The sequence below is a fragment of the Brachybacterium sp. 107 genome, assembly GCF_052379725.1.
Classification (GTDB): domain Bacteria; phylum Actinomycetota; class Actinomycetes; order Actinomycetales; family Dermabacteraceae; genus Brachybacterium.
On the sequence record NZ_JBQSYW010000016.1, the window covers coordinates 1 to 85,020 of the forward strand.

General features: G+C 69.9%; 71 protein-coding genes, 1 pseudogene and 1 other annotated feature. Of the genes and pseudogenes, 36 read left to right on the top strand and 36 right to left on the bottom strand.

The annotated features are described in order from the left end of the window. The 4 genes and pseudogenes from ACT3UL_RS14960 to ACT3UL_RS14975 all read right to left on the bottom strand — a co-directional run. Nucleotides 1-219 (bottom strand): annotated as a pseudogene (locus ACT3UL_RS14960) (DDE-type integrase/transposase/recombinase); the annotation flags it as partial. A gap of 30 nt (nt 220-249) precedes the next feature. Continuing rightward, complete coding sequence (locus ACT3UL_RS14965; RefSeq protein WP_444579095.1) at nt 250-618, bottom strand: IS3 family transposase; 369 nt, start codon at nt 616-618, stop codon at nt 250-252. Beyond that, nucleotides 533-657, bottom strand: a sequence feature (AL1L pseudoknot). It overlaps the preceding gene by 86 nt. After that, on the bottom strand, nt 615-929 hold the full coding sequence (locus tag ACT3UL_RS14970; protein ID WP_444579096.1) for a transposase: 315 nt from the start codon (nt 927-929) through the stop codon (nt 615-617). (Overlaps the previous feature by 43 nt.) Before ACT3UL_RS14970 ends, ACT3UL_RS14965 begins: the two co-directional genes overlap by 4 nt. 1,876 nt (nt 930-2,805) lie before the next feature. Then, nucleotides 2,806-3,543 (bottom strand): TnsA-like heteromeric transposase endonuclease subunit, encoded by a 738-nt coding sequence (locus ACT3UL_RS14975; protein WP_443399073.1) that lies wholly within the window; start codon nt 3,541-3,543, stop codon nt 2,806-2,808. Between the two features lie 304 nt (nt 3,544-3,847). Between ACT3UL_RS14975 and dnaK the strand changes: the two genes are divergently transcribed. From dnaK to ACT3UL_RS14995, 4 genes are all read left to right on the top strand, one after another. Next, on the top strand, nt 3,848-5,710 hold the full coding sequence (gene dnaK / locus ACT3UL_RS14980; RefSeq protein WP_443343750.1) for a molecular chaperone DnaK: 1,863 nt from the start codon (nt 3,848-3,850) through the stop codon (nt 5,708-5,710). Then, a complete protein-coding gene (locus ACT3UL_RS14985; RefSeq protein WP_444579098.1) occupies nt 5,710-6,399 on the top strand; it encodes a nucleotide exchange factor GrpE in 690 nt (229 codons plus the stop codon). Before dnaK ends, ACT3UL_RS14985 begins: the two co-directional genes overlap by 1 nt. A 120-nt stretch (nt 6,400-6,519) precedes the next feature. After that, nucleotides 6,520-7,536 carry a DnaJ C-terminal domain-containing protein gene (locus ACT3UL_RS14990; RefSeq protein ID WP_444579100.1) on the top strand — a complete coding sequence of 339 codons (1,017 nt, stop codon included), beginning with the start codon at nt 6,520-6,522 and terminating at the stop codon, nt 7,534-7,536. A 185-nt stretch (nt 7,537-7,721) separates the two neighbouring features. Next, nucleotides 7,722-8,159, top strand: a complete 438-nt coding sequence (locus tag ACT3UL_RS14995) for a heat shock protein transcriptional repressor HspR (RefSeq protein ID WP_444579101.1) — start codon at nt 7,722-7,724, stop codon at nt 8,157-8,159. On the opposite strand, the gene ACT3UL_RS15000 is transcribed toward ACT3UL_RS14995, so the two are convergent. From ACT3UL_RS15000 to ACT3UL_RS15015, 4 genes are all read right to left on the bottom strand, one after another. Then, nucleotides 8,077-9,384: a glycosyltransferase gene (locus ACT3UL_RS15000; protein ID WP_444579102.1), complete on the bottom strand. Its 1,308-nt coding sequence runs from the start codon at nt 9,382-9,384 to the stop codon at nt 8,077-8,079. The two genes, ACT3UL_RS14995 and ACT3UL_RS15000, sit on opposite strands and share 83 nt — an antisense overlap. Nucleotides 9,385-9,487: 103 nt before the next feature. Next, complete coding sequence (locus tag ACT3UL_RS15005; RefSeq protein ID WP_444579104.1) at nt 9,488-10,258, bottom strand: TVP38/TMEM64 family protein; 771 nt, start codon at nt 10,256-10,258, stop codon at nt 9,488-9,490. Then, nucleotides 10,255-11,610, bottom strand: a complete 1,356-nt coding sequence (locus ACT3UL_RS15010; protein WP_444579106.1) for a glycosyltransferase family 4 protein — start codon at nt 11,608-11,610, stop codon at nt 10,255-10,257. The genes ACT3UL_RS15005 and ACT3UL_RS15010 overlap by 4 nt, the downstream gene beginning before the upstream one ends. 198 nt (nt 11,611-11,808) lie before the next feature. Further along, nucleotides 11,809-12,306 (bottom strand): YbhB/YbcL family Raf kinase inhibitor-like protein, encoded by a 498-nt coding sequence (locus ACT3UL_RS15015; RefSeq protein WP_444579108.1) that lies wholly within the window; start codon nt 12,304-12,306, stop codon nt 11,809-11,811. A 70-nt stretch (nt 12,307-12,376) separates the two neighbouring features. Between ACT3UL_RS15015 and ACT3UL_RS15020 the strand changes: the two genes are divergently transcribed. Together ACT3UL_RS15020 and ACT3UL_RS15025 are read left to right on the top strand one after the other, a co-directional pair. Beyond that, nucleotides 12,377-13,717 (top strand): carboxylate--amine ligase, encoded by a 1,341-nt coding sequence (locus tag ACT3UL_RS15020; protein WP_444579109.1) that lies wholly within the window; start codon nt 12,377-12,379, stop codon nt 13,715-13,717. Continuing rightward, nucleotides 13,714-14,517, top strand: coding sequence for an aspartate/glutamate racemase family protein (locus ACT3UL_RS15025; RefSeq protein ID WP_444579110.1), 804 nt, complete (start codon nt 13,714-13,716; stop codon nt 14,515-14,517). The genes ACT3UL_RS15020 and ACT3UL_RS15025 overlap by 4 nt, the downstream gene beginning before the upstream one ends. 57 nt (nt 14,518-14,574) lie before the next feature. Here ACT3UL_RS15025 and ACT3UL_RS15030 read toward each other — a convergent pair whose 3' ends face one another. The 6 genes from ACT3UL_RS15030 to ACT3UL_RS15055 form a co-directional block, all read right to left on the bottom strand. Then, nucleotides 14,575-15,870, bottom strand: a complete 1,296-nt coding sequence (locus ACT3UL_RS15030) for a carboxylate--amine ligase (protein WP_444579112.1) — start codon at nt 15,868-15,870, stop codon at nt 14,575-14,577. Nucleotides 15,871-15,938: 68 nt separating this feature from the next. Continuing rightward, a complete protein-coding gene (locus tag ACT3UL_RS15035) occupies nt 15,939-17,660 on the bottom strand; it encodes a glycoside hydrolase family 13 protein (protein ID WP_444579113.1) in 1,722 nt (573 codons plus the stop codon). A gap of 158 nt (nt 17,661-17,818) precedes the next feature. Next, nucleotides 17,819-19,996, bottom strand: coding sequence for a glycoside hydrolase family 13 protein (locus ACT3UL_RS15040; protein WP_444579114.1), 2,178 nt, complete (start codon nt 19,994-19,996; stop codon nt 17,819-17,821). A gap of 10 nt (nt 19,997-20,006) precedes the next feature. After that, entirely contained in the window at nt 20,007-20,927 is a 921-nt protein-coding gene (locus ACT3UL_RS15045; RefSeq protein ID WP_443343768.1) for a sugar ABC transporter permease, read from the bottom strand. Between the two features lie 13 nt (nt 20,928-20,940). Continuing rightward, entirely contained in the window at nt 20,941-22,521 is a 1,581-nt protein-coding gene (locus tag ACT3UL_RS15050; RefSeq protein WP_343921878.1) for an ABC transporter permease subunit, read from the bottom strand. Between the two features lie 195 nt (nt 22,522-22,716). Continuing rightward, nucleotides 22,717-24,006: a sugar ABC transporter substrate-binding protein gene (locus tag ACT3UL_RS15055; protein WP_444579115.1), complete on the bottom strand. Its 1,290-nt coding sequence runs from the start codon at nt 24,004-24,006 to the stop codon at nt 22,717-22,719. Nucleotides 24,007-24,205: 199 nt separating this feature from the next. On the opposite strand from ACT3UL_RS15055, the gene ACT3UL_RS15060 reads away from it, so the two are divergent. Beyond that, a complete protein-coding gene (locus ACT3UL_RS15060; RefSeq protein WP_444579116.1) occupies nt 24,206-25,216 on the top strand; it encodes a LacI family DNA-binding transcriptional regulator in 1,011 nt (336 codons plus the stop codon). A gap of 27 nt (nt 25,217-25,243) precedes the next feature. Continuing rightward, entirely contained in the window at nt 25,244-26,320 is a 1,077-nt protein-coding gene (gene trpS / locus ACT3UL_RS15065; protein WP_444579117.1) for a tryptophan--tRNA ligase, read from the top strand. A 90-nt stretch (nt 26,321-26,410) separates the two neighbouring features. On the opposite strand, the gene ACT3UL_RS15070 is transcribed toward trpS, so the two are convergent. Then, nucleotides 26,411-27,997, bottom strand: a complete 1,587-nt coding sequence (locus tag ACT3UL_RS15070) for a DUF5129 domain-containing protein (RefSeq protein ID WP_444579118.1) — start codon at nt 27,995-27,997, stop codon at nt 26,411-26,413. Nucleotides 27,998-28,234: 237 nt separating this feature from the next. On the opposite strand from ACT3UL_RS15070, the gene cysK reads away from it, so the two are divergent. Both cysK and epsC read left to right on the top strand, forming a co-directional pair. After that, a complete protein-coding gene (cysK, locus tag ACT3UL_RS15075; protein WP_444579120.1) occupies nt 28,235-29,164 on the top strand; it encodes a cysteine synthase A in 930 nt (309 codons plus the stop codon). A gap of 110 nt (nt 29,165-29,274) precedes the next feature. Next, nucleotides 29,275-29,835 (top strand): serine O-acetyltransferase EpsC, encoded by a 561-nt coding sequence (gene epsC, locus ACT3UL_RS15080; RefSeq protein ID WP_444579121.1) that lies wholly within the window; start codon nt 29,275-29,277, stop codon nt 29,833-29,835. A 13-nt stretch (nt 29,836-29,848) separates the two neighbouring features. On the opposite strand, the gene ACT3UL_RS15085 is transcribed toward epsC, so the two are convergent. Further along, a complete protein-coding gene (locus ACT3UL_RS15085; RefSeq protein WP_444579122.1) occupies nt 29,849-30,634 on the bottom strand; it encodes an SIR2 family NAD-dependent protein deacylase in 786 nt (261 codons plus the stop codon). Beyond that, complete coding sequence (locus tag ACT3UL_RS15090; protein ID WP_444579123.1) at nt 30,631-31,470, bottom strand: aldo/keto reductase; 840 nt, start codon at nt 31,468-31,470, stop codon at nt 30,631-30,633. Before ACT3UL_RS15090 ends, ACT3UL_RS15085 begins: the two co-directional genes overlap by 4 nt. A gap of 128 nt (nt 31,471-31,598) precedes the next feature. Here ACT3UL_RS15090 and ACT3UL_RS15095 point away from each other — a divergent pair, with 128 nt between their 5' ends. After that, entirely contained in the window at nt 31,599-32,831 is a 1,233-nt protein-coding gene (locus tag ACT3UL_RS15095; protein WP_444579124.1) for an arginine deiminase, read from the top strand. Nucleotides 32,832-32,851: 20 nt separating this feature from the next. Here ACT3UL_RS15095 and ACT3UL_RS15100 read toward each other — a convergent pair whose 3' ends face one another. Beyond that, nucleotides 32,852-33,424, bottom strand: coding sequence for a GNAT family N-acetyltransferase (locus tag ACT3UL_RS15100; protein WP_444579126.1), 573 nt, complete (start codon nt 33,422-33,424; stop codon nt 32,852-32,854). A 229-nt stretch (nt 33,425-33,653) separates the two neighbouring features. Here ACT3UL_RS15100 and gcvT point away from each other — a divergent pair, with 229 nt between their 5' ends. The 7 genes from gcvT to ACT3UL_RS15135 all read left to right on the top strand — a co-directional run bounded on the left by gcvT (nt 33,654) and on the right by ACT3UL_RS15135 (nt 42,136). Continuing rightward, nucleotides 33,654-34,787 carry a glycine cleavage system aminomethyltransferase GcvT gene (gene gcvT / locus ACT3UL_RS15105; RefSeq protein WP_444579184.1) on the top strand — a complete coding sequence of 378 codons (1,134 nt, stop codon included), beginning with the start codon at nt 33,654-33,656 and terminating at the stop codon, nt 34,785-34,787. Between the two features lie 69 nt (nt 34,788-34,856). Beyond that, complete coding sequence (gene gcvH / locus ACT3UL_RS15110; RefSeq protein WP_444579128.1) at nt 34,857-35,228, top strand: glycine cleavage system protein GcvH; 372 nt, start codon at nt 34,857-34,859, stop codon at nt 35,226-35,228. Between the two features lie 94 nt (nt 35,229-35,322). After that, nucleotides 35,323-38,265 carry an aminomethyl-transferring glycine dehydrogenase gene (gene gcvP / locus ACT3UL_RS15115; RefSeq protein ID WP_444579129.1) on the top strand — a complete coding sequence of 981 codons (2,943 nt, stop codon included), beginning with the start codon at nt 35,323-35,325 and terminating at the stop codon, nt 38,263-38,265. Between the two features lie 84 nt (nt 38,266-38,349). Next, nucleotides 38,350-39,561, top strand: coding sequence for a cobalamin-independent methionine synthase II family protein (locus ACT3UL_RS15120; protein ID WP_444579130.1), 1,212 nt, complete (start codon nt 38,350-38,352; stop codon nt 39,559-39,561). Between the two features lie 184 nt (nt 39,562-39,745). Further along, nucleotides 39,746-40,921, top strand: a complete 1,176-nt coding sequence (locus tag ACT3UL_RS15125; protein ID WP_444579131.1) for a glycosyltransferase family 4 protein — start codon at nt 39,746-39,748, stop codon at nt 40,919-40,921. 152 nt (nt 40,922-41,073) lie between these two features. Further along, on the top strand, nt 41,074-41,820 hold the full coding sequence (locus ACT3UL_RS15130) for a gamma-glutamyl-gamma-aminobutyrate hydrolase family protein (RefSeq protein ID WP_444579132.1): 747 nt from the start codon (nt 41,074-41,076) through the stop codon (nt 41,818-41,820). A 67-nt stretch (nt 41,821-41,887) separates the two neighbouring features. Next, complete coding sequence (locus tag ACT3UL_RS15135; protein WP_444579133.1) at nt 41,888-42,136, top strand: hypothetical protein; 249 nt, start codon at nt 41,888-41,890, stop codon at nt 42,134-42,136. 163 nt (nt 42,137-42,299) lie between these two features. Here the strand turns inward: ACT3UL_RS15135 and deoD are convergent, their stop codons facing one another. After that, entirely contained in the window at nt 42,300-43,025 is a 726-nt protein-coding gene (gene deoD / locus ACT3UL_RS15140) for a purine-nucleoside phosphorylase (protein WP_444579134.1), read from the bottom strand. A 96-nt stretch (nt 43,026-43,121) separates the two neighbouring features. Between deoD and ACT3UL_RS15145 the strand changes: the two genes are divergently transcribed. Beyond that, complete coding sequence (locus ACT3UL_RS15145; RefSeq protein WP_444579135.1) at nt 43,122-44,405, top strand: MFS transporter; 1,284 nt, start codon at nt 43,122-43,124, stop codon at nt 44,403-44,405. An 18-nt stretch (nt 44,406-44,423) separates the two neighbouring features. On the opposite strand, the gene ACT3UL_RS15150 is transcribed toward ACT3UL_RS15145, so the two are convergent. Further along, a complete protein-coding gene (locus ACT3UL_RS15150; protein WP_441462136.1) occupies nt 44,424-45,059 on the bottom strand; it encodes an L-threonylcarbamoyladenylate synthase in 636 nt (211 codons plus the stop codon). Nucleotides 45,060-45,148: 89 nt separating this feature from the next. Beyond that, complete coding sequence (locus ACT3UL_RS15155; protein WP_444579137.1) at nt 45,149-45,514, bottom strand: DUF952 domain-containing protein; 366 nt, start codon at nt 45,512-45,514, stop codon at nt 45,149-45,151. A gap of 24 nt (nt 45,515-45,538) precedes the next feature. Between ACT3UL_RS15155 and ACT3UL_RS15160 the strand changes: the two genes are divergently transcribed. From ACT3UL_RS15160 to ACT3UL_RS15175, 4 genes are read left to right on the top strand one after another with little or no spacing between them, the layout of a single operon-like run. Next, the gene (locus ACT3UL_RS15160; protein WP_444579138.1) at nt 45,539-45,904 is read left to right on the top strand and encodes a GNAT family N-acetyltransferase; all 366 of its coding nucleotides are present in this window, start codon (nt 45,539-45,541) and stop codon (nt 45,902-45,904) included. Beyond that, on the top strand, nt 45,901-46,467 hold the full coding sequence (locus tag ACT3UL_RS15165; protein WP_444579139.1) for a low molecular weight protein-tyrosine-phosphatase: 567 nt from the start codon (nt 45,901-45,903) through the stop codon (nt 46,465-46,467). The genes ACT3UL_RS15160 and ACT3UL_RS15165 overlap by 4 nt, the downstream gene beginning before the upstream one ends. Beyond that, on the top strand, nt 46,464-47,924 hold the full coding sequence (locus tag ACT3UL_RS15170) for an amidase (RefSeq protein WP_444579141.1): 1,461 nt from the start codon (nt 46,464-46,466) through the stop codon (nt 47,922-47,924). Before ACT3UL_RS15165 ends, ACT3UL_RS15170 begins: the two co-directional genes overlap by 4 nt. Next, on the top strand, nt 47,921-48,337 hold the full coding sequence (locus ACT3UL_RS15175) for an RNA-binding S4 domain-containing protein (protein WP_444579143.1): 417 nt from the start codon (nt 47,921-47,923) through the stop codon (nt 48,335-48,337). The genes ACT3UL_RS15170 and ACT3UL_RS15175 overlap by 4 nt, the downstream gene beginning before the upstream one ends. A 60-nt stretch (nt 48,338-48,397) precedes the next feature. Here the strand turns inward: ACT3UL_RS15175 and ACT3UL_RS15180 are convergent, their stop codons facing one another. Next, nucleotides 48,398-49,795, bottom strand: a complete 1,398-nt coding sequence (locus ACT3UL_RS15180; protein ID WP_444579145.1) for a PrsW family intramembrane metalloprotease — start codon at nt 49,793-49,795, stop codon at nt 48,398-48,400. A gap of 281 nt (nt 49,796-50,076) precedes the next feature. Between ACT3UL_RS15180 and ACT3UL_RS15185 the strand changes: the two genes are divergently transcribed. Then, the gene (locus ACT3UL_RS15185; RefSeq protein ID WP_444579146.1) at nt 50,077-52,755 is read left to right on the top strand and encodes an ATP-dependent Clp protease ATP-binding subunit; all 2,679 of its coding nucleotides are present in this window, start codon (nt 50,077-50,079) and stop codon (nt 52,753-52,755) included. 182 nt (nt 52,756-52,937) lie between these two features. Here the strand turns inward: ACT3UL_RS15185 and ACT3UL_RS15190 are convergent, their stop codons facing one another. The 5 genes from ACT3UL_RS15190 to ACT3UL_RS15210 form a co-directional block, all read right to left on the bottom strand. After that, nucleotides 52,938-54,155 (bottom strand): hypothetical protein, encoded by a 1,218-nt coding sequence (locus ACT3UL_RS15190; RefSeq protein ID WP_444579148.1) that lies wholly within the window; start codon nt 54,153-54,155, stop codon nt 52,938-52,940. A gap of 151 nt (nt 54,156-54,306) precedes the next feature. Beyond that, nucleotides 54,307-57,264: a leucine--tRNA ligase gene (gene leuS / locus ACT3UL_RS15195; protein ID WP_444579149.1), complete on the bottom strand. Its 2,958-nt coding sequence runs from the start codon at nt 57,262-57,264 to the stop codon at nt 54,307-54,309. A 276-nt stretch (nt 57,265-57,540) separates the two neighbouring features. Further along, a complete protein-coding gene (locus ACT3UL_RS15200; RefSeq protein ID WP_444579151.1) occupies nt 57,541-58,944 on the bottom strand; it encodes an extracellular solute-binding protein in 1,404 nt (467 codons plus the stop codon). Further along, a complete protein-coding gene (locus tag ACT3UL_RS15205) occupies nt 58,941-59,867 on the bottom strand; it encodes a carbohydrate ABC transporter permease (protein ID WP_444579152.1) in 927 nt (308 codons plus the stop codon). Before ACT3UL_RS15205 ends, ACT3UL_RS15200 begins: the two co-directional genes overlap by 4 nt. Nucleotides 59,868-59,883: 16 nt before the next feature. Then, nucleotides 59,884-60,870: a carbohydrate ABC transporter permease gene (locus tag ACT3UL_RS15210; RefSeq protein WP_444579154.1), complete on the bottom strand. Its 987-nt coding sequence runs from the start codon at nt 60,868-60,870 to the stop codon at nt 59,884-59,886. Nucleotides 60,871-61,111: 241 nt separating this feature from the next. On the opposite strand from ACT3UL_RS15210, the gene ACT3UL_RS15215 reads away from it, so the two are divergent. Continuing rightward, complete coding sequence (locus tag ACT3UL_RS15215; protein ID WP_444579156.1) at nt 61,112-62,377, top strand: ROK family transcriptional regulator; 1,266 nt, start codon at nt 61,112-61,114, stop codon at nt 62,375-62,377. Between the two features lie 14 nt (nt 62,378-62,391). Here ACT3UL_RS15215 and ACT3UL_RS15220 read toward each other — a convergent pair whose 3' ends face one another. After that, nucleotides 62,392-63,318: an AEC family transporter gene (locus ACT3UL_RS15220; protein WP_444579157.1), complete on the bottom strand. Its 927-nt coding sequence runs from the start codon at nt 63,316-63,318 to the stop codon at nt 62,392-62,394. Nucleotides 63,319-63,497: 179 nt separating this feature from the next. Beyond that, the gene (panD, locus tag ACT3UL_RS15225; protein WP_444579158.1) at nt 63,498-63,923 is read right to left on the bottom strand and encodes an aspartate 1-decarboxylase; all 426 of its coding nucleotides are present in this window, start codon (nt 63,921-63,923) and stop codon (nt 63,498-63,500) included. 121 nt (nt 63,924-64,044) lie between these two features. On the opposite strand from panD, the gene ACT3UL_RS15230 reads away from it, so the two are divergent. Next, the gene (locus ACT3UL_RS15230; protein ID WP_444579160.1) at nt 64,045-65,778 is read left to right on the top strand and encodes a DEAD/DEAH box helicase; all 1,734 of its coding nucleotides are present in this window, start codon (nt 64,045-64,047) and stop codon (nt 65,776-65,778) included. Continuing rightward, on the top strand, nt 65,775-67,169 hold the full coding sequence (locus tag ACT3UL_RS15235) for an L-serine ammonia-lyase (RefSeq protein WP_444579161.1): 1,395 nt from the start codon (nt 65,775-65,777) through the stop codon (nt 67,167-67,169). Before ACT3UL_RS15230 ends, ACT3UL_RS15235 begins: the two co-directional genes overlap by 4 nt. Here the strand turns inward: ACT3UL_RS15235 and ACT3UL_RS15240 are convergent. Continuing rightward, entirely contained in the window at nt 67,150-68,262 is a 1,113-nt protein-coding gene (locus tag ACT3UL_RS15240) for an AMP-binding protein (protein WP_444579187.1), read from the bottom strand. The two genes, ACT3UL_RS15235 and ACT3UL_RS15240, sit on opposite strands and share 20 nt — an antisense overlap. Before the next feature lie 397 nt (nt 68,263-68,659). Between ACT3UL_RS15240 and ACT3UL_RS15245 the strand changes: the two genes are divergently transcribed. The 3 genes from ACT3UL_RS15245 (at nt 68,660) to acs (ending at nt 71,863) form a co-directional block, all read left to right on the top strand. Continuing rightward, nucleotides 68,660-68,845 (top strand): ribbon-helix-helix domain-containing protein, encoded by a 186-nt coding sequence (locus ACT3UL_RS15245; RefSeq protein ID WP_444579162.1) that lies wholly within the window; start codon nt 68,660-68,662, stop codon nt 68,843-68,845. A gap of 12 nt (nt 68,846-68,857) precedes the next feature. Continuing rightward, a complete protein-coding gene (locus ACT3UL_RS15250; protein WP_444579163.1) occupies nt 68,858-69,682 on the top strand; it encodes a hypothetical protein in 825 nt (274 codons plus the stop codon). 201 nt (nt 69,683-69,883) lie between these two features. Beyond that, nucleotides 69,884-71,863, top strand: a complete 1,980-nt coding sequence (acs, locus tag ACT3UL_RS15255; RefSeq protein ID WP_444579165.1) for an acetate--CoA ligase — start codon at nt 69,884-69,886, stop codon at nt 71,861-71,863. Between the two features lie 169 nt (nt 71,864-72,032). Here acs and ACT3UL_RS15260 read toward each other — a convergent pair whose 3' ends face one another. The 3 genes from ACT3UL_RS15260 to ACT3UL_RS15270 all read right to left on the bottom strand — a co-directional run bounded on the left by ACT3UL_RS15260 (nt 72,033) and on the right by ACT3UL_RS15270 (nt 75,105). Beyond that, nucleotides 72,033-72,911: a DUF4097 family beta strand repeat-containing protein gene (locus ACT3UL_RS15260; RefSeq protein ID WP_444579166.1), complete on the bottom strand. Its 879-nt coding sequence runs from the start codon at nt 72,909-72,911 to the stop codon at nt 72,033-72,035. 110 nt (nt 72,912-73,021) lie between these two features. Next, nucleotides 73,022-73,678 carry a response regulator gene (locus ACT3UL_RS15265; protein WP_444579167.1) on the bottom strand — a complete coding sequence of 219 codons (657 nt, stop codon included), beginning with the start codon at nt 73,676-73,678 and terminating at the stop codon, nt 73,022-73,024. Beyond that, nucleotides 73,675-75,105 carry a sensor histidine kinase gene (locus ACT3UL_RS15270; RefSeq protein WP_444579169.1) on the bottom strand — a complete coding sequence of 477 codons (1,431 nt, stop codon included), beginning with the start codon at nt 75,103-75,105 and terminating at the stop codon, nt 73,675-73,677. Before ACT3UL_RS15270 ends, ACT3UL_RS15265 begins: the two co-directional genes overlap by 4 nt. Before the next feature lie 169 nt (nt 75,106-75,274). On the opposite strand from ACT3UL_RS15270, the gene ACT3UL_RS15275 reads away from it, so the two are divergent. From ACT3UL_RS15275 to rlmB, 4 genes are all read left to right on the top strand, one after another. After that, complete coding sequence (locus ACT3UL_RS15275) at nt 75,275-76,465, top strand: LacI family DNA-binding transcriptional regulator (protein ID WP_444579170.1); 1,191 nt, start codon at nt 75,275-75,277, stop codon at nt 76,463-76,465. Between the two features lie 87 nt (nt 76,466-76,552). After that, on the top strand, nt 76,553-77,035 hold the full coding sequence (locus ACT3UL_RS15280) for a phage holin family protein (protein WP_444579172.1): 483 nt from the start codon (nt 76,553-76,555) through the stop codon (nt 77,033-77,035). Between the two features lie 189 nt (nt 77,036-77,224). Next, complete coding sequence (gene cysS / locus ACT3UL_RS15285) at nt 77,225-78,664, top strand: cysteine--tRNA ligase (protein ID WP_444579174.1); 1,440 nt, start codon at nt 77,225-77,227, stop codon at nt 78,662-78,664. An 11-nt stretch (nt 78,665-78,675) separates the two neighbouring features. After that, nucleotides 78,676-79,656: a 23S rRNA (guanosine(2251)-2'-O)-methyltransferase RlmB gene (rlmB, locus tag ACT3UL_RS15290; protein WP_444579175.1), complete on the top strand. Its 981-nt coding sequence runs from the start codon at nt 78,676-78,678 to the stop codon at nt 79,654-79,656. Nucleotides 79,657-79,801: 145 nt separating this feature from the next. On the opposite strand, the gene yczE is transcribed toward rlmB, so the two are convergent. The 3 genes from yczE to ACT3UL_RS15305 all read right to left on the bottom strand — a co-directional run bounded on the left by yczE (nt 79,802) and on the right by ACT3UL_RS15305 (nt 83,021). Next, nucleotides 79,802-80,521: a membrane protein YczE gene (yczE, locus tag ACT3UL_RS15295; RefSeq protein WP_444579176.1), complete on the bottom strand. Its 720-nt coding sequence runs from the start codon at nt 80,519-80,521 to the stop codon at nt 79,802-79,804. Nucleotides 80,522-80,537: 16 nt separating this feature from the next. Further along, entirely contained in the window at nt 80,538-81,779 is a 1,242-nt protein-coding gene (locus ACT3UL_RS15300) for a DUF4032 domain-containing protein (RefSeq protein ID WP_444579178.1), read from the bottom strand. Between the two features lie 156 nt (nt 81,780-81,935). Beyond that, nucleotides 81,936-83,021 carry an ABC transporter ATP-binding protein gene (locus ACT3UL_RS15305; protein WP_444579179.1) on the bottom strand — a complete coding sequence of 362 codons (1,086 nt, stop codon included), beginning with the start codon at nt 83,019-83,021 and terminating at the stop codon, nt 81,936-81,938. A 260-nt stretch (nt 83,022-83,281) separates the two neighbouring features. On the opposite strand from ACT3UL_RS15305, the gene ACT3UL_RS15310 reads away from it, so the two are divergent. Further along, complete coding sequence (locus ACT3UL_RS15310) at nt 83,282-83,959, top strand: peptide deformylase (RefSeq protein WP_444579181.1); 678 nt, start codon at nt 83,282-83,284, stop codon at nt 83,957-83,959. A 180-nt stretch (nt 83,960-84,139) separates the two neighbouring features. After that, nucleotides 84,140-84,886, top strand: a complete 747-nt coding sequence (locus ACT3UL_RS15315; protein ID WP_444579182.1) for a hypothetical protein — start codon at nt 84,140-84,142, stop codon at nt 84,884-84,886. Nucleotides 84,887-85,020 lie beyond the last annotated feature (134 nt).

An 85,020-nucleotide genomic window follows, 5' to 3' on the forward strand; every position in this document is an offset into this window, starting at 1 on the left:
TTGACTGCCGCGATCGCTGTGGTGGACCAAGCCGTTGCTGGAGGCCTCGGCGCGGGTGCTCAGCAGGGCGTGCTCGAGAGCCTGCAGCGGCAGAACCTCGGTGTGCAGGCTGGCCGCGACGGCCCAGCCAACGATTCGCCGGGTGCAGACGTCCGTGATGAACGCGGTGTAGCAAAATCCGGTCGGGATACGAACGTAGGTGATGTCCGCGACCCAGAGCTGGTTCGGCCCGAGCGCGGTGAAGTCCCGCTAGACGAGGTCAGGGCGATGATCGGGAGCTCCCGAGGGCGTTGTCGTGAGCGCTTTGCGACCACGACGCACCCCTTCCAGGCCAACGACTCTCATCAGCCGAGCAGTCTGGTCCCTTCCGATGTCCCAACCTGCCCGGCGCATCGCCTGGTGCATCTTGCGATACCCGTAGACGCCGTAGTTCTCGTCATGGACCCTTTGGATCTCGCCGATCAGCACCTCGTCGCGGATGTCCCGGGCAGAGGCTGGGCGCTGCTTTGCGGCTCGATAGCCGCGAGAGGTGAGGAACCCACAGTCTGTCGCGCTGAGCACACGGCAGATGGCCTCGACCCCGAACTGATCACGGTGCACGTCGATGAACCGGATCATTTCGTCGTGGGGCGGTCGAGCTCCGCTGCGAAAAACGCCGATGCCTTCTTCAGGATCTCGTTCGCACGGCGCGCCTCGGCGAGTTCCCGTCGCAGTCGACGGTTCTCCTCCTCGAGCGAATCCTTTGGGCGGGACGCGACTTCGGTGGGACCGTAGCGGTTGCACCAGATCCGCAGGGTTTCCTCGCCGACGCCGAGCTGAGGCGCGACGGCACGGATCGACTGCGCTCTGGGACCGCCCTCGAGGGCGTGGCGGTCGTAGACCATGCGGACCGCACGGTCACGGAGCTCTGGGCTGAACTTCTTGGGCATACTCCGATTCTCCTTCGTGAGACTCGGAACGGAGCCCAGGGCGCTTCAGCCGTCGCGGCGTGGTCTTTGGATGGTTGGGTGGCGAGGCGGCGGGCGAGGTTCTTCTCGCGGCGGCTGGTGACCGCGCCCTTGCTGTAGCGCTCCAGCAGATCATCGAGCGCGGCGCCGGCATCGACATGCCGGTCACTCTGCCGGCTGAGCTTGCGGGTGTAGGCGGCCGCTTCGGAGCTGAGCGGAGCGTCCAGGCCGGGCGCATGCTCCCACTCCAGGTCGTGCCAGGTCCGGGTGTCGGGGTCCTGGAAGTAGACGGTGCGCACGTCGTCGCGGTCGATCACGATCGGCCACTTGCCTGCATGCGTACCTCCGTGCGGTGACCGGGTGCCGCGGTGGAGGTTGAGTCCGGGTCCGTCGTAGCGGCGCCCGTCGATCTCGACGCCGTAGTGCTGTATCGACCGCCAGGCGACGTCGAGGAACTCCATCCGTAAATCATCGCTCGCGGGAAGTCGTAGCACTCCGGCGGTGGCCATGCCGCGGGCGAACATCTCCGCCGGCGACAGCTCCACGTTCGGTAACAGCGGATCGCACAGACCCTGGTGTGTTGTGTGGTGGTAGATCCCGACCCATTCGCGGAGGATCGCTTCCAGCTCTGGCACGTAGTAGAACGCCTGGTCCTCGATGTGCTTGCCGCGGGAGTAGATGTCCGGGCCCTTGTACGCGGCCAGGTGCTCGAGCAGCTGCTGGCGCAGGGTGCGGAAGAACCGCTCGATCGTGGGCTTGTCCGTCGGCTCATGAGGGATCGCGGGCTGGATGTTGATCCCCAACCGTTGGCACACCGCTCGAGTGCGCAGGGAGAGATAGACCTTGCCATGATCGACCACGATCGTGTCCGGCAACGCGCCAGTCTCCTGCGCCAACAGGGTCTCCGGCACCCCGACGTACGGCGCTGGGACGTCTTCATCACTCGGCGGGCCCCAGGCCTGCGGGGTGACCACCTGGAACAACACTGCCGCGACGTCCTGCGCGGTGGTCGAGATCGGGCGGAGGATCAAGCCGAGAATGCACCGCGAGTACAAGTCCATCGCCACCGTCAGCTCGGTATTGATCCACCGGCCCGTGACCGGTTCCATCGCGAACACGTCCAGCGGCGTGGTGTCGAGAACGACGTACTGGCCCGGCCGATCCGGTCGCAGCCGACCCAGCACACCCCCAGGGCGTTCCGCCACCGAGCGCCGCTGCTTCGCCGCCCCGAACGTGTACCGACCCTTGTCCAACTCACGCAAGCGTTCGTAGGCGACGGTTTGCGACGGGACCGGAGCTCCGGGGTTCTGCTCCAGGTAGAACGCGTTCGTCCTGCGAAGCACGGTGCGCATCGTGGGGTTCGATCGCTCCGTGTAGGAGTCGAGCACTTCGCGGCAGGTCTGGTCCCATTCCGGGGCGACCGCGCGGCGGGAAGGCTGGAGCAAGCGAGAATCGACCAGGCCGGCGAGACCTCGCTCGACATACCGGGTCGCGCGGCGCCGAGCGGAGCGCGGCGAGATCTTCAGCTTCACAGCCGACTGCTCGTAGCGCTGCTCAAGCGGCACGTCGCTGAGGGTCAGCACGAGCTGGTTGTAGATCTCGGCTTCGACCTCGATGCGAGCTCGTAGAGCACTCGTCAGGCCGGCGAGGATGACCGCATCAAGCTCGGCATGCGGGCCTCCCTCGTGCGGGGGGTCGTCCAACGGTCGAGCCACGCCCACCAGAGCGGGCGCATGGACGCGCAAGAACCGATCGACGGAGCGCAACAAGACGGCGGACCCATCGATCTGCACGACAGTCCAGGCCGCGCCCTCGTACCAGAGCCGCGCCCCCACTGACGTATCCAGGCTCTCCGTGCTCATACCAGCACCTCGGCGGTGCGGTAGAGGATCGTCTCGGCGTTCACCGGCTGATGAAGATCGATCGTGATTTCTCCAGCCCACACGAGTGCGAAGACCGCTACGCGCCACATGCTCCTATCGCAGCTCGCGGGGCTACGAGCAAGGATCTTGCCCAGTGAGCTCTCGGCCTCGTCCAACGTTGCCCGCGCCTCTGTCAAATACCCCTCAGGCAAGCGGTCCGGGCGGCGGCCAACCGCCAGCAGCTTGAGATTACGAAGGACCGTGGGGTTGCCGCCGCTGAAGATCTCGTAACGCCATCCCTTGCTGCGGCACAACGCGCGCGTCCAGTCGAACTGGGCTCGGACTCGTGGCTTCTCGAGGAACGCTGCGGGCTTTACGTCGACGAGGGTGACCGTCCGATCCGAGTGGACAAGCAGCAGATCAGGCACGTGCGCACGCCGACTGTCACCGTCGCGCCCCGTGACCTGGAATGGCTGCGTACAGATTCTCTCGACGCTCGGGTCGTGGTCCGCCAGCCACAGTCTGTCAAGCTCCAGCAGGCTCTCGTAGACCAGCGTCCGATCGTTGGTCGCGGCCCAGAACAGGCCCGGGTAGCTCCGTTGGCCTCGGTAGGTCGGTGGCACCCGGATGGGCAAGCCCTCGACGATCAGATCGGCACGTGCTTCCTCCCACGTCGTCGCGACCTCGTCGCCAGCGACGGTGCAGTACCGGAGGAACACCTCGCGTCCGCCCACAGGTCCATCGTGCCCGTCTGACAGAAGAGCCGGAAATCTGACACGCACTGGCCAAGAAACCCGGAACTGGCCAACTTGCCCCGGAACCTACAAACGTGCCCTCCGTCACAGATCCTCACCACGGGAATGAACCCGCCAGGTTCAAGGTTGAGTGAGGTGTACTCAAGTTTGGACTTCTCGGATTGACAACGATCGCGACGGGTTCTCTACTTGAGTCTGTACAGCTCAACTCTTGCCGTCGGCCGCAGTGGTCGGCAGCGCATGAACCCGTTGCGGCGCATCCGCCGCAGAAAGGCAGGCACCCATGTCCCGTGTCGTCGGAATCGACCTCGGAACCACCAACTCCGCCGTTGCCGTCCTCGAAGGCGGCCAGCCCACGGTCATCGCGAATGCCGAGGGTGCCCGTACCACCCCGTCGGTCGTGGCCTTCTCCAAGCAGGGCGAGGTCCTCGTCGGCGAGGTCGCCAAGCGTCAGGCCGTCACCAACGTCGATCGCACCATCGCCTCCGTCAAGCGCCACATGGGCACCGACTGGAGCCAGGAGATCGACGACAAGAAGTACACCGCGCAGGAGATCTCCGCGCGCACCCTCGGCAAGCTCAAGAAGGACGCCGAGTCCTACCTGGGCGAGGCCGTGACCGATGCGGTCATCACCGTCCCCGCCTACTTCTCGGACTCCGAGCGTCAGGCCACCAAGGACGCCGGCACCATCGCGGGCCTCAACGTCCTGCGCATCATCAACGAGCCCACCGCTGCGGCTCTCGCCTACGGCCTGGAGAAGGGCAAGGACGACGAGCAGATCCTGGTCTTCGACCTCGGTGGCGGCACCTTCGACGTCTCCCTGCTCGAGGTGAGCAAGGACGAGGAGGGCTCGACCATCCAGGTCCAGGCCACCGCGGGCGACAACCGCCTCGGCGGCGACGACTGGGACCAGAAGATCGTCGACTGGCTGACCAGCCAGGTCAAGAACAAGGAGGGTGTGGACCTCTCCAAGGACCGCATCGCCCTGCAGCGCCTCAAGGAGGCCGCCGAGCAGGCGAAGAAGGAGCTCAGCTCCTCGACCTCCACCTCGATCTCGCTGCAGTACCTGTCGATGACCGAGAACGGTCCGCTGCACCTGGACGAGAAGCTCACCCGTGCCCAGTTCGAGGACATGACCTCGGATCTGCTCGAGCGCACCAAGGCTCCCTTCCACCAGGTCATCAAGGATGCCGGGATCAAGGTCTCCGACATCGACCACGTGGTCCTCGTGGGCGGCTCGACCCGCATGCCCTCGGTCACCGAGGTCGTGAAGTCCCTGACCGGCGGCAAGGAGCCCAACAAGAGCGTCAACCCCGATGAGGTCGTCGCCGTGGGTGCCGCGCTGCAGGCAGCCGTCATCAAGGGCGAGCGCAAGGACGTCCTGCTCATGGACGTCACCCCGCTCTCCCTCGGCATCGAGACCAAGGGCGGCGTGATGACCAAGCTCATCGAGCGCAACGCGGCCATCCCCACCAAGACCTCCGAGGTGTTCTCGACCGCTGAGGACAACCAGCCCTCCGTGGCGATCCAGGTGTTCCAGGGCGAGCGTCAGTTCACCCGGGACAACAAGCTGCTGGGCACCTTCGAGCTCACCGGCATCGCCCCGGCCCCCCGTGGCATCCCGCAGGTCGAGGTCACCTTCGACATCGACTCCAACGGCATCGTGCACGTGACCGCCAAGGATCGCGGCACCGGCAACGAGCAGTCCATCCAGATCACCGGCGGCTCCGCTCTGTCCGACGAGGACATCGACCGCATGGTGAAGGACGCCGAGACCCACGCCGCCGAGGACGAGGAGCGCCGCAAGAACGCCGACGCCCGCAACACCCTCGAGCAGCTCGTCTACCAGGGCGAGAAGCTGCTCAAGGACAACGCGGACAAGGTCTCGGACGAGGACAGGACCAAGTCCGAGGACGCCATCAAGGAGGCCAAGGAGGCGCTGGCCGGCGAGGAGACCTCCACCGAGGACCTCGAGGCCAAGCGCGACACCCTCAACGAGGCCCTGCAGGCCGTCGGCACCGCGATCTACTCGCAGGCCGAAGGCGCCGAGGGTGCCGAGGGCGGCTCCGACGAGAGCGCATCGTCCTCGGACGATGAGGACGTCGTCGACGCCGAGATCGTGGACGAGGACGAGGAGACCAAGTGATGACCGAGGACAAGAGCACTCCCGAGGACCCGCAGCGGCCCGAGGGCGAGCCCAGGTTCTCCTTCACCGACAAGCGCAAGGTGAACCCGGAGGACGGCACGGTCCGTCCCTCCGGGGCCACCCCGGCCGCCGAGGGTCAGGGCTCGTCCGAGCCCGTCGACCCGATCGACGTCGAGGCCGCGAAGCTCTACGAGCAGGCGGCTGAGGACGGCCAGAGCGGCGAGTCCGGTGCCTCGGCCCCGGCCGATGCCGGTCGCGTCGCCGAGCTGGAGGGCCGGGTCACCGAGCTCTCCGAGCAGCTCAAGCGCGAGCAGGCGGAGTACGTCAACTCGCGTCGGCGCATCGAGGCCTCGGCCGAGGTGAGCAGGGAGGCGGCCGTGGGCCGCGTCCTGGGCGCGCTCATCCCGGTCCTGGACGACGTGGAGCTGGGCCGCCAGCACGGCGACATCGCCGAGGGCACCCCGTTCCACTCGATCGCCCAGAAGCTCGAGGAGATCCTCGGCTCGCACGGTCTGCAGCGCTTCGGCGCCGTCGGGGAGGAGTTCGACCCGAACCTCCACGAGGCCCTCATGCACGAGGACGCGGACGACGTCGAGACCGCTGTCATCTCGCTGGTCATCCAGCCGGGATACTCGATGAACGACCGGGTGCTGCGCCCGGCCCGGGTGGGGACCCGCGGCCCGGCCTGATCCTCGGATCAGCACCCCCTGGGAGACGCGGGCCTGTCGGCCGGAACCGGCCGGCCCGCCTCTCCCATACCCCACAGACACACACCAGACTTTTCCCGACGCTCCCGGAAGGAGACGCACATGTCCCAGCAGGACTGGCTCGACAAGGACTTCTACGCGGTCCTCGGCGTCTCGAAGGATGCGAGCGCGCAGGAGATCAAGAAGGCGTACCGCACGCAGGCCCGGAAGTACCATCCCGATCACCACCCCGATGACGCCAAGGCCGAAGAGCGGTTCAAGGGGATCGGCGAGGCGTACTCGGTGCTCAACGACCCCGAGCAGCGCGAGCAGTACGACGCGATCCGCGCGATGGGCTCCGGCGGCGCACGCTTCTCCGCAGGCCAGGGCGGCCCCGGCGGTGCCGGCTTCGAGGATGTCTTCTCCTCGATGTTCGGCGGCCAGGGCGGCGGCTTCCCCGGAGGGGGCCGCGCCGCGCCCGGCGGAGGAGGGAACCCCGACCTCGAGGACATCATGCGGATGTTCGGCGGTCAGGGCGGCGGCTTCGGCGGCGGGCAGGCAGGCTTCCAGGGCAATCCCGGCGGCGCCCCCGCGAAGGGCCAGGACGTCTCCGCCCGCACCCGCATCAGCTTCCGCGACGCGGCGCTGGGCACCGAGGTGCGCCTGAGCGTGGACGGGAAGAACGTCACCACCCGCATCCCCGCCGGGGTGCACGACGGACAGAAGATCCGCCTGCGCGGCAAGGGCCGGCCCGGTCCGGGCTCCGCGAAGGCCGGCGACCTGCTCCTGACCCTCGACGTCGAGGAGCACCCCGTCTGGAGCAGCGACGGCGCGAACCTCCGCCTGACCGTCCCGATCAGCTTCGACGAGGCCGTGCTCGGCACCACGCTGAACGTCCCCCTGCTCGACGGCGGCACCGTCGGAGTGAAGGTCGCCCCGGGAACCCCGAGCGGCCGCACCCTGCGCGTGCGCAAGAAGGGCATCGTCACCAAGAAGACCACCGGCGACCTCCTGGTCACCGTGCAGGTCGCCGTGCCCGCGCATGTCGAGGGCAAGGCCAAGCAGGCCGTCGAGGACCTGCGCGAGGCACTGGCCGATGAGGACCCCCGCGAGGGGCTCGCCGAGGCCGCCGCGCGCTGATCACCCGACGGCGCCGCCTGATCGCCCGATGGTGCCGCCTGATCGCCCGACGGCGCCGTCTGATCGGCCGACGGCGCCGGCAGATCGTTCCGGCCACGTCGCGCCCCGCGGCGTCGGCCCGGCTGGCACAGTAGGAGAAGCACCAGGAGCAGCACCCGCCCGTTCCCCCGGAAGGAGCATCAGGCATGGCAAGCCCGCAGCGGATCGATGAGCGCGCCCCCGTGTTCGTGATCTCCGTCGCCGCGGAGCTGTCCGGCATGCACCCGCAGACCCTGCGCCAGTACGACAGGATCGGGCTGGTCTCCCCGCAGCGCACCCGCGGACGCGGGCGCCGCTACAGCGCGCGCGACGTCGCCAAGCTCCGCGAGATCCAGCGCCTCTCCCAGGACCAGGGCATCAACCTCGCCGGGATCAAGCGGATCCTCGAGCTGCAGGACGAGGTCGGGATCCTCGCCGACCAGCTCGAGGCGGTGCGGCAAACGCTGGAGTCGATGACCCCCACCCAGCGGCGCGTCTTCTCCGCCGACAGGGACGGCGAGATCAGTGCGCTGCGTCGAGGCGAGCGTCCGCAGCGCCGTGGCGGGGGTGCACTGGTGCTGTGGCGTCCGCAGCGCCGGCGGTGAGCTCTGAGCCGTCGGCCCCGCGGGACCTTGAACTGCGGGTCTTTGTACTTCGCGCCTCTGTGCTTCGCGCCTCTGCCTCGCGGAACGCTGCGTCGCGACCATGGGGCTGGACGCCGGTGAGCCGGTAGATCTCCTGGAGCTTCTGCGCGACCCGGTGGATGTCGACCTCCTCCGCGGCGCTGCGCCCGGCGGCGGTCAGATCCGTGAGCTCGCCGTCCAGAAGCGCGCTCAGGCGTGCGACGACGTCCGCCGCGAAGCCGGGACCCTCGCCGGCCACCTGGTGCGTGAGCACGCCATCGGGCATCCGGTCGCGGTAGATCGGGATCGCCCGGACCAGGGCCGGGGTCTCGCAGGCGAGCGCCTCCCACAGCACGATCCCCTCGGTCTCCTCCTTGGTGAGGAAGCAGAAGGCATCCGCCCCGCAGTACGCCTCGCGCAGCTCCACGGCCGTGATGTAACCGGGGAAGCGGGCGTTCGCAGGTGCCGCGGCCAGGGCCCGGCGCACCTCCGCGGTGAGCATGCGCTCGTCGGTGCGGCCGTACCAGACGAAGGTCACCTCGGGCATCGCCCGGGCCACTTCCACCCAGTCCACGATGCCCTTGCGCACCAGCTGCATCCCTACGCTGACGACCACCTTCGCGTCGGCGTCGAGCCCTAGCTGCTCCCGCAGCCTGCCGCGGGCCCCGGGATCAGGACGGAAGAAGCTGGTGTCCACGCCGTTGGAGAGCACGTGGATCGGGGCGGAGATCCCGTACTTCGGCGCCGAGATCAGGTCGCGGGAGTACTCGCTGGGGGTCACCACCGCGTCGCCGCGACGGTAGAGGTGGGAGATCCAGCGGCGGAACGTCGGAGCGAGCGTGTTGGCGCCCGGGAACGAATCGCGGAAGTCGTCCTCCGTGGAGTGCGCCCATACCAGCGCGGGCCGACGGCGCAGCCTCGCCCAGTGCGCGAGCAGCGGGGTGTCCGGGAACGGGGTGTTCAGGTGCACCACGTCGAAGGGCTGCAGCGGATTGGTGACCACCTCGTGGCCCAGCGAGCGCACCGCCTTCTCCTGATGCCGGATGGCGGCGCCGATGCCGGACTGCGCGGCGAGGCCGGCGAGGCCGCGCGGCATCAGCACACGCAGCGGCCTTCGGGCCGACGGCCCCTGGCCTGCGGGGCGGGAGCGGTCAGCAGGCACGTCGCGGCGGGGACGACCGGCCTCAGCGGATGTCTTCTTGAACATGTAGGTCTCCGTTCACCGGGGCTGTTCAGCAAGGCTGTTCACCCGGGTTGTTCACCGGGGCTGTTCGCCGGGGAAGTGCAGCGGGGCGGTTCGTCGGGCCGGTTCACCAGGGCAGGTATCGCAGGATGAGGGCGCTCACCCCGAGCCCGTAGGCGATCAGCGCCCACGGCTTGCACAGCAGGATGATCAGGACGAACGTGCGCCACCGCATCCGGGTGGTCCCGGCGATATAGCAGAGCAGGTCGTCAGGGGCGACGGGCAGGGCGATCGCGAGGGCGAAGGCCCGGGTGAAGTGATTGCTGCGGGTCCAGCCCAGGAACTTCTCCACCGTCTTGGCCGGGAAGATCCGTTCGATGAGGGCGAGCCCCACGTGCCGGGCGATCAGGAAGTTCAGCAGCGAGCCCGTGCTGACGGCGACGAAGTTGTAGACCGTCCCCTCGACCGGTCCGAACAGGACGGGACCGGCGATGACCAGCAGTCCGCCGGGCACGATCGGGAAGATGACCGAGGCCGTCGAGGCGATCAGGAAGGCGACCGGCCCCCATGCGCCGAGCGAGGTGATGAACGCCTGGAGGTTCTCGAGCGACTGCAGGACGCCGGTCTGCAGGCCCCACCAGACCAGGGCGATGCTGATCCCGAGTCCCAGCAGCGGGGAGAGCCGGGCGGCGATGCGCACCGGATCGCGCGTCGACGTCCCGGTCCTGGCTCCTGCCGTCGCCGCAGCAGTCGCTCCGTCAGACGCCGCCGCAGACGCCGCAGCGGCTGTGGCAGGTGTCCGGGCCGGTGCGCGATCGGTGGTGGTCGATCGGCCGGTGAGCGTGCTGATGGTCGGCGCCAGGGGCGTCAGCTGCATCGGCTGGGTCGTGGTGCTCACGGGAGCACCTCGTGCAGGACGCGATCGCGCTCGTCGGCGCTCTGCAGCGACGGCATCTCCTGCAGCGACGGGATCTCCTGCGGCGACTGCAGAGCCTGCAGGGAATGCTGGGAGTCCAAGGTCTGCTCATAGACGCCGAGGACGGAGCGGCCGAAATCTCCCGCGCCGCAGGTGGCCGCCGCATGGACGACGGCCGCCTGCGACATCGCCTCGTGCAGCTCCGGGTCGTCCAGGAGGCTGTCGAGACGCTGCGTGAACTCCGCCGTCTCGTCGATCTTCCAGCCGGTGCGGCCATCGAGCACGACGCTCTCGATCGACGGGTCCCGGCGGCACAGCAGCGGGAGCCCGCAGGAGAGGGCCTCGATGAACGTCAGCCCCTGGGTCTCGCTGCGGGAGGCGCTGACGAAGACGTCGCCGATGCGGTACCAGCGCTGCACCTCCGCCGGCTCGACCACTCCGGTGAAGACGACGCGATCGGTGATGCCCAGCTCGGCGGCACGCGCCGCGAGCTCCGCGCGGTACGGGCCGTCGCCGACCAGCACCAGCACGGTGTCCTCGCGGTCCGCGGCGGCGACCCAGTCGAGCACCTCGTCGAGGTTCTTCTCCTTCGCCAGGCGGCACACGGAGATCAGCACCTTCTGCTGAGCGGTGATGCCGAGACCGCGCCGCAGCTCGGCGGCGTCCTTCCGCTCCGCCGGGGTGAGCGCGGGGCGGAAACGCTGCAGATCCAGACCGGTGGGGACCACGTGGACGGGCTCGAGCACCCCGTAGCCGTGCAGGAGATCGGCGACCTTCGGCGTCGGGGCGATGACCGCGTCGGTTCCCGAGAGCAGCCGGCGGGAGAAGGTCGAGACGACCTTCCGGCCGACGGTGCGGCTGGGGGAGTAGTAGTGCGTGTAGTCCTCGTAGATGGTGTGGTACGTGTGCACCAGCGGGACCCTGAGGCTGCGGGCGATGCGTCGGGCCCACACATGGGTGGAGAACTCGCACTGCGAGTGGACGATGTCGGGGCGCCAGCGCATGATCTCGCGCAGCACCCGGCGACCGCCCGGCATCCCGATGCGGGCATGGTCGTAGAGCATCGAGGCCGAGACCGAGCCGATACGGTACACACCATGCTCGCTGCGGGTCCGCAGCCCGGGGGAGAGGGTCAGCACCCGGACGTCGCAGCCCAGCGCGATGAGCTCGCGACGCAGGGTCGTGACCGAGGCGACCACCCCGTTGACGATGGGTTCCCACCAGTCGGTGGTCAGTAGCACGCGCAGGGGCCGATCGGCGGAATGCCCACCGGAGGACGAGGCCGTCGGGGGCCATTGCGCGACGGTCCGGGGGCGGTGGCTGCTGCTGATCACATTCACCCCTCGAGGTTCGCACTCCGTCGACGACATCGCGTCCCCCGAGCGGATGAACGGGGTCAGACCCAGGTCTGATCTTTTATCAGCCTGTACGGAGCGGACTCTCATCAACGTCATGAATCGAGACTACGACCGGCCCTGTCCAGGCACGACGGGGCGCGCCCGAGGTGTCGCGGAGTCTTCCCCCCTTGTGCGTCAGTCCGTCACCTGATAGTGAGCTGTCAGCGAGGCGGATGCCAGCTGTTGGCTGAAGATCGCGAAGCGTGCGCCGATGTGCGGGCCCTCCGGATCCACCTCGAGCGACTCGACGGGCAGGGCGTGCACGGAGAAGACGTAGCGGTGGGGCGGACCGGCGGGCGGCTCCGGCCCGTCGTAGCCCCGAGTGCCGAAGTCGTTGTGCGCCTGACGCAGGCTCGAGCTGTCGCGCGGGACGCCGAGGGGCAGGGAGCCGACATCGGCCGGGATGTCCCAGGCGACCCAGTGCCAGAAGCCCGATCCGGTGGGGGCGTCCGGATCGAAGCAGGTGACCGCGAAGGACCGGGTGCCCTCCGGGGCACCGGACCACTGGAGATCGGGGGAGAGGTTCTCGCCGCCGAGGCCTTCCACCAGCTGCTGGGGTGCCACCTCGGTGCCGTCGGGCGTGGCGCTCGAGAGAAGGGTGAAGGAGGGGATTTCCGGTGTCGTGTGATCCATCCCTCCAGCGTAGGCACCTCGTCGGAGAGTGTCGAGGAGGTGCGCGGACGGGCGTCGCTAGACTGCGGGCATGCCTGAGAACGCCACTGACGCGCCCGTCGTCGAATTCACGCCTGTCGTCGTCGGTGGGGACATCGGCGCCTATTCCCTCGCGCGCGCCTTCCATGAGGCGTACGGGGTCCGCACCGTGGCGATCTCCCGCCTGGCGGGCTGGGTCGTGGGGACCTCCTCCCTCATCGACAACGTGCAGTGCCAGGACCCGTTCGATCCGGAGACGCTGGCCCCCGTGCTGCAGGAGGTCGCCGATGCGCATCCGGGCCGACCCCTCCTGCTGCTCGGATCGGCCGACGCGACCGTCAAGCCCATCATCCGGATCCGCGACGAGATCGGCCTGGATCCTCGATACATCGCCCCGTACGTCGACCTGGAGACCTTCGCCGCCGCCACCGAGAAGCAGAACTTCACGAAGCTCTGCCAGGACCTCGAGGTGGACCACCCGGGCACGGTGGTGGTCGATCTCGCCCAGGAGGTCCCCGGCGATCTCGAGGTGCCCTTCGAGTTCCCGGTGATCGCCAAGCCGGCCGAGGTCTCCGAATGGAAGCGCATCGACTTCCCGGGGAAGAACAAGGTCCACACCGTCGACTCGCCCGAGGATCTGCGGGGGCTGCTGACCGCCATCCGCGGGGCCGGGTACCGCGAGTCGATCATCGTCCAGGACCGCATCCCCGGGGATGACCAGTACATGCGGATCCTCACCGTCTACTGCGACGCCGATTCCCGTGTCCGCTTCGCCTCCTACGGCCACACGCTGCTGGAGGAGCATGCACCGGGCGCGATCGGGAATCCGGCGGCGATCATCACCGGGGTCGACCGGGAGATGGTGGCCCAGGCGCAGCGTCTGTGCGAACGGCTCGGCTGGACCGGCTACGCCAACTTCGACCTCAAGTACGACCGCCGCGACGGCCGCACCAAGTTCTTCGAGCTCAACCCTCGGCTGGGGCGCTCGAACTACTACGTGACCGCCGGCGGGCACAACCCCGTGACCTGGTACGTCGACGAGCATCTGCGGCACGCCCTCCCCGAGCAGGGGCCCGGCTCCGGGGTCGGGGAGGACGGCATCCTCCAGGATCAGCCCGAGGTGCTCTACGCCGTCGTCCCGATCTCCCTGGTGAAGCGGTACACCACCCTCCCCGAGGCCAAGGCCCGGCTGCGCCGGGCGCTGCGAGCCCGGGTGGGCAATCCCCTGCACTATCCCGGTGTGGACGACTCCCTCTCCCGGCGGCGGTACGTCCTGGCCGCCGGGCTGAACTCGGTGCTCAAGTTCCAGCGCTACTACCGACCCGAGGGCGGTGACCGGTTCAGCCGTCTGCTGCGCCGCCGCCCCCGGACGGCGCCGGGGGAACGGGCGTGAACGGCACGGAGCAGGCCACCGGCGGGACGGCGCATGGCGCCGCCGAGGACGAGCTCGGCGGTCGGCTCGACCCGACCACCTGGCCCGGCCCGGTCGTCGGGGTCCTGGGCGGTCTCGGGCCCGCGGCCACCTCGGTGTTCCTGGACGTGCTGATCCGCGCCACCGTGGCCCGCAGCGACCAAGAGCACGTGGACCTGCTGGTCTCCCAGCACTCCTCGACCCCGGATCGGACCGCGGCGATCCTCGACCCCGACGCCACCGATCCCGGACCCGTGATCCTCCGCGATGCCGTCATGCTCCAGCGCGCCGGGGTGGACATGCTCGTCCTGCCGTGCAACACGGCCCATCACTACGCACGCCAGGTGGAATCGGCCACGACGATCCCTCTGCTGAGCATCGTCGAGACCACCGCTCAGGCCGCTGTCGAGAGCGCGGGCACGGCGCCCATCGCGGTGTTCGCGACCGAGGGCAACATCCACGCCCGGGTGTACCAGGAGGCGATCCTCGCCCACGGCGGCACGCCGCTGGTCCCCGACCATGCGGTGCAGGAGGACATCAACCACCTCATCTACGGGCAGGTCAAAGCCGGGATGCCGGTGGATCTGGACCTCTTCGAATCCTGCATCGAGCGGGTGCTCGCGCAGGGGGCCGGCGTCGCCGTGCTCGGCTGCACCGAGCTGTCCGTCGTCTACGACCAGCACGGATATCGCGGCGATGCCCGCCTGATCGACTCCCTGACCGAGCTCGCCCGGATCACGGTGCGCCGGGCCGGCAAGGAGCTCACCGAGCTCTTCCGGTGACTCGTCGGCGCCCCGCGGCGACTGGTGGAGAAGCGCGGACTGGTGGAGAAGCGCGGCTCAGAAGCCAGAATCCGTCGGCCGCGGATAGTGGCGCAGGAACTTGCGCACGTGGTTCAGCCCGACGATCCGTGCGTAGCGGCGCGCCCAGCCGCCGTCTGCGGGATAGGTCCACGGATTGCGCACCCCGCGCCGGGCGACGGTGCGCACCCAGCGCTTCAGCGCCGGATCGCGCAGGTAGCGCATCAGCAGCGGCATCGGGACCAGGGAGTAGAGGATCTCGTCGAACTCGGTGACCGGTTCGAGACGGCGGTGCTCGATCGCGTCGGCCACCACGAAGCGGGACACGTTCGCCCCCGCACTGGAGACGTAGAAGTTGTTGCGCCCGATGCGCGGGTTCACCTCGAAGAACTTCCAGGTCCCGTCGCGGGGATCGCGCTTCACGTCGAAGTTCGCGTAGCCCCGGTAGCCCGTCGCCTCGAGCAGACGGCGCGCCTGGTCGAGGGCGTCGTCGAAGGGGAGGGTGATCATCGCGGCGGGCCGGCCCAGCGCGTCGGGCGTGTGCTCGCCCAGCAGCACCCGGGCCGAGCACAGGAGCGTCACCCGCCCGGCGGCATCGGTGTAGGCGGTGATCGAGCCCTCGGCGGTGTCGTCGCCGGGGATCAGCTCCTGGACGACGAGGCGACCGGCGTACCCGGCCGCAGCGATCGCCCGCACCAGATCGTCCAGCTCCTGCGGGGTCTCGAGGAACCACACCTTCTTCTTGCCCTCGAAGCGCACCCCGGCCATGTCCGCGGTACGGGCCGCCTTCATCACCACGGGGAAGGGCAGCTCGGTGCACGGGGGCTGCCAGTCCGCGTCCCGGGGCGTCCCCAGATCGATGACCTCCGTGCGCGGGGTCGCCACCCCGTGCTCGGTGCACAGCCGGGCGAACTCCGCCTTGTCCGAGAGGCGTTCGAGCACATCGGCCTCGAGGATCGGCATGACGAAGTGCGGCTCCAGCTGCTCGCGATGATCGCTCATCAGCTGCACCAGAGAATCAGCATTGGCCAGCAGCAGCTGGGGCCGCACCCCGCCGCGCTCGCGCGCGAGCTCGACGGCGGCGGCGACCAGGTCCTCGTCGCTCGCGGAGCCTCCGAGCTCGATGACCTCGCAGGTGACCGAGCGGCGCATCGGCTCGATGCCCACCTTCGTGAGCACCGTCGCCACCACGCCGTACTCCTCGTGGAAGGCGCGGGCGAGGGTGTAGACGCCGAGCCCGGAGCCCAGCAGGACCAGGTCGAAGCTCTCCGAGCTCGACGACGGCCCGAGGTCGGACGCGGTGGGACGGGGAGAGGGCGTCTCAGGTGCTGACATATCGACCATCCTAATGGCGAGAACCGCCCCCGGAGGCCGACGCCGACCGTGTCGGCGCCGGCTCTGCGTCAGCGCGTCAGGCGCATCCAGAGGGCACTGTCCGCGGCGACCTGCTCCGCACCGTCGGGGCCGGCGGGGACCGAGCGCAGCAGCACCTCGTAGCCCTGGTCATCGGTGACCTCGGCCAGCGGGACCGGGGCGGACATCGTGTTGACGACGACCCGGAGATCACCGCGATCGAGGACCAGCACCCCGTCGGGCGCCGTCTGCGCGAAGACCACGCCGGCGGCCTCGCTCTGGACCCCCAGCTGCAGCTTCCGGCGCAGGTGCAGCGCCGAGCGGTACATCTCCAGCACGGAGCCGTCCACCCCGAGCTGCTGGTCGACCGCGAGCGGACCGAACTCCGCGGGCTGCGGAAGCCAGCTCTCGCCGGTCGAGGAGAACCCGTAGGCCGGGGCATCCTGGACCCACGGCAGCGGCACGCGGCAGCCGTCGCGACCGGGCACACCGGCCCGCAGATGCGCGGGGTCCTCGCGCAGCTCATCGGGGATGTCGCTCACCTCCGGCAGCCCCAGCTCCTCGCCCTGGTACAGGTAGGCGGAACCGGGGAGGGAGAGCATGAGCAGGGTCGCGGCACGGGCCCGTCGCAGTCCCAGCTCGGCATCGGGCACCTCATCGCGGGCCAGGCCCTCACCGAAGCGGTGGTCCGGGGCGAAGCCGTAGCGGGAGGCGTGGCGGATCACGTCGTGGTTCGAGAGCACCCAGGTGGTGGGTGAGCCCACCGCATCGGCGAGGGCGAGGGGCTTCTCGATCGCGGCGCGCATCGTCTCCACGCCCCAGCGGGCCTGGAGGAAGCCGAAGTTGAAGGACTGGTGCGCCTTCTCGTCGCCGATGTACAGCGGCAGGCGGTGCTCCGGGATCCACGCCTCGAGCACCATCATCCGGTCACCCTCGTAGGCGTCGAGGATCGGGCGCCACTCGCGGTAGATGTCCAGCACGCCGTCGTTGTCGAAGTAGACGGGCACCTCGCCCTCGGGGATGTCGATCAGCCCTTCGGCGTTCACGGTCGCGTCCGGCAGGCCCTCGGGCTTGACCATGCCGTGGGCGACGTCCACCCGGAAGCCGTCGGCCCCGCGGTCCAGCCAGAACCGCAGCACGTCCTGCATGAGCTCGTGCACGCGCGGGTTCTTCCAGTTCCAGTCGGGCTGGCTGGTGTCGAAGATGTGCAGGTACCACTGGCCGGGTGTGCCGTCCGCCTCGGTGATCCGGGTCCAGGCGGGGCCGTGGAAGATCGAGGTCCAGTTGTTCGGGGGCAGCTCGCCGCTTACGCCCCGGCCCTCGGCGAACATGTACAGGTCCCGTTCGGGGGAGCCGGGGGCGGCGGCCAGCGCCTCCTGGAAGAGCACGTGCTCGCTCGAGGAGTGGTTGGGCACGATGTCGACGATGACCTTCAGACCCAGCTCGTGGGCGCGGGCGATCATCTCGTCGGCGTCGGCCAGGGATCCGAAGCGGGGGTCGACGTCGGTGTAGTCGGCGACGTCGTAGCCGCCGTCGTGCTGCGGGGAGGTGTAGAAGGGCGAGAGCCAGATCGCATCGACGCCGAGGTCGCGCAGGTAGGGGAGGTGCGCGGTGACTCCGGGGAGGTCGCCCATGCCGTCGCCGTCCGCGTCGGCGAAGGAGCGGGGATACACCTGGTAGACGACGGCGTCGCGCCACCACTGGGCGGTCACCGCCTCACCGGTCCAGGAGGTGGTCGCGCTGGGGGCGGAGGTCGAGATCGGGGAGGTCATGCAGGTCCTTCCGAGGGTGGTGTACGGGTGCTTCGGGCTGCCGTGCCCCGTGTTGGCGCTGCGGAGGCAGGCGCTCCGAGGGGGGCGGCGGGGTTCAGGGGCAGTCAGTGCCAGGGGTGGTGGGTGTCAGGGGTGATGGACGTCAGGGGCGATGGACGTCAGCGGCGATGGACGTCAGAGGCGGCGCGGGCGATCTTGACCAGCGTCGCACCGGCACCCGTGGCAGAGAAAATCAGGGAGCGTCCCAGCAGACGGGCGCGGGCGCCGCCTTCGTGGTGGAGCATCTCGGCAGGGCAGACAGCATCAGCCGGTCCGGCAGCGTGAGCCGGTCCAGCAGTGCCAGCAGGTCCGACGGAGCCGGCAGAGCCAGCAGGATCGACCGGCACGCCCGGGAGGGCAGCGAGGTCGAGCGTGAGCTCCGCATGGGCGTCCCGCGCGAGATGCACGATCACATCCCCCTCCGGGTGGGTCCGGGCGAAGATCAGGGCGTCGGTGCCGATGTGCAACCAGCGCAGGCCACCGCGGCGCAGGGCCGCCTCACGCCGGCGCAGACCCAGCAGGGCGCGGGTCGCCGCGAGAATCGCGAGGTCGACGCGCTCGCTGTCGGCCCCGCCCTCACCGTCGGCCCCGCCCTCACCGTCGGTCTCGTCGATCGCGGGCCACGGCATCGGCGTGCGGGAGTGCTCGCCGGTGGTGCCGACGGCCCCCAGCTCGTCCCCGGCGAAGAGGGTCGGGACACCGGGCAGGGACGCGAGGGCGGCGATCGCCGTGAGCTGTCGGCCCCGGGAGCCGACGACCGTGCGGGTGCGCGGAGTGTCGTGGCTCGAGAGCTGGTTCTGGGAATGGCTGCGCGCTTCCCAGGACAGCTGCGCGTTGTAGTCGCGCAGGGTGCGGGAGATGACGGTGCCGCTCAGGCGAGGCAGCGTCATGGGCAGGCCGAGCCAGTTGAGCTCGCTGCCCGGGTCGGCGAGCCATGCCCACAGGGGGCGGGTGAAGCCCGCGTAGTTCATGGTGCCGTGCCAGCCGTCGCCCGCGAGATCTCCGGTGGCGTCGTGGCCGTGCTCGGCGATCAGCCAGGTGTCCCGGCCGGTCACGGCGGCGACCTCGCGCTGGGTGGAGCGGATCTCCCGCGCCACCTCGTGGGTGAGGTCCACCTCGCCGTGGCGGCCGGTCATGTTCGCCACGTCGATCCGCCAGCCGTCGGCGAGGACGGGGCCGGCGAGGTATCTGCCGACGACGCTGCGTGCCCCGCGGGTGAGCCGCTCGCGGAGCACGTCGCTGCGCTGGTCGAGCTTGGGCAGGGTCGGTACGTCGAGCCAGCAGGCGTACTGCTCAGGGTGCTCGTCGAAGAGGTAGAAGCCGGCTTCGGGGGAGTCCGGATCGGCCTGGGCGGCGCGGAACCATTCGTGGGTGTCGCCGGTGTGGTTCGTGGTCAGGTCCAGCACGAGTCGCATCCCGCGGCCATGGAGCGCCGCGGAGAGCCGGACCAGGGCCTCGTCCCCGCCCAGCAGCGGATCCACGGCGTCGAAGGTCGAGGCGTCGTAGCGGTGCACCGACCCCGCCGGGAACACGGGGGTGAGATAGACGGTGTCCGCGCCGAGGGAGGCGATGTGGTCCAGCCGGTCGATCACCCCATCGAGGTCGCCGCCGTAGAACTGCTGCCCGGTGACGACCCCCTGCACCGCGGGCTCGTCCTCCCAGGCCATCGGGATCGCCCACTCCGGGAGGTGCTCCGGAGCAGGACGGCCGTGAGCATCCACCGGCATCGCGGCGCTGCGGGAGAAGCGATCGGGGAAGACCTGGTAGACGATCGCATCGTCCACCCAGCCCGGGGCGGTCTCCTGGGCGACGAGCCGGAAGTCGGTCGCGTCGGACACGTCCCAGGGCACCAGCCCGGCCGCGGTGAGCCAGGCATAGGAGGGCGCGGGAGCGCCCGACGCGGTGACGGCGCCGTCCGCGGCGAGCACGCAGAAGCGATAGACCACCACGGGGTTGACGACCCTCAGCGTCGTCTCCCACCAGGCGCCGGTCGCCTCCCGCGCGGCGGGGGAGAGCTGCGCGGTGCGGATCTCCCCGTCGGCCACCGTGCGCAGGGCGAGGTCGGCGGCCGGGTAGGAGTCCGGCACCCACACCCGCAGCAGGATCTCGTCCCCGATCCGGCGGGGCCGGACCGGGACGTGGAGCGGTCCGCCGTCGTGGTGGGGCTGCTCGGGCAGCGGCACCCCGGAGTCGTCGGGGCCGACGGAACCTGCGGGGCCGACGGACCCTGCGGGGCCTGTGGTGGGGCCTGCTGGGCCGACGGACCCGGCGGGATCAGGGTGGCGAGGGGACGTCATGGAGAGGGGATCACCCCTTCACGGCGCCGGCGGTGGAGCCGCCGACGATGTAGCGCTGGAGGAACTGGTACAGGATGATCACCGGGATCATGATCATCACGGACCCGGCGGCGAAGACGCCCAGGTTGTTCGACCGGTCCCCCTGGAGCAGGCCGTACAGGCCCACCGCGAGCGTCTTCTTGTCGTCGGCGGTCAGGAAGATCGAGCCGAGCAGGAACTCGCTGAGCACACCCACCAGGGCGAGCAGCACGGTGGTGGCGAGGATCGGGGTGAGCGTGGGCAGCAGGATCTTCGTGAAGACCTGCCAGTGGCTGCAGCCGTCGATGATCGCGGCCTCGTCGAGCTCCTTGGGCACGGTGTCGAAGAAACCCTTGATCAGCCAGACCTGTCCCAGCGAGCCGCCGAGGAGCACCACGATGTAGCCCGGAAGGGAGTTCAGCCCCAGGACAGGGACGATCTGCCCGAGGTCCGAGATCATCGTGTACACGGCGATCATCGCGAGGATGGCCGGGAACATCATCACCAGCAGCAGGGACAGCAGACCGATCCGACGGCCCGCGAAGCGGAAGCGGCTGAACACATAGGCCGCGAGCGTGGACAGGAACACCTGGGTCACGGCGACCACGCCGCACACGACGAGGGTGTTGAGGTACCACTGCAGGAACGGGCCGCGGGATCCGCTGATCAGCGCCTCGTAGTGGACCAGGCTGAACGCCTTGGGCAGCAGCCCCGAGGAGGACACGGTCCCCAGCGGGTTCAGCGAGGCGGAGACCACGAACAGGATCGGGAAGACGGCGAAGGCCATGGCCGCGAGGCCGATCAGATGGCGCCAGCCGATCTCGGCCATCCATCGGCGTGGGGACATCCGGCGCGGGACGGCGACAGAGGTGCCGGGCGCGACGGGGAGGCGGGGTGTGGTGGAGGTGCTCATCGCAGGTCCCCTCTCAGTTGACGTCTTCGAGGACGTTGGTGAACCGGAACTGGATCGCCGCGAGCACGCCGGTGAGCGCGAACAGGGCGACGGAGACCGCCGAGGCGAAGCCGAAGTCGGCCCCGGATCCGCCGAAGGCGATGCGGTAGATCATCGAGATCAGGATGTCGGTCCCGCCACGGGTGTACTCACCCGGGAGGAACGGCCCGCCCTCGGTGAGCAGCTGGATGGCGTTGAAGTTGTTGAAGTTGAAGGCGAAGGACGCCACCAGCAGCGGGGCCACCGCGACCATGAGCAGCGGGGTCACCACCTTCAGCGTGGTCTGCAGCCGGCTGGCGCCGTCCATGCGGGCGGCCTCGGTGACGTCGTTCGGGATCGCCTGCAGGGCACCGGTGGAGACGATGAACATGTAGGGGAAGCCCATCCACAGGTTCGTCAGCAGCACGGCGGCCTTGGCGAGGGTGGGGTCGCCCATCCAGTCCAGGTGCAGTCCCAGCGTCTCGTTGATCAGGCCGAAGTCGCGGTTGTAGAAGTTCGACCACACCAGCAGGGAGATGAATCCGGGGACCGCGTAGGGCATCAGCAGCACGGAGCGGTAGAGGCGGCGTCCGCGCATCCGCTCGTCGTTGAGCACCAGGGCGAGGGCGAAGCCCACCACGAAGGTCAGCAGCACCGACCCGAGGGCGAAGATCAGGGTCCACACGAAGGCGGCGCCGAACTGCTTCGCGATGCCGGCATTGGTGAACAGTCGCTCGTAGTTGCTCCCCCCGACGTTCTGCAGCCAGGACTGGCTGAAGGCACGCTTGCCGTCCGCATCGACGAAGTACTCGGAGTCCCCGACCTTCCCGACGGTGAACTCCTCATCGGTCTGGGAGTTGGTGAGGGTGTCGGTGGACTCGTCGTAGCTGAGCACCGTGGTGCCCTCGAAGGCCTGGTTCGCGCCCTGGACGCGCACCGCGGAGGTGTCCGAGATGGGGACGGCGAGGGCCTGCAGCGCGTCGTAGGCGGTGTTCACCTCGCGCGCGTCGAGAATCGTGTAGCCCGCGGCCTCGGTGACGAAGCCGGAGGTCACGGTGACCTCGTCGGCGGGGACCTCCTGCACCGGCGCGGTCTCGTCGCCCCGATAGATCGTGCCGGTCTCGGGGTCCACGAGGAAGAGGGTGAAGGGGCCCTCGACGGGGTCTCCCTGGGTGGCGACGGCCAGGTTGTACCAGGTGGAGTCCTCGGTCTGCTGCACGGAGTTCGCGACGATCGAGTCGACCGCCTGCTCCTTCGAGCCGCGCGTGCCGTCGCCGAAGTTCGTGAAGGAGTACCCGATCGTGAGGATGATCGGGGTGATCAGGAAGACCACGAGGAAGAAGGTCCCCGGGAAGAGGTACTTGCCGGGCACGAAGCGCTTCGTCGAGTACAGGACGAAGATCGCGATCGCGGCCAGGATCATGACGCTCAGCCACATCCACTGCTTCAGCTCGATCATGAGCGGCACGGTGAAGGCGGCCACGGCGAGCACGGCACCGAGGAACAGCACACGCACCACGATCGCGGGGATCGTGGTGGTGCGCTCTCGATGCGCAGGCGCGTGGGTGGAGGACATGGCGACGCTGCCTTTCGGGGATCAGGGCGAGGGAGAGGGACCGAGCAGAGACCGAACAGGGGCCGGACAGGGGCCGGACAGGGTCGGGTAGGGCAGGAACCGAACAGGGTTCGGGCAGGGCAGGGCAGGGCAGGGCAGGGCAGGTCGGGGGCGGGGTGCGGCGCGTGTGCGCCGACCCCGCCCACGGCGTCGGGATCAGCCGCTGATCTGGCTGGTGATCTCCTCGCCGGCGGAGACCATCGTGGACTCCGGGTCGGCGCCGCCGACGATGTTCGCCTGTGCCTGGCCCAGCGGCTGCCAGATGGCGGCCATCTCCGGGATGGCGGGCATCGGATCGCCCTGGGCGGCGAGCTCCGCGATCTTCACGATCTCGGGGAAATCCGTGGCGAGCTTCTTCTGCAGCTCGAGGTTCACCGGCGGCAGCTCGTTCTTGGGGAACATCTGCTCGACGATGTCCGGCGAGGACGCCACGGCGGTCGCGAACTGCTGCGCGAAGGCCGGGTTCTTGCCGCCGGCGGCGACGTAGAAGGCGTTGACGCCGGCGAAGGGGACCGCCGGATCCAGGCCCTCGAAGCCGGGGACCGCGCTCATCGAGTAGTCGATCTCCGCGGTGCGGATGTCCTCGAGCGCCCAGGGCCCGGAGACCAGGTATGCCGCCTTGCCGTCGGTGAACAGGGAGATCGCGTTGTCGCCGGTGATGGAGGTGGACAGCACGCCGCTCTCGCCGAGCTCCTTGATCTTCTCGCCGGCGGTGATCGAGCCCTCCTGGCCCACGCCGACGTCGGTGGGGTCGAGGTTGCCCTCGGAGTCCTTGCCGAAGAGGTAGCCGCCGGCAGAGGTGTAGAAGGCCTCCATGTGGTAGGCGTCGCCCTGCTCGCCCACGGGGAGCGCGAGCACGTTGTCGGCGCCGCCGGCCGTGGCCGCCTCGACCATCTCCTCGACGGTCTTCGGCTCGGGCACATCGGTCAGGGCCTTGTTGGCGAACAGCACCAGGGTCTCCACCGCGTACGGCACGCCGTAGGTCTGGCCGTCGTAGGTCACGGCCTCGATCCCAATGGGGGCGATGTCCTCGGTCGCGCTGCCCGGCAGCTGCACGGGGGAGATGGAGCCGTTCTGCACCAGGTTCCCGATCCAGTCATGGGCCGCGAGGATCATGTCGGGGCCATTGCCCGCCTGGTTCGCGGTGACGAAGTTGCCCTGGAGGTCGTCGGCGACGATCTGCACCGCGACGGTGAGGTCGTTGGCCTTGCCCCACGTGGCGGCGGGCTCCTCGAGGGAGACGGCCTTCTCCTCGTCGGTCCAGATCACGAGGTCGGCGTCGGCCCGAGCCGGGGCCGCACCCGCCTCGGCGCCGCCGGCATCCGAGGCGCCGCCCGCGTCACTCGCATCGCCGCCGGTCTCGTCCCCGCCGCCGCAGGCGGCGAGCAGGGTGGTGCCGGCGGCGACGCCGCTGAGGGCGAGGAAACTCTGTCGACGGATCTGCACGTCTTCTCCTTTGAATCGTGGAGCGACCGGCTCTCGGTGGCGGTGCTCGATGGAGTCACAGTAGGACGGGACGCCCGCCGTATGCAAGAATATGCAAGAACTTGCAGGTATCGATTCGGCTACGGCCGAGGGTGGTCGCTCCGCTCGCCCTCCGGCTGTCGGGTGCTCGGCCCGCTCACTGTCTGGAAGGATGCGTGCCATGACACGACTCATCGACATCGCCCGGAGCGCCGGGGTCAGCGAGGCGACGGTCTCCCGCGTGCTCAACGGCAAAGCCGGCGTCAACGAGGCCACACGCGGAACGGTCCTGGAGGCCGCGCGGCAGCTGGGTCGTGAGCTGGGCCCGCGTGCGCTCTCGTCGGGCCCCCTGGTCGGCGTGCTCGTCCCGGACCTCGACAACCAGGTGTTCTCCGCCTGGGTGGAGCGGCTCGAGGCCGAGCTGTTCGAGCGCGGGGCGTCGGCTCTGGTGGGCCTGCGGGCCCGCACCGTGGAACGGGAGCGCGAGATCTTGCAGCGCTTCTTGCACAGCGGTGTGGACGCGATCATCGTCGTCTCCGGGCACCATGCGCAGCAGCGTGGTCCGATCGAGCACTACCGCGAGATCACGGCGGCCGGCACTCCGCTCGTGCTCATCAACGGGGTGCGGGACGATCTCGATGCCGCGTTCCTCTCGACGGACGACGAGCACGCGATGCGGCTGACCCTCACCCATCTGCAGGATCTCGGGCATCGGCGCATCGGCCTCGCCATGGGCGATGAGCACACCTGGCCGGTGCGCTCCAAGCTCGGCGTCTTCGAGGAGGTCGCCGCCTCCTCGCTCGAGGGGGAGTGGCCGGTCTCCTTCACCGACTTCTCCTACGCCGGCGGGTACGAGGCGGCGCGAGACCTCATCGCCCATGACGTCACCGCGATCGTCTGCGGGTCCGACGTGATGGCCGCCGGGGCGCTCGAGGGCGTGCGCTCGCACGGGCTGTCCGTCCCGGAGGACATCTCCGTGGTCGGCTACGACGACGTCTTCTGGGCGGGGCTCACCGATCCGCCCCTGACCACGGTGCGCCAGGCGGTGAACTCCATCGCCCGCGCCGCGGTGCGCGCCGCGCTCGGCGGCGGCGAGGACTCCCGTCGGCCCGCACGGACCGAGGTCGTCGTGCGGCCCCAGCTGATCGTGCGCGGCTCCACCGCGGCCGCGCCGGAGGGCTCTGCGGGCTGAGGGCGCACAGGCCGCTAGCATGGTGGGGTGAACGATGAGACCCTCGCCCCCAGCAGCTATGACACCTCCCAGCGCCGCAGCGATGCGCTCTGGTCCAGGATCGAGACGGATCCCTCGGGTCTGCGCATGCTCACCGGCGACCGTCCCACCGGGGCCCTGCACATCGGCCATTACTTCGGCTCCCTGCGCAACCGCGTGCGGCTGCAGGACGCCGGTGTCGAGAGCTGGGTGCTGGTCGCCGACTACCAGGTGATCACCGATCGCGACGTCGTGGGTGACATCAAGGGCTCCGTGCGCGAGCTGCTGACCGACTACCTCGCCGTGGGCCTGGACCCGGAGCGCTCGACCTTCTTCGCGCACTCCGCCGTGCCGGCCCTGAACCAGCTGATGCTGCCGTTCCTGTCGCTGGTCACCCAGCCGGAGCTCGAGCGCAACCCCACCGTGAAGGCGGAGCTCGCCGCGGCCGGGAAGTCCGCCATGGGCGGCCTGCTGCTGACCTACCCCGTCCACCAGGCCGCGGACATCCTGTTCTGCGGCGGCAACGTGGTGCCCGTGGGCCGGGACCAGCTGCCCCACATCGAGCAGACCCGCGTCATCGCCCGCCGCTTCAACGAGCGCTATGCCGGCGGAGAGCAGGTCTTCACCGAGCCCGGTGCCCTGCTCTCCGAGTCGCCCACGATCCTGGGCCTGGACGGCGAGCACAAGATGAGCAAGTCCCGCGGGAACACGGTGATGCTGCGGATGGACGAGGCCGAGACCGTCAAGAAGATCAAGAAGGCCAAGACGGATTCCGAGCGCGTGATCACCTACGATCCCGAGAACCGCCCGGAGGTCGCGAACCTGCTGACCATCGCCTCGCAGTGTGCGGGGCGCACCCCGGAGGAGATTGCCGAGGAGATCGGCGACAAGGGCTCCGGCACCCTCAAGATCATGACCGCCGACCTGCTCAACGAGCACCTCGAGCCGATCCGAGCCCGTCGCCGTGAGCTCGAGCAGGACCCCGAGCACCTCTTCTCCGTGCTCCGCGCGGGCAACGAGCGGGCCAACGAGGTCGCCGAGAAGACCCTCGCCCGCGTGCGCGAGGTCATGGGGATGGTGTACTGAGCGCCTGACCGGCAGACCAGAACCGGTTCAGTTCCAGCTGGGGCACCTCTGCGCCGGCTCGTGCAGATCACGAACTGCCTCTCGAACTGCTCAGAACCGGCTCGAGCTGCCCGCGCCGGAGAAGCCGCCCGAGCTCGCCGAGTAGCCCGATGTGCTCCCGCTCGAGCTCGACGGATTCCGGTGGGCCTCCAGATCGGTGTCGGCCTCGTCGTGCCAGGTGCGGTACCACAGCAGCGGGCTGAGGTGCCAGAAGGTCCCTGGGCCGTCGGGGGAGCCGGAGGCCGCCGCATCCAGCGCATGGCGGCGTCCGCGCACCGAGCGGTAGCCCTGGTCCTCGTGCTCCAGGTCGGCGTCCCACGAGGCGTCCCGCATCACCTCGGCCTCGTCGTCGTCGGCGGCGAGATGCGAGATCCGCAGGCGCTGCAGCGCGGCGACCGCCGCGGACAGCTCCGTGGTGAGGGTGTCCAGGCGCTGCAGGGCGCTGTCGGGAGCGATCTGGTCCGCCTCGAGCTGCGTGGTCAGCGTCTGCATCTCCTGGGCGACGTCCCCGCCCATCTCGCGGAGGTCCGCCGCGGCGGCGGCCTCCTCGGGGGAGACGTCCTCCCCGTCCTCCAGCGCGGAGTCGATCGAGTCGATCGAGTCCTGCAGCGGGGCCAGCTCGCGCTCCCAGGCGGCATGCCAGTCGCCGAGGCGGTGGAGCAGATCGTTCGTGCCGATGATGTCGTCATCGATGTCGTCGAGGTAGGTCACGACCTGCTCGAAGTCCCGGGCCAGTGTGCGCTCCGGACCCTTCAGCCCCCATGCCCAGCGGCGTTCCTGCGGCGTCGGGAGCTGCGTGCACAGCTGCGTCGCCTCCTCGATCTTCTCGCGGTAGGTCTCGTGGTCGGCGAGCGCCGCCTGCGCGTAGACGGACTCGGTGGGCAGCGTGCGCGCCGCGGCGTCGGTCAGGCGACGCTTGGACAGGACGTCGTCCAGGCGGGGGAGGGATTCGTCGACGCGTCGCCGCGCCGCGCGGCGCAGGCCGACGAGCGACAGGGCGGTGACGGCGGCGCCGCCGAGGGCGACGAGGCCGACCACGAGCGTCGCGGGATGCTGCCACCAGGGGCGGTCGAGCAGATCTGCGTACTCCTCGACGCCTGCCTGGAGGGAGCCCTCCCAGTCGCCGTCGGCCGCGTCATCACGCATCGCCTCCTGCACGGCCTCGAAGCCGTCCTCGTCGAGCTTCACGTCCTCCCCGGCGTAGGTGCCCACGAACCGGTTCTCGGGGTCGAGGGCGATGATCACCGTGCCATCGGCCCAGTGGTCGCCGTCCGGGGCGAGCAGCTCGGGGGCGGCGTCCTTCGCGTGGGCGAGCACGGCATCGTTCAGCGCCGTGTCCTGGGACTCCTCGAGACCGTAGTCCGTGATGTCGAGGACCAGCACCGCGAGATCCACCTGGCGGCGGAAGTCGACGTCGGCGAGCCGGCTCTCGAGGATCTCGGGATCGACGTGGCCCGTGGTGTCCGTGTCGGTGGCGGAGACCGAGCGCGGGGTCTCGGCCATTGCCGGGGCGGGGAGCATCACGAGCAGAGACAGCAGCGACACCAGTGCGGCGAGGGCGAGAGCGGCGAGCGGGGTCGGCGCGGACTGCGAGCGAGCTGGCGGGACGGCGACGGGGTCGGCGGTCGAGAAGGGCATGGGGCGAGACTAGAGGGGGCATGCGCGCGAGCTCGTCGACGTTGGTCGATGCGCGCGTGTCGGAACGGTGGGACCCTGGAGGAGTTCGAGCCGGCAACGTGCCGGCGACGGCCCGGAGGACTCCGGGAGTCCGCCGATGGTGGGCGTCCCCGCACGGCGCCGCCCTGCACGGTTATGATCAATCCAAGCGCACCTTTGGGTCATGTTGTGAGTGACCCGTCCATCGAGGAGGAACACATGGATGTCTACGAGAACGTCTCCGAACTGATCGGCGGCACGCCGCTGGTGAAGCTCAATCACCTGGGTGAGGACGTGAAGGCCACCGTGCTGGCCAAGCTCGAGTTCTACAACCCCGCCAACTCCGTCAAGGACCGCATCGGCGCAGCCATGATCGACGCCGCCGAGAAGTCCGGCGAGCTGCAGGCCGGCGGCACCATCGTCGAGGCCACGAGCGGAAACACCGGCATCGCGCTGGCGATGGTGGGCAGCTCCCGCGGCTACAAGGTCATCCTCACGATGCCCGAGTCCATGTCCAAGGAGCGGCGCATGCTGCTGCGCGCCTTCGGCGCCGAGCTGGTGCTCACCGAGGCGGCCAAGGGCATGCAGGGTGCCGTGGACAAGGCCCAGGAGATCGCCGCCGAGAACGGCGCGGTCCAGGTCAAGCAGTTCGACAACCCCGCCAACCTCGAGGTGCACCGTCGCACCACCGCCGAGGAGATCTGGAAGGACACCGACGGCTCGGTCGACGCGCTGGTCGCCGGCATCGGCACCGGTGGCACGATCTCCGGTGTGGGCCAGGTCCTCAAGGAGCGCAAGGGCGAGGTGAAGGTCTTCGCGGTCGAGCCGCAGGAGTCCGCGATCCTCAACGGCGGCGCCCCCGGCCCCCACAAGATCCAGGGCCTCGGCGCGAACTTCGTGCCCAGCGTGCTGGACCGCGAGGTCTACGACGAGGTCGTCGACATCGACGCCGGGACGTCGATGGAGCGTGCCCGCAACGTGGCCCGCACCGAGGGTCTCCTGGTCGGCATCTCCTCCGGCGCCGCGATCGAGGCCGCCGCCCGCATCGGTGCCCGCGAGGAGTTCGCCGGGAAGACCATCGTGGTCATCGTCCCGGACTTCGGCGAGCGCTACCTCTCCACCCCGCTGTTCGCCGAGTACGCGGATTGAGCACCTCGGGACGCCGCCGGGCGAGTCCGCGGCAGGACCCGTCGCAGGGTTCGTCGTCGGGCTCGTCACGGGGCCTGCGGCCGCTGACGCGGGGCCTCACGGACCGTGTGATGAGCGCCGTCGGGACCGTCCGGGAGGACGTCGCGGCGGCGCGCCGTCGTGACCCCGCAGCGACCGACGACCTCTCGCTCGTGCTGACCTCCCCGGGGCTGCATGCGATCTGGACCTATCGGGTGACCAATCGGCTCTGGGAGCGGGGAGCGCGGTTGCCCGCGCGGATCATCTCGCAGGGCGCCCGGTCGATCACCGGGGTCGAGATCCATCCCGGCGCGACCATCGGCCGCCGCTTCTTCATCGACCACGGCATGGGCGTCGTCATCGGCGAGACCTCCGAGGTCGGCGATGACGTGATGCTCTATCACGGGGTCACGCTCGGAGGGCGCTCCATGGAGCGCACCAAGCGCCATCCCACGGTCGAGGACGGCGTGACGATCGGGGCCGGTGCCCGCGTGATCGGACCCGTCGTGATCGGGCAGGGCGCACAGATCGGGGCCAATGCCGTCGTCGTGCGGGACGTCCCGGACGGTGCCACCGCGGTCGGGGTCCCGGCGAAGGTGCGCACCGGCGCCGCCCACCCCGAGCACCAGGTGGATCCCGCGATCTGGATCTGAGCTGTCCGCCGGATCAGAACGGGTCGAGGAACGAGCTCCGACCGATCTGGTTCAGCGTGCGCTCCCAGTCCGGGAGCACCTCGTGGGCGTCCTCGGCGATGATGTGGTCGAAGACCGCCCGCAGGGACGGGTCCGGCGGCGGATCGATGTCGATGAGCACGGTCGTGGCCCCGTGGGCCTTCGCCATCGGGGCGAGCCGGGCGGCGGGGAAGACCACGCCGCTGGTCCCGACGGCCACGAACAGGTCGGCTCGCCGTGCCAGCCGCACCGCGAGCTCGAGCGCGTCCGCGGGCAGGTTCTCGTCGAACAGCACGACATCGGGCCGCGTCGGCTCCCCGCAGTCCGGGCAGGCCGACGGGACCCCGTGATCCTCCGCGCGGCTTCCGGCACCGGGATCCACCACGGCCCGCCACCGGCACTGCGGATCCAGGCACACGGCCCGCAGGGCGCTCCCGTGCAGCTCGGCGACGACCTCGCTGCCGGCGGCCTGGTGGAGACCGTCGATGTTCTGGGTGATCACCGGGGCGCCGAGGCGTGCGATCGCCCGGTGCCCCGGCGTCGGCCCGTGGTCCAGGGCGATCCGGGCCATGCGCCCCCAGACCGACCACAGCATCGGCAGCGAGCCGGGCAGCAGCTCGGCATGCATCGCCTGCTCCGTCTCCGGCTCCATGGCCCACAGCCCGTCCGGGCCGCGGAAGGTGCCCAGCCCGGTGCGGGCGCTGAGCCCGGAGCCGGTGAGGAACACGATCTCCCCATGCTCCTCACCGGGGCAGAAGCGGGCGCGCCCGCCCGCCGTCACCACTCCTCGTGCTCGCGCGAGTCCCAGGCGGCCTCCTCGCCGAGGTCCAGCGTCGCGAGCAGCTCCCGGTCGGCGTCGTCGAGCGCGACGTGGTCCAGGGAGGCGTTGTCGAGCTGGCGCTGCGGATCGCCGGACTTGGGGATCACGACGATGCCCTGGTCGATGGTCCAGCGCAGGGTCACCTGGCTGGTGGTGGCGCCGTGCTTGTCGGCCACCTTCCGCAGCGCGTACTGGGCGCTCAGCCCGTCGCGGCCACCGAGCGGCCCCCACGCCTCGGTGACGATCCCGTGCTCGCGATGGAAGGCGACCGCGTCGTGGCGCTGCAGGGCGGGGGAGAGCTGGATCTGGTTGACCTCGGGACACACCCCGGTGGCGTCGACGAGCTCCTGGATCTGCTCGGGTCGGAAGTTCGAGACGCCGATGTGCAGAGCCTTCCCCTCCTCCTTGAGGTCGATCAGGGTGCGCCAGGTGTCCAGCGCGAGGCCGCGAGAGGGGTTGGGCCAGTGGATCAGCACGAGCGCGGCACGCTCGAGGCCGAGCCGGCGCAGGGACTCCAGGCAGCCGGTGCGAGCCGCGTCGCGCCCCTGGTCGTCACCGGCGATCTTCGTGGTCACCAGGACCTCGTCGACGTCGACGCCGCTGCGGCGCACCGCCTCGCCGACGGCGGTCTCGTTGCCGTACTGGGCGGCGGTGTCCAGCAGCCGGTAGCCGGCGCGGATCGCGGTCGCGATGGCCTCGGCACCGTCGGGGCCCTTCAGACCTCCGGTCCCGAAACCGATCAGCGGGAAGGCCGTGCCGTCGGCGAGCGACGTGCTGGGAAGGGAGAGCGTGGTCATGGAGACCTCCTGCAGGAGCGGAAGCGGACACCACCAGCGTAGTCATCGTCGGCCCGGAGCGGGCCGGAGGGGGGGGTGGGAGGTCTGTTAGCGTGCATCCACCTGACGTCTCGACGAGGAGAGTCCGCATGACCGATACGCCTCCCCGGCATCACGGAGTCCACGATGAGATCTCCCCGCTGCGGCGGGTGATCGTCCACCGGCCGGGACCCGAGCTGGAACGGCTCACCCCGGACAGCAGGGAGGACCTCCTCTTCGACGAGGTGCTCTGGCGCGACCGGGCGGAGGCGCAGCACACCGAGTTCACCACCCTGCTCGCCGACGAGGGCGTGGAGGTGCTCGAGCTGACCGGGCTGCTGACCGACCTGCTCGAGGAGTCCGAGGTCCGCGCCACTCTGCTGGACCGGGCGCTGGATCCCGCAGCGCTGGGCGACATCGCCGCGCAGGACCTCCGCGAGGCGATCGCCGACCTCCCCGCGACCCAGCTGGTCGACGTGATGATCGCCGGGATCACCGTCTCCGAGCTCCGCGGGCTCGGGGTCGGGCCCCGGTCGATCTCCCTGCAGCACGTGCCGGGGGAGCATCTTGTGCTCGATCCTCTGCCCAACCATCTCTTCACCCGCGATTCCTCCGCCTGGATCGGTGACGTCGTCTCGGTCAGCCCGATGCGGCGATCGGCCCGACGGCGCGAGAGCCTGCACCTCGAGGCGATCTATCGCTACCACCCCGCGTTCGCCGGGGCCGCAGCGCCGCGTCGGATCCTGGGGCCGGGTGCGGGCGGCGCGGCCACCGTCGAGGGCGGGGACGTGATGCTGCTGTCCCCGCGCGTGCTCGCCGTGGGGCTGTCCGAGCGCACCACCGCCGTGGGCGTCGAGCGTCTTGCGGCGGATCTGCTCGAGGACGGCACCGTGGACACCGTGATCGCGATCGCGCTCCCGCACCAGCGGTCGATGATGCACCTGGACACCGTGACCACCGTCGTCGACCAGGAGTCGATGCTGAGATACGGGCCGTTGGGGACGCTCGAGACCTTCGAGATCCAGCGGCACGGCGACCGCCTCGTGTCGCGGGCGCGCGCGGCCGGCGAGATGGACGAGGTGCTCGCGCGCGGGCTCGGCGTCGAGTCGCTGCGCGTGCTGAGCGCGCCCCTGGACGCCTATGCGGCGGCGCGCGAGCAATGGGATGACGGGTGCAATGTGCTGGCGATCGCGCCGGGGAAGGTCATTGCCTACGAACGTGCCGCCGCGACCAACGACTACCTGCGGGACCAGGGCATCGAGGTGCTCGAGTTCACCGGGGACGAGCTGGGTCGGGGCCGGGGCGGGCCACGATGCATGAGCTGTCCCGTCGCCCGCGGCTGACAGGATGGCCTGTCGGCCGCTCAGCGCCGGGTGGGCGGTGGCGGATCGGCCTCGGTCTGCAGGCTCAGCGCCTGCTCCGGCAGAGGGTCCCGGAGGGAGCGCTCGAGCAGCAGCTGCTGCGAGCCGAACTCCTCGAGCCCCTTGCGCACGGTGAAGCCGAGCTTGCGCAGCAGGGCGACGCTGCGCTTGTTCCGGGTCTGGCTGATCGCGATCACATGATCGTCCTCGAGCGCATGGCGCGCCCAGGAGAGCAGAGCGATGCAGGACTCCGCGGCGTATCCCTGCCCGGTCCACTCCGGGAGCAGGGCGTAGGAGAGCTCGAGCTCCCCGCGGTCGTAGTCCAGGGTGATCGACCCGATCATCGTGTCGTCCTCATGACGGATCAGGGCCCAGCGGCCCCACGTCAGGCCCAACGGCGAGAGCTCCAGCGCCTGCCGTGACGCATAGTCCACGGCGCCCCCGAGATACTCCCTGGTCACAGGATCGGTGAGCAGACGGATCACCGCTTCGCGGTCGCCGTCGCCCGGCGGGCGGATCATCAGCCGTGGGCTGGGGATCCGGACCGGCCATTCGCTCGTGCCTTCCTTCGTCACGGGTCCACCGTACAAGGTCCGGGTGCTGCCTCCCGCCGTGTTCCGTCCTGTTGCACAGGGTTTCCACACATCTGTCTGCGGGTGCCTGCCCGCGGGTGCCACGAGGCGTCGGGCGCAACGGTATGGTGACTTCTGCGGCACGCCGAGGTGACGCACCCTGTCGGCTCACGAGCACGTGCCGTGTGACGCAGCCGGGCGGTGATCCCGCCCCGTGACGAGAAGGAGCATGATGGTCGAGCAGGCTCTGCGCAGCACCGCGCTGGAGACGGTCCACGAGTCGCTCGGAGCGACGTTCACCGATTTCGCGGGCTGGCGCATGCCGGTCCGCTACGACTCCGATCTCGCCGAGCACGCGGCGGTCCGGGAGCGGGCGGGGCTCTTCGATCTCAGCCACATGGGCGAGATCCATCTGCGCGGCCCGCAGGCGGCCGACGCCCTCGACCATGCGCTCGCCGGGAAGCTGTCGGCGATGTCCGTCGGGCGCGCGAAGTACTCGCTGCTGCTGACGCAGGACGGCGGCGTGATCGACGACGTCATCACCTACCGCCTGGCCGAGGACCACTTCATCGTGGTCGCCAACGCCTCCAACGCGGAGGTCGACGCCCAGGAGCTCACGGAGCGCGCCGCCGGCTTCGACACGGTGGTCGACGACGCCTCGGACCGCACCGCCCTGATCGCCGTGCAGGGCCCGGCCAGCGAGGAGATCCTGCTGCGCGCCCTGACCACCGGTGACAGCGGCGTCGAGGGCATCGGCGCCGAGGATCTCCGGGAGATGAAGAACTACCGCTTCGCCGAGGGCACCTACCACGGGGAGCAGCTGCTGATCGCCCGCACCGGGTACACCGGGGAGGACGGCTTCGAGCTGTACGTCCCCGACGAGCTGGCCGCAACCCTGTGGGAGCAGTTGACCGTCGCCGGCGGCGAGGACCTCACCCCGTGCGGCCTCGCCTGCCGCGACACCCTGCGCCTCGAGGCCGGGATGCCGCTGTACGGCCACGAGCTCGGCCGGGATCTGTACCCCGCCCAATCGGGCATGGCACGGGTCGTGGCCCTGAAGTCCAAGGGCGATTTCGTCGGCCGCGAAGGCGTCGAGGCGGCGGACCTGTCCGATCGCCCCGTGCTGGTGGGCCTGGTCGCCGAGGGCCGACGAGCCGCCCGCGCCGACGCGAAGGTGCGCGACACCGAGGGGCGCGAGGTCGGGGCCATCACCTCCGGGGTGCTCTCGCCGACCCTCGGCCACCCCATCGCCATGGCCTTCGTGCGCCCGACCGTGACCGAGGTGGGCACTGAGCTGATCGCTGATGTGCGCGGCAAGGACCTCCCGGTGCGGGTCGTCGCCCTGCCGTTCTACTCCCGCGCCTGACACCACAGCATTCCCGTTCGCCAGCTTGACCGTTCGATCCCCGTTTTCTCTCCCGGAAGGACCACTCTCATGACCGCAGAACTCCTCTACAGCAAGGACCACGAGTGGGTCCGCGTCGAGTCCGACGGCGTGGCCGTCGTCGGCGTGACCGACTACGCGGCCGAGCAGCTCGGTGACGTCGTCTACGTCGATCTGCCGGAGGCCGGCGCCGACATCTCTGCCGGCACCGAGATGGGCGAGATCGAGTCCACCAAGTCCGTCTCGGACCTGTTCTCCCCGATCGACGGCACCGTCACCGAGGTCAACCAGGCCGTGGTCGATGCCCCGGAGCTCGTGAACTCCTCGCCGTTCGACGAGGGCTGGCTGGTCAAGGTCAGCTTCGCCGCACTGCCCGAGGATCTGCTGAGCGCCGAGGACTACACGGCCTTCACCCAGTCCTGACCGACCGGGAGGCGGCCGCATCGTGTGCGCGGTCGCCCCGGCCGTCGGGCCCACGCACCCACCGAGAACCGCGACACCCCAGGGGCACCTCTTCATGACCGCTTCGTCCGTGCATGCGCACGACTCCTTCGTCCGCCGCCATGTCGGCACCGATCCCGATGCGCAGCGTCGCATGCTCGAGGTCCTCGGCTACGAGACCTTGGACGAGATGCTGACCGCCGCCGTGCCCAGCACGATCCTGCTGGACCCGGAAGGGCAGGACGCAGCCTCCGCGGTGCCGTCGGGGATCACCGAGACCGCTGCGCTGGCCGAGCTGCAGGCCCTCGCCGATCGCAACACGGTGCGGCGCTCCCTGATCGGCCTGGGCTACCACGGCACCCACACGCCCGCGGTGATCCAGCGCAACGTGCTGGAGAACCCGGCCTGGTACACCGCCTACACGCCGTACCAGCCGGAGATCTCCCAGGGCCGGCTCGAGGCGCTGCTGACCTTCCAGACGATGATCTGCGACCTCACCGGGATGGACGTCTCCAACGCCTCGACCCTGGACGAGGCCAGCTCCGCGGCCGAGGCGCTCATGCTCGCCCGCCGCACCGCCAAGCGCAACGGGAACGTGTTCCTGGTGGACGCCGACGCGCTGCCGGCCACGAAGGCTGTGCTGCGCGGTCGCGCCGACGGGCTCGGCATCGAGCTGCGCGAGGTGGACTTCGCCCGCGACGGCGCCCCCGAGGGAGACTACTTCGGAGCCTTCATCCAGTATCCCGGGGCCTCCGGCCGCATCTGGGATCCCCGGGACGTCATCGCCGAGGTGAAGTCCACCAAGGCCGTCGCGATCGTCTCCGCCGATCTGCTGGCGCTGACGATGCTCGCCTCGCCGGGCTCCCTCGGGGCCGACGTCACCGTGGGCAGCTCCCAGCGCTTCGGCATCCCGCTCGGCTTCGGCGGCCCCCACGCGGGCTTCGTCGCCGTGCGCAAGGGCCTCGAGCGCCAGCTGCCCGGTCGGCTCGTGGGGGTCTCCGTCGACGCCGAGGGCAACCCCGCCTACCGGCTCTCGCTGCAGACCCGCGAGCAGCACATCCGCCGCGAGAAGGCCACCAGCTCGATCACCACCGCCCAGGTGCTGCTCGCCGTGATGGCTGCCATGTACGCCGTCTACCACGGCCCCGAGGGGCTCACCCGGATCGGTCGCCAGGTCGCCGATCGCACCGCGACCCTCGCCGCCCATCTCGTGGCCAGCGGCTTCGAGCTCGTCGGGGACTCCTTCTTCGACACCCTCGAGGTGCGCGCGACAGGACAGGCCCAGGACATCGTCGCGGCCGCGGGGGAGGCAGGCTTCCTGGTCCATGCCGTGGGCGACGACCTCGTGCACCTCTCCCTGGACGAGACCATCACGTCGGCCGACCTGCAGGCGATCGCCGCGGTGTTCGCGCCCTACGCCCAGAACCCCGGCCAGGAGCTGGCCGAGACCGCCTCGGGCGGAGCCTGGGGAGGGCTGGCGCGCGAGGACGCCTTCCTCCAGCACCCGGTGTTCTCCTCCTTCCGGTCCGAGACCGCGATGATGCGCTACCTGCGCCGGCTCGCGGACCGCGACTTCGCCCTGGACCGCGGCATGATCCCGCTGGGCTCGTGCACCATGAAGCTCAACTCCGCGACCGAGATGGCCGGGGTCACCTGGGCGGGCTTCAACGCGATCCACCCCTTCGCCCCGCGCGAGGACGTCGAGGGCTATCTCGAGCTCATCACCCAGCTGGAGACCTGGCTGACCGACCTCACCGGCTACGACACCGTGTCCCTGCAGCCCAACGCCGGCTCGCAGGGCGAGTTCGCCGGACTGCTCGCGATCCGCGCCTATCACGCCTCCCGCGGCGAGAGCGGCCGCGAGGTGTGCCTGGTGCCGAGCTCCGCGCACGGCACCAACGCCGCCAGCGCCGTCAACGCCGGCCTGCGCGTGGTGGTCGTCGCCTCGGACTCCCGCGGCAACATCGACCTCGATGACCTCAAGCAGAAGATCAAGGACCACGGCGACGAGCTCGCCGCGATCATGATCACCTACCCCTCCACGCACGGCGTGTACGAGGAGGAGGTGCGCACGGTCTGCGAGCTGGTGCACGACGCCGGCGGGCAGGTCTACGTCGACGGGGCGAACCTCAACGCCCTGCTGCAGGTCGCCCGGCCCGGCGAGTTCGGCGGCGACGTCTCCCACCTGAACCTGCACAAGACCTTCTGCATCCCCCACGGCGGCGGCGGTCCGGGCGTGGGACCGGTCGCGGCTCGCGCCCACCTGGCACCGTTCCTGCCCGGCCACCCGGCCATGCAGAAGCCGGAGCACCCCGTGGCCGGCCACGGGGATCAGGTCCACGGCGGCGCCCCGGTCTCGCAGGCTCCGTACGGCTCCCCGTCGATCCTGCCGATCACCTGGACCTACATCCGCCTCATGGGGCCCGACGGGCTGCGCCATGCGACCGCCTCCGCGGTGCTCGCGGCCAACTACATGGCTCGCCGCCTCTCGGAGTCCTACGAGATCCTGTACACCGGCGAGAACGGGCTGGTCGCCCACGAGTGCATCGTGGACCTGCGCCCCTTCACCGCGCGCACCGGGATCACCGTGGACGACGTCGCCAAGCGGCTCGTCGACTACGGCTTCCACGCCCCGACCATGTCCTTCCCGGTCGCCGGGACGTTCATGGTGGAGCCGACGGAATCCGAGGACCTCGCCGAGATCGACCGCTTCGTCGACGCGATGCTGATGATCGCGAAGGAGGGCGAGGAGGTGCTGGCCGGCACGTGGTCCGCCGAGGACAACCCGCTGGTGAACGCCCCGCACACCGCGGCGTCCATCGCCACGGGGGAGTGGACCCATCCCTACTCCCGCGAGGTCGCCGTCTACCCCGGCAGCTGGACCGCCCCGGAGGACCTCTCCACCCATGACAGCGCACAGATGCGGATCCAGTCCAAGTACTGGCCCCCGGTGCGCCGTATCGACCAGGCCTTCGGCGATCGCAATCTGGTGCCGACCTGGCCCCGTGGCGACGAGTGAGCTGCTGATCGCCCGCGCCGCTCGATGAACGGCTGTGACGCCCCGGTTTCTGACCGGGGCGTCCTGTCTTCTACTCTCGTGGCCATGACCGAGATCCTCACGACCCATGCCGGTTCCCTACCCCGCAGCCCCGAGCTGCTCGAGGCCAACGCCGCCCGCCCCGTCGGCGCGGACGGGCTGACCCCCGAGCCGACCGACGAGTTCCGTGAGGTGCTGCGCCAGGCGGTCGTCGACGTCGTCGCCAAGCAGCGCTCGATCGGCATCTCGATCCCCAACGACGGGGAGTACGGGCACCTGATGGGTTCGGCCGTGAACTACGGCTCCTGGTGGTCCTACATCTTCGACCGGGTCAGCGGCCTGGAGCTGACCGGCAGCGATCATTTCTCCAGCGAGCCCGTGCGCTCGAGCCCCGGGGACGTGCGCCTGACGACCTTCCCGGACCGACGCGACTGGACGATCTTCGCCGACGCCTACCAGGACCCCACCTCCGGCATCACCGTCGGCGCCCAGACCACGTTCCCCGCCGCGACCGGCCCGGTCTCGTTCTCCGACGTCGGCCGCGAGCTGGTCGCGCAGGACACGACGAACATCCAGGCGGCGCTGCAGGCGGCAGGTTACGAGCACGGCTTCCTCAACTCCCTCTCCCCGGGCTCCGGCAGCCGTATCAACGATGACCACTACGGGGACGAGGACGCCTTCCTGGACGCGTGGGTCGAGGTGATGCGCCCCGAGTACGAGGCGATCGCCGCCGCCGGGCTCACCGTGCAGATCGACGACCCCTCGATCGCCGAGAACTGGGACCAGATCAACCCCGAGCCGTCGGTCGAGGACTACCTCGTCTTCACCCGCAAGCGGGTCGACGCCGTGAACCGTGCGCTGGTGAACGTGCCTACGGAGCAGACCCGCTTCCATCTGTGCTGGGGCTCCTGGCACGGTCCGCACACCACGGACATCGAGTTCCGGCACATCGCCCCGCTGCTGCTGGAGATCGACGCGAAGCACTACAGCTTCGAGGCCGCCAACGTGCGCCACGAGCACGAGTGGACCGTGTGGCAGGACCTCGAGCTCCCCGCGGACAAGGTGCTCGTGCCCGGGATCGTCTCCCACGCCACCAACGTCGTCGAGCACCCCGAGCTGGTCGCGCAGCGCCTGGAGCGCTTCGCGAAGCTCGTCGGCCCCGAGCGGGTCATCGGCTCCACCGACTGCGGACTCGGCGGGCGCATCCACCCGCAGATCGCCTGGGCGAAGCTCGAGTCGCTCGCCCAGGGCGCGGAGATCGCCTCCCGCCGCCTCTGACACGTGATCCGTGCCCTGGGAGACAGGGCTGCGTCCGGCGTGCGACGTTCGGCGTTCGGGGTGCGGCATCCGGGGTGCAGTCCGAGGCCGGGGCGGGATGCTCTGTCGTCTGTTCATGTGGACGTCGCGCAGAGGCCACGCGCCCGTGGGGCGGATTCTGCTCGGGCGGAGGAGCATCGAGCTCGTGAGGATCCTTGTCGTGACCGAGTCCTTCCTGCCGCACATGAACGGTGTCACCAATTCGGTGCTCCGCGTCGTCGATCATTTCGCCTCTGTCGGCGATGATCTCGGGATCATCGCCCCGAAGTGGCCAGGGGTCGACAGATTCCTCCGCACCGCCGGTGGGCGGAGGATCCGGGTGCGCCGCGTCGCGTCGGCGCCGCTGCCCGGCTACTCCGCGGTGCGGATCGCCGCCACCAGCGCCGCGTCCCTGCGCCGACGCATCGAGGACTTCCAGCCCGACGTCATCCACCTCGCCTCACCCACGATCCTGGGCGGTCGCGCCGTGGTCGCCGCGCAGAGAGCCGGGGTGCCGACGGTCGCCGTCTACCAGACGGACATCCCGGGCTACACCGCCCGCTACGGGATGCCGTTCCTCGAGAACGCCTCCTGGCAGCTGCTCAAGGACGTCCACAACCGCGCCACGCTCACGCTGGCGCCCTCCACCGCGACCCGGGACCAGCTGGTCGAGCACGGGATCGACCGGGTGCACCTGTGGAGGCGCGGCGTGGACACCTCCCAGTTCTCGCCCACCATGCGCAGCGACTCGCTGCGGCAGAAGTACGCGAGGCCGGGGGAGAAGCTCGTGGTGTACGTGGGCCGCCTCGCGCCCGAGAAGCAGGTCGGGGACCTGAAGGTCATCCACGACATGCCCGGGGTGCGGCTGCTGATCGTCGGCGACGGCCCGGACCGGGACACCCTGCGCCGGGACATGCCCCGCGCCGCGTTCGCCGGCTTCCGCACCGGCACCGATCTCGCCGCCCACCTCGCGAGCGCCGACCTGTTCATCCACCCGGGGGAGCTGGAGACCTTCGGACAGACCATCCAGGAGGCCATGGCATCGGGGCTGCCCGTGATCGCGCCCCGTCGCGGCGGGCCGGTGGATCTCATCGCGCCCAGCCGCACCGGGTGGCTCTACACCCCGGGCATGCTCGACGAGCTGCGCGAGCACGCCGGCGATCTGCTCTTCGACGACGCCAAGCGCCTGGCCTTCGGGCGAGCGGCCCTGGACTCGGTGCATCAGCGCACCTGGCCCGTGCTCGCCGAGCAGCTGCGCGGCCACTACCTCGCCGCGATCGAGCAGCACCAGCAGCACCAGCAGCTCCGGCAGCTCCGGCCGCCGGCGCGGACCCGGCGCTGAACCTGCGCTGACCCGGCACTGACCCCATACCCGCACCGATGACCCTGTCCCCGTCACATTCGGCCACATAAGTCGCCCGGGACAACGTCCCCGCGATGAACTGTGCATGTCGCCGACCCGGCGGCTCGGATCTCCGCGGAAAGGACTACATCATGGCGCAGCGCACCACCCGCCGCCCGCTCATCGGCGTGACCGCAGGGACCCGGGCCATGATGTCCGGCGCCTGGGCGGGCCATGACGCCGTGGTGGTCACCGAGCACTACGTGCGTGCCCTCCGCGAGGCCGGGGCCCGACCCGTGATCATCGCCCCGCAGGATGCGTGGAGCGACGAGGAGATCGCCGAGCTCGACGGCCTCGTGCTCACCGGCGGCACCGACCTCGACCCCGCCGCCTGGGGCGAGGACGCGCTGGCCACCGATATGACGCCCGATCCGGAGCGCGACGCCTTCGAGACCGCCCTGTACCGTGCGGCCCGCCGCGCGGACGTCCCCGTCCTGGGCATCTGCCGCGGCCTGCAGATCATCGTCATCGCCGAGGGCGGCGAGCTGCACCGGCATCTGCCCCTCGACGTCCCGGCCCATCCCGTCACCGGGGAGCAGCCCACCCGGGTCGAGGTGGGCATCGACGCCGCCAGCGACCTGGCAGTGGCCCTGGGCACCCGCGCGGAGGTCACCGCCTTCCACCACCAGGGTGTGCGTGATGTCGCCGGGGACCTCCGGATCGTGGCCCGCCACGACAGCGGGCTCCCGCTCGCGGTCGAGGCCGCGTCCGGATCCAGCGTCCTCGCCGTGCAGTGGCACCCCGAGATCGACGGGACGGACGGCGCCGCCATCTTCGAGAGCCTGCTCACGGCGATCGAGCATCGCGCCGCGTCGGCACCGGAGCCTGCTCTGGTCTAAGATGGCCGTGACCGTACGCGCCTCCGGGCCGCGCGGAGCACACAGGTGACACGGAGGAAGAACCACCATGAACAACCAGCACGCCGCCGAGGCCGACGTCATGGCCGAGCAGGCAGAGCGTACCGAGAGCAACCAGACCTCGACGGGTAACAACCTGGTGCTCAGCATCGTGCTGTTCGTCGTGCTGTTCGTGCTGTTCGTCGCGGGCCTCTACGTGATGAGCCTGTTCACCACGGTCACCTTCGTGGTGGGCCTGGGCATGTGCCTGGTCGCCCTGTTCGGCACCTTCGACCTGGTGCCGCGCTTCCTCACCTGAGCCCAGCTCCTCGACGCATTCCTCGTGCCCGGCGCCTCATGGCGGCCGGGCACGAGTGTTCTGCGACCGGCCCGGCGGCGAGGACGCCGTCCGGCCGGTCGAGCCCAAGCCTGACGGAGCCGACGACCGGGGCGGATCCGGTGGGGGTCGGATCCGATGGGTGTCAGATCCGGTGGGTGCTGTCGAGCCGGACGATCGACTCCAGCGCCACGACGATCATGTCCTCGAAGGTCTCTTGGCGCTCCTGCGAGCTGGTCTCCTCGCCCGTCACGAGATGGTCGGAGACGGTGCAGACCGCGAGCGCCCGGCGGGAGAACTGCGCGGCGAGCGTATAGAGGGCGGCGGCTTCCATCTCCACGCCGAGCACGCCGTACTCCGCGAGCGTCGCGGTGATGGTGGGGTCGGGGTTGTCGAACTGGTCAGCGGAGTACAGCCCGCCGGCGACCACCGGCAGCAGCTTCTCCTCGGCGACGTCCGCCGCGATCCTCAGCAGCTCGAAATCGGCGGCCGGGGCGTAGGAGACCTGCCGGAACCGCGGCACGTTCATCGCGGAGTCCGTCGACGCGGCCGTCCCGAGGATCACGTCGCGCACCGAGACCTTCTCCGAGAGCCCGCCGCAGGTGCCCACCCGCACGATGGCCTGGACGTCGTAGTCGCTGAAGAGCTCCTGGGCGTAGATGGCCATCGAGGGCTGGCCCATGCCGGAGCCCTGGGCGGAGATGCGGACGCCGGCGTAGGTGCCGGTGTACCCGAGCATCCCGCGCACATCGTTGTACTGGACAGGATCCTCGAGGAAGGTCTCGGCGATCCAGCGGGCACGGTAGGGGTCACCGGGCATCAGGACGTAGGGGGCGATCTGGTCGGGCGAGGCACCGATATGTATCGACATGCCGCCAGCGTACGTGGGCTCCGGCCACGTAGTCGGCCGACGGTCCGACGCCGACCGGGTTGGCTTCTGGGGGAGACTCCCGGACAATGTCGACTCGTGAACGTTCACTCCTCGTCGCGCGCCGCGGCGTCCCCCTCCCTGCCCGTCGACGCCCGTCGGGCCCGATGGGCGGTCTCTCTGCTCTTCTTCCTCAACGGGGCGTCGTTCTGCGCGATCGTGCCCCGGTACCCGGAGCTCGTCGAGAGCATCGGGCTCACGAAGACGGCCTTCGGGCTCGCCGTCGGCATCGGTCCGATCGGCGGTCTGATCGCAGGGCTCGGGGCCGCAGCACTGATGTCCCGCTTCGGATCGGCGCGGGTGGCCGTCGTCGCCCAGATCATCGCCTCGACCACGCATCTGGCCGTCTACCTCTCCGGCTCGTGGCTCTGGCTCGCCGGCTCGTTGATGTTCGCCATGGCGGCCGATTCCATCACCGACATCTCCATGAACGCCCATGGCATGCGCGTCGAGCGACGCTACCGGCGCTCGATCATGAACAGCTATCACGGCTGGTGGTCGCTGGGCGCCGTCACCGGCGGGCTGCTGGGCGCGGCGAGCGCCCAGCTCGGGCTGCCGCTGTGGATGCAGGGACTGATCGGCCTTGTCGTCTTCGGCGTCCTGGCCGCGTCGTCGCTGCGCTTCATGCTCCCCGGGCACGACACCACCGAGCGCACCCCGGTCGCCGCCCCGTCGGCCGCCTCCGGCGCGGAGGTTCCCGCCGACGTCGCCCCGACGGGCTTCCGCATCGCGGGGATGAGCCTGCGGGCACTGGGGCTGGTGTGCGCCCTGGGCATGGTCCTGGTGTTCGCCGGGTCCACCGAGGACGCCGGCAGCACCTGGGGTGCGCTGTTCATGGACTCGACGTTCGCGGTCACCCCGTTCGTCGCCGGCATGGCCTTCGTGGCCCTCCAGGGCGCCCAGACCATCGGCCGTTTCACCGGTGACTACGTCGTGGACAGGCTGGGGGACCGCACCACCGCCCGGCTCGGGGCGCTGATCGCGGCTGTGGGCATGGCCTTCGCCCTGCTGGTGCCCAGTCCGATCACGGCGATGATCGGCTTCGCCGCCGCCGGCTGGGGAGTCGCCACCCTGTTCCCTGCGGCCTACCGCGCGGCCGACGACATGCCGGGAGTCCCGCACGGCGTCGGCATCACCGTCGTGGGCTGGTTCGCACGCCTGGGCTTCTTCGTGACCCCGCCGCTCGTCGGCGCCCTCGCCGACGCCCTGACCCTGCGCTACGCACTGTGGATGATGCCGCTGTATGCCCTGGGCATCCTGATCTTCTCCGGAGTGCTCAGCACGAGGTCCCGGACGACGGGGTCACCGAGCCCCACGGCCTGAGAGGCCCGAGCGGGGCCCTCAGAAGCGGCTGATGTCCCCGGCGCCCTCCCGGGCGATCTCGAGGTCACCACCGGAGAGGTCCACGACGGTCGTCGGCTCGATGCCCACCTCACCGGAATCGATGATCACGTCCACCTGATCGCCCAGCAGGTCCTGCACGACCCAGCCCTCCGAGGGCGGATCCTCCTGGCCCGGCAGCAGCAGGGTGGAGGAGACGATCGGCTCCCCGAGCGCCTCCACCAGGGCGTGGGCGACCCGATGATCCGGGATCCTGACGCCCACGGTGTGCTTCTTGGGGTGCGCCATCCGTCGGGGCACCTCCTTGGTGGCCGGCAGGATGAAGGTGTACGGGCCCGGCGTCGCATTCTTCACCAGGCGGAACGTCGGGTTCGAGACGATGACGAACTGGCCGAGCTGCGCGAAGTCCGCGCACACCAGAGTGAAGTGATGGTTCTTGTCGACCTGGCGGATGCGGCGGATCCGCTCGAGGCCTTCGGCGGCGCCCAGCGAACAGCCCAGCGCGTAGCAGGAGTCGGTGGGGTAGGCGATGAGGCCGCCGTCCTTCAGCACGTCGACGGCCTGGTCGATGAGACGCTGCTGCGGATCGACCGGGTGGATGTCGAGGTAACGGGCTGACGGTGAGGATCTGGCCATGCCCGATGCTACGTCCGCGAGTCCGGGAATGCCACGCACTCCTGGGCCTCGGTCCGTGCGCACAGGCGACGACGATCAGGCGACGACGATCAGGCGACGACGACGAATTCGCGGCCGATCCACTTGGTGCGCCGCAGCCGCAGCACGGCACTGACCGGCAGCGGACCCTTGATGTGGGGGTAGCCGCGGCCCTCGCCGTCGTCGTCGGCCTCGATGTCCACCGCGATACCGGCGGCCTCCACCTGGCCCACATCGATCTCGAGGATCACCAGGTTCGCGGGACGGTCGGGGTACACGCGTTTGGCGACCACGGAGACCTGCTCCGGCCAGGAGGCGTGGATGTACCCGATCTCGCTCAGGTCGCGGCCACGGGTCGCCTGGGTGTACGAACCCGACCGAGCGGCCGCCTCCCAGGCGGGCAGCTCGGTGATGTGCCAGATCAGGGGCGCGGGCATGACCGGCAGTGTACCGTGAACTGCATGGATGAGACCTCCGCCGGACCAGGCGCGGTACGCCTGGTCCACGACGACGACCGAGACCGTTTCGAGGCGCTCGTGGGTGACGCGCTGGTGGGCGTCCTCGCCTACGGCGACGAGCCGACAGGGCCGGACGGACCCGACGGGCCCAGGATCGTGCGCGATCTGCGATCCACCGTCGTCTCCCCCGATCACGGCGGCCGCGGTGTCGGCTCCGCCCTGGTGCGATTCGCACTCGAGGACGCCCGCGAACGGGGCTGCTGGGTGATCGCGACCTGCTGGTTCGCCCGCGGCTGGATCGACCGCCATCCCGAGTTCTCGGACCTGCTCGAGGACTCCTCGACCCCTCAGGAGGACGATCACCGATGACGTACCGCATTCTCACCGTGTGCACCGGGAACATCTGCCGCTCGCCGATGGCCGAATATGCCCTGCGCGAGGCCGTCCAGCAGGCAGGCCTCGGCGAGGAGGTGGAGGTCGCCTCGGTCGGCACCACCCGCGAAGAGGTCGGCAACCCGATCGACCGGCGGGCCGGCGAGCTCCTGCGCCGCCACGGCATCGACCCCTCCGCCCATCGGGCCCGGCACATGAGCGCACAGGATCTGGAGGAGGCCGACCTCGTGCTGGCCCTGGACCACGACCACGTCGGCCCGCTGCGGCGCCTCGGCGGCGACGCTCTCGACGGCCGACTGCACATGGTGCGGGACTTCGCGCCGGAACCGGTCGACGACACCGGCATCCGCGACCCCTGGTGGGGCGATGAGAGCGATTTCGACCTCGCGTGGGAGCAGATCACGGAAGCGACCGAGGGGATCCTCGACCAGGTGCGCGCCGACCTCGGCCACGACGGGCCCTCGGCGGACGACGCGGGCAGCGATCGCGCCGACGAGGACGCCGATGAGGACGCCGACGAGGACGAGGCCGCCCGATGACCCCGTCCCACGAGGCTGACGCCCTCGGGGCCCTGGAGACGGGAACGGCGATCCGCGATGGGGAGATCGACCCGCGAGAGCTGGCCGAGGGAGCTCTCGACGCGGCCCGCGGCATCGGCGGCGTCGTCGGTGCTTTCGCCCACGTGCTGGACGACCTCACCCGCGACCAGGCCCGGACCGTGTCCGATCAGCTCGCGGAGGCGAGGCGCACCGGACAGCTCGAGGAGCTCGCGCGCCGCTTCCCGCTGCTCGGCGTGCCGATGCCGATCAAGGACCTCACCCAGGTCGCCGGTCAGCCCTTCGAAGCAGGCAGCGCCACGATGGCGGGGAACATCGCGAGCGTCACCGATGGCGTCGCGCAGAAGATCCTCGACGCCGGCACCCTGACCATCGGCAAGACCAGCACGCCCGAGTTCGGGATGCCCTGCTACACCGAACCCGCGACCGGTGCGCCGGCCCGTACCCCCTGGGACGTGCGCCGCACGGCGGGCGGCTCCAGCGGTGGGGCCGCCGCCGCGGTGGCCAGCGGCATCGTGCCGATCGCGCACGGCTCCGACGGCGGGGGCTCGGTGCGGATCCCGGCCGCGTGCTGCGGCGTCGTGGGCATCAAGCCGACGCGAGGGCTGGTCTCGCCCGGCCCGTACTCGAGCGAGGGGATGGGCCTGGCGACCGATGGGGTGCTGGCCCGCAGCGTGCGGGACGTCGCCGCCGGGCTCGACCTCCTGGCCGGCCCGCGCCCCGGAGACTTCTTCTCGGGGCCCTCCCGCTCGGACAGCTACCGCGAAGCGGCCGGGCACGCCCCGGGCCCGCTGCGCATCGCCGTGCTGCGCGAGCCGCTCGCGGCCGAGACGGAGGTTCATCCGGCGGCGCTGCGCGGCCTGGAGCGTGCGATCGACCTGCTGCACGGGCTCGGTCACGAGACGACGCCGATCGGCGCACCGTTCACCCCGCAGGAGTGGTCCTCGTTCATGCCGCTGTGGACCGTCGGCGCGGCGTCGATCCCGCTCGCCCCCGAGCAGGAGGACGAGCTCCTGGAGCTCACCCGCTGGCTGCGGGAGCGTGGAAGCTCGTACAGCGGCGTCGACCTCGCGGGTGCCCTCCAGGGCGTGCAGTCGATCGCCCGGCGCACGGGGGAGCAGTTCGCCCCCTTCGACGTCGTGCTCACCCCGACCCTCTCCGGACCGCCTGCCTATCCGGAGGATCTGCAGCTGGCCGATGGAGCGGCGGACTTCGACGCCCAATGCGCCTTCACCCCGTGGACCAGCACCTGGAACATGATCGGGAACGCTGCGATCTCGGTGCCGTTGCATCGCGAGGAGATCGACGGGACGGAGCTGCCTTTCGGGGTCCAGCTCGGCGCGACACGTCCCGGTCAGGACGCCCTCCTGCTCGCGCTGGCGGCTCAGCTCGAGGCCCAGGATCCGTGGCCCCTCGTGCGGGAACCCGCCACCGCATGAGCGCACCGTCGAGCGGGCAAGAACCGTCCGTCGGACCGCAGTCCGTGCGCCTGGACGTATGGCTGTGGAGCGCTCGGCTGATGCCCACGCGCTCGGCGGCGACCTCGGCATGCCGTGGCGGGCATGTGCGCCGCAATGGAGAGCCCACCAAGGCCGCCCAGCGCATCGCAGTGGGGGATGAGCTGAGGATCCGCTCGCCGGGGCGGGAGAAGGTCGTCATCGTCACGAAGATTCTCGTCAAACGGGTCGGGGCACCGATCGCACGGACCGCCTACGAGGACCACAGCCCGGAGCCGCCGCCGCAGCTGGCGGCCGCCCCGCCGCGTCGTGATCGTGGCACCGGACGCCCCACGAAACGGGAGAGACGAGCCCTGGACCGATTGCGGGGACGGGACGAGCAGCCACCGCTCTGAGGAAGCGCCCGCGGTGCACCGCTCCACCTGTCGCGCACCGCTCAACCTGTCGCGCACCGCTCAGGAGGAGTGCGACAGCAGCTCCTGACGGTTGCTCGTCAGCCGGTTGAGCAGCCGGGCCTCGATGCCGACCACCTTCGGGTTCGACCCGTCGGCAAGCAGGCGCTGACGGATCGACGCGAGGTCCGCACTCTCGCGGATGAACCTCTTCATCACGGGCTTCGCCCCGATCTGGGAGGCCCAGCGCTTGCCCTCGCTGCGGCCCTTCCAGGTCGCGAGCATGTCGACCTCCTCGTGGGTGAGCCAGCCCTGGTTCGCGTAGTCGCCCAGGCGGATGCGGGTCAGCCGGGACTCGTCCCAGATCAGCACGCCGATGAAGATCAACCAGAAGAAGGACAGCACCGCTTCTGCGGCGAACATGGCCACGATGAACAGTAGGGAGTTGTTCAGACCTGCCGAGAAATTCCACATCGCGTGCAGGAGCATGCCCGGGATCAGCGCGGGGATGAACACGAGGAAGCCCATGATCGTGCCCCACTTGCGTGCCACGAAGCCGACGATGACGCCGGTCGCCGAGGTGTAGATCGCGTGGCCGAAGATGTTCAGCACGCCGCGCATGATGAACAGGATCAGCACCCCGAAGCCGCCGTCGGATTCGAGCCCCCGGGTGTAGTAGAGGATGTTCTCGGTGAAGGCGAAGCCACCGCCGATGAGCGCGCCGTAGATCATGCCGTCCAGCGGGCCGTTGAAGTACCGGCGCGCCAGGATCATGAGCAGCAGCAGTCCCAGGCCCTTGGTGGTCTCCTCGACCAGGGGAGCGCTGATCACCGGGCCCACGAAGGCGACCGCGGCCTCGCTGCCGGTGACCACGTAGGTCAGGAAGCTGTTGAAGGTGTTGATCCAGTAGCTCGCGAAGGCGGCGATCGCCGCACCCCACAGCACGGCGACGACCAGCAGGGGGAAGGGCTGTGGATCCCAGCGGTCCGCCAGGAACATCACCAGGGCGATCACCAGCAGGGAGAACAGGGCGATGAAGGCCGTTACCGGCCACCACACCGGGTTGGCGCTCGACTCCGTGACGAACTTCAGGAAGAAGTAGCCCAGCACCAGGAGCAGGGCGATGCCCAGGACCACGACGACGAGCCAGACCAGGAGGCTGACGGCCGGGACCTTGGTGGCGTGCTGCGACACCTCCTGCACCCGACGCATCTGGGTGGACCAGGCGGACTGCGGCTGAGCCTGATCAGGGCGCTGGATCTGGGCCGGCGCGTAGCGGGCTGCGGTGAGGCCGGAGGCCGGTCGCACCGAGGTGTCCAGGGAGCGCGGATTGCCGTAGTCGACGAAGCGCGGCTGGGACTGGAAGGCCGGCGCGCCGGAAGCGGTGGAGGTCGCGCCGGAACGAGGGCGTCCGTTGGGCATGAACTGACCGTCCTGCGGCGGGTTCGGGGGCTGGGTCATGAGGTCCTCGGTTTCGGCTGCAGAGACTGGGAGCTGTTGGCGGACAGGGCGCGGAGATCGCGTCTGTTCCCCCGCACGCGGCACACCCCGTATCGGGTGCGATGCTACAGGTGTCGGAGACCATGATCCCGGACCGGGGCCCACCCGGGGGACGGTTGTGGACAACCGGCGATGTCCTCCTCGTCGCGGACGACCAGAGCCATCAGGGTTGAGCGGAATAGACTCAACTCTGAGGTCGTTGCACCCCTCGAGGCACCGTACAGACCCAGGGAAGGAGCACCGTGGAGTTCCAGTTCACCACCCGATCGCAGGAGGCCGTCACCGCGGCCGCCGAGAAGGCCGTCCAGCTCGGCAACCCCCAGATCAGCTCCATGCACCTCCTGTGGGTGCTGGCGACCCAGCAGGACGGCATCGGGCGCGCCGTGCTCACCGAGGTCGGCGCTGACCCCCAGGACGTCGCTCGGCGCGCCGAGCAGGCCGTGCTGGGGCTCCCGCAGGTCAGCGGCAGCGGTGCCTCGGGATCGCCCACCTTCGTCGGCACCGGCTTCGACGCCCTGGATGCGGCGCGCCGCGAGGCCGATGCCCAGCACCGGACCTATCTGTCCACCGAGCACCTGATGATCGGCATCGCGCTCGGCAAGGACGCGGCCTCCCGGCTGCTCTCCGCCGTCGGCGCGACGCCGGTGGCCCTTCGCGATGCCGTATCCCGACTGACTCCAGGAGATGAGCGCATGAACCAGATGGACTCCCAGAACCCCGAGGGCACCTTCAAGAGCCTCGAGAAGTTCGGCGTGGACCTCACCGAGCAGGCCGAGGAGGGCCGGCTGGACCCGGTGATCGGCCGCGACGCCGAGATCCGCCGCGTGGTGCAGGTGCTCTCGCGCCGCACCAAGAACAACCCCGTGCTGATCGGTGAGCCCGGTGTCGGCAAGACCTCCGTCGTCGAGGGGCTCGCCCAGCGCATCGTCGCCGGGGACGTCCCCGATTCGCTGCGCGGCAAGCGCCTGATCTCGCTGGACCTCTCCTCGATGGTCGCGGGGTCGAAGTACCGCGGTGAGTTCGAGGAGCGGATGAAGGCGGTGCTCGACGAGATCCGCACCAGCAACGGCCAGGTCATCACCTTCATCGATGAGCTCCACACCGTCGTCGGCGCCGGGGGCAGCGGCGACGGCTCGATGGACGCGGGAAACATGCTCAAGCCGATGCTCGCCCGGGGAGAGCTGCGGATGGTCGGTGCGACCACGCTGGACGAGTACCGCGAGAACATCGAGAAGGATCCCGCGCTCGAGCGCAGGTTCCAGCAGGTCTACGTCGGCGAGCCCAGTGTCGAGGACACCATCACGATCCTGCGCGGGCTCAAGGACAAGTACGAGGCGCACCACAAGGTGTCGATCACGGACGCCGCGCTGGTGGCCGCCGCGACGCTGTCCTCGCGGTACATCTCCGGCCGGCAGCTGCCTGACAAGGCGATCGACCTGGTCGACGAAGCCGCGTCCCGCCAGCGCATGGAGCTGGACTCCTCCCCGGAGCAGCTGGACATCCTGCATCGCCAGGTGGACCGCCTGAAGATGGAGGAGCTGGCTCTGGCCGGCAGCGAGGATCCGGGCAGCATCGCCCAGCTCGAGTCGGTGCGGTCCCAGCTCGCGGATCGCTCCGAGCAGATGACGGCGCTCTCTGCGCGCTGGGAGCGGGAGAAGGCCGGCCTGAACCTGGTCGGTGATCTGAAGGCCCGGCTCGAGTCGTTGCGCATGCAGGCTGATCGGGCCCAGCGGGAGGGTGACCTCACCGCGGCGTCCAAGATCCTCTACGGCGACATCCCCGAGCTGAAGATGCAGCTGGTGGACGCCGAGGAGAACGAGGCGGCCGGAGGGGTCGAGGGTGACCGTCCGCTGGTCTCGGACCATGTCGGGCCCGACGACATCGCCGATGTGGTGGGCAGCTGGACCGGGATCCCCGCCGGCCGCCTGCTGCAGGCGGAGAGCCAGAAGCTGCTGGAGATGGAGGACCTGATCGGTCAGCGACTGATCGGGCAGAAGAGCGCGGTCGCGGAGGTCTCCGATGCCGTGCGCCGTTCGAGGGCCGGGATCGCCGACCCGAACCGGCCGACGGGGTCGTTCCTGTTCCTGGGCCCCACGGGTGTGGGCAAGACCGAGCTCGCCAAGGCTCTCGCCGACTTCCTCTTCGACGATGAGCGGGCGATGGTGCGCATCGACATGTCGGAGTACGGGGAGAAGCACACCGTCTCGCGGCTGGTGGGTGCTCCTCCGGGATATGTGGGCTACGACGAGGGCGGCCAGCTCACGGAGGCCGTGCGGCGCAGGCCGTACTCGGTGGTGCTGCTCGACGAGATCGAGAAGGCGCACCCTGACGTGTTCGACGTGCTCCTGCAGGTGCTCGATGACGGGCGCCTCACCGATGGGCAGGGCCGCACGGTCGACTTCCGCTCCACGATCCTCATCCTCACCTCGAACCTCGGCGCGCATGTGCTCCAGGACCAGACGCTCGAGGAGAGGGACAAGCACGAGCGGGTGATGCAGGTGGTGCGGGCCTCCTTCAAGCCCGAGTTCCTCAACCGCCTGGACGATGTGGTCATGTTCGACGCCCTCGACCGCGAGCAGCTCTCCCGCATCGTCACCCTGCAGATCGCAGAGGTCGCCGCCCGCCTCGAGGACCGTCGGATCGACCTGACGGTGGACGAGACGGCGACACGGTGGCTGGCGGCCGAAGGCTTCGATCCGATGTACGGGGCCCGACCGCTGAAGCGACTGGTCCAGAAGGAGATCGGCGACGGCCTCGCGCGACTCATCCTCAAGGGGGAGGTGCACGATGGGCAGACGGTCTCGGTGGCTGCCCGCGAGGACGGTCCCGGTCTCACGCTGCAGGTCCTCCAGGACACGGATGCCGCTGTCACCGACGATCCCGGGCCGGCGGACGCTGAACGACCGGCAACGGACGGCTGATCTCAGGTACCGACGGCCCGGACGGCGCAGCCCCTCTGCGGCGGGGAGAGGAGATCACCTCCCCGCCGCCGGGGGCTCCCTGTCGCCGAGGGGCTCCCTGTCGCCGAGGGGCTCCCTGTCGCTGAGAGAACCTGCCGCTCGGGGCACCACCAGCAGCGGCGCAGAGCCCGAACCGTTACGGATCACTTCGGGTCCCACGGGAGAGGGGCGGCGCTGCGGCGGGCGTCGTACCAGCGCTCGGAGTCCAACAGTCCGTCCTTGACCCCGGTGACCTGGTCTCCGAGGTCGTGCGCGGAGGCCTCCACCGAGCGGAGCGGTTCCGCGGAGGCCGGGCTGAACGGCTCGATCGCATCGGCCGCATGGCCTGCCATGTCGCCGCCGACGTCGGGGAGCTCCCACAGCGGTGAGGCCGTCGCGATGGTCCCGAGTCCCTCGAAGTTGCGGTAGATGCCGCGCTCGCCGGCTCGGATGGCGGCATCGAGGTCGCCGTTGCCCACAGCGTCGCTCACCTCGACGGTCGTCTGCCCGGCATTGGCCACCATCATGTCCAGCCCGTCCGCTGCCTGCCCGATCGTGGAGTTCTCGCCGATCAGGAGGGAGGTCCCCGACTGACCGACCCGTGCGAGGTCCACGGCGGGGACGAGGGACTCGTAGCCGTGCTCCACGAGCGTCTCCTCGGCGCCGTCCAGGAACCTCCCCTTCAGATCGTGCAGTCCCATCAGCTGCTGAGCCTCAGAAGCTCCGGGGACATGGCCGAGCACCTCCTGCCGCACCGTCGTGCCGTTGTCGAGGGCATCCTGCGAGAGGTCGTACTCCTCGCCCTCGGGCAGGTCGTGCCGCCCGAACGGATCCTGGGAGGCGAACGGTCCGCCGATGCCAGGCATACCGCCAGGGAACGTGATGTCAGGGAACCAGCTCGGCTTCTCTGGCAAGGGGGCACGGAAACCCGGGTCGACCTCCGGGAACGGACGGAATTCCGGGCTGAGGGGCAGGCCCCACCTCGAGGTGGTGGCGGGCTCGTCGCCGGAGCCGCCCCCGGCGAAGGGATTCGCCCCCGCGACCTTGTCCCGGAGCGGGACGGGCAGCAGGTCGGTGATGTCCGCGCGCACCGCGACGAGGGGGTTGGTGCCGGCGTCGGCCTGGGAGGCTGTCGTCTGCTGGGAGGACTCTTCGTCCAGCTGCCGCGAGAGCTCTCGCAGGATCCCGCACAGGTCGGTGCCCTCCGTGGCCACGGCGCCTGTCCGTGCCCGGTGCGCCTCGGCATCCGGCCCGATCCACTCGGCGGCGTCGGAGGCGCTGCGCAGGAGTCGGAAGAGCTCGATCAGCTGCTCCGCCTTCTCGACGAGCTTCTCCGCGATCTCGTCCATGTGCACGGTGTCGCATCCCCAGATGGTGTCCATGCGGCGACCGTAGTCAGCAGGACCGTCCGTTCGTCGGGTCCTCACCGGCAGTGTGGATGGCGGGGCGTTGTGGAGGAAAGGCTGTGCGGCGACGAAGCGGCCCCGGGACACCGAGGTCCCGAGGCCGCTGCAGCGTGCGGAGACGTCGTGATCAGACCACGATGTTCACGATCTTCGGGGCGCGCACGATGACCTTGCGGACGGTCTGGCCCTCGAGGACCTCCTGCACCCGCTGCTCGGCCATGACACGGGCCTCCAGATCGGCCTCGGAGATCTCCGGGTCGACCTCGATCTTGTGGCGCACCTTGCCCTTGACCTGGACGACGCAGGTGACCATATCGGCCTTGACCAGCGCCGGATCCGCCACCGGGTAGGAGACACGCGAGATGGACTCGTCGTGGCCCAGGCGGGACCACAGCTCCTCCGCCAGGTGCGGGGCCAGCGGCGAGACCATCAGCACCAGCGGTTCGACGGCCTCGCGCGGCGCGGCCCCGACCTTGGTCAGGTGGTTCACCAGCTCGATGAGCTTGGCGATGGCCGTGTTGAAGTGCATCTGGGCCATGTCGCGGCTGACCCCGTCGATGGCTCGGTGCGTGGCCTGCTGGGTGGCGAGGTCCGCCGGCTCGTCGGAGACCGTGAGGTCGCCGGACTCCTCATCGACCACCAGACGCCACAGCCGCTGCAGGAACCGCTGCGAGCCGACCACGGCCCGGGTCTCCCACGGGCGCGAGAGGTCCAGCGGACCCATCGACATCTCGTACACGCGCAGGGTGTCCGCGCCGTACTCCTCGTACATGTCGTCGGGCGCGACCGCGTTCTTCAGCGACTTGCCCATCTTCCCGTACTCCTGGGTGACGCTCTCGCCCTGGTACGTGAAGGTGCCGTCGGCCTCGGCGACGACCTCCTCGGCCGGGACGTACACGCCCCGGGAGTCGGTGTAGGCGTAGGCCTGGATGTACCCCTGGTTGAACAGACGGTGGAACGGCTCCTGGCTGGAGACGTCACCCCGGTCGAAGAGGACCTTGTGCCAGAAGCGCGCGTACAGCAGGTGCAGCACGGCGTGCTCGACGCCGCCCACGTAGAGGTCCACACCGCCCACGCCGCCGTCCTCGCGAGCGCCCAGCCAGTACTCCTCGTTCTCGCGGCGCACCAGGACGTCGTCCTCGGTAGGGTCGATGTAGCGCAGGTGGTACCAGGAGGACCCGGCCCACTGCGGCATCGTGTTGGTCTCGCGGTGATAGGTCTTCAGGCCCTCGCCCAGGTCCAGCTCGACGGTGGCCCACTCGGTGGCGCGCGAGAGCGGGGTCTGCGGCTCGGTGTCCGCGTCCTGGGGGTCGAAGGTCTTGGGGGAGAAGTCGGCGACCTCGGGGAGGTCCAGCGGCAGCATCGACTCCGGCAGCGGGATCGGCACCTCGGGGTTCTCCGGGTCGTAGACCACCGGGAAGGGCTCGCCCCAGTAGCGCTGGCGGGAGAACAACCAGTCCCGCAGGCGGTACGTGGTGCGGGCGCGGCCGAAGCCCTTGTCGCTCGCGTACTGGGTCGCGCGGGCCTTCGCCTCGTCCTTGTCCAGGCCGTCGAGGTCGAGATCGGCGTTGGCGGAGTTGATCTTCTCGCCCTCGCCGGTCCAGGCGCCGCCCTCGAAATCGGCGGGCGGCCGCACCGTGCGGATGATGGGCAGGTCGAACTTCGTGGCGAAGGCATGGTCGCGCACGTCCTCCGCGGGCACGGCCATGATGGCGCCGGTGCCGTAGCCGGTCAGCACGTAGTCCGCGGTGAACACGGGCAGCTCGCGGCCGTCCATCGGGTTCGTCGCGACGAGGCCGGTGAACACGCCGGTCTTCTCCCGGTCGTCTGCCGTGCGCTCGTCCTCGCCCAGTGCGGCGGCGCGGGCCCGATAGGCCTCGACGGCCTCGCGCGGGGTGGCGGCACCTCCGGTCCAGTCGTCCTTCGTCTCCGCAGGCCACTGCGCCGGAAGGGCCGCCGGGTCCTGCAGCAGCCCGTGCTCGGGGGAGAGCACGCAGAACGTGGCCCCGAACAGCGTGTCCGCGCGGGTGGTGAAGACGTCGAAGGAGGCGTTCGGGTCCGTCGCGACGCCGGCGGTGGGGAAGGTGATCTGTGCGCCGTGGCTGCGACCGATCCAGTTGCGCTGCATCGAACGGATCGACTCGGGCCAGTCCACCCGGTCCAGGTCGTCGATCAGGCGGTCCGCGAAGGCGGTGATGCGCATGTTCCACTGGCGCAGGCGCCGGGTGAAGACCGGGAAGTTGCCGCGCTCGGAGCGGCCCTCGGCAGTGACCTCCTCATTGGCCAGCACGGTGCCCAGGCCCGGGCACCAGTTCACCGGCGTCTCGGAGATGTAGGTCAGGCGGAAGGCATCGGCCAGCTGCGAGATCTCGGCGTCGGAGGCGGCGGAGACGTCGGCGGGGGAGCGGTCCGACCAGGCCGTGGGCAGATCGATGCTCTGGCGGTCCGCCAGCGCGAAGGGGTCCACGGTGCCGGCGCGCAGCTCGTCCCGCAGCTCGGCGATGGGACGGGCCCGGCCGGTGACGCCGTCGGCGTTCGGCGCCTCGGGGTCGTACCAGGAGTCGAAGATGCGCAGGAAGATCCACTGCGTCCACTTCACGAACGCAGGGTCGGTGGTGGCCAGCGACCGGCGGGAGTCGTGGGACAGTCCCAGCCGATGCAGCTGACGGCGCATGTTCGCGACGTTCGACTCGGTGGTCGTGCGCGGGTGGGTGCCGGTCTGGACGGCGTACTGCTCAGCCGGCAGGCCGAAGGCGTCGTAGCCCATCGTGTACAGGACGTTCTTGCCCATCATCCGCTGGTGGCGGGCGACGACGTCGGTCGCGATGTACCCCAGCGGGTGGCCCACGTGCAGCCCCGCCCCGGAGGGGTAGGGGAACATGTCCATGATGTACATCTTCTCGGCGGCCTCCGCGGAACCGGCGGCCGACGCGGACACCGCCTGCTCGAGGGACTCGACCTCGCCGCGCAGCTCGCCGACGGGATTGTCGGCGTAGAAGGTGCCGTCCTCGTCCCAGCGCTGCTGCCAGCGGCGTTCGATCTCGTCCGCCACGGCGGCGGTGTAGCGGTACGGGGCCTCGCTCATGGGTGAATCGTCCTCCGAAGGATCGGTGCGGCAGATGCCGTCAGGTGTCGCGTGACATGAAAAAACCCTCGCGCAGGCGAGGGGAGCCGCGTCGGTGCCCGCACAGGCACACCAGCGCGCTCAGGAGCGCGGGGCGGGCGCGGGCCTTGTCCGACGCGGCTGCATAAGCAGAAGCCGTCGTGTCACGTGGTCATGGTACCGCGCCCTCGTGGTGACCTGAATGCGGTCACCACGAGGGGGACGAGATGGCGCGGCGAGGGCCGGCGCGACAAGCGATCAGCCCTGGGGCAGCTTCAGGTTGGGGTCCGGTTCGCCGAAGCCTTCGGGAAGTGAGAAGGGGACGAACTGCTGCATCGTGGGATCCACGTAGTGCTGCGCCTCCTTCACCAGGTTCTCCGGGGTGTCGGAGGCCTGGGTCAGGCTGCCCTGCATGGTCTCCATGGCGTCCCACAGCTTCGTCCCGACCGGCAGAGGAGGGCGGGACTGTGTGACGTCCAGGAGCTCGACGAAGAACTCGATCCTCGGATCCCATCCCTCCGGATCCGCGATGGCCTCGAGATTCGTCGGGATACCGGTGAGCGGCGGCATGAGGATCTTCTGGCCCTCGTAGCCTGCGTAGAACTTCATCAGCTCCCAGGCCGGCTTCGACATGCTCGACCCCTTGGGCATCGCCAGGGCGAACCCGCCGGACCAGCTGAACGGGTCATCGCCGTCGGAAGGCACGGGAAGGTAGGTCACGCCGTAGTTCATGTCGGGCTTGTAGTCCGCGAGGCTGCGCACGGCTCCGGGGTTCGTGATCTGGAACAGCTGACGGTCCGAGAAGAACGACGTCTGGGCAGGCGGCGCGTTCGGCGGCTGGTAGGTCGCCTTGAACGCATCCATCCGGGGGAAGTCCAGCTTCTCGATCCACCCGGCGTACATCGTCGCGACGTCGAGCATCTCCGGGGAGTCCAGGAGCATGTGGCCGGTGGAGTTGTCGAAGAAGGGGACGTCGGCGGCCATCGCCCACATGATCAGCTTCGCCTGATCGTCCCAGGGGATCCAGGTGACGCGTTCGTACGTCCCGCGGTCGTCCTGCACGTTGAAGGAGTCGTTGATCTCCCACAGCTGGTCATAGGCCATGGGGCCGTTCTTCGGGTCGAGCAGTGCGGGATCGATGCCCGCCTCCGTCGCCAGATCCATGTTCACGTACATGGCGCGGGTATCCGTGGACGTCGGCAGTCCGAAGTACTGGCCGTCGTAGTGGAGCTCGTCGGTGGCGAAATTGATCCACCCCGACATGAACTCCTCCGAGCTGACTCCCTCCTGCTCCTCGATGAGACCGTCGATGGACTCGAGGAGCCCGAGGGAGGCGAACTGAGGTGCGTTGAAGCGGTCCATCCAGTAGAGGTCCGGTCCCGTCTTCCCGCGGATCGCCGTGATGACGCTGGAGGCATCGCCTTCGCCGTTCGAGGGCACCTGGGAGACCTCGACCTTCACGTCCGGGTGCTGCTCGGAGAAGGCCTCGAGGACTGTCGCCTCCTTCTCGGCATCCGCCGCGCCGAGGCCCCAGAGCTTCACGGTGTTCGGGTCGCGCTCCTCACCGACGGGTCGGTTCGTGCAGCCGACGATCGCGCCGCCGGCGATGGTCACGCTCGCGCCGGCGCCGAGAGCGCGCAGCAGGGTTCGACGATCGATCACTTGAAGCCTCCGAGGGTGATGCCACTGATGAAGTAGCGCTGGAACATGAAGAACAGGATCACCAGCGGCAGCAGCACCAGGAAGGACGCAGCCATGAGCAGGTTGAACTGGATGTCCTGGGAGTTCACGGAGCGGAACACCTGCATACCGATGGAGAGCGTCTGCTTGCTCTCGTCCTGCAGGTAGATCAGGGGGCCCATGAAATCGTTCCAGGTGCCGACGGCCGCGAAGATCGCGATGACGGTGACCGCGGGACGAGCGGTGGGGAACACGATCCGCCAGGCGATGGACCATTCGCTGGCCCCGTCCACGCGGGCCGCGTCCATCATGTCCTTCGGGGTCTGCAGCATGAACTGCCGCAGGAGGAAGGTGAAGAACCCTCCGGCGAACAGTGCCGGTGCGATCAGCGGCACCCAGGTGTTGACGAATCCGAGACCCGCCCACATGTCGAACATGGGGATCAGGGTGACGGGGAACGGCAGGAACAGGGTGGCCAGCACGACGAAGAACACCTTGTTGCGGCCCGGCCATTCGATGCAGGCGAAGCCGTAGGCCACGATGAAGTTCGAGATGACGCTGAAGACCACCACGCTGATCGTGATGATCGCGGTGTTCCGGAAGAACGTCCAGAACGGCATCACCGTGACGGCGTCGACGAAGTTCTGCCACCTCAGCTCATGAGGGAAGAGGGTGGGCGGGAACTGGGCGAGCTCCTCCGGCGACTTCAGCGCGGAGATGAGCATCCAGTACAGCGGCAGCGAGAAGAGCAGCAGCACGACGAGCATCACGAGGCGTGACACCCATTTGCCGACCGGTCCCTGACGGGAGCCGTCGGGGTTGCGGCCGTAGTTCGACCGCGACTTGATCTTGGTGGGGGACTGACCGAGGTTCTGTGCCCCGGTCTCGAGAGTATTGATAGCCATGGTTATGTTCTGCTCCTCAGCCGGCCGACACGTCGTAGTTCACGAACCGGCGCGAGAGCCAGTAGATGAGTCCGGCCAGCAGCATGCCGAACAGGAACAGCAGCACGGCCAGCGCGGACGCGAAGCCCAGCTGCCCGTACGAGAAGGCGTTGCGGTACAGGTACAGCATGTAGAACAACGTCGAGTTGTCCGGACCGCCGTTGGTCATGATGAACGCCTCGGTGAACACCATCATCGCGCCGGAGACGCCCGTGATCAGGTTGAACAGGATCGTCGGGGTCAGCAGCGGGACGGTGATCGAGAAGAACTGGCGCATGCGGCTCGCCCCGTCGATGCGGGCGGCCTCGTAGAGCGTCTCGGGGATGTTGCGCAGGCCTGCGAGATAGATGAGGGCGGCATTGCCCGCACCCAGCTGGGCCATCACGATCATCACGATCTTCGCGTAGCGCGGCTCGCCCAGCAGGTTCGTGTCCGGCATGCCGAACAGACCCAGGAACTGGTTCACGATGCCGAACTGGGGGTTGACGAACACGATGAAGATGAACGACATCGCGAACATGGGGATCAGCGAGGGCAGGTACAGCAGCGTGCGGTAGATCGCGACCTCGCGCACATTGCGGTTCATCGCCAGGGCCAGCAGGAGGGCGATGATCAGACCGATCGGCACCGCCAGCAGCATGTAGTAGACGGTGTTGCCGACCGAGGTGTGCACCATCGGATCGGCGAACGCGGCGATGTAGTTCTTGAACCCGATGAACGTCGGGGACTGCATGCCCGAGTACTGGGTCAGGCTGATCACGAAGGAGTAGATCAACGGGTAGATCACGAAGACGGCGACCCCGAAGATCCACGGGGAGATGAAGAGCAGCCCCACCCGGAGATTGCGCTTCTCGCGCCCCGTGAGCTTCCTCTTGGCGGCATCGCCGCCGGTGCCGTTCCGGGCGCTGGGCCCGCTTCGCGCAGTGCGGTCTGCGACGGGGCCGGCACCGGATGATCCGGCCACCGGTCTGTCCGTGGCAATGGCTTCGCTCGCGCTCATCGCTCTCCCTTCGGGTACTCACCGCGCCGCCATCGGAGCGGTGGAACGGAACGCCAGGCATCGGTGCCTTCGTGGGCGCACCGACCTCGGTGCACGGACCACGCTGTTCCTGTGAGGTAGGTTACTCACACCGATGGACTAATGCAATAACCGCTTAAGCGATATCGTCGTCGGGCAGGTGTCAGGCGAGGTGAGGAGGGGTGAGGTGCGCGGATCATCGATGACGGACATCGGCGAGTTCAACGAGAAGCTGGTGCTCCAGACGATCCGCAGCGCCCCGGAGGGCATCGGGCAGGCCGATGTGGTCCGGCGCAGTCATCTCTCCCGGCAGGCGGTCTCCCTGATCACGCGCCGCCTGCTGGCGGACGGGCTGATAGAGCAGGCCGGACGGCGGATCTCCGGCCCCGGCAAGCCGCACACGCTGCTGCGGGTGGTCGCCGATGCGCGCCTCGCGATCGGGGTGCACCTGGACCCCGCCCACATCACCGTCGTGGTCTGCGACCTCGCGGCACGTCCCGTGGCCAGGGCGACCCTCGAGCCGCCGACGGACGACCCCCAGGCAGATATCGTCCGCATCGCCGACGCGATCGACTCCCTGACCCGATCCCTCGGCGCGCGCCCCTCAGCGCCTGCCGGGGAGGTCGCCGGGAGGGTCGACGAGGCCGAGGACCAGGACGCTGCTCCCGCCGGCCGTCGTCTGCTCGGGATCGGGATCGCGGCCCCGGCAGGACTCGATGCCGAGGCCGGGATCCTGCGCGATCCGCCATGGATGCCCGGGTGGCGCGACATCCCGGTTGTCGACGCCCTGAGCGCCGCGACGGGGCTCCCGGCGATGCTCGACAAGGACACCAATGCCGCCCTCACCGGGGAGATCTGGTCTCGGCATCTCGATGCGTCGCAGACCGTCCTGTACCTCTATGTCGGGCATGGCGTCGGCTCCGCGATCAGCGCCAACGGACGGGTGCACCGCGGCGGCAGCACGCAGGCCGGGGAGATCGGGCACCTGCCGATCGGGCGGGCGGAGGAGATCTGCTCCTGCGGCCGCGCCGGCTGCCTCAGCCTCTACACCGACGCTCATGTCCTGGTGGGCAGCGCGCGCTCTCTCGGCGTCCCTCTGCCAGCCGGCGACGACATGACCGCCGCGCTCGCGGCCCTCTCGCAGGCGGCGGAGGATGGCTCGGACCCGGCACGGAGCGTCATCGCCGACCACGGCAACGCCCTGGGTGCCGCGGTGCGGCTCCTGGCGGGTATCCACGACCCGCGACGGATCATCATCGGCGGTCCGACCTGGCCCGCTCTGAGGTCCGTGGGCACCGCGCAGGTGCAGGAGGCTCTGGCGGACTGGTTGGTCGAGGGCCGCGCCGTGGTGGAGAACTCGCAGCTCGGCGATGACGGCGGGGCGATCGGTGCGGCGAGCCTGTTCCTCGACCAGGAGCTGGCGCCCGGCACTCCGGGCCCGTCCCCGTTCTGAGTGATCTTCGGCGGTCAGACGCCGAGCACGCCGGAGATCAGGAGCAGCACCACGACCGTCCCGATCGTCGTGATCAGAACAGTGTCCCGAGCGAGGTTCTCCGCGGCTCGGTAGCGGGCGGCGGCGACATAGACGTTCTGCGCCGTGGGCAGCGCGGCCATCACCACGACCTCGTAGAGCGAGTGCCCGGACAGCCCGAACAGCAGGCCGATGCCGAGCGCGATGAGGGGCATCACGAGCAGCTTCGCGCTCGAGGAGACGGCGATCAGGCCGCGATATCCGTCGTCCTTCGCGAGGGGCCGGGAGCCGTGCAGGGACAGCCCGTAGGCGAGCAGCATCGCGGGGATGGCCATGTCGGCGAGGGACTGGATCGGCTCGAGCACGACGTCCGGGACCTTCGCGCCGAGCACGGCGAGCAGCATGCCCACCGCGGCGGCGATGATCGTGGGATTCGCGCCGATGCTGCGCGCCACGCCCCGGGGGCCGAGCGATTCCTTCTCCGTGATCTGGTGGAGCACGAACAGGTACAGCGGGTTGTAGACGGCCTGCTGGAAGAGGATCACCGGCAGGGCATGGGAGATGTCCCCGAGCACATAGGCGGCGATGGGGAAGCCCATGTTCGCCCCGTTGACCACGGAACCGCTGATCGCCGCGACCACCAGCTCGGTGCCCCGGCGCTTCGTGAACAGCCGCACGCCGAGGACCAGCAGACCGCCGGTGGCCAGCCCCGAGATGCCTGCGACAGCCATCGGCACGGAGAAGATCTCGCGCAGGTCCGAGCTCAGCAGGCCCACGAGGACCAGGGCGGGGGAGGCGATGAAGAAGGTCGCCCGGTTCAGCACATAGCGGCCGTGGGGCCCGAGGACGCCCGTGCGACCTGCCACCCAGCCCACGGCGATGAGAGACCAGACGATGAAGAACCCGGCCAGGACCCCGGTCACAGCAGGGGAGGGGGCTGGGCGGTGTTCACGGGGGAGATCCTAGACGTCGAGCGGGAAAGGGGCTTCCCGTGTCCACCGGTTGCCGCGGCCGGACGGATGGGCGATCGCGAGGTACCGGGGTGGAGTGCCGTGGCGGAGTGTCGGGGCGACGTGCCGAGACGGTATGCCGTGGGGACGGCTCAGAGCATGCCGTGCGACTCGCGGCCGCAGAGCTGGTCCGGCATCCCCGGGACGGGCTGTGCGCCGTCGTCGCCGATCGCGACGATGCGGTTGCTCTCGTCGACATGCACCACGCGGGGCCGGTGCGAGGAGATCTCGGTCTCGTCGAGCTGGCCGTAGGCCATGAGGATCACGAGGTCACCAGGGGCCACGAGATGGGCGGCGGCGCCGTTGATGCCGATCACGCCGCTGCCGCGCTCGCCCTCGATCACATAGGTGGTGAGGCGGTGACCATTGGTGATGTCCACGATCGTGACCTGCTCGTTCTCGACGAGACCGGCCGCCTCGGTGAGAACGGGGTCGATCGTCACCGAGCCCACGTAGTGCAGGTCTGCCTGCGTGACGGTGGCTCGGTGGATCTTCGAGGTCATAAGTGTGCGCAACATCGTCCTTCCAGTCTCCCACGGTCGGCACATGCGGGATGATGGCGGTGTTCGTATCGTCAGGAGGATCACCATGCCCAAGGCCCGTCGTCGTTCCGCCCACAGGGGGGAACGTTTCGAGGACATGGCTCTGCCCGATGAACTGATCGGCGTCCTCGCCGATCAGGGACTCGAGCGGGCCTTCGAGATCCAGTCGGCGATCCTGCCGGATGCTCTGGCAGGACGCGACGTCCTGGCACGCGCAGAGACCGGCTCGGGCAAGACCCTCGCCTTCACCCTGGCGATGACCTCACGCTTCCGCGGGCGCAAGGTGCACCGCAAGCGCCCGCTGGGCGTCGTGCTGGTCCCCACGCGTGAGCTCGCCGTCCAGGTCGTCGACACCATCCACCCCTTCGCCCGCGCGGTCGGGGTGAAGGCACAGCTCGTCGCCGGTGGGATGAACATCGAGAAGCAGGCCGACGCGATCAACCGCGGCGTCGGGATCGTCGTCGCGACACCGGGGCGTCTGATCGACCTCGCCGAGCGCGGCGCGCTCGAGCTGGACCTCGTCGAGAGCACGGTCGTCGACGAGGCGGACCACATGGCCGACCTCGGCTTCCTGCCCGATGTGCGCGACATCCTCGCCGCCATCCCGATGGGCACCCAGAAGATGCTGTTCTCCGCCACGCTCGACGGCCAGGTCGAGGAGATCGTCGACACCTTCCTGGTCGACCCCGTGAGCCACGAGACGACCCCGGTCAGCGCGGCCGTGACCACGATGGATCACCACGTGCTCGCGATCGAGCCGTCGGCCAAGCGGTCGGTCACCGCGCAGCTCGGCGCCCGCGAGGGCCGCACCCTGATGTTCACCCGCACCCAGCTCGGCGCCGAGCGCGTCGCCCAGGAGCTGCTCGAGGTCGGCGTGCGCGCGGCCGCGCTGCACGGCAACAAGCAGCAGGGGCTGCGCATCAACGTGCTGGCCGGCTTCCGCGAGGGTGCCTATCCGGTGCTCGTCGCGACAGACGTCGCGGCCCGTGGCCTCCACATCGATGACGTCACGATGGTGGTCCACGTCGACCCGTCCGACGATCTCAAGGAGTACGTGCACCGCTCCGGTCGCACGGCCCGCGCCGGCGCCACGGGCGTGGTGGTCACGCTGGCTCTGCCGCACCAGGTGAACAGGACCCGCGGGATCATCCGCGACGCCGGGGTCGAGGCCACCTGGGCGGATGTCGCGACCGCGGAGGACCCGGCGCTCGAGCTGCTCGGAGGGCAGGATCCCGCCGGGGAGCCCGCGGAGGACCCGGCACTCGTGAAGTACAAGGGCGCGCCCCGCAAGCTCGACATCGGACGCACCTCCGGGGCGGATGCCCGCCGTGCCGAGGAGCGCCGTGCGAACGAGGAGCGCCGCGCCTCCTGGGAGGAGGATCCCGCGACCGACGCGACCGAGGGGACGAATGCCGGGGGTCGTGGGGGCCGCAGCGCCGGGGGTCGCACTGCCGGAGGACGCGCAGCTGGTGGTCGCGGTGCTGGTTCTCGTGGTGGCGGTGCCGGGGACCGCGGCGCCGGTACGAGGACTCGAGGCGCGCGCGGGGACGCCGGCGCCGAGGAGTCTCGCCAGGGCGGGCCGCGGTCGGGCGGTGGTCGCGCGGTCGGTGGCCGTCGTGGACAGCGCACTGCGGAGGCCGCCGGGCGGGACGCCCAGGACCGCGGCCGAGGACGTGGTGGTGCAGGCCGGGACGGCGCCGGCGAGCGCGGCGGCCAGGCCGGCGGTCGCGGAGGCAAGGGCGGCACCGGGAAGGGTGGTGCCGGGAAGGGTGGCGCGCGAGGCAGCTCCGGTGCCCCGTCCCGCAGCCCACGTCGAGGAGGTGGACGGTGAGCATCAGCACGTTCGACCTGTTCAAGATCGGTATCGGGCCCTCCAGCTCGCACACGGTCGGTCCGATGCGCGCGGCGGCCCAGTTCGCCCACGACGTGCTCGAGGACGAACAGGTCGGGCCGCGGGTCGCCCAGGTGGAGGTGCACCTGTACGGGTCGCTCGCCGCCACCGCCACAGGGCACGGCACCCTGGACGCCGTGGTCATGGGTCTGGAAGGCTCTGATCCCGAGACCGTCGACCCGATCTCCGGGCGGGAGCGCGTGGCCAGGATCGAGGCCGAGGGCGGATTGCTGCTGGGCGGCCGGCTCGAGGTGGATCTGCGACCTTCTGCCATCGTGCTGCACCCTCTGACCTTCCTGCCCCAGCACTCCAACGGGATGACCTTCCTGGCCCTGGACGCCGCGGGCGAGGAGCTCGTGCGTCGGCCCATGTTCTCCGTCGGAGGCGGCTTCGTGGTCGACGAGGCGGATATGGACCGCTCGATCGCCGAGGTCGCCGCGGAGGGTGAGGGCAGCGCGATCTTCACCACCGGCGACGAACTGCTGCGGGTGTGCGAGGACCAGGGCATCTCCGTCTCCGAGGCGATGCTGCAGCGCGAGCGCCAGTGGCGCAGCGACGAGGAGATCCGCTCCGGCCTGCTCACCATCTGGCAGTCCATGGACGACTGCATCCGGCGGGGCACCGCCACCAGCGGGACCCTTCCCGGCGGGCTCGAGGTCAAGCGCCGCGCCGCCTCCTGGTACGACTCGCTGAGCGCCGAGGACCCGGTGCGCCTGCCGATGAACGCCTTCGAGTGGGTCTCCCTCGCCGCCCTCGCGGTGAATGAGGAGAACGCCGCCGGCGGCCGCGTCGTCACCGCGCCCACCAACGGCGCCGCGGGAATCATCCCGGCGGTGCTGTTCTTCGCGACCACCTACATCGACGGGGTCGACCCCGACGAGATCGCCGTGCGCTTCCTGCTCACGGCCGGCGCGATCGGCTCCCTGTACAAAGAGCACGCCTCGATCTCCGGCGCGGAGGTCGGCTGCCAGGGCGAGGTCGGCTCGGCCTGCTCGATGGCCGCCGCGGCCCTGTCCGAGGCGATGGGCGGCAAGCCCGCCCAGGTCGAGAACGCCGCCGAGATCGCGATGGAGCATAATCTCGGACTGACCTGCGACCCCGTCGGCGGTCTGGTGCAGGTTCCCTGCATCGAGCGCAATGCCATGGCCGCGGTCAAGGCGATCACCGCGGCACGGTTCGCGCTGCGCGGCACCGGCGAGCACTTCGTCTCCCTGGACACGGTCATCGAGACCATGCGCCAGACCGGCAAGGACATGAACGAACGCTACAAGGAGACCGCGATGGGCGGTCTCGCGGTCACCGCGGTGCCCGTCAGCGTCCCGGACTGCTGAACCGCACCTCGCGCGGCACCGACGCCGCGCCGAGATGATCTCGGACCAGAGCACGCAGCTCCTCCGGGAGCGGAGCGGCGTCCGCCGGGATCCCCGCAGGTAGCGTCACCTCGGCGACGGTGCACGGTCCGAGCTCCGCATCATGCACGACCCGCAGCTGGACTGCCGTGACTCCCGGGTGGGTGCGCAGCAGGCGCACCACGGCGATCGGATCGTGCACCATGCCGCCCGGGCTGAGGGCGTCATCGGTGCGGCCGGTGATCCGGACGGTGCCGTCGGTGTCGATCTCACCTCGATCGGTGAAGAACGTGCGCCCCGCGGTGAACGGGGTGCGGGCCAGCAGCCGGCCGTCGCGCTCGCGCAGGCGGATGCCGCGCAGCGGGCGGCCGTCGACGGCGAGCGGGCCCGTCTCCGCCGTGCCGTAGACGTCGTGCACACGCGCTCTGAAGTGCCGGGACAGATCGGCTCGCAGCTGCGGGGACAGGACATCGGATCCGGAGATCACGCGCTCCATGCGGACCGGCCGGTTCCCGCCCAGCTCGCGGTCGGCGAGCATGAGCTCGACCAGATGGACTGGGGCGCCGGCGAGCAGGTCCATGGCGTGCCGATGCAGCAGATCCACCCGCTCGGCGGCAGGAAGATGGGACAGATCCAGCAACGGGCAGCCGAGAGCGAGGGCACCGAGCGCCACCAGGAGTCCGTGCCCGTGCACCCCGGGGGCGGCGCTGGCCACCCGGCGACCCGGGCGCAGGCCGATCCGTCGGCCGAGATCCAGCAGGGTGAGGAACTGCGACGGCGTGAGCGGGCCTCGGCGCCGCGGCGAGAGGTGCTCGGTGACACCGCTGGATCGCAGCTCGAGCGGGGCATCGCTGGAGAGCGCGGTGACCATGATCTGTCGCAGCGGCGCGTGCGCCGGAAGCAGGTTCCACGGGGAATGGCCGCGTCCCGGCAGTGCCGATCCGGGACGATGCCGATACAGCTGCGCCTGAGCGAGCAGCTCTTGCGCCGTGAGCGTGCCGAACCTGTCGATGAGCACCACCGCGCGCGGTGCCAGGGCGACCCGCGCACGCAGGGTGGCCGAGACCGGGAGCATCTTCACCGGGCCACCTCCTCCTTCACGATTCCCACTGCGACCATCACGTCGAATCCCACCATTATTCCGCCCGGGAGACTCACCAGGAGCCGCGGCGAGAGGCACCAGGAGAGAGAATTCGATCCCGCACGCCGGGCTCATGGGCGGCGCGCGCCGCGAGATGCATCAGATGCCGGTCCGTGGGCACGCCATCCTCGGAATCGGCCGTGTGCTGGCACAGGGGGCCGGTCAGATCCGATGGCGACGATCGAGACCGCTCGGACGAGCCGGCTCCGGCGATGACAACTGGGAGACGGCGGCATCGAGGGCCCCGAGATCCCACGATAGTCCTACTGCCTGCGTCTCCGCCGATCTGCCCGGCCCTTGAACTCGGTGGCAAGGATGCTAGCATTCTGGCATGGTAGATGCTTCGGATTCCTCCGCCCGTGCACCCAAGGTGCAGTTCAACGTGTACCTGCCCAAGGGCCTCGTGGTCGCGGTCAAGCACCGCGCGATCGATGAGTCCACCAGCCTCAGCGCCCTCGTCGAGACCGCGCTGACGCAGTACCTCACCCCCTCCACCACCCAGCGCGACGACGCCTGAGGAGATATCGACATGACCGAACATCCTGCTGCAGCCCACCGAACCACCCCGGATCCCCGTGCCTTCGCGGTGTTCCCGCTGCGGTTCACGGCGAACCCTCGCGCGCTCATCGACTTCCTCTGCGTCGTGGGGATGGCCCCGCTGCTGACCTCGCCGAGCGATCAGTACGCCGAGCTCGTCGCCGGCGGCGGTGGTCGCGTGATGGTCCATTCCGCATCGACCTCGGCGACGCTCTCCCCGGCCGGGGAGACCCAGCTGAGCATGGTCGTGCGCTCCGCCGACGCCGCGGCCGAGCAGCTGCGCGAGGCCGGGCTCGAGGTGACGGTCTGGGACGAGGCCTATGGGCGCCAGAGGAACATCGCCGGGCCTCATGGCGAGGCGATCGGCCTGAACGAGGATCAGGAGGACCACTACGGCTACGTCGCCCATGACGGCGCTGGAGCGGACGCCCGGCTGTCCGTGGTCGCCGTCCGAGCCGGCGCCGTAGGGGCCGAGCGGGACCGTGACGTCGAGTTCTTCGGTGCCCCCGGATTCGTTCCGGCCGACGCGGGCAGTCCGTCCTACCGGGCCCTCGCGAACCCGGGTTCCGGCGGGATCGGCCTGCACGCCCCGGCCGAGGGGGAGTCGGCCTCCAGGCCCGGAAGGGACCCGGCCCATCCAGATCTGCGGATCCCGCTCGTCCACCTCGGCTTCACGACCACCGAGGATCTCGGGGAGCTTGCCGCGCGGCTCACGGCGAGCGGTCATCCCGCGCGTGTGGTCGAGGGTGGGGCGGTGCGCAGCGTCCATGTCACCGATCCTGACGGTCAGCACCTGGAGATCCACCCCGCGGTGTGACACGGGGTGCTCGGGTCGCGTCGGGCGTCATCCCTCGGCCTCGGGCGAAAGACATCAGCGACGAGTCGTCAGTCGTCATTCCGGGCATCAGACGTCGGACGTCCACGCGGTGGACGGTGCCCGTGACGTGGGTCTCCTGCGATACGGTTGGCGCGTCCGTTACGCCCCGGCGGCCCCGGGGCCCGTGAACCAGGAGTACTCATGACTGACGACGCCGCCACCGGGATCGAGAACCTCTCCCAGGAGACCCGCACCTTCTCCCCCTCCTCCGAGTTCGTCCAGAACGCGGTCGGCCGCCCCTCCCTCTACGAGGAGGCCGAGCGCGACAGACTGGCCTTCTGGAGGGCGCGGGCGAGCCTGCTCAGCTGGAAGACCCCCTTCACCGAGACCCTCGACTGGACCGATCCGCCGTTCGCGAAGTGGTTCGCCGACGGCACCTTGAACGCCGCCTACAACTGCGTGGACCGGCATGTGGAGTCCGGGCACGGAGAGCAGGTCGCGCTGTACGCCGAGTATGAGGACGGCTCCGATGCGACCTTCACCTACGCCGAGGTCAAGGACGAGATCAGCAAGATGGCGAACGTCCTCACGGACCTCGGGGTGAAGACCGGCGACCGTGTCGCCATCTACCTGCCGATGATCCCGGAGGCGACCTTCGCGATGCTGGCCTGCGCCCGTATCGGCGCCCCGCACTCCCTCGTCTTCGGCGGCTTCAGCGCCGACGCCCTGCGTTCGCGCATCGAGGACGCCGATGCGCGGGTCGTCATCACCGCCGACGGCCAGAACCGCCGCGGGAAGCAGCTGCCGCTGAAGCCCGCCGTCGACGAGGCGCTCGCCGGCGGCGGCGACAGCGTCGAGAAGGTCCTCGTGGTCCGTCGCACCGGTGGCGACGTCGAGTGGACCGAGGGCCGCGACGTCTGGTGGCACGAAGCCCGCGAGAGCGCGTCCACCCAGCACGAGCCCGTCTGGGTGGAGGCGGAGCACCCGCTGTTCATCCTCTACACCTCCGGCACCACCGGGAAGCCCAAGGGCATCATCCACACCACGGGCGGGTACCTCACGCAGGCCGCGTACACCCACCGCGCCGTCTTCGACATCAAGCCGTCCTCGGACGTCTACTGGTGCACGGCGGACGTCGGCTGGGTCACCGGCCACACGTACGTGGTCTACGGGCCGATGGCCAACCGCACCACCCAGGTGATCTACGAGGGCACGCCGGACAGCCCCCACCAGGGTCGGTGGTGGGAGATCATCGAGAAGTACAAGGTCACCCAGTTCTACTCCTCGCCCACGGCGATCCGTACCGCGATGAAGTGGGGCGAGGAGATCCCGGCGAAGTTCGACCTGTCCTCGCTGCGTCTGCTCGGCAGCGTCGGAGAGGCGATCAACCCCGAGGCATGGATGTGGTACCGCCGCGTGATCGGCGGGGACCGCTGCCCGATCGTCGACACCTGGTGGCAGACGGAGACCGGCGGCATCATGATCTCCCCGCTGCCGGGCATCACCTCGACCAAGCCGGGCTCGGCGCAGGTCGCGCTGCCCGGCATCAGCGCAGACGTCGTCGACGAGTCCGGGAAGCCGGTCGCGAACGGCGAGGGCGGCTACCTGGTGATCGACAAGCCGTGGCCGGGCATGCTGCGCGGCATCTGGGGCGACCCGGAGCGCTTCAAGGAGACCTACTGGTCGCGGTTCGAGGGGATGTACTTCGCCGGCGACGGCGCCAAGCGCGACGAGGACGGCGACATCTGGCTGCTGGGCCGCGTGGACGACGTCATGAACGTCTCCGGGCACCGCCTGTCGACGATGGAGATCGAGTCCGCCCTGGTCAGCCACGAGTGGGTGGCCGAGGCCGCGGTGGTCGGCGCGAACGACGAGACGACCGGGCAGGCGCCGGTCGCCTTCGTGATCCTGCGCTCGGGCAATGACGAGGCGATCTCCGCCGCCGGTGGCGAGGAGAAGGTGCCCGAGATGCTCCGTGCCCACGTGGGCAAGGAGATCGGCCCGATCGCCAAGCCCAGGAAGGTGCTCGTGGTCTCCGAGCTGCCGAAGACCCGTTCCGGCAAGATCATGCGCCGCCTGCTGCGGGACGTCGCCGAGAACCGTGAGGTCGGGGACACCCAGACCCTCGCCGACGCGTCGGTCATGGACCTCATCCAGAAGGGACTGGGCGGCAAGGACTGACCCACGGCTCCGTCTCCGGAGCTCGCTCCGTCCACGGAGCACGATCACAGGCGGGCGCCCCGGTTCATGACCGGGGCGCCCGCCCGTGCGTGGTGTCCGGGACGGGACGGAGTCAGCGGGAACTGGTCACGTCTGCGGCAGACGGTCACGTCAGCGGGAGCTGGTCACGTCAGCGGGAGACGGTCACGTTCCCGAGCTCGGAGGTCACCGTGAGGGTGCCCACCTCGTCCCCTGTCCGTGCGGTGAAGCTCGGATCCACATTCCGTTCGCCGAGCTCGGTGCTCGCCGTGACGGACCACTGGGTGGTCCCCGGTGCGGTGAGGTCGACGTCGCCCAGCTCGGAGCTGACGGTCACGTCGCCGCTCGCGTCCACCGGCAGCAGCAGGTCGGCGTTGCCCACCGACGTGGTCACCTCGACCGTGTCCGGGGTGGGGCCCTCGAGCTCCACCTCGACATCGCCCACGTCGCTCGTCACTCTCAGCCCGCCCGGGGTGGTCACGGAGGCGAGGCGCACGTCTCCCACCTCGGAGGCCACCGCGAGGGAGGAGAACGTCCCCGTGGCGTCGACATCGCCCACGGTGGAGGTCAGATCGAGAGACAGGTCGAGGTCGTGCGGGACGAGCAGGAGAAGGTCACGCGTGTCGTTCTCCCAGGGAATCGCGGCCGGTCCTCCGGGTTGGCGCACGGTGATGCTCGGGGCATCGGCCCCGCCCGTGCGGTCGATGGAGGCCTGCGCCGTCGCGCCGGCCGCCGGCAGCGTCGTCGAGCCCTCCTCGACGAAGGCCAGGGTGACCTGGTCGACGTCCGCAGATCGCAGGACGTGCACGTTGCCGAGGTCATTGGTGATCTCGAGTGCGCTGGGGGTTCCGAGGCCGGTCGTGGCCGGGATCTCGGAGAAGCTGCGCGTGGTGAGCCAGCTCGACACCGAGACCGCGGTGAGCCCCAGCAGGAGCAGGAGCAGCACGATCGCTCCGAGGAGCGTGATCAGCAGCCGCCATGACCTGTCGCCCTGCGGGGACGGGGACAGTCGTCGGCCCGGCTCGAGCACGGATCCTCGAGCGGAGTCGGGTCCAGGGGCAGGGCCGGGCCCTGGTGCGGGGCCGGGTAGAGGGGCAGAGCCGGGCCCATGCGGAGGTCGGGGTGCGGACTGCAGGGTGGTCATGATCGGTCCTCGGATTCCAGGTAGCGCAGCACGGCCATCACCCGACGGTTCTCTCCGTCCACAGGGGGGAGGTCGAGCTTGGTGAGCAGGGAGGAGATGTGCTTCTCCACGCTGCCGGCGGAGACGAACAGGGCGTCGGCGATCGCCTGGTTGGCTCTGCCCTGGGCCATCAGGGAGAGGACCTCGCGCTCGCGCGGGGTCAGACCCTCCAGGGTCCGACGGCGACGGGAGCGGATGAAGATCTGCTGGACCACCTCGGGATCCAGCCAGGTGCCCCCGTTCCCGACGTCGGTGACCACGGAGAGGAAGTCGTCGACGTCGGCCACCCTGTCCTTGAGCACGTAGCCCAGGCTGTGCGGGGAGTCGGCGATCAGGTCCGAGGCGTAGCGCTCCTCGACGTACTGCGAGAGCACCAGCAGGGCCACGTCGGGATCCTGCTGGCGGATGAGCATCGCGGCCCGAACGCCCTCGTCGGTGAACGTCGGCGGCATGCGCACATCGATCACGGCGAGATCGGGCTGGTGATGGGAGACCGCGCTGAGCAGGGCGGTGGCGTCGCCGACAGCGGCGACGACCTCGTGCCCGGCGTCGGTGAGCAGGCGCTCCACGCCGGCTCTCAGCAGCACGGCGTCGTCGGCGATCACGATCCTCATCGGAGGGCCTCCTGGGTGTCGGGTCCTGCGGGTGACGCCGCCGGGGGCGGAGCATCGGCCTGGGTGGCCTGGGTGGCCTGGGTGGCCTGGGTGGCGTCGGCCGTGTGCGCCGTGCGAGCAGCGGGGTCGGTGCGCGCGTCACGGAGCTGGCCGACGGCAAGGGGGAGCAGGGGGAGTCTGGCGTCCAGGACGGTGCCGCCCTCCGCCGGGCTGATCACCTCGAGCCGCCCGCCTGTCGCCCGGACCCGGTCGGTGAGTCCGGCGAGACCGGTGGAGAGCCCGTCGCGGCGCACCGTCGCCCCGCCCCGTCCGTCGTCCTGGATCCGTACCTGCAGCGCGGCAGGGCTCTGGCTCACCCGGACGCTCGCCCGGGAGGCCCCGGAGTGCTTGGCCACATTGGTGAGTGCCTCGGAGACGACGAAATACGCGACGGCCTCCCTCTCGCGGTCCAGTCGAGGAGCGCCGGATCCGGCGAGCTCGACCTCCAGCTCCACGGGGATCCGGGAGCGGGCGGCGAGAGCGGAGAGCGCCGCATCCAGCCCGCGGTCGGTCAGCACTGCCGGATGGATGCCGCGGGCGAGCTGGCGCAGGTCCGTCATGACGGCCTTCGACTCGGCGTGCGCCTGGTCCACGAGGTCGGCGGCGCGGTCGGGATCGGTGCGGATGGCCAGCTTCGCCATCCCGAGGGTCATGGCCAGGCTGACCAGGCGTGGCTGCACGCCGTCGTGGAGATCCCGTTCGATGCGCAGCCGCTCCTGGGCGGCCGCGTCGACCGCGCCCTGGCGACGCTCGGCGAGCTCGGCGACCTGCTCGCGCAGATCATCTTCGGAGCCGGAGATGAGCAGCCGGGCCAGTCCCCGATCCGCGAGCGCCCCGAGCACCAGGGCGAGCGCGGCGAGCAGCACGAGGGTCGTGGCGATGATGCCCAGCATCCAGCGGGAGAGGTCGATCCCTCCGACCTGCAGCGGGCCATGGCGCAGCGCGATGTCGCCGGCGCTCCATCCCAGCCACAGCAGGGACACGAAGAGGGTAAAGAACAGGCCTGCCACGAACATCGCGACGTGGTGGTGCAGGGCGCCGCGCCAGAAGGCGCTCGAGCCGAGCTCGAGCCAGCGGTCGTGGATCCAGCCGCCGACCCCGATGCGCCGCGAGCGACGGCGGGACGGCAGGATCACGGAGATCCCGTGCACGGCGATGGCGCGACGCCGCTCGATCCGGACCGCACCCTGCATGAGCAGGAGCCAGGGGACGATCAGCAGCAGGCCGGAGCCGAGGGCGGGCAGGGCGCTGAGGCCCGTGAACAGCAGAGCCAGGCTGATCCAGAACCAGGAGACGAAGAGGAGGCCTCCCAGGAGCACGGAGGCGAGCGCCGCGGCGTGCAGCCGGGGTTGCGGAGCCACCGGTGGCGGCGCAGAGATGTCTTCCATGCCCCTGACAGTATTCGTGATGGCGGGTGCGGCCTACAGGGCCCTCCGACGTCCTGGACGGGGGAAAACCCCCGGACAGGAGTCGAGAGGGCCGATCCGCGGACGGCGTGAGGGGTCGCACTGGCCAGGTCGTGCCCGGACCGGGCCAGAAATGCGGTTCAATGGGTCCATGAGCAGTGATGCGAGCGCTTCGTCCGACGAGACCATCGATCCCGGATCCGACACCGGTACTCCGCCCGGAGAGGAGGGTCGCAGCGGTCAGGTCGTCGACGGTGTCGACGAGGCCGCCGCCGAGCTGGCGCAGTCCGGCCAGGAGCGCGGCACCCTGCGCGACGTCGCCGACTCCCTCGGCATCTCCAGCGCCGTCGCGCTGCGTGCCCTGCGCGGTTCCGACGAGATCAAGCCCAATATGGCGAGCAAGGTGCGCGAGACCGCAGAGCGCCTCCACTTCCCGCTCGAGGAGCTCAGCGACGAGGCGGATCACCGCGGAGTCGTCGCCGTGCTCGTGAACACGATGCGCAACACCTGGATCTCCGACCTGGTGCGCTCGATCCGGATCGAGCTGGCCGCGACCGGCCGCTCCGCCGTCGTGGTCCCCACCCGACGCCGGCTCCCCGAATACCCGGTGGCCGCGGACACCGATGCGATCGAGTCGCTCGTGGACCTCGGCGTCGACGGCTTCCTGATGATCTCCGACCTCGCCGACATGGACACCGTGATCGAGGCGACCGCCGGCCGTCCCTTCGTGGGCATCGGATGCTCGAAGAGCTTCGTGGGGAAGTTCGACACCGTGCGGATCGATGACGAGGTGGGACAGGGCCTGCTGGTCGACCACCTGGTCGGCCTGGGGCATCGCGAGATCGCCCATATCGGGGGAGTGGGCGCCGCGGTCGCCCGCGAGCGGGCTGACGCCTTCCGTTCCGCGATGGAGCGCCACGGCCTCGGCGAGAACGCCCGCATCGAGCCCGGAGACTTCACCGAGCAGGTCGGGCAGACCGCCGGTTCGATGCTGCTGCGGGGCAGCAAGGTTCCCACTGCGGTCACCTGCGCGAACGACGTCACGGCGGTCGGGCTGCTCTCGGCGGCCCGCGAGGCCGGCATCTCGGTGCCCGAGGAGCTCGCCGTCGCCGGCTACGGCAACACCTCCCTGGCCGCCTCCGGCGTCTCCCAGCTGACGAGTGTGGATCCCAACTCCTCCCGGCTCGGTGCGCTCGCCGCGCAGTTCCTGGTCGAGCGGGTCTCGGGTCTGGAAGCTCCGGCACGCGACGTCGCGGTCGCCCCGTCGATCGTGGTGAGACGATCGAGCTCGGCCGGTCCCCGGCCCGAGTCCACGAAGCGCAAGCGGATCTCGGTCGACTGACTGCGACCGCACGATCCCCCTCTCCGCCCCGAGCGCGCCCCGCGCCCTCAAGACACGATTCCCGACACCCTGCGTTAGGCTCTGACCATGATCAACACCACGAACGATCCGAGCACACCGCCCACCCAGCGGTCCATCGGTGAACTCGTCCAGTCCATCCGGGACGAGCTCCTCGGCGTTGTCCATCACGAGATCGACATCGCCAAGAAGGAGATCACCGGGATCGCGATCAAGGCCGGCATCATCGCCGCCTGTGCCGCGGTGCTGCTGTTCCTGCTCCTCTCGGCCTGGGTGATGCTGCTGTTCGCCGCCGCGACCGGCCTCCAGGCCCTCGGCCTGCCCTACTGGGCCTCCTTCCTCATCGTCGCCGGCGTGTTCATCCTGATCTCGGCGATCGCTGGTCTGGTCGCCTTCCTGGTCTCGAAGAAGATCAAGGCGCCGGAGACCACGATCGAGACGGCCCAGTCCGCCGTCGACGCCGTCCAGGGCAAGCGCCGCAGCAACGCCGTCTCCTACGACGACACGTTCGAGGAGCTCTACGGCAAGCAGGTCAGCTCCCGCGCGGAGTGACCAGATCCCGCGCGGAGCGATCTGCTCGCACGGGGTGATCAGGTCTCGCGCGGACTGATCCGCCGTGGCCACCTCGGATCCCCGCGGAGGATCGCAGAAGCCGGTCCCTGGGGGATCGCAGGGTGATCCCTGCGATCCTCCGGCCCTCGGAGGGCAGGGAGCCGCCACCTGGGCAGTACCCTGGTCTGCGTGACTCTCCACCTGCATGACACCGCCACCCGCCAGACTGCGCCGTTCACCCCGGTGCGCGACGGGGCGGTGTCGTTGTACGTCTGCGGGCCGACGACGCAGGGCGCCCCGCATCTCGGCCATCTGCGCACCTTCCTCGCCTTCGATGTGCTGGTGCGCTGGCTGGAGCGCAGCGGGTACGCCGTCACCCACGTCCGCAACGTCACCGACATCGAGGACAAGATCCTCGCGAAGTCCGCCGAGGCGGACGTCGCCTGGTGGGCCTGGTCGCTGCGCTTCGAGCGGGAGTTCCAGGACGTGCTGGACAACCTGGGGAACCGTCGGCCCACCTATGAGCCGCGGGCCACCGGGCATGTGCCGGAGATGATCGAGCTGATGCAGCTCCTCATCGAGCGGGGACATGCCTACGCCGACGGCGAGGGGTCGGTGTACTTCGACGTCGCCTCCCACCACTCCTACGGCTCGCTGACGCGGCAGAGCATCGAGGACATGCAGGACGCGGGCGAGGAGATGGAGCCGGGCAAGCGGCACCCCCGCGACTTCGCGCTCTGGAAGGCGGCGAAGGCCACCGAGCCCGGCACCGCCTCCTGGGAGACCCCCTTCGGGAGGGGCCGACCGGGCTGGCACCTCGAGTGCTCGGCCATGAGTCGCAAGTACCTCGGAGAGACCTTCGACATCCATGCCGGGGGCCTCGACCTGCGCTTCCCGCACCATGAGAACGAGCAGGCGCAGTCCCACGCCGCAGGCTTCGGGTTCGCGCGGCAGTGGATGCACTCCGGCGTGCTCACCGTGGACGGGCTCAAGATGGGCAAGAGTCTGGACAACTTCGTCACCGCCGAGAAGGCCCTGGCGGAGCACCCTGCCGCCGCCGTCCGCTACGCCATGGTGAGCGGCCACTACCGGGCATCGGTCGAGTACAACGCGACGGCCATGCGCGAGGCCGAGGTGGTGTGGGAGCGCTTCTCGGCCACGGCCCTCCGCGCCGCGGAGCTGCTCGGCGAGGATCCTCTGGCCGGACCCGGCGCGGATCTCGCGTCCGTCACCCTCCCGGAGGCTTTCGTCGCAGCGATGGACGACGACCTCGCGGTGCCCGAGGCGCTGGCTGTCGTCCATCACGAGCAGGCGGCGCTGAACTCGCTGCTCGCCGCGGGCGCCGCAGCGGAGGAGGTCGCCCCCGGGCTGGGCCGCCTGCGCGCCATGCTCGACGTGCTGGGCCTGGACCCGCTCGCCGAGCAGTGGGGGAGCACCACCGACAGCGCCGGCGCGGAGCATGCCGCGCTGGACGCACTGATCACCACCCAGCTGGCCGCTCGTGCAGCGGCTCGCGCCGAGAAGGACTGGGCCCTTGCGGATGCCCTGCGGGACGCCCTGAGCGCCGCAGGCATCCGTGTCGAGGACGGCCAGGGCGGCGCACGCTGGACTCTCGAGACCACGGACTGAGGAGAACACCCATGGCAGGCAACAGCTCGCGTCGCGGCGCGATGCGCAAGGGCAAGAAGGGCGCGACCGTCGGATCCGGCGGCGTGCGCCGTCGAGCGCTCGAGGGCAAGGGGCCGACGCCCCGCGCCGAGGACAGGCCGTACCACAAGAAGTACGTGGCGTCGTCGGGAGGCGGTACCGGCTCCGGCGGACAGCCCCGGCGCAGCGGGCTCAGCACCAAGGGCGGACGGAAGGCCCCGGGCAGCGATCTGGTGGCAGGGCGCAATGCCGTGCTGGAGGCGCTCGAGGAGAAGGTCCCCGCGACCCAGCTCACGGTCATGGTGCGCATGGACTCCGACGAGCGCGTGCGCGAGATCATGCGGCTGGCCACGGCGCAGGGTCTCCCGATCGCCGAGGCCTCCCGCACCGACCTGGACCGGATGACGGACCATTCGGTGCATCAGGGCGTGGCCCTGACCATGCCCGCGTACGAGTACGCCGAGGTCGACGACCTCCTCGGGATCGCCGCGGAGGCCTTCGAGACGCCGCTGCTGGTCGCGCTGGACGGCATCACCGATCCCCGCAACCTCGGAGCGGTCCTGCGCTGCGCGGATGCCTTCGGCGCCCATGGCGTGATCCTGCCCGAGCGACGCAGCGCCTCGATGACCGCGAGCGTCTGGAAGGTCGCCGCCGGCGCCGCCGGTCGCGTGCGCGTCGCCCAGGTCACCAACCTCAACCGCACGCTCACCTCCCTCAAGGAGCAGGGCGTGTTCGTGCTCGGCCTCGATGCGGACGGCGACGTCACCTCCCGCGGACTCGAGCTCAGCACCCAGCCCACCGTGCTGGTCGTCGGCGCCGAGGGCAAGGGCCTCTCGCGCCTCGCACGGGAGATCAGCGACCAGGTGGTGTCGATCCCGATGCCGGGTCGTGCCGAGTCGCTGAACGCCTCGGTGGCCGCGGCCATCGCCCTGTACGAGATCTCCGGGGTCCGGGCGGCGCACGGTCGAGCCTGATCCCTCGAGCCAGGCCTCGAGCCGGAGCCCTGGATCCTGATTCCGGGCGCCGGACGCGTCGAGGCAGCTCACGACAGCAGGGCCCGTCCCGGAGCGATCCGGGACGGGCCCTGCTGTCGTCGTATCGTCAGGCTAGCGGCACCCCTCAGGCAGGGTCCGCGGGCGGATCCGGGTCGATGGTGCCGTTCGCCGTCCCGTGATCGGCTTGCCCGGACCGGCGCAGACCGCGCACCGGCATGATCACGTACGGCAGCGCCAGCTGGATCACCGGACCGAGGCCGACAGCGTAGAGGAAGGTGCCCGCGCCCACCGGCCCGCCCAGCAGCCACCCCGTGCCCAGCACGAGGATCTCGAGCACGATCCGCACCGGTCCGACCGGCCGGCCCAGCCGCCGTGAGAGACCGGTCATCAGACCATCGCGAGCCCCTGGGCCGAGCTGCGCCCCGATGTACACGGCGGCACTGACGCCGTTGATCACCACTCCGGTGACCGCCAGCAGGATCCCGGTGATCAGCGAGGGCGCGGCGGGCAGCACGAGCATCCCGAGGTCGATGCTGACCCCTACCCAGATGGCGTTCGAGATGGTGCCGATCCCCACCTGCTCGCGCAACGGGATCCACAGCAGCAGGACCACGAAGCTGACCGCGATGCTGAGGGTGCCGACGCTCAGGCCGGCTCGATCGGCGAGGGCGGAGTGGAGGACGTCCCAGGGGGCGCCGCCGAGCCCGGAGCGCAGCAGCATCGCCAGGGAGAACCCGAAACCTGTCAGCCCCACCATCATCTGGAGGAGGCGCAACGGGAGGCGGTCGATCCTCAGCTGGTCGCGGAAGGAGACGTTCGAGAGCTCAGGGGTGGGCACGGCCATGTCGCAGCAGGACCCGTCAGGAGTCGAAGTTCGGCAGCGCCGAGGTCTCGGTGGTCACGAGAGACTTCTCGTCGGGCCGGTGGATGAGGACGTTGAGGATGTAGTGCCGCACGGTCTCGTCGAGGCTCACGTCGGTCCCGGCCTTCTCGGACAGGAACCACTTGTGCTCGAGCACCTCGTGGAAGAACTCCGGCGGCTCGAGCTTGGAGCGCATCGAGCGGGGGATGGCGCGGACCACGGGCTCGTACTGCGTCTGCAGCCACTCGTGGGCGACGAACTCCTCGTCCTCGGCCTGCTGCTCGGTGGCTGCTCCGTACTGGTCCAGCTCGTTCAGGAGACGGCGCGCCTGGTTCTCCTGCGCGTCGATGCCGGTGAGCCGCATGAGCCGACGCGCGTGGTGACCGGCGTCGACGACCTTGGGGAGGATCGACAGGCTGGTGCCGTCGAGGTCGGTGGTGATCTCGAGCTCGCCCACGTCGAAACCCAGACGGTTGAGCTTCTCGATCCGCGCGGACACCCTCCAGCGCTCGTCGGCCGAGAACCGCTCGCGCTCGGTGAGGGCCGCCCACAGCTCTTCGTAACGGCGCACCAGGTCATCGCCCACCTCGACCGGATCGGCCTCGGGGTCGAACATGTCGCCGGCCTGCAGGTCCATCAGCTCACCGATGATGTTCGTCCGTGCGAGGTCCAGGTCGTAGGCACGCTGGCCGTCGGTCAGCTGCTCGTGCAGAGTGCCGGTCTCGACATCGACGATGTAGGCGGCGAAGGCACCTGCGTCACGGCGGAACAGAGTGTTGGAGAGGGAGACGTCTCCCCAGTAGAAGCCCTCGATATGCAGATGCACGAGCAGCACGGCCAGGGCGTCGAGCAGGCGGTGCGCGGTGTCCTCGCGGGAGACCTGGCTGAACACGGCGCGGTAGGGGAGCGAGAACTGCAGGTGCCGGGTGACGAGCATGGCATCCAGGGGTTCGCCGTCCGGGGTCGAGCGCCCGGAGATCACCGCGAAGGGTACGACGGAGGGCACACCGATGCGTCCCAGCAGACGGAGCATCTCGTACTCACGCTTGGCGAGGCTGTGGTTGATCTCCTTGAGGGCGAGGACGCGCCCGGAGACCCGCACGAACCGCACGACGTGACGGGAGATGCCGCGGGGGAGGGCGGCGAGGATCTCCTCGGGCCAGTCCTCCAGCGGCTGGTCCCAGGGGAGGTCCAGCAGTTCGGGATCGGCCCGGGACGCAGTGATCTCCAGGGGTGCCATTGCTCCATTGTCTCCCGTTCCGGGCCGCAGTGCCCACTCATCGCCCTATTTTCACCGGAGGACTACGGAAACCTCACGCCGGTTTCCCGGAATCGCCGGGAACGACGACGGGCGCCCGGCAGAAGCCGGACGCCCGTCGAGGGTTGCTGCTGGAGATCAGTCGCCCAGGCGCTGACCGTTCTTCGCGTCGAAGAGGTGGATGTGGCCCTCGCTCGGACGGAAGTAGACGGTGTCACCCTTCAGCGGGGGCTTCCGGGCGTCGACGCGTGCGATGAACGGCTTCGCCGTCTCCTCGCTGCCGACGCGGCGGCCGTAGATGAACGCATCCGCACCGAGCTCCTCGACGAGGTCGACCTCGACGGCGATGCCCTGGTCGTCCGAGACGAGCTCGAGATCCTCGGGGCGCACGCCGACGGTGACCGAGGTCTCGTTGGTCTCGGAGAGGGTGGAGCGGTCCACGGGGAGCACGGCACCGCCGAACTCGACGCCCTGATCGGTGAGCTTCGTGTCGAAGAGGTTCATGGCGGGGGAGCCGATGAAGCCGGCCACGAACACGTTGTTCGGGTGGTCGTACATACGACGCGGGGAGTCGATCTGCTGGAGCACGCCGCGATCGAGGACCGCCACGCGGTCACCCATCGTCATGGCCTCGGTCTGGTCGTGGGTGACGTAGACCGTGGTGACGCCGAGACGACGCTGCAGCGAGGCGATCTGCGTACGGGTGGACACGCGGAGCTTCGCGTCGAGGTTCGACAGCGGCTCATCCATGAGGAAGACCTGGGGGGAGCGGACGATCGCACGGCCCATGGCGACACGCTGGCGCTGACCACCGGAGAGCGCCTTGGGCTTGCGGTCGAGGTACTCGGTGAGGTCCAGGATCTCGGCGGCATCCTCGACGCGCTTGCGGATCTCGGCCTTGGGGTTGCCGGCGATCTTCAGGGCGAAGCCCATGTTGTCGGCCACCGTCATGTGCGGGTACAGCGCGTAGTTCTGGAACACCATCGCGATGTCGCGGTCCTTCGGCGGGACGTCGGTCACGTCGCGGTCGCCGATGAGGATGCGGCCGGCGTCGATCTCCTCGAGGCCGGCGAGCATGCGCAGCGAGGTCGACTTGCCGCAACCGGACGGGCCGACGAGGACGAGGAACTCGCCGTCGCCGATCTCGATGTTCAGGTTGTCGACCGCCGGGCGCTCCTGGCCCGGGTAGACGCGTGATGCGTTGTCGAAAGTCACTGTTGCCATGGTGGTACTCCTTCACCGGCAGGTACGTGCCGGACGGTCCGTTGTGAAGTGATGGTCACCGGTCTCGAGCGTCCCTCGCAGGGAGGTGCGTCCTTGCACCGGCCCGGCGAGTGTATCCCACGTCTCATCGTTTCGGAAAACCCTGTCCAGGGGCCGTGCGGCACTGCGCACGGCACCCGGTACCGCACCCCGCGCGCCACCCCGGAGGCAGGCGGCGGAACCGGCGGGACAGCGACGGAAACCTGCGGGATACTGGGTGGGTGGATACCACTGAGCTGACCCGGAAGATCCTCGACCGCCGTGTGAAGGAGACCGACCCGCTGCGGATCGTGCAAGCCGGCCATCCCGCGCTGCGTCGTCCGTCTCTGTCCGCCGGCGGACGACTGCAGATCGATCTCCTGCTGGAGCTGGTGGACGCCATGACGATCACGATGCGCGAGGCGCCGGGAGTGGGCCTCGCCGCTCCCCAGGTCGGGCTGCCGCTGGCCCTCTATGTCCTCGAGGACCGGTCTGAGAGCGCCGACGAGGGCGACGAGGATCCCTGGGAACGCTCACCGGTTCCGCTTCGTGCCCTCCTGGATCCGCAGGTCGATCTGCTGGGCGAACAGCGCGTCTATGCCTGGGAGGGATGCCTGTCGGTGGACGGCTGGCAGTCGATCGTTCCCCGGTCCCGACGGGTCCGGGTGCGCGCCACCGAGCTCCTCCCCGGTGGCGAGCTGCGGGAGATCGACGAGGAGCACCAGGGGTGGCCCGCGCGGATCCTGCAGCACGAGACCGACCATCTGGCCGGGACCCTGTGCCATGACCTGATGGTGCCGCGCTCCTTCATCGAGGCCGGGTACACGCCGCACTACCAGGATCTCGGCGAGGCCGTCCGTCTGCTGGACCTGCGCGGGGAGATCGCTGAGCTCGCCCCGGGCCAGGTCGTCGTCGGCTGAACGCTCCGCACGTCGCCTGTCGTCCCGCCGCCCGTCGTCCCGTCGCCCGTCGCGCGTCGTCCCGTCGTCCGTCGCGTCCTCGCGGGGCGCGGATGTGCGGTAGACCGCTCGGGACGGCGTCCTGCCAGCCGGGGACGGTAGCTTGACCCTGTTCACGACACGAGACGAACGGAGCTGATGGTGAGCACGAGCGACCGGCACACCCCGGAGATCGACCAGGACGACAGCGGTGAGTTCCGCGAGGAGCTCGACGAACGCTGGCTCACGGTGATCGACGCCGCGATGAAGGTGCAGACTCCGCTCGCGCACCGCTATGTCGAGCAGCAGCGGGCCAAATATCCCGAGGACACGCCGCGTCAGCACCTGGAGAGGGTCACGGGTCGCTTCACGGCCCTGATGACCCTGACCGGCGCAGGCATCGGCGGGGTCGCGGCGCTGCCCGGGCTCGGCACGGTCGCAGCCCTGGGCCTGACCGTCGGCGAGGGAGTCTCCTTCGCGGAGGCCTGCGCCTTCCTGGCCCTCGCGGCCGCGGAGATCCACGACGTGGACATGTCCGACAAGAACACGCGCCGCCTGGTCCTGATGGGTGTGCTCAGCGGAGAGCGGGGCACCGAGATCATCGCCAAGGCGATGGGCAAGCAGGGCCTGCAGTGGAATGCCGTGCTCGGCGGGGGCGGCGGCTTCCTCCCCGGTCTGGTGAGCAAGCAGATCTCCCGCTATGTGCGCAGGCGCGTCGTGGCCCGCTCCAGCAAGCTGTGGCTGGGAAGGCTCCTGCCCTTCGGGATCGGCGCGATCATCGGCGGCTTCGGCGCACGGTCCGTGTCCCGGTCCGTCGTCGACGCGATGCTGGAGATCTTCTCCCAGGCCCCGACCCTCGACGGTGAGCTCGCCGACTCCGCACCGCGGGCGGATCGCCTGGACCGCTGAGGCTCGATGAGGCCCGCTGAGGCTCGATGAGCCCCGGTGGGAAGTCGGAAGCACCCGGAGGGAGCACGACCCCACCGGAGGGGGCAGAACAGCAGGAGAGGGCCGACCCCGCGGGGTCGGCCCGCACCTGCTGT

Bases quoted from the DNA above. Each gene is read 5' to 3' on its own strand.
- ACT3UL_RS14965 (WP_444579095.1), bottom strand. From the start codon at position 618: ATGATCCGGTTCATCGACGTGCACCGTGATCAGTTCGGGGTCGAGGCC.
- ACT3UL_RS14970 (WP_444579096.1), bottom strand. From the start codon at position 929: ATGCCCAAGAAGTTCAGCCCAGAGCTCCGTGACCGTGCGGTCCGCATG.
- dnaK (WP_443343750.1), top strand. From the start codon at position 3,848: ATGTCCCGTGTCGTCGGAATCGACCTCGGAACCACCAACTCCGCCGTT.
- ACT3UL_RS14985 (WP_444579098.1), top strand. From the start codon at position 5,710: ATGACCGAGGACAAGAGCACTCCCGAGGACCCGCAGCGGCCCGAGGGC.
- ACT3UL_RS14990 (WP_444579100.1), top strand. From the start codon at position 6,520: ATGTCCCAGCAGGACTGGCTCGACAAGGACTTCTACGCGGTCCTCGGC.
- ACT3UL_RS14995 (WP_444579101.1), top strand. From the start codon at position 7,722: ATGGCAAGCCCGCAGCGGATCGATGAGCGCGCCCCCGTGTTCGTGATC.
- ACT3UL_RS15000 (WP_444579102.1), bottom strand. From the start codon at position 9,384: ATGTTCAAGAAGACATCCGCTGAGGCCGGTCGTCCCCGCCGCGACGTG.
- ACT3UL_RS15015 (WP_444579108.1), bottom strand. From the start codon at position 12,306: ATGGATCACACGACACCGGAAATCCCCTCCTTCACCCTTCTCTCGAGC.
- ACT3UL_RS15020 (WP_444579109.1), top strand. From the start codon at position 12,377: ATGCCTGAGAACGCCACTGACGCGCCCGTCGTCGAATTCACGCCTGTC.
- ACT3UL_RS15030 (WP_444579112.1), bottom strand. From the start codon at position 15,870: ATGTCAGCACCTGAGACGCCCTCTCCCCGTCCCACCGCGTCCGACCTC.
- ACT3UL_RS15035 (WP_444579113.1), bottom strand. From the start codon at position 17,660: ATGACCTCCCCGATCTCGACCTCCGCCCCCAGCGCGACCACCTCCTGG.
- ACT3UL_RS15040 (WP_444579114.1), bottom strand. From the start codon at position 19,996: ATGACGTCCCCTCGCCACCCTGATCCCGCCGGGTCCGTCGGCCCAGCA.
- ACT3UL_RS15045 (WP_443343768.1), bottom strand. From the start codon at position 20,927: ATGAGCACCTCCACCACACCCCGCCTCCCCGTCGCGCCCGGCACCTCT.
- ACT3UL_RS15050 (WP_343921878.1), bottom strand. From the start codon at position 22,521: ATGTCCTCCACCCACGCGCCTGCGCATCGAGAGCGCACCACCACGATC.
- ACT3UL_RS15060 (WP_444579116.1), top strand. From the start codon at position 24,206: ATGACACGACTCATCGACATCGCCCGGAGCGCCGGGGTCAGCGAGGCG.
- ACT3UL_RS15070 (WP_444579118.1), bottom strand. From the start codon at position 27,997: ATGCCCTTCTCGACCGCCGACCCCGTCGCCGTCCCGCCAGCTCGCTCG.
- cysK (WP_444579120.1), top strand. From the start codon at position 28,235: ATGGATGTCTACGAGAACGTCTCCGAACTGATCGGCGGCACGCCGCTG.
- epsC (WP_444579121.1), top strand. From the start codon at position 29,275: ATGAGCGCCGTCGGGACCGTCCGGGAGGACGTCGCGGCGGCGCGCCGT.
- ACT3UL_RS15090 (WP_444579123.1), bottom strand. From the start codon at position 31,470: ATGACCACGCTCTCCCTTCCCAGCACGTCGCTCGCCGACGGCACGGCC.
- ACT3UL_RS15095 (WP_444579124.1), top strand. From the start codon at position 31,599: ATGACCGATACGCCTCCCCGGCATCACGGAGTCCACGATGAGATCTCC.
- gcvT (WP_444579184.1), top strand. From the start codon at position 33,654: ATGGTCGAGCAGGCTCTGCGCAGCACCGCGCTGGAGACGGTCCACGAG.
- gcvH (WP_444579128.1), top strand. From the start codon at position 34,857: ATGACCGCAGAACTCCTCTACAGCAAGGACCACGAGTGGGTCCGCGTC.
- gcvP (WP_444579129.1), top strand. From the start codon at position 35,323: ATGACCGCTTCGTCCGTGCATGCGCACGACTCCTTCGTCCGCCGCCAT.
- ACT3UL_RS15120 (WP_444579130.1), top strand. From the start codon at position 38,350: ATGACCGAGATCCTCACGACCCATGCCGGTTCCCTACCCCGCAGCCCC.
- ACT3UL_RS15130 (WP_444579132.1), top strand. From the start codon at position 41,074: ATGGCGCAGCGCACCACCCGCCGCCCGCTCATCGGCGTGACCGCAGGG.
- ACT3UL_RS15135 (WP_444579133.1), top strand. From the start codon at position 41,888: ATGAACAACCAGCACGCCGCCGAGGCCGACGTCATGGCCGAGCAGGCA.
- deoD (WP_444579134.1), bottom strand. From the start codon at position 43,025: ATGTCGATACATATCGGTGCCTCGCCCGACCAGATCGCCCCCTACGTC.
- ACT3UL_RS15150 (WP_441462136.1), bottom strand. From the start codon at position 45,059: ATGGCCAGATCCTCACCGTCAGCCCGTTACCTCGACATCCACCCGGTC.
- ACT3UL_RS15155 (WP_444579137.1), bottom strand. From the start codon at position 45,514: ATGCCCGCGCCCCTGATCTGGCACATCACCGAGCTGCCCGCCTGGGAG.
- ACT3UL_RS15160 (WP_444579138.1), top strand. From the start codon at position 45,539: ATGGATGAGACCTCCGCCGGACCAGGCGCGGTACGCCTGGTCCACGAC.
- ACT3UL_RS15165 (WP_444579139.1), top strand. From the start codon at position 45,901: ATGACGTACCGCATTCTCACCGTGTGCACCGGGAACATCTGCCGCTCG.
- ACT3UL_RS15170 (WP_444579141.1), top strand. From the start codon at position 46,464: ATGACCCCGTCCCACGAGGCTGACGCCCTCGGGGCCCTGGAGACGGGA.
- ACT3UL_RS15175 (WP_444579143.1), top strand. From the start codon at position 47,921: ATGAGCGCACCGTCGAGCGGGCAAGAACCGTCCGTCGGACCGCAGTCC.
- ACT3UL_RS15180 (WP_444579145.1), bottom strand. From the start codon at position 49,795: ATGACCCAGCCCCCGAACCCGCCGCAGGACGGTCAGTTCATGCCCAAC.
- ACT3UL_RS15190 (WP_444579148.1), bottom strand. From the start codon at position 54,155: ATGGACACCATCTGGGGATGCGACACCGTGCACATGGACGAGATCGCG.
- leuS (WP_444579149.1), bottom strand. From the start codon at position 57,264: ATGAGCGAGGCCCCGTACCGCTACACCGCCGCCGTGGCGGACGAGATC.
- ACT3UL_RS15205 (WP_444579152.1), bottom strand. From the start codon at position 59,867: ATGGCTATCAATACTCTCGAGACCGGGGCACAGAACCTCGGTCAGTCC.
- panD (WP_444579158.1), bottom strand. From the start codon at position 63,923: ATGTTGCGCACACTTATGACCTCGAAGATCCACCGAGCCACCGTCACG.
- ACT3UL_RS15230 (WP_444579160.1), top strand. From the start codon at position 64,045: ATGGCTCTGCCCGATGAACTGATCGGCGTCCTCGCCGATCAGGGACTC.
- ACT3UL_RS15240 (WP_444579187.1), bottom strand. From the start codon at position 68,262: ATGCTCCCGGTCTCGGCCACCCTGCGTGCGCGGGTCGCCCTGGCACCG.
- ACT3UL_RS15245 (WP_444579162.1), top strand. From the start codon at position 68,660: ATGGTAGATGCTTCGGATTCCTCCGCCCGTGCACCCAAGGTGCAGTTC.
- ACT3UL_RS15250 (WP_444579163.1), top strand. From the start codon at position 68,858: ATGACCGAACATCCTGCTGCAGCCCACCGAACCACCCCGGATCCCCGT.
- acs (WP_444579165.1), top strand. From the start codon at position 69,884: ATGACTGACGACGCCGCCACCGGGATCGAGAACCTCTCCCAGGAGACC.
- ACT3UL_RS15265 (WP_444579167.1), bottom strand. From the start codon at position 73,678: ATGAGGATCGTGATCGCCGACGACGCCGTGCTGCTGAGAGCCGGCGTG.
- ACT3UL_RS15270 (WP_444579169.1), bottom strand. From the start codon at position 75,105: ATGGAAGACATCTCTGCGCCGCCACCGGTGGCTCCGCAACCCCGGCTG.
- ACT3UL_RS15275 (WP_444579170.1), top strand. From the start codon at position 75,275: ATGAGCAGTGATGCGAGCGCTTCGTCCGACGAGACCATCGATCCCGGA.
- ACT3UL_RS15280 (WP_444579172.1), top strand. From the start codon at position 76,553: ATGATCAACACCACGAACGATCCGAGCACACCGCCCACCCAGCGGTCC.
- rlmB (WP_444579175.1), top strand. From the start codon at position 78,676: ATGGCAGGCAACAGCTCGCGTCGCGGCGCGATGCGCAAGGGCAAGAAG.
- yczE (WP_444579176.1), bottom strand. From the start codon at position 80,521: ATGGCCGTGCCCACCCCTGAGCTCTCGAACGTCTCCTTCCGCGACCAG.
- ACT3UL_RS15300 (WP_444579178.1), bottom strand. From the start codon at position 81,779: ATGGCACCCCTGGAGATCACTGCGTCCCGGGCCGATCCCGAACTGCTG.
- ACT3UL_RS15305 (WP_444579179.1), bottom strand. From the start codon at position 83,021: ATGGCAACAGTGACTTTCGACAACGCATCACGCGTCTACCCGGGCCAG.